The organism is Enterobacter sp. BIDMC109, from assembly GCF_001037885.1.
Lineage (GTDB): Bacteria > Pseudomonadota > Gammaproteobacteria > Enterobacterales > Enterobacteriaceae > Enterobacter > Enterobacter hormaechei_C.
Map to the genome: position 1 here is coordinate 97321 of NZ_KQ090002.1, position 114086 is coordinate 211406.

Sequence of the window (114086 nt, forward strand, 5' to 3'; positions counted from 1 at the left end):
ACGGTGCTGAAGGCAGGCATGGTGTGTCCCTGGTCTTCGAGCCAGCGCTTAATCTTGCGGGCTCCCCAGCGTTCATGACGGGCATGTGCCATGCGCAGCAGGGCAGTGATGTCGTCTGACGAGCGGTTCGGGGAATGGTGCGGTATGCGCGGGCGGTCCTGAAGGCCGGCGGCGCCTTCCTGAACCCAGCGCTGAAGCCACTTGTAGCCGGTGGCAGGGGAAATGCCGTAGTGACGGCAGAGGGAACGGATGTTCGCCCCGTCCTGCGAGGCGAACAAAACAAACTCGGTACGTAATGACATGGTATCTCTCGCATCCCAGGGCATAAGCGACTCCATAAACGGGTTCTTATGCCTTAGTTGTAAGTGTCTACCATGTCCCCGAACAAGTGTTCACTATGTCCCCGGACCGTACACCCTCAAGGGAGAGGGGGCCGTCTGTGCAGGCATTATTTTGTGGGGAGCCCTCAGCCCTGTGGGTGAGGGCTGAATCGTAGGCCGGGTAAGGCGTAGCCGCCACCCGGCATTCACTTACAGCGCCTGATGCTTCGTCTCGTGCGTCAGCAGCAGCGCAATCAGCGTCAGCGCTGCCATTGCCGCCAGATAGACACCCACATAGAATAGGCCATAGTTCGCCTGAAGCCATGTGGCGATATACGGAGCCACCGAGGCGCCCAGAATCGACGAAACGTTATAGGAGAACGACGCGCCGGTGTAACGCACTTCAGTCGGGAACAGCTCCGGCAGCAGCGCGCCCATTGGGCCAAAAGTCAGCCCCATCAGGCTCAGGCCAATCAGCAGATACGCCATCACCAGCGCAGGGCTACCTGAACCCAGCAGCGGCGGGAAGACAAACAGCGCGAACAGAATAATCAGCGAGGTGATGACGATCATGCTTGAACGACGGCCAAATTTATCCGCCAGCAGGCCCGCGATGGGCACCATCACACCAAATCCGATGACCGCCATCATCAGCATCCACAGCACTTCGTTACGCGGCAGGCCCAGGCCGACCGGCGCGGCAGCGGTACTGAAGGTCATGGAGTAAACGGTCATGATGTAGAACAGCGTGTAGGTTGCCAGCATGATGAACGTGCCCAGCACGGTCACGCGGAGGTGTTTGGTCAGCAGCGTCCCCAGCGGAACTTTAACCTGCTTTTTCGCCGCGGCGACTTTAGCGAAGACCGGCGTCTCGTGCAGCGACACGCGAACGTACAGGCCAATCAGCACCAGCACGGCGGAGAAGACGAATGGAATACGCCAGCCCCAGTTCATGAACTGTTCATCAGTCAGCAGCCAGGAGAGGAGCAGGAAGGTGCCGTTAGCAAAGAAGAACCCAATCGGTGCGCCCAGCTGCGGGAAAGAGCCATACAGGGCTCGTTTGCGCGCCGGGGCGTTTTCGGTCGCCAGCAGTGCCGCGCCGCCCCATTCCCCGCCCAGCCCCAGACCCTGCCCAAAGCGCGCCAGCGCCAGCAGCACAGGCGCCAGAATGCCGATAGTTTCATAGGTCGGCAGCAGGCCGATGGCGACGGTGGAGATCCCCATCGTCAGCAGCGAGGCAACCAGCGTCACTTTACGGCCGACGCGATCGCCAAAATGCCCAAAGACCGCTGAACCAATCGGACGCGCAACGAAGGCGATAGCAAAGGTGGCTAAAGACTGTAGCGTGGCTGCCGTCGGGTCGCCCTGAGGGAAGAAAATATGCGGAAAGACAATGACCGCAGCGGTGGCGTAAATATAAAAGTCGAAGAACTCAATGGCGGTGCCAATCAGCGATGCGACGACGACTTTATTGCGCGAGTTGACCGGAACGTGTTCCGCCCCTTCGTTAAGTGTGGTGGCTGTTGCTTGCATAATATTTTCTTATTTTTGGACGAACGAAGGGCCATATTAGGCATAGCAAAAGCGACATTTCAATCTGTAACAAAGGCGTGGTGTGGTCATAAAAGCAACAAAAAGCGGATAATTTTCAGACCAGCGAAAACACTTCTATGAAATGCTTCACACTTTTTAAATATCAGTCATTAAAACTGGTTTTGCGTTAAATAAAAGTTACGGCCTGGATTTATATGCTGAAATGGCGAATCGGGCTGAAATATCAGCCCGACATGATATCAGCGGTGGGTTTTACCCGGCATGCGCGGGTCATCTTTATACTCTGCCGTGGCGATCCACGCGGCGCAGAACAGCGTCAGGCGAGCGAAGAAATAGAAGAAAGCCATCAGCCCCAGCACCGAACCAAAGGCCGCGCCGGAGGGAGACTTCACCAGGGACGGCAGCGTATAGGTCATCACAATCTTGATCACCTCAAAACCAATGGCGGCAATCAATGTCCCGCGCATCAGCGCCTTCTTGCGCGGACGATGGCGGGGCAAACGCCAGAAGATCCAGAAGAACAGAAGGTAGTTAGCAAAGATGGAGATGGCCAGCCCAATGCCGCGCCAGGCCGGTTTCAGCCATTCAATGTAATCCAGGTACAGCGCGGAGATAATCATCTGCTGCGCGGAACCGGCGACCGAGGTGATGGAGAGCGTAATGACCAGCGCCACCAGCAGCCCAATCAGAGAAATAAAGTCGCGCAGATACTTCACCCATATCTTCTCCTGATCCTGCGGTCTACGCTCCCAGACGTCACGCGACTGGGCGCGAATAGCCTCACGCAGGTTGCCCATCCAGTTCACCCCGGAATAGAGCGCAATCAGCAACCCGACGATACCCACGGTGGTACGCTGCTGCACGGCGGTGTTGATGGTGCTTTTGAGCGTTGCGGCGAGCGTCTGGTCGCTGACGTTGGTCAGGATCTTATTGAAGATGTCCTGCAACAGCGTCGGGTGAGACGCCAGCACAAAACCGGCGGCGGCAAATGACACCATCAGGATGGGGATCATCGACAGGAACGAGAAATAGGTAATCGCCGCGCCAAACTGATTTCCCATGCGGTCGTTAAAGCGCTCAGCGGCGCGTATCAGGTGAGCAATCGCGGGTATCTGCTGAATTTTTTCGGCTATGCCGGTCACGGTGCCCAGCGCTTTGCTGGCCGTTCCAGGCTCTTTCGGCGCTTCAGGCTCGTTATCCATCTTTTTGATGGGTTCATAATCTAAATGTTGAGTCGGTCGTTGCGGGTTATTTTCCGGCGTCACGCGCATTTTCCTTTTCGTTGAGCTGGATGTTACTGAATTATAGCTTGTGACTAGTCGACGTAACCTTTTGTGAGTTCGGTAAGCCACTCCATAAACACATGCACCCGGCGGGAGAGGTTACGGCGGTGGGGATAAATGAGGGAGACGGGCATCGGTTCAGCCCGGTATTGCGGCAGGATCTCAACGAGTTTTTTCGTGCGCAGGGCATCACGCACCCCGACGCGCGGAACCTGAATAATGCCAAGCCCGGCGATACAGGCGGCCTGGTAGGTTTCCGTGCTGTTAACCGTCAATACGCCTCCCGTTTTTACCCACTGGGTCGCGCTGCCGTTGTAATACTCAAAACCCTGCGGACGCGTGCCCAGCGTGGCGGAGTAGTGGATGAGGGCATGCGAAGCCAAATCGTCCAGCGTCTCAGGGTAGCCGAATCGCGTCAGATAATCCGGGCTGGCGCAGTTAATCACCGAGAGTTTCCCAAGCGGGCGGGCGATAAGCCCGGAGTCCTTTAAGTTTCCCACGCGAACCACACAGTCAAATCCTTCGCGGATGACATCGACCAGACGATCGCTGCTACTCAGCTCCAGCTCAATGCCGGGAAACTGTTGTAAAAATGCAGGCAGTTTCGGAATGACTACATTTCGCGCAATGGCAACGGGCATATCCACACGTAGCCGACCGCTGATGGTTGAAGGGTCGTGCAGGAACATGCCGTCCAGTTCGTCCAGATTCATCAGCAGATCTTTAGCGCGCTCGTAATAAACCATGCCGTCCTGCGTCAGGCTGACGCGGCGGGTAGTGCGGTGCAGCAGCTGCGTGCCCAGTGCGTTTTCCAGTGCCTGGATCTGTCGCGATACGCTCCCCTTCGGCAGGCTTAACGTCTCCGCCGCGCGGGAAAAACTTTCCAGTTCCGCGACCCGAAGGAAAAGCTGCATTGCGTGTATTTTATCCATAGATGTTGGTCATTGTTGTTATGAATGAAACAGTGAAGCGCTGACGGCACTATTTATTGATTTTCTACCATCTAATAAGCTCTTTCTCAATCTTCATCACAGCCGAAACGAGGTGAATTATGAGTGAACGTATTGCTTTAGTGACGGGCGGTAGCCGCGGCCTGGGGAAAAATGCCGTTTTGAAGCTGGCCGCGGAAGGGACAGGGATCATCCTGACCTGGAACAACAGCCAGCAGGAGGCGCAGGAAGTTGTGCGCGAAATCGAGGGAACAGGTGGAAAAGCGGCAGCATTGCAGCTTAACGTCGGCGATACGGTAAGCTTTTCGCGCTTTGCTCAGCAGGTGAAGGATACCCTCAAACACGTCTGGCAACGTGACACCTTTGACTATTTAGTGAACAACGCAGGTACAGGGTTATACGCACCCTATACCGAGACGACCGAGGCGCAGTTTGATGATGCGCTGAACATTCACTTCAAAGGGCCGTTTTTCCTCACGCAACAGCTGCTGCCGCTCATAAAAGACGGAGGGCGGATCCTGAACGTCTCCAGCGGACTGGCCCGTTTTACTCAGCCCGGTTCAGGCACCTACGCGGCAATGAAAGGGGCGATGGAAGTGCTGACCCGCTATCAGGCAAAAGAGCTTGGTGCGCGCGGAATTTCCGTCAATATCATCGCGCCCGGCGCGATTGAAACCGACTTTGGGGGCGGACGCGTGCGGGATAATGCGGAGCTTAACCAGCTGCTGGCCTCGCAGACAGCGCTGGGACGCGTGGGCCTGCCCGATGATATTGGTGACGCCATTGCGGCGTTGCTCAGTGACAAACTGGGCTGGATGAATGCGCAACGTATTGAAGTTTCAGGCGGTATGTTCCTGTAATGTTCAGTCTTAAGGGGGAGGGAACCCTCTTAAGGAAATCCTTAAAACAAGTATGTCTAAATGCTGGAAGATATAAAGAGAGCTGGGTGATTTGTAACCTCTCCATTCATTGAGTTTTTTCTTAAAAAATGCCTCTGTAGAATCCCCCTTCGCTATTCTCAGAGGAGTAAAACGATGCGAGTAATCATGTTTGACAGGCAGTCATTATTTATTCATGGAGCGATGTACAGTTTGCAGAAGTTAATTCCGAAAATAGAGATGACAGGGGCTCGTCAGACTGATGAATTATGGGCGCAATTATCCGCGTCACCCTCCGCTATCGTCATGATAGATGGGTATTTAATTCGTGATAATGGTGTGGCTTTACTGGAAGAGATTATGGATCGTTTTCCAGCGTCGCGCGTGGTGTTGGTGTTAACGAAAAAAGAGCGACGTTGGGTTGAGCAAATGTTTCAGCGCAACGTGGTGGCGATAGTTCCCCGCAATGCGAATCCCGAACGCTTTTCCGCAGTGCTGGATTCCGTATCGCGTGGAATGGTCTGTTTTCCCGGCGAGTGGCTGAAGCAGCACTCCTCTCAGGATGAACTGGCAGTGTTAAGCGAGCGCCAGCGTGAGGTATTGAAGTTACTGGCGGCCGGAGAGTCCAATAAAGAGATTGGTCGTAATCTCAATATCAGTGCGGCAACGGTAAAAGCCCATCTTGAGACGCTTTTCCGGCGTCTTGATGTCAAAAACCGGACGCAGGCCGCGATGTACTACACCCGGGCGACGGCCTGAAGTATCTTCTCAGGCAGAGGGGACTCTTCCCCAAAACTGAAGAGGGTTAATATCAGGGCGTCATGCTGCTGTTGGGTTAATGGGCGTTTGTTCATTTCCCGCAGCAGCGCCTCACATAATTGAATATCATTAAAAAGCAAATTCTCCGCCTCAATCGGCGTGATGAGACTGTTAAATTTTTCCCACTGGCGAATCACGTGACCATAACCAATAACCCATATACCCTTTTCGTCACGGTATTTCTCCAGGGAAAGACCCTGTTGTTTTTTAATTAATGCGATTGCAGCAGAAGATATCTGCATTGCATAACCCGTCATAAGCGTTTCCTCTTAGTGGCACGACTATAGAGGAAACGCCGCCGGGGAAATATCCGCCAAATGGCTGTTAATCAGGTTAAACTGAACGGGAATTCCTTTTTCAGTAAACCGAATAGCCAGTCGTTATGCCATTGCCCTGAAAGGAAATAACTCTCACGCAACTCACCTTCCAGTTGAAAACCTGTTTTTTCCAGCAGTCGCCTTGAGGCGATATTTCCCGCCGTCACGGTGGCGGTGAGCCGACGGATATTACCCTGAGTCAGCGCGAAATCACACACAGCCCGCAGAGATTCAAAGCCGTAACCTTTCCCCTGCGCAGAGGGCGCAAAGAGAAAACCGACTTCAGCACAATCTGCTTCCCGGTGCACATAGCCGGTTACGCCCAGCGGCGTCTGGCTGGCCGTTTCACGCACCACAAGGCAGAGCCAGTGCGAGCTGCCCGGCGTCCACGGCAACAGACGAGACTCAAAGGCTTCCCGAATGTCCGCCTCGCTACGCGCAGGGGCGACAAAACGCATCACCTCAGGATTTTGCTGTAGCGACAGAAAAAAGGGCCAGTCTTGCTCTTGCAGCGGCGAGCAGGTGAGACGCGCGGTGGTTAAGGCGGGCATGACGATCCTCCGGAGGCATTGCAAATGATTATAAGGTTGTCACTTTATTTCAACAGAAAGTCAGGTATGTTTAACCTCATATAAATAAAAAGAAAAACGACTTTTAATGCCGCTTTAGCGGTACTCATTGTCTCTCAAGGAAAACAATGATGATTAGCTCATCGCATCATACCCGCGAACAGTTTGAACACTGTCTGGCAGCGATCCGTCAGGCGTCTGTTGAAATTTTACTTCTGTTGAATGTACATGTTTCTGAAGGAAAAGATCCACGCTGGTTTCTGGAGCAACTGGATAGCGCCCGCCTGGGGCTGGGCGGGTGGGGCGCCGTAGCCAGGAAGCTGAATCTGAATGATGCGGAAATGACGGCCTTTACGCTGCAATTACGCTTGCTTCAGCAGCGTGTTCCCCAGTATGAAAGCGGGCAGGATGTCAGCGAAAATCAGCTGATTGCGGCGATGCGCTTCGTCACCTCCCTTGAATATCTGCGTCTGCAACAGCCCCTCCTGACCTACGAAACCGGGAGGGTGCCAGAGAAGGAGAGCCAGCTTCAGGCGCAGAAACAGGTGCGTGCCATTGAGCTGATGATTAAAGGGCTGATACAGCAGGCGTGGCCCGATCCGGTGCGGCTGAATAATCATCTTAAGACCTTGTTTAACGCTGAACGCGTGCGTCGCTGGCTGAAAAACGGTGAGATTAATGATGTTCTGAGCGGCATGTTGTTCAGCGAACTGGCCCAGCTGCTGGTGGATAAAAAAGAATTTAGCCGCTACTACGCGCCGCTGTTTAACGCTCCGGACATGCTGACGCTGCTGGTAGAGCCCCGCAAAACCCTGCAAACCTTCCTCGAAGATATTCGACAAATCCGCAACAGCATCACCGTGCAGCAGCCGTTAAGCGGGGCGCAAATCCAGCTGCTCGACTGCTATTACACGCAGATCACCCGCTCCGTTCAGCGCGCGTTTGAGGAAGGGCGGACACGCGTTAACCCGGCGGCGCTGATGGCGGTGGACGAAAGCGAGCTGCACGCGTTCTGGGAAAAGGCGCAAAAAATGGACCGCACCACAGGCGGCGATCTTTTTGAAGTGCGCGACAGTATAGAAAAACCGACTCAGCGCGCCGCGCGTACGCCAGAGCAGCGCGAACAGCTGATTTCCGGCGTGCTGTGGGGAGCGGTTGGCGTGATGGTTATCGCGATTGTCGTGGGGGGATTCTGGCTGGTGACCAGCAGTAAACCGCAGCCGGCTGTGGCCAGTACGGCATCTCCCGCGCAGGTGCAGGAGATGCGCGAAACGCCTTCCTCACGCGAGACGTTAACCCGCATGGGTGTTACCTGGGATGAGAATAATTTCCGCTCGGCCATCAATCGCAATGACACCCGCGTGGCGCTCCTGTTTTTGCAGGGCGGGATGGACTGGAAAATGTCATGGACGGAGGAGGCGTTGTCGGCAGGCTACGACGATGTACTGGAAGTAATGTTGCGCTACCGCCTGCAAATGACAGAGCAAAAGCCCTGCCGACGCTTTATTAATACGCTTAGCCATGCGATGGCGAACGGCGAATCGCTGACGCCTATGCGTAAGCAGTACCTGGAAGCATTCTGTACCGTTCCCGCGGTGGTGAAACGCCAGCAGCACGACGCCGATATGGCAACGCGCCGCGCGAAGACGCAGCCCGATGCCAGCACAAAAAAATGGCAGTCCATCCAGACTGCCATTTATGAGGTGATCCGCTGATTATTTTTCCCCCTCACCCTGCCCCTCAGGGGAGAGGGGCAGGGTGAGGGGTGAGGCTCAGGGCTCCCCATACAGCCCAATCAACCGCCGCACCACGCCATTCGTCCAGCCGAAGCCATCCTGCAACGGATACTCACCCCCGCCACCTTCGCGTGGCGTGCTGCTGGCGATGTGGTACTTCTCAATCAGCTTATGATGGGTTTTGTAGTAATGGTTCACCGTGTGCAGCCAGCTCCAGGCGATCTCATCTCCCAGCGAGTCGTTGCCGTACTGCTTGAACCCCTGGATCGCCATCCACTGGAGCGGCGCCCAGCCGTTCGGCTTATCCCACTGCTCCCCGGTTTCATATTCGGTGGCGAGAATACCGCCCGGCGTGAGCAGACGGGCTTTAACGGCATCGGACAGCCGTTCAGCCTGCTCATGCGTCGCCATGCCCACATACAGCGGCACAATGCTGGCCGCAGAGAACAGCGCCAGGGCTTCACGCCGCCAGTCGTAATCACGATAACAGCCGTTCTCTTCGTCCCACAGATAGCGGTTCACCGCCGCGCGCCGGTCGCTGGCTTTCTGGCGGAACAGATCAGCCGTCTCTTTATCCCCTTTCGACGCGGAGATATTGGCGATAGCGCTCTCCAGTTTGAACAGGAATGCGTTCAAATCAATGGGGATAAATTGTGTCGTGCGGATGCTGGCCAGCCGCGCAGGATCGCGCAGCCAGCGGGATGAGTAATCCCATCCTGAGGCTGCCCCGGCGCGCAGGTCGCGATACACCTCGTTCGGCGGACGACCGGAATGACGGGCGGTTTCCACGTCCTCAATCCACGATTCATCTCGCGGCGTGTCGCGATCGTCCCAGTAGCGGTTGAGCAATGAGCCATCCGGCATGCGAACCGCACTGCGATAGGCCTGATTGAGCAGCAGCGATTCCGCCCCGTCCATCCAGAAGGCGTACTCCATCTTAAGATGCTCAAGATAGCGCTTCGCCCCTCGCACGCCGTCCTCTTCAAACAGCTCCACCATCAGGGCAAAAACGGGCGGCTGGGAGCGGCTGAGATAGTAGGTACGGTTGCCGTTCGGGATATGGCCGTAGCGCTCTATCAGCCAGGCGAAGTTATCGGCCATACATTTCAGCAGATCGTTACGACCGCTTTCAGCAAGCCCCAGCATGGAGAAGTAAGAGTCCCAGTAGTAGGTCTCACTGAATCGCCCGCCGGGCACAATATAGGCCTGCGGCAGCGCCAGCAGCGACGACCACGGGATGTGATCCTGCGGTTCGCGCGTCAGCACCGGCCACAGATTATCAATATGTTCTTTCAGGGACAGGCCGGGGTCAGAGACGTACTCTTTGCTGTAGTCCTCCGGCAGCCAGAAGTGATTCTCCACAAAGCGCGCCAGGTCAAAATCACGGTGACGACGCACCTTGCGATAGCGGATCAAAATATCCAGTGGATCCATCTTCGGCGCGCAGTCGGGAAAGGTTTTGCTGTCCGCAAACAGCCGCGACGACTGGACGTGTTCAAACAGTTCAAGGTAGCGGTCTGCGGGCGTAAGGGCATCGGACGCCGGCAGCCCTTCAATCATTTCCGGTTCCGGCTCTGCCTCGATCATCTCATCCAGTTTTAACTCACAGGGATCGGTTTCGTAGCGCAGCTCTTCTGCAATCTCGAACTCGATATCCTCGGCAGTCTGTAGTTTCTGGTTGAACATGGTGTTCAGGACCTCCGGTTTTTGTCGTAACCAATACGGGTTTTTCCCGGCTATCTTTAAAGCGTAGACATTCGCTTCGGTTAATGCGGTGCGAAGTGTGCGGTAGATCACGCTTTCAAAATGGATTTAAACACGCTGAAAATCAGATATCCCTTTGATTATGAAATTATTAAATCAGAATCTTTGGAAACAGAGCAGGAATAAAATTCAGAGCATTCGGTATTCTGCATATACGCACAGATTAATGTGCCTGACGCGCATCGCCCTGAAGGCTGTTGGCGGTTTGATTGGCTTTCTGGCTGGCGCCTTCGCTTTTATCCATCGCCTTGCTGGCCGCTTTTTCCGCATGGGCGGCGCTGTACGCAGCCAGATGGGAAATCACGATGGCGTAAATGCTCATTAACGACACCCACAGAATGCTGTTTTTCCACCACAGCAGGGTAGGAATCGTCAGTATCGCCCATACCAGCGCGAGAACAAGGTGCATTTTGGCCATCAGTTTTGCGGTGATCTTTACGTGCATTTTCATATCTCTAATCTTTTTCCGTAGTAACAGGCGAACGCGTAGCGCTTTCTAAGATTAGTTAATTCCACCGCGGGTACCGGGTTATTTTGTTACCGTTTGTACAGCCGTTGGGTTTACCTGCCCAGGGCATAAAAAAACCGGCCAGCTGGCCGGTTTTGTTGCGGATCAGACGGATCAGCGCATAGTCACAAACTCTTCCGCCGCAGTCGGGTGGATCGCCACGGTGTTATCGAAGTCTTTCTTCGTTGCGCCCATCTTCAGTGCCACCGCGAAGCCTTGCAGGATCTCGTCCATGCCGAAACCAATGCCGTGGATGCCGACGATCTTCTCCTCCGGGCCCACGCAGACCAGCTTCATGCGGCATGGCTGACGGTGCGAGGTGACCGCGGTATACATCGCGGTAAACGCCGATTTATACACTTTCACCTGGTCATCGCCGTACTGCTCACGCGCCTGCGGCTCGGTTAAGCCGACGGTACCGATTGGCGGGTGGCTGAAGACCACGGTCGGGATGTTGCTGTAGTCCAGATGTTCGTCCGGCTTGTTATTAAACAGACGCTCGGAAAGACGACGCCCCGCCGCCACGGCAACCGGCGTCAGCTCTACGGCGCCGGTGTTATCACCGACGGCATAAATGCCCGGTACGCTGGTGTTCTGGAATTTATCAACGACAATGTAGCCTTTTTCATTGGTTTTCACCCCGGTTGCGGCCAGATTGAAGTTGTCGGTGGCCGGTTCACGACCAATCGCCCAGATCAGGCAATCAACGGTCTGGCTGCGACCATCTTCCAGCTCCAGAGTCAGGCTACCGTCCGCATTTTTCACCACCGCTTTTGGCACGGCGTTGGTGTGCAGGGTTGGGCCTTCGGCGTTCATCACCTCGACCAGCGTGTCGACGATCAGCGGGTCAAAGCTGCGCAGCGGCGCGTGTTTACGCACGAACAGGTGCGCTTCCGCTCCCAGGCCGTTAATCACGCCGGCCAGCTCAACCGCGATGTAACCTGCGCCCACAATGGCAACGCGTTCTGGCAGAGCAGGCAGCTCGAAGAAACCGTCGGAGTCGATACCGTATTCCGCGCCCGGAATGTTCGGGTGGCTCGGACGGCCACCGGTGGCGATCAGGATGTGATCGGCGGTGATCGTCTCGCCGTTCACTTCGATCGTCTTCGCATCCACGAAACGGGCGAAGCCGCGGATCACGTCGACGTTATTCTTGCCCAGTACGTTATCGTACGAGGTGTGAATACGGTCGATGTAGGCGGTACGGCTGGCGATCAGTTTATCCCAGTCGAAGTGGTTGATGGTGGTGTCAAAGCCGTAGTCCGGGCCATACATATGGATAGCTTCACGGATTTGCGCGGCATGCCACATCACTTTCTTCGGTACACAACCCACGTTCACGCAGGTGCCGCCGAGTTCTTTGGCTTCAATCAGCGCACACTTCTGGCCGTACATGGCTGCACGGTTGATGGAGGCGATGCCGCCGCTGCCGCCGCCGATTGCGATGTAGTCATAATGCTTAGTCATAGCGTTGTCCTTAATCGTGAATTGCCGCGATTGTATACCTGAAATCAATAGTTTCCACCGATGGCTGCGATTACTCCGGCACGATCCAGCTCACGGTGGCGTGACCCGTACCGGCTGGCACCAGCGTTTTGTGCAGCCACGGCAGCACGTTGTTCATCTGTGCTTCGAGCTTCCACGGCGGGTTAATGACGATCATGCCGGACGCGGTCATGCCGCGCTGGTCGCTGTCAGGGCGCACCGCCAGCTCAATTTGCAGGATTTTACGAATGCCGGTCGCTTCGAGGTCTTTGATCATGCGTTTAATTTGCGCGCGCAGCACTACCGGATACCACAGGGCATAGGTGCCGGTCGCAAAGCGTTTGTAACCTTCGTTAATGCCGGTCACCACCGCCTGATAGTCGGTTTTGATTTCGTACGGCGGGTCGATCAGCACCAGGCCGCGACGGGAAACCGGCGGCAGTTTGGCTTTCAGCTGCTGGTAGCCATCGGCTTTGTCCACGCGGGCGCGGTTATCTTTCTGAAACTCAGAACGCAGCAGCGGGAAGTCGCTCGGGTGCAGCTCTGTCAGCTGAAGGCTGTCCTGCTCGCGCAGCAGCTGGCGGGCAATCAGTGGTGAACCCGGGTAGTAACGCAGCTGGCCGTTGCGGTTGAAGTGATTCACCACGCCAATGTACGGCTCCAGCTCGGCAGGCAGATCGTCCTGCTGCCAGATACGCGCAATCCCTTCCAGATATTCACCAGTACGCTCGGCATGCTCGCCGCTCAGCTGATAACGGCCCGCGCCCGCGTGGGTGTCCAGATAAAGGAACGGTTTATCCTTTTCTTTAAGCGATTCGATGATCAGGCTCTGAACGGTATGTTTGAGGACGTCGGCGTGGTTGCCTGCGTGGAAGCTGTGGCGATAACTGAGCATGGGTAATGATATTCCGCTGAATTGACGATTTGCCACAGTTTACAGCAGAACGGCACAGATTACCCGCAGGCCCGGTAAGCGCAGCGCCACCGGGCGTTTTTCGACAACCTTCGGCATTGAAATCCTCTACACTTAACCCCATTACTGAAAACAATATGCACAGCGCCGGATGCGCGCTTCATTCATCTATTTCAACAGGACAGCGTTTATGACCAATCCATTACTGACGCCTTTTTCGTTGCCACCGTTTTCTAAAATCCTCCCTGAGCATGTGGTTCCGGCCGTTACCCAGTCGTTGAACAACTGCCGTGCGGCGGTAGAAAACGTGGTCGCGCAGGGCGTGCCGTACACCTGGGAAAATCTGTGTCAGCCGCTGGCCGAAGTGGACGACGTGCTGGGGCGTATCTTCTCCCCGGTGAGTCACCTGAACTCGGTGAAAAACAGCCCGGAGCTGCGTGAGGCCTACGAACAGACCCTGCCGCTGCTCTCTGAGTACAGCACCTGGGTCGGTCAGCATGAGGGGCTCTACAAAGCCTACCGCGACCTGCGCGACGGCGACCACTATGCCGAACTGAACACGGCGCAGAAAAAATCGGTCGATAACGCCCTGCGTGATTTCGAACTGTCCGGGATTGGCCTGCCAAAAGAAAAACAGGTTCGCTACGGCGAAATCGCCGCGCGCCTGTCCGAGCTGGGCAACCAGTACAGCAACAACGTCCTCGACGCCACCATGGGCTGGACGAAGCTGATTACCGATGAATCTGAACTGGCGGGTATGCCGGAAAGCGCGCTGGCGGCGGCAAAAGCCCAGGCCGAAGCGAAAGAGCAGGAAGGCTTCCTGTTAACGCTGGATATCCCAAGCTATCTGCCGGTGATGACCTACTGCGACAACCAGGCCCTGCGCGAAGAGATGTACCGCGCCTACAGCACCCGCGCCTCCGATCAGGGGCCGAATGCCGGTAAGTGGGATAACAGCCCGGTGATGGCGGAGATCCTCGCCCTGCGCCACGAGCTGGCACAGCTGCTGGGCTTCGACAGCTATGCCGATAAATCCCTTGCCACCAAAATGGCCGAGAACCCACAGCAGGTGCTCGACTTCCTGACCGATCTGGCGAAACGCGCCCGTCCTCAGGGTGAAAAAGAACTGGCTCAGCTGCGCGCCTTTGCGAAAGCGGAGTTCGGCGTGGACGAGCTTCAGCCGTGGGATATCGCGTACTACAGCGAAAAACAGAAACAGCATCTCTACAGCATCAGCGACGAACAGCTGCGTCCGTACTTCCCGGAAAACAAAGCCGTTAACGGCCTGTTCGAGGTGGTGAAACGCATCTACGGCATTACCGCGAAAGAGCGTACCGACATCGACGTCTGGCATCCGGACGTGCGCTTCTTCGAGCTGTATGACGAGAAAAACGAGCTGCGCGGCAGCTTCTATCTGGATCTTTACGCGCGTGAAAACAAACGTGGCGGGGCGTGGATGGACGACTGCGTGGGCCAGATGCGTAAAGCGGATGGTTCCCTGCAAAAACCGGTCGCCTACCTGACCTGTAACTTCAACCGCCCGGTGAGCGGCAAACCTGCGCTGTTTACCCACGATGAAGTGATCACCCTGTTCCACGAGTTCGGTCACGGCCTGCACCACATGCTGACCCGCATCGAAACCGCTGGCGTCGCCGGTATCAGCGGTGTGCCATGGGATGCGGTCGAGCTGCCAAGCCAGTTTATGGAAAACTGGTGCTGGGAGCCGGACGCGCTGGCATTTATCTCCGGCCATTACGAAACGGGCGAACCGCTGCCGAAAGAACTGCTGGATAAAATGCTGGCGGCGAAAAACTACCAGGCGGCGATGTTCATCCTGCGTCAGCTGGAGTTCGGCCTGTTCGACTTCCGCCTGCACGCCGAGTTCAGCCCGGAGCAGGGGGCGAAAATCCTCGAAACCCTGGCTGAGATTAAAAAGCAGGTCGCGGTTATTCCAGGCCCGACCTGGGGACGCTTCCCGCACGCGTTCAGCCATATCTTCGCAGGCGGGTACGCCGCAGGCTACTACAGCTACCTGTGGGCCGACGTGCTGGCGGCAGATGCCTTCTCGCGCTTCGAAGAAGAGGGGATTTTCAACCGCGAAACCGGTCAGTCGTTCCTTGATAACATCCTGACGCGCGGCGGTTCAGAAGAGCCTATGGAGCTGTTCAAACGCTTCCGTGGCCGCGAGCCGCAGCTGGATGCGATGCTGGAGCATTACGGAATCAAAGGCTGATTGCTACGTGAAGATCTGCTTAGTAGATGAAACAGGCGCCGGGGACGGCGCCTTATCTGTTCTGGCGGCCCGCTGGGGGCTGGAACATGATGAAGACAACCTGATGGCGCTGGTGATGACGCCGGAACATCTGGAGCTGCGCAAGCTCGATGAGCCAAAGCTTGGCGGGATTTTTGTCGATTTTGTCGGCGGCGCGATGGCGCACCGGCGTAAGTTTGGCGGCGGTCGCGGTGAAGCGGTGGCCAAAGCGGTCGGCATTAAAGGCAGCTATCTGCCGGACGTGGTGGATGCCACGGCGGGGCTGGGGCGCGATGCCTTTGTGCTGGCGTCTGTCGGCTGTCGGGTGCGGATGCTGGAGCGTAATCCAGTTGTCGCCGCGCTGCTCGACGACGGGCTGACGCGGGGCTACGCGGACCCGGAAATCGGCCCGTGGTTACAGGAACGTTTGCAACTTATTCATGCCTCCAGCCTGACGGCGCTGACCGATATCACCCCGCGCCCGCAGGTGGTCTATCTCGACCCCATGTTCCCGCATAAGCAGAAAAGCGCGCTGGTGAAGAAAGAGATGCGGGTGTTTCAGTCTCTGGTGGGGCCAGATTTAGATGCCGATGGCCTGCTGGAGCCGGCTCGTCAGCTGGCGACGAAGCGGGTGGTGGTGAAGCGGCCGGACTATGCGCCGCCGCTGGCGGACGTTGCGACCACTAACGCGGTGACCACCAAAGGACACCGATTTGATATTTATTCGGGAACGCCAGAATAAAAAAGCCGGGTGGCGGCTTCGCCTTACCCGGCCTACATTCAGTGCCGCTTGTAGGCCCGGTAAGCGTTAGCGCCACCGGGCTTTTTTGCACTTACTCGTCTTCTTCGTCACGCAGTGGAACAATCAGCATATCCACGTGTACGGTGTTAATCAGCTGGCGCGCGGAAGACATCAGCTTGCTCCAGAAGTCCTGGTGATGACCGCATACCACCAGGTCCATATCGTATTTCTTAATCGCATCAACCAGCACCTGGCCCAGATCGCCGCTACCGCTTAAGGTTTCAGTGATTGGATAGCCCGCGTTGGTAGAAAGCTCGCTCAGCGCGTGGTGAGTCTCTTCGGAGATGCGTTTCTGCATATCGCCGAGATTCACGTCGATCAGACCGGTGTAGAGGTCGGAGTAATTCACATCAACGTGAATCAGCGAAACTTTCGCGTTGTAGGGACGTGCCATGGATACTGCTTTATCAACCAGCACTTTACTCTCCGGGGAGAGGTCTACCGCGATGAGAATGTGTTTGTAAGCCATAGTGTTACTCCTTCCTTAAGTTATCGATGACTAAATGGGAAAGCCGTCGTCTGATGCTTTCATTACGGCCCAGTTAAACATATTTTTCAAGCTTTGGTGTTGATAACGATTAACCTTGTGGCAAAAAAATTAACGGATCTCCTACACTATTTAATGAGCCGTTCGGATATTAAAACGCGAACCGGATCGACTTTTGGTCATTCTTTCACTGAACTGTCTGTCAGGGCATTGGGGTGCGGTAGCTCAGGAGCCTTGCTTCGTGGGCGGACGCCGGGGAGGATGTATGATTAGCACCGTCGCATTGTTTTGGGCGTTATGCGTGGTTTGCATAGTGAATATGGCGCGCTACTTCTCATCGTTACGTGCGCTGTTAGTGGTACTTCGTGGTTGCGATCCGTTGCTTTATCAGTATGTGGACGGTGGAGGGTTCTTCACCTCGCACGGACAGCCCAGCAAGCAGATGCGTCTGGTGGGGTATATCTACTACCAACGCTACCGCGATCACCACGATGAAGAGTTTATCCGTCGCTGCGAGCGCCTGCGTCGTCAGTTCATTTTGACCAGCGCCCTGTGTGGTCTGGTTGTGGTGAGTATGATTGCGCTCATGATTTGGCACTGAGCATAAAAAAAGCGGGCCAGTTTCCTGACCCGCTTTTTTGTCGCCTTCAGCCGATTAAATCAGCTTCAGCGAAATCCAGTACAGACCGCCAGACAGCAGGATGGACGCCGGGAGGGTGAACACCCAGGCCATCAGAATGTTGGTCACGGTTTTACGCTGCAAACCGCCGCCGTCAACAATCATGGTACCTGCCACGGACGAAGAGAGTACGTGGGTGGTGGAGACTGGCATACCGGTGTAGCTCGCCAGACCGATAGATACCGCTGCCGTCATCTGCGCGGACATACCCTGCGCATAGGTCATGCCTTTCTTACCGATCTTCTCACCGATGGTGGTCGCCACACGACGCCAGCCAATCATCGTACCGATACCCAGCGCCAGTGCGACCGCCATGATGATCCAGATTGGCGCGTACTCAATGGTGTTGAGCATATCGCCTTTCAGTTTCTTCAGCAGACGTTGGTCGTCAGCATTAACCTCTGGCAGCTTCGCGACTTTATCGGTCACGTCGGAGATACAGAGCATGATGCGACGCAGTTGACCACGCTGTTCAACAGCCAGTTTGTCATAGCTTTCGATATCGGCCAGCATGCCTTTCGCACGTTCCAGCGCGTTAATCGCGTTTGCCGGATGGCAATGGAACTCGCCCGGTGCCGTCGTTGCGCCTGACTCCGGAGAAGGAATCAGCTGGTCCACGCCGGTCGCTTTCTTCAGCAAATCAGGATGCTGCTGGAAGTAAGTCTCAACGTTGTTTACCGCATCACGGGTACGGGTGATTTCGTAACCGGAGGCGTTCATGTTAACCACGAAGCCCGCCGGTGCGACGCCAATCAGAACCAGCATCACCAGGCCGATACCTTTCTGACCATCGTTCGCGCCATGAGAGAAGGCGACGCCAATAGCGGAAATGATCAGCGCGATACGCGTCCAGAACGGCGGCTTTTTCTTGCCGTCTTTCTTCTCACGCTCTGCTGGCGTCAGATGGATACGCGCACGTTTTTTCGTGTTGCTCCAGTAGCGACGCAGGATGAAAATCAAGCCACCCGCCACCACCAGACCGACGATAGGGGAGATGATCAGAGAGCCGAAAATGCCGATAACTTTCGGGATGTTCAGCGCATCAACGACGGAGGTCCCGGTCATCAGGGCATTGGTTAACCCGATACCGATAATCGCGCCGATGAGGGTGTGAGAGCTGGATGCCGGCAGACCGAAATACCAGGTACCGAGGTTCCAGATAATCGCAGCAAGCAGCATTGAGAACACCATGGCCAGGCCATGACCGGAACTCACGTTAAGCAGCAGATCCGTTGGCAGCATATGCACAATGGCATACGCAACGCTCAGTCCGCCCAGGAGGACACCAAAAAAGTTAAATACCGCCGCCATCACGACCGCAAGCTGCGATCGCATTGCGCGAGTGTAGATAACCGTTGCTACTGCGTTTGCAGTGTCGTGGAAGCCGTTGATCGCTTCGTAAAACAGCACAAAAACCAGAGCAAGCAATAATAAAAGCCCGGTATGTAAATCCAGGCCGGCAAACAAATGTAGCATAGGACGTTACGCCATTTTGAGGACATGAACGCGGCGCATTATCCAGGACAAATGCGCAACGGGCAAAGTGAAATATAGACTTTTTTTGACATACCACCTGATTTGAGAAATGTGCCTGAAAGGATAATCTTTAAATATCAATGAAATGGCTTTGTAATATCTTTTTACGCTGGTGCGACCACTGAGGAAACTTTACAATCCGCGGCAGTTAACGAAGAGGATTTTGACGTGGAAAGGTTTGATGCCGTAGTAATTGGCGCCGGTGCGGCGGGTATGTTTTGTGCGGCGATGGCCGGACAAGCGGGTCGTCGCGTGCTGCTGCTGGATAACGGAAAAAAGCCTGGCCGCAAGATCCTGATGTCTGGCGGCGGGCGATGCAACTTTACTAATCTTTATGTCGAGCCTGCGGCCTATTTGAGCCAGAACCGTCATTTTTGCAAATCTGCGCTGGCGCGCTACACCCAGTGGGATTTTATCGAGCTGGTGGGTAAACACGGTATCGCGTGGCATGAGAAGACGCTGGGGCAGCTGTTCTGCGACGACTCCGCGCAGCAAATTGTCGATATGCTGGTGGCCGAGTGCGAGAAAGGCGGCGTAGTTATGCGCCTGCGCACCGAAGTGCTGGACGTCGCCCGTGACGAGCAGGGCTACACGCTGCAACTCAACGGTGAAACCGTCAGCGCCGATAACCTGGTGATCGCCAGCGGCGGCCTCTCGATGCCGGGGCTGGGCGCTTCACCGTTCGGCTATAAAATTGCCGAGCAGTTTGGCCTGAAGGTACTGCCCACCCGCGCCGGGCTGGTACCGTTCACGCTGCATAAGCCGCTGCTGGAACAGCTTCAGACGCTCTCCGGCGTGTCTGTGCCGTCAGTCATTACGGCCGAAGACGGCACGGTGTTCCGCGAAAATCTGCTCTTTACTCATCGCGGACTCTCGGGCCCGGCGGTATTGCAGATCTCCAGCTACTGGCAGCCGGGGGAGTTTGTCTCCGTAAACCTGGTGCCGGACTGCGATCTGGACGCCTTCCTCAACGAGCAACGCGCCGCGCACCCGAATCAAAGCCTGAAAAATACCCTGGCGATGCAGCTGCCGAAGCGTCTCGTGGAGTGCTTGCAGGTGTTAGGGCAAATTCCGGATGTCGCGCTCAAGCAGCTCAACAGCCGCGAGCAGGAAACGCTGGTGGAGACGCTGACGAACTGGCGCGTACAGCCAAACGGCACCGAAGGCTACCGCACGGCGGAAGTGACGCTGGGCGGCGTGGATACAAACGAACTCTCATCCCGCACGATGGAAGCCCGCAACGTGCCGGGTCTTTATTTCATTGGTGAAGTGATGGACGTGACCGGCTGGCTCGGCGGGTATAACTTCCAGTGGGCGTGGGCCAGTGCCTGGGCATGCGCGCAGGCACTCGCTGAAAAGAACGGTTAATATTTATTTTTTTAGCGTGCTGCGTCCTTATCGGGTCCACGCTTTTTATTGTGTGCATGGTGTTTTGTCTTCTTAAAAGGGTTGTCTATGTCTGCTGCTCATCTCGGTTTCCCGACGGAAACCGTTGTTGTCTTCGTGGTGATGGCCGTTGGGGCGATGTTTATCGACCTCTTCATGCACCGTCACGATAAACCGATCTCGCTGAAAAGCGCGGTCATGTGGTCCATCTTCTGGGTCATGATGGCGATGGCCTTCGCCGGATTCTTATACGTGCACCACGGCGCGGAGATGGCCAGTCTGTTCCTGACCGGCTATGCGCTGGAAGAGGTGCTCTCCGTCGACAACCTGTTTGTGATGATGGCGATCTTCGCCTGGTTTGGCGTGCCGGATAGATATCGTCACCGCGTGCTCTACTGGGGCGTACTCGGGGCGATTGTGTTCCGCGGTATTTTTGTTGCCATTGGCACCAGCCTGCTGAGCCTGGGACCGTATGTTGAGGTCATTTTTGCGCTGGTCGTCGGCTGGACGGCGGTGATGATGCTGAAACGCAATGAAGAGAGCGATGAAGTAGAAGATTACTCCAACCATCTGGCGTACCGCCTGGTGAAACGCTTCTACCCGGTGTGGCCAAAAATCAGCAGCCATGCGTTTATCCTGACCCAGAAAGAGGTGGATGCCGAACTGGAGAAACCTGAAAACAAGGATGTGATGGTAGGCCGCGTGAAGAAGGCGAAGCGCTACGCGACGCCGCTGCTGCTCTGCGTCGCGGTGGTGGAGCTGTCCGACGTGATGTTCGCCTTCGATTCCGTACCCGCAATCATCGCCGTCAGCCGTGAGCCGCTGATCATCTACAGCGCCATGATGTTCGCGATCCTCGGCCTGCGTACCCTCTACTTCGTGCTGGAAGCGCTGAAGCAGTATCTGGTGCATCTGGAGAAAGCGGTGGTGTTACTGCTGTTCTTCGTGGCGTTCAAGCTGGGGCTGAATGCGACCGACCACTTCTGGCATCACGGTTATAACATCGGCGCCACGGCAAGCCTGTTTGTGGTGCTGGGGGTACTGGCGCTGGGGATTATTGCGAGCGTGATGTTCCCGGGAAAACGTGAGGCCTGATGTACCACTTTTCTCCCTCTCCCTGTGGGTGTACAGTCCGGGGACATGGTAGACAGGTGTTCGGGGACATGGTGAACACTTTTTAACATCCTTTACCCATGATGATCGACTTTTTCTTCAGGTCGATCATCCCCACTTTCGTGCTGTACCACCATACTTCATAGCAGCCGTCCTCCTGTGTCTCCCTCAGCCCCACACGCTCTCCCCTGAAGGCCTTCCCTGCGTTCAGACTGATACCCTGTATGCTCAGCTTCCCGCTGATATCCACCTTCCTGACCACCACGCCTTCATCGTACTCCGGTGGGGGTGTGCCGGCGCGGTACTGCCGCGCAGACGGCTGGTATCTCGAGGCCGGTACTGCCATGTCCAGCGCTTCATGTGGCCGTTCAAGGTTGTACACCGTCCGCCAGTGGTCGAAAGCGCGCTGCAACTCACCGCTGTCCGCGAACCATCTCTCCTGTAGCACTTCCGCCTTCAGGCTGCGGTGAAAACGCTCCAGCTTGCCCTGCGTCTGCGGATGGTAAGGCCGGGAATGGCCCACCCGGATACCGTGGCGCATCAGCCACAGCTCCAGCGCCGTCCAGGTGCCGGTGGTGTCACCCCACGGCGAGCCGTTGTCCATCGTCATCCGGTCCGGCAGGCCGTAACGCTCAAACACGCTGACCAGTTGCTGCTGCACGGTCTCGCGCCGTTCATCGGTACAGTGCGCCAGGCACAGGGAAAAACGGGAGTGGTCATCCAGCAGGGTGAGCGGATGGCAGCGGCCACCGCCAAAGGGAAAGTGGCCCTTAAAATCCATCTGCCAGAGCCTGTTCGGCGCATCGTGTTCGAAGCGGCCCGTAGCCGGAATACCGGGCGCCGTTCCCGGCAGCAGGCCATGGCGGGCCATCAGGTTATGGACGGTGCTGAAGGCAGGCATGGTGTGTCCCTGGTCTTCGAGCCAGCGCTTAATCTTGCGGGCTCCCCAGCGTTCATGACGGGCATGTGCCATGCGCAGCAGGGCAGTGATGTCGTCTGACGAGCGGTTCGGGGAATGGTGCGGTATGCGCGGGCGGTCCTGAAGGCCGGCGGCGCCTTCCTGAACCCAGCGCTGAAGCCACTTGTAGCCGGTGGCAGGGGAAATGCCGTAGTGACGGCAGAGGGAACGGATGTTCGCCCCGTCCTGCGAGGCGAACAAAACAAACTCGGTACGTAATGACATGGTATCTCTCGCATCCCAGGGCATAAGCGACTCCATAAACGGGTTCTTATGCCTTAGTTGTAAGTGTCTACCATGTCCCCGAACAAGTGTTCACTATGTCCCCGGACCGTACAGTGGGAGAGGGCCGGGGTGAGGGCACCGGGCCGCACCTAACCCTTAATTGGTGAATTTCGGCGCTTGCTCGGATGATGAAAATGCCGCCAGTGCGGATCCTGCGCCGCCGCCAGCAACTCGTGGTCGCCACGCGTGTCGCCCCAGGCGCGCAGGTGATACGCGTTCAAATCCCCATACACCTTCTCCAGCCTCGCCACCTTCTGGGCACAACGGCAGTTGTGGCCGGTGATCCGCCCGGTCAGCTTGCCGTCTTTCACTTCCAGCTGCGTGCCAATCAGCTTAATGCCGAGCTTATCGGCCCACGGCTGCAATACCAGCGCCGGGGAAGCAGAGCAAATCGTCACTTCCGCACCGGAATTGACCTCGTTGGCGACGGCCAGCACACCTTCCGGGCGCATCAGCTTGTTCCAGTATTTTTCACAGAAGGCTTCCGCCTGCTGACGTAACCAGTGCTCATCCACCCCCGTCAGGAAGGTTTTAATCAACACCTCTTTCAGCTCATCTCGCGTCAGCTTGCGGCGCACACAGTGCAGCGTAGGCAGGGCCATGCGCACCAGTCGGCCAGCAAAGTAGCGCTTGCCAAAGGCAAAGCGCAGGAACGGGATAAAACTGTCGTGGTGCGTCAACGTACCATCAAAGTCAAAGACAGAGAGCACGCTGGACTTCGCCACGGCTTCGTCGGCAATCATATTGGTCATAAATACGTCTTAGCTGAAATACACATTCTGTTCACTAGTTTACCTGCTTTACCTTCACAGTCCTTATATCTGGTCGCATTTTTTCCTGAACCTGTGGCCTGACGGGTCAAACAATGTCATCCACCACGCCGCCGTCAACGCGCAGCGCCGCGCCGGAAGTCGCGGAGGCCTGCATGGAACAGACATATACCACCATATTTGCCACTTCTTCCACCGTGGCGGCGCGCTGGATCACCGAGCTGGGGCGATTCGCCATCACGAACTCTTTCGCCAGCTGTTCCAGCGATTTACCGGTTCTTTCGATCTCGTCTTTCATCATCGCGGCAAAACCGTCCGACATTGTCGGGCCCGGCAGCACGCTGTTCACCGTCACGCCACTGCCTGCCACGAACTTCGCCAGACCGCGCGCCAGCGAGAGCTGGGCGGTTTTTGTCACGCCATAGTGGATCATATCCGCAGGAATATTGCAGGCCGATTCTGACGAGATAAACACCACGCGACCCCAGCCCTTTTGTACCATGCCGGGCAACAGGGCACGAGAGAGGCGCACCCCGGACATCACGTTGGTCTGCCAGTAGCGTTCCCAGGTCTCGTCGTCGGTGGAATAAAAATCCTGCTGGCCATAGATCCCGGCGTTATTCACCAGAATATCGACGTGCGTGGCAACCCTGAGCAGTTCGTCAACGCCCTCCTGCGAGCTCAGATCGGCGATGGCGGCACGGACCTGTACGCCAGGCACCACCTGCTGTAGCGCCTGAATGCCTTTGTTCACCGAGTCGACGCTGCGCCCGTTCACGATCACTTCCGCACCGCTCTCCGCCAGCCCGCGGGCGATGGCAAACCCAATACCGCCGGTGGACGCGGTCACCAGCGCTACTTTCCCCGTTAAATCAATTTTCATCATTCGCTCCTTGTCATCTTATGGTTCAAAACTTAAAGCGTAGCACTTGACGATGACGGCTCCTGTTTAAAAAGGCGCAACAGCGTCTCAACCTGCTCGTCCAGCGGGCTGAGGGAGCGTTTGACGATGAGGTGCAGCGGCGTGGCGCGACGTACGCCGTGGCTGAGCGGCAGCGTTTTAAGGATGCCCTGCTGGAGCGGGGTCTGAATGCGTTCTTCCGGTAACCAGCCGTATCCAACCTGATACATCACCGCTTCGATCGCGGCATCGATGGTGGAGAAGGTCCACGACTCCCCGGTGGGGTGAGCGGTTGGCTGGCTGTCTGCGATCTGAATGCGCGGCCACGGTCGTAGCATCTCGTCGTTAAGCGGTGTATCCAGCGCAAACAGCGGGTGAGCGTGATGCGCGACGGCAACAAAATCGATATTCATCAGCCATTCGCCCAGGCCGGTAATGTCCTGGCGGCGGGTTAAGACCATCACGTCGGCTTCATCATTGAGCGCATCCGCGCGGCTGTTTTCCAGCACCTCGGTAAGCCGCACCTGCGTTTGCGGGTACAGCTGCTGAAACTGGCGCAAAATCGCGAACAGCCGGCTGCGCGGAAAAATACTGTCTACCATCAGGTCGATACGGGTTCGCATCCCGCTGCGCAGGGTCGCAGCGCGCGTTTCAACATAGGCGAAGGCTTTCAGCAGCGGTTTAACCTGATTCAGCAACAGCTCACCCGCCGGTGTCAGCACGGCACGCCGTCCCTCTGTCATCAGGAGCGCCACGCCCAGCCGCTCCTGCAACAGCGACAGGTTATAGCTGACCGAGGACTGGCTGCGGTGGGTCTCTTCCGCCGCCTTAGCGAAGCTGCCAGCCTCGATGACTCTCTCCAGCAAGGCCCACTGTTCGAGCGTCGTCTTGTGCATAATTAATCTAAATTTTGGATGAATTTGATTCAAACATAGCGTTATTCATTCGTTTTTTGAAGGAATAAGATCGTCTCATCAAAACAAAGGAGACATCGTATGAGCACCTTCGATAAACATGATTTAAGCGGCTTCGTCGGCAAACATCTGGTATATACCTACGATAATGGCTGGAACTACGAAATTTACGTTAAAAACGAAAACACCCTGGACTACCGTATTCACAGCGGTCTGGTGGGCAACCGTTGGGTGAAAGATCAGCAGGCCTACATTGTTCGTGTTGGGGAGAGCATCTATAAAATTTCCTGGACGGAGCCAACCGGTACCGACGTGAGCCTGATCGTGAACCTGGGAGACAGCCTGTTCCACGGCACCATCTTCTTCCCGCGCTGGGTCATGAATAATCCGGAAAAAACCGTCTGCTTCCAGAACGATCACATTCCACTGATGAATAGCTACCGTGATGCCGGGCCAGCGTATCCAACCGAAGTGATTGATGAATTTGCCACCATCACCTTCGTGCGCGACTGCGGTGCGAATGACGACAGCGTTATTGCGTGCGCGGCCAGCGAGTTGCCAAAAAACTTTCCTGATAATTTAAAATAAGCGCGACAATTAACTAAAAAGAAAAGTTCCCGACTCATTTCATATTTATTGGAAATGGTCGGGGATTTTTTTATTTGTTGATGTTTGGTTTAGATAATTGACTTTAATACGGTGAGCGGAATCACATAATAAATAATTCATAATTACTTAAACTATTGTTTAATAATGAATTTATATAAATTCACCCCTCCTTTTTATCACCATCTTAATTTTTCCCTAAGAAATGAACGTTACCTTGAGATGAGTTTATGGTTCGTTGAAATAAACGAATCGGCATTTGGTTAATATCAAAAAGTTGCCATGCATAACTCAAGGAAATTAATAATGCGTGATTTTTTGCCTTTTTCCCGGCCCTCAATGGGCGCGGAGGAAATCGCCGCGGTACAGGAGGTAGTAACCTCCGGCTGGATCACCACCGGGCCGAAAAATCAGATGCTTGAAGAGGCGTTCTGTACGCTGACGGGAAACCGTCATGCGATTGCCGTCTCCTCTGCCACGGCGGGGATGCACGTCACCCTGATGGCGATGGGGATTGGTCCCGGCGATGAGGTGATTACGCCCTCCCTGACCTGGGTATCGACGCTGAATATGATCGTGCTGCTGGGTGCCATACCGGTGATGATCGACGTCGACAGAGACACGCTGATGGTGACGCCTGAAGCGGTCGACGCCGCCGTTACGCCTCGCACCAAAGCCATTGTGCCGGTTCATTATGCGGGTGCGCCGTGCGATATTGACGCCATCCGCGCCGTCGGTGAACGTCACGGTATTCCTGTCATTGAAGACGCGGCCCATGCCGCCGGAACGTACTACCACAGCCGTCATGTGGGCTGGCGGGGCACCGCAATTTTCTCCTTCCATGCCATCAAAAACATGACCTGCGCCGAAGGTGGGCTGGTGGTGACGGATGACGAGCAGCTGGCGCAAAACATCCGTAGCCTGAAATTCCACGGTCTGGGCGTTGATGCCTATGACCGCCAAACCCATGGCCGCGCGCCGCAGGCCGAGGTCATCACCCCGGGTTTTAAATACAACCTCGCGGATATCAACGCCGCGCTGGCGCTGGTGCAGCTCGGCAAGCTGGGCGAAGCCAACAGGCGCCGTCGCGACATTGCCGACCGCTACCTGCTTGAACTCTCGGATACCCCTTTCCAGCCGCTGTGCATTCCGTCCTGGCCGCATCTGCACGCCTGGCACCTGTTTATCATTCGCGTGGATGAGGCCCGGTGCGGCCTCTCGCGTGATGCCCTGATGGCCGCGCTGAAGGAGCAGGGCATCGGTACGGGCCTGCATTTCCGTGCGGCACATACGCAAAAATACTACCGCGAGCGTTTCCCTGATGTGTCGCTTCCGAACTCTGAATGGAACAGCGCGCGTATTTGTTCTCTCCCTCTTTTCCCGGACATGACCCATGACGACACAACCCGCGTCATTACCGCGCTCCATCAGCTTGCAGGACATTGATATGTTCAGTGCGCCGCCTGTACAAAAAGTTTCCGTGGTGATCCCGGTCTATAACGAGCAGGAGAGCCTGCCGGAACTCATCCGCCGCACGACTGCCGCCTGCGAGACGCTCGGCAAAGCTTATGAAATTCTGCTGGTTGACGACGGCAGCAGCGACGACTCCGCGCGGATGCTGACCGACGCCGCGCAAGCGGAGGGCAGCCACATTGTTGCCGTACTGCTCAACCGTAACTACGGCCAGCACTCGGCAATTATGGCCGGGTTCAGCCACGTTACGGGCGATCTGGAGATTACCCTGGATGCTGATCTGCAAAACCCGCCGGAAGAGATCCCGCGTCTGGTCGCCAAAGCCGACGAAGGCTACGACGTGGTCGGCACCGTGCGGCAAAACCGCCAGGACAGCCTGTTCCGTAAGCTGGCGTCTCGCACCATCAACCGTCTGATCCAGCGCACCACCGGTAAAGCGATGGGCGACTACGGCTGCATGCTGCGCGCCTATCGCCGCCACATCGTCGACGCCATGTTGCACTGCCATGAGCGCAGCACCTTCATTCCGATTCTGGCGAACATCTTTGCCCGTAAAGCGACGGAGATCCCGGTGCTGCACGCCGAGCGCGAGCACGGGGAGTCAAAGTACAGCTTTATGCGTCTCATCAACCTGATGTACGACCTGATCACCTGCCTGACCACCACGCCGCTGCGCCTGCTGAGCGTGTTCGGCAGCGTTATCGCGCTGGCCGGGTTTGCGCTTTCCGTTCTGCTGGTCGTTCTGCGGCTGGTCTTTGGTCCCCAGTGGGCGGCGGAAGGGGTCTTTATGCTGTTTGCCGTGCTGTTCACGTTCATTGGCGCCCAGTTCATCGGTATGGGTCTGCTGGGTGAGTACATTGGCCGTATTTACAACGATGTTCGCGCGCGTCCGCGCTATTTTATTCAACGTGTTGTCCGTCAGGAGCACCTGGCATCTCAAGAGGAAAACCACCCATGAAAACCGTCGTCTTTGCCTATCACGATATGGGGTGCACGGGCACGCAAGCCTTGCTGGACGCAGGCTTCGACATTACCGCCATCTTCACCCATCCGGATGTTGCCGGGGAAAACCACTTCTTCGGCTCGGTGGCGCGTATTGCGGCTGAACACGGTATTCCGGTTTACGCCCCGGACGATGTGAACCATCCGCTGTGGGTGGATCGTATTCAGAAGCTTGCGCCGGACGTGATTTTCTCTTTCTACTACCGCAATCTGCTTTGCGACGACATCCTGAGCGTGGCGACAAAAGGCGCATTTAACCTGCACGGCTCGCTGCTGCCTGCCTACCGTGGCCGTGCGCCGCTGAACTGGGCGCTGGTTAACGGTGAAACGGAAACCGGCGTAACGCTGCACAAAATGGTACGCCGTGCCGATGCGGGCGGTATCGTGGCACAGCTGAAAGTGGGCATTGGCGCTGATGAAACGGCGCTGGAGCTGCACCACAAGCTCTGCATCGCCGCGCAAAGCCTGCTTCGCGACGCGCTGCCGACGATCCGTCAGGGGACTTTTACCGAAACCGCGCAGGACGAAAGCAAGGCAAGCAGTTTTGGTCGCCGCACGCCGGAGGACGGGCGTCTGGACTGGGCGAAACCGGCGCGTCAGCTGCATAACCTGGTGCGCGCCGTGACCGACCCGTGGCCGGGCGCGTACAGCTTCGCCGGGGTCAGTAAATTTATCGTCTGGAAATCCCGCGTGCGTGAGGACATTCCGGCGGCAAAACCGGGCACCGTCATCTCCGTCTCTCCGCTGATTGTGAGCTGCGGCGAGCAGGCGCTGGAGATCGTCACCGGACAAACGGACAACGGGCTGTACGTGCAGGGGGCACAGCTGGCGCAGTCTCTGGGGCTGGTGGCGGGGGCGCTGATCACCAGCGCGCCGGTGGTGGCGATCAAACGCCGCACGCGCGTCTTAATCCTCGGCGTAAACGGGTTTATCGGTAACCATCTGACCGAACGGCTGCTGGAAGACGACAATTACGAGATCTACGGTCTCGATATCGGATCCGATGCGATCGGTCGATTCCTCACTAATCCCCGTTTCCACTTCGTTGAAGGGGACATCAGCATCCATTCCGAATGGATCGAGTACCACATCAAAAAATGTGACGTGGTGCTGCCGCTGGTGGCGATTGCCACCCCGATTGAATACACCCGTAACCCGCTGCGCGTGTTCGAACTCGATTTCGAAGAGAACCTGAAGATTATCCGCGACTGCGTGAAATACGATAAGCGCATCATCTTCCCGTCGACGTCGGAAGTGTACGGCATGTGTACCGACAATAACTTCGATGAAGACACCTCTAGTCTGGTGGTCGGGCCGATTAACAAGCAGCGCTGGATCTACTCCGTCTCCAAGCAGCTGCTGGATCGCGTGATTTGGGCCTACGGCGAGAAAGAGGGGCTACGCTTTACCCTGTTCCGTCCGTTTAACTGGATGGGGCCGCGCCTGGACAACCTGAACGCCGCGCGTATCGGCAGTTCCCGCGCCATCACCCAGCTGATCCTCAACCTGGTGGAAGGTTCGCCCATTAAGCTGATTGAAGGTGGCAAACAGAAACGTTGCTTCACCGATATCAGCGACGGTATTGAAGCGCTGTTCCGCATCATCGAAAACAAAGACGGCCGCTGTAACGGAGAGATCATCAACATCGGTAACCCGGACAACGAAGCGAGCATCCGCGAGCTGGCGGAAATGCTGCTGGCAAGCTTTGAACGTCACCCGCTGCGCAGCCAGTTCCCGCCGTTTGCCGGTTTCCGCGAAGTGGAGAGCAGCAGCTACTACGGCAAGGGTTATCAGGACGTTGAGCACCGCAAGCCGAGCATCCGCAATGCGAAGCGCTGCCTGAACTGGACGCCGACGGTGAAGATGGAGCAGACCATTGATGAAACGCTCGACTTCTTCCTGCGCACCGTGGAGCTGTCGGAACAGGCATCATGAAAAAGGTCGGTTTACGCATTGACGTCGACACCTTTCGCGGCACGCGTGAGGGTGTGCCGCGGCTGCTGGAACTGCTGAGCAAGCACGACGTGCGTGCCAGCATTTTCTTCAGCGTCGGGCCAGACAACATGGGGCGTCATCTGTGGCGTCTGGTTAAACCGGCCTTTCTGTTCAAAATGCTGCGCTCGCGCGCGGCATCGCTCTACGGCTGGGATATCCTGCTGGCCGGAACCGCATGGCCCGGCAGGCGCATCGGCGCGGAAAATGAAGCGATCATCTGCAAGGCCGCGCAGCATCATGAAGTGGGGCTGCACGCCTGGGATCATCATGCCTGGCAGGCCTGGGCGGGCGTGTGGGATATCCCCCGCCTGGCGCGTGAGGTTGAGCGCGGCGTGCTGGAGCTGGAAGCCATTACCGGCCAGCCTGTGCGCTGTTCCGCCGTGGCGGGATGGCGGGCCGACCAGCGCGTGGTGAAGGCCAAAGAGCGCTTCGCCTTTCGCTACAACAGCGATTGCCGGGGCACCGGACCGTTTTTACCGCTGCTGGGGGAAAACCGAACCGGCACGGTGCAGATTCCGGTCACCCTTCCGACGTGGGATGAAGTGGTCGGGCGCGAGGTGAGTGCCGACAGGTTTAACCGTTACATTCTGGATGCGATGCACCGCGATGCCGGTACGCCGGTTTATACCATCCATGCCGAAGTGGAAGGCATTGCGTATCAGCAGGATTTTGACGCGTTGCTTGCGCTGGCGGCGCAGGAGGGCATTCAGTTCTGCCCGTTAAGCCAGCTGTTGCCGGAGGATCCTGGCACGCTGCCCCTGGGAAAAATCGTCCGTCGTGAAATGGCTGGCCGGGAAGGCTGGCTTGGCTATCAACAAACCGTGAGCCCGGCACTATGAAAACAACCCGCTATGGCCTGACGCTTATCGCCCTGTTTGTCGTTTACTACCTCCTTCCGGTCAACCTTCGCCTGTTATGGCAGCCTGATGAAACGCGCTATGCGGAAATCAGCCGCGAAATGCTGGCCTCAGGCGATTGGGTGGTCCCGCATTTCCTCGGGCTGCGTTACTTTGAAAAACCCATTGCCGGTTACTGGGTGAACAGCATCGGGCAATGGCTATTTGGACACACCAATTTTGCCGTTCGCGCGGGGGCGATATTCTGCACCGGGCTGACGGCGCTGCTGGTGATCTGGCTGGCCTGGCGTCTCTGGCAGGATAAGCGGGTGGCGATCTTCTCCGGCCTGATCTTCTTAACCCTGTTCCTGGTCTATGGCATCGGCACCTACGCCGTGCTGGATCCCATTATCACCCTCTGGCTGGTGGCGGCTATGTGCAGCTTCTGGCTGGCTTCGCAGGCGAAAACGATAGCCGGAAAAGCGGGGGGCTACATTCTGCTGGGGCTGGCCTGCGGCATGGGCGTCATGACCAAAGGCTTCCTGGCGCTGGCGGTACCGGTGATTGGCGTGCTGCCGTGGGTGATTGCGCAACGACGCTGGAAGGAGGTGCTGGTTTTCGGCTGGCTGGCGATCCTCAGCTGCGTACTTATCGTCCTGCCCTGGGGGCTGGCGATTGCTCAGCGTGAGCCGGATTTCTGGCGTTACTTCTTCTGGGTGGAGCATATCCAGCGCTTTGCCCGGAGCGATGCCCAGCATAAAGCGCCGTTCTGGTACTATCTGCCGTTCCTCATCGCGGGAAGTCTGCCGTGGCTGGCGATGCTGCCGGGCTCGCTGCGCCTGGGATGGCGAGACAGAGAAAACGAGAGGGCGGGGCTTTATCTGCTGGGCTGGATAGTGATGCCGCTGCTGTTCTTCAGCATCGCCAAAGGCAAGCTGCCGACCTATATCCTGCCGTGCTTTGCGCCGCTGGCGATCCTGATGGCGCGCTACGCCTGCACCGTCGCCGAAAAAGCGTTACGTATTAACGGTGGGATCAATATCGCGTTTGGCGTGCTTGGCATGCTGGCGGCGCTGGTGGTATCGCCATGGGGGCTTGCTAAACATCCAGTCTGGACACCGGTCGAATTGTACAAAGTCTTCTGTGCCGTGGTGGCGTTTCTGGTCTGGGCCTCGGTGGGCTGGTTTACCCTTAAAAATCCGCAGCGCTGGTGGCTGGCGGCGCTTTGCCCTGCCGGGCTGGCCCTGCTGGTGGGTTTTGCGATCCCGGACCGGGTAGTGGATTCCAAACAGCCGCAGTCGCTGGTGGATTCCGTTCGCGAGCCATTGCAGATGAGTAAATTCGTCCTGGCGAACAACGTTGGTATAGCCTCCGGGCTGGCGTGGGAGCTTCAGCGTAATGACATCATTTTGTATGGGCAGAGCGGTGAGCTGAAATATGGCCTGGATTATCCGGACGCTAAGGGGCGTTTTGTGAGCAAAGATGATATCGCGCACTGGCTTGAAGCGCATCGTCAGCAGGGACCGGTGTCGCTGGTGATCCTGCTGTCGAAAAACGACGACCTGGCCCGCGCCGGGCTGCCAAAACCGGACAACCTGACGATTCAGGGGCGTCTGGCTTACCTGCAATATCTGCCGCAGTGATGGCCTGGATCTGGCTGGTGCTGGCAAGCCTGTTGAGCTGCGCAGGTCAACTGTGCCAGAAACAGGCGACACGGGCAGGCGGCGGTCAGCAGGTCGCCCTGTGGCTTGGGCTGGCCCTGCTGATGCTGGGTGGCGGGATGGTTGCCTGGCTGGTGGTATTGCAGCATCTGCCCGTCGGGGTGGCGTACCCCATGCTGAGCCTTAACTTTGTCTGGGTAACGCTGGCGGCAAAAATCGTCTGGCATGAGCCTGTCCCGCTACGTCACTGGCTGGGCGTCGGGTTGATTATCGTCGGGGTTATTTTGCTGGGAGGAAGCCTGTGAACGGTGCGTGTTGGGCGTTATGCAGCGTAGTGTTAGTCAGCGTGGCGCAGCTGCTGCTGCGTCATGCGATGGTGACGCTGCCCCCGATGAGCGACGCTTTCTGGGCAGCCCTCTGGCATATAGCCCCCGGTACGGGCGCGCTGATGCTGGGGCTGACAGGCTATTGCGCCTCAATGGGCTGCTGGTATCTGGCATTGCATCGTATGGCGCTCAGCAAAGCGTATGCCTTGCTGAGCCTCAGTTACATCCTGGTGTGGAGTGCTGCAATTTTACTGCCCGGCTGGGGAGAATACTTTTCCTGGCGCGGGCTGGCGGGCGTCGGCTTGATTATACTCGGTGTGCTGGTCATTTTTATGCCGCAGAAATACCGGAGTAAGTAACCGCTTCCGCCGTTAAGGTGAAAGGCGTAGGGGTACAGACCGCCAGGCTCAGCGAGCCGAAGCGTAGCTGACTGACCGGGAGGGTCTGGGCGGTGCTGTCAATACTGACAATCTGCCACGCGCTGCCGCCACGCTGTTTGACGATTGCCTCTTTGCGCGTCCAGATGCGCCAGAATGCGGAAAGCTGCTCTTCCGGCGCTTCACGTTCCAGCTCGTCATGTTCGGTGAGGCTGAAAACGGCATTCGCCAGCGCCTGCCAGTTTTCCCGCGGGCGGATCACTTCGATATCGCAGCCCACTTCACCTTCATCGCTCATCAGCAGGGCAATGTCGTCCCCGCTGTGGCTCAGGTTAAACCACAGAGGATGGCCGTTAGCGAAGGCCGGTTTTCCCTGCTCGCCGTAAATTATCTCGGGAAGCGGTGACGGGGATAAGGTTCTGGCGAGCAGCGTCCGGCCTGCAAGCCAGGAAGCGTGTCGTGCACCCTGAGGTGCCATGTCTGCGAGCGTTGACGCCAGCGGGTCCGCGCTAAGGGTGGAGATCTTTCCCAGTACAAACTGGTACATAGTTACGCCCAGCGTTTAATGATTATCGAGGTATTGATGCCGCCAAAGGCAAAGTTATTGCTCTGAATAAATTCGCAATCAATCGGGCGGGTTTCCCCCATAATATAATCTAAAGCGCCGCATTGCTCATCCGGTTGTCTTAAATTGAGCGTTGGCGTGAACCAGCCCTCCCGCATCATGTGCAGACTCAGCAAGGCTTCCAGCGCGCCGCAGGCGCCCAGGGTATGGCCGAAATAACTCTTTAAGGATGAGATGGGCACGCTGTCGCCGAAAATGGCGGCGGTCGCCTGACTCTCGGCGATGTCCCCGCGATCGGTTGCCGTGCCGTGGGCAGAAATATAACCAATCTCCTGAGGGCCAAGGCCCGCCATCGCCAGCGACTGCGCCATACACACCTGCATGGTTTCACGCTGGGGCTGGGTGATGTGCGCCGCATCGCAGTTGGTGGCAAAGCCCACGATCTCGCCATAGATTGTCGCCCCGCGCGCTCTGGCGTGATCCAGCGCTTCCAGCACCAGCGTGCCCGCCCCTTCGCCAATCACCAGGCCATCGCGCTGAACGTCAAACGGCGACGGCGTGGTTTTTGGCGCGTCGTTACGCTGGCTGGTGGCAAACAGGGTATCGAAAACCGCCGCTTCCGACGGGCACAGCTCTTCCGCGCCGCCTGCCACCATCACCGTCTGGTAGCCGTGACGAATCGCTTCCCAGGCGTAGCCAATCGCCTGGCTGCCAGAGGTACAGGCGCTCGAGGTGGGGATCACCCGTCCGCGCAGGCCAAAGAACAGCCCGGTATTCACCGCCGTGGTGTGCGGCATCATCTGCACGTAGGTGGTGCCGGTGATGTTGTGGGTGTGCTTTTCGGTGAGCATAGAGGCAAACTCGCTGACCGGCCCGGTGCTGCCGGTCGACGAGCCGTAGGCGATGCCGGTCTGACCGTTGGTCAGCACCGCGTCGTCGATCAGTCCCGCCTGCTCCAGCGCCAGCTCGGTGGCGCGGGTAGAGAGCAGCGACACCCGGCCCATGGCGCGAATGCGCTTACGGGTATAGTGAGCGGGGAGAGTGAAGTTTTCAATCGGCGCGGCGAGCAGGGTTTGCAGGCCGTCATACGCCTGCCACTCCGTCATGGTACGCACCGCATTTTCATACTCGCGCAGACGGCGCGAGATGGTCGGCCAGTCCTCGCCGAACGCGGTGACGCCGCCCATGCCCGTAATCACTACCCGGCGGGTCATAGCATGCCTCCGTTAATCGAAATCACCTGACGCGTCACATAGCCTGCTTTATCCGACATCAGGTAACTCGCCAGCCCGGCGACCTCCTCGGCCTGGCCCATACGCTGCATCGGGATCATCGACATCGCCGCGTGCAGCGCAGCTTCGTCCATCTCGATCATGCCGGTATCGATCAGCCCCGGCGCGATGCAGTTGACGGTGATTTTGCGTTTTGCCAGCTCGGTGGCGAGCGCTTTGGTGGCGCCGATGATCCCGGCTTTCGCCGCGCTGTAGTTCACCTGCCCACGGTTGCCCATAATGCCTGACACCGACGACAGGGTGATGATCCGCCCGCCCTTGCGGGTGCCGATCATCGGCATAATGCAGGGATGAATGACGTTATAAAAACTGTCGAGATTGGTGTGGATCACGCTGTCCCAGTCATCGTCGCTGAGCGCCGGAAAAGCACCGTCGCGGGTAATACCGGCGTTACTGACCACGCCATACCACGCGCCGTGGTCAGCGATCTCCTGTTCCAGCACCGTGCGGCACTGCTCGCGGTTGCCCACGTCGAAGGTGAGTAAACGGCCCGCGCCGCCTGCCTGGACAATCGCTTCCAGCGTCTCCTGCGCGCCCGCTTCATCACGATGGTAATGCACGCCGACGGTGAAACCGTCCGCCGCAAGCTGAAGGGCGATAGCGCGGCCAATGCCTTTGCTGGCGCCGGTGACCAGTACGGATCTCATGATGGTGTTCCCTGGTTGAAAAGTGTGGTTAATTCGTCCTCGCTCGGCTGGAAGGTGTTCACGCGGCCCGTGGCGAGGGAGACACTATCCGCATGAATGGCGCACTCGAAGCTGCCAAAGCGTTCATCCTGCATCAGACGTTCGATGGTGATGATCAGCGTGCTGCCTGCGGCAAAATGCCCGGCGTCGCACACCAGCTCGCGCGCGCCCAGCACCATACCCAGCGCACAGTGCGGCAGCCCTTTTTGCATCCGGTGCCATTCAGACCAGACGCCCACGGTCTGGGCCATCAGCTCCAGCGCAAACCAGCCAGGCAGGTTGCCGTCCGCGTCCAGAAACGGAGCCAGAACGCCCCGATCGTTCACCGTCACGCTGCAAACGGCGCGGTCATCGGTAACGCTTTCCACGCTCTCAAGCAGCAGCATCGGCGTGTCGTGAGGAAGATAATCCCCGGGAGGTAAGTAGCGCATCATACCCTCCCCAGCAGAAGGCTGGCGTTGTTGCCGCCAAACGCGAAGGAGTTTGACAGGATCGCCGGTTTATTCAGCGGTGCGCTCTGATGCAGCAGGCCGAAGGCGGGCAGGGTGTCGTCCGGCGCGTAGCGGGAAAAATCCTGCGGCGGCAGCGGCAGGTCTCGGGTCAGGATCAGCCAGCTCAGGGCTGCCTCGGTGATCCCCGCGGCGCCCAGCGTGTGGCCGGTAAGATGTTTCGTGGAGCTGCACGGCACGCGGTCGCCAAAGAGATCGTGGATCACCTGCGCCTCAATGCGATCGTTCAGCGGCGTGGCGGTGCCGTGCAGGTTGATATAACCGACGTCCGCCGCCGTCATGCCCGCCTCGTTCAGCGCCTGGTTGATGGCGCGGATCGCCCCTTCCCCCTGCGGATGCGGGGCGGAAATATGGTACGCATCGCTGGATTCCCCCGCGCCCAGGAGCGCAACCTCGCCCGGCTCGCGGGTCAGCACCATCAGTGCCGCCGCTTCGCCAATGGTGATCCCCCGACGGTGGCGGCCAAACGGTTCGCACAGGGTCGGGGAGAAGGACTCCAGGCTGTTGAAGCCGTTGACCGGCATGCGGCTCAGGCTGTCGGCCCCGCCGACGATGGCGACGTCCACCAGCCCGGCGTCAATCAGGCGCCGACCGCTGATGATCGCCCGCGCGCTGGAGGAGCAGGCGGTTGAGATGGTATACGCCGGGCCGTCCAGCGCAAGCCAGCGGGCGAGAAAGCGCGACGGATCGCCCAGCTCCTGCTGCGGATATTGCCACTGCGGGCTGCGCTCGCCGTTCTGCGCGCGGCGCACGTACTCATCACCCTCGTCCAGCCCGGAGGTGCTGGTGCCCAGCACAACCGCCACGCGGTCGCGCCCCACGCGCGCAATGGCCGCATCGACGGCGGGCCGGATTTGCGCCAGCGCCGCCAGCAGCAGCTGGTTGTTGCGGCTGCGATGCGCAGAAAAAGACCCGGGGACAGGGGGAAGTTCACCCTCCACGCCCCCCAGCACGGCCTCGGGTAAGCCCTGTAGCCAGCCCGCACGCTGGCGCATCCCGGGGGCCACACCAGCGATCAGGTTCGCCGCTATTTCATCAGCCGAGTTGCCGAGCGCGTTGACCATGCCAACGGCAGAAAGGTAAATCATCTCAGTCACCCAGATATTGAATGGTGATGTGGTAGTGAAAAGCGTGCTGCACAATGCTAATCGGATCGCGCCTGCCGTTACGGTTCAGGTAGACAATTTCCGTGACCAGTTTGCCCTCGGGGTTGCGCAGTTCGCGTCTGGTGTCAGTATCGTTCAGCGTCCAGCCTTTCGGCAACTGCTGCTGCCAGGCGCTGAGCGGCCAGTGGCTCAGCATCACGTCGGCCAGCACCTGGCTGGCGGGCGGCAGCTGTGGCATCACAACCGACTGCTCGGTGTGGATCCCGGTGTCGTCGTAGGTGGCGAGGAACAGGCGGATCCCGACGGAGGAGAGGCCGGCAAGCGTCACTTTATTTTCATCGGCGTTCAGCATCACCAGCAGCGACGGGGTCTGGCCTTTAAAACTGCCGGTAAGCAACTGCTGCGCGCGGATGGCAGGCGTGATGCCCGGCGGGGGCAGCGTGACGCGGGTGCCGGGCTGGAGCCAGGCCTGAGGGCGCGCGTCATCGCGGTTCGTCGTATGGCTACACCCCGCCAGCAACAGGGCCATCATCACTGCCGCCAGGCGAATGAAACGGGTCATGGTAAGTTCTCTTTGTTAGACGGCATCGCCAGCGGGGCGAGCAGGAACGCGGTGAAGATACCGCTCACCAGCACAATGCCAAAGCTGCTGATGGCCTGAGTGGTGCTGAACACCAGCAGCCCCAGCGTCAGCAGGGTGGTCATCATGGCGAGGGTAATCGCCAGCATGGAGGTCAGCGGCGTACCGCGCGGGTTGCTGAAAAACAGCGTGTAGTTAATGCCAATGCCGAGGACCAGCACCAGCGCCAGCAGGGAAAACAGGTTCACCGGATGGCCCGTCACGGCCAGCGCCGCCAGCCCGCCGCCCAGCGACAGCACGGACGGCACCAGCGCCACCACCCCTTTTCGCCAGCCGAGGCGTAGCATCGCGCCGCAGGCAATCACCGCCAGCGCCACGCCCAGCAGCCCCGTCAGCAGCGAGCGGTAGAGCGCAAACAGGCTGTCGAAACTGGCCTTACGGTCAACCCAGACGACCCCGGGATGGCGGGCGGCCAGTTCGCCGAGCGCGGCGCTGTTTCTGACGCCATCGACCGGGACCAGCACACCGCTTTTGCCGTCCGGCAGCGTCAGCCACAGCAAACGCCAGCCCTCGCTGGCCGGGCTGGCGAGCCACGCTTCCACGCTGACAGGCATGGCGTTCAGGTTCGGTTCACTGGTCTTCAGCCCCGTGCTTTGCAGCATTTTCATCACCGTCGGCGCGGCGTTACGCAGAAGATGCAGATCGCTGTTCTGCCGCGCCAGCGAGTTCAGCGGCAGGGTGCGCCAGCGGGTTAATTCACCGGCTTTTTGCGCCTGCGCCAGCGCCGGGGTAAACGCCTCCAGCCGCTCCAGCGTTTCCTGAGCCGACGCGCCGTACACCACGAACCACTTCTGATCGACATTTTGCCCGGTCAGGGCGGTGATGGTTTTTTCCTGCGCCAGAATGTCCTGCGGCAGCGCCTGAAGCCGGGCGATATCGTCATCCACCCGCAGGCTGGCGATCCCGATGGCGGAGAGCAGCGCCAGCGCTACCGGCAGCCCGACAGAGAGGGGTTTACTGTCGCGCCAGGCGTTCAGCCAGCGCTGCATCATCCCTCTCAGGGGGACCGGGCGGACCGGCATGCCCCGACATAACCACGGATGCCAGAACATTACCGTCAGGCACGAGGCGCTCAACCCTGCGGCGGCGAACACCGCCATCTGACGAATGCCGGGGAAGGGGGCCAGCATCATGAAGAGATACGCCACGACGGTGGTCAGCAGCGCCAGCAGCAGCGCGTTACGTACTTTCGCCAGGCTTTGCCAGGGCGAGTGTTCCGCGCCGTGCACCATCCGCTCCGTGAGGTAGTAAATCGTATAGTCCGCCGAGATGCCGATGATGCTCATGCTCATCACCAGCGTCATCAGGTGCAGTTCACCGAACAGCAGCAGCGTCACGACCGTCCCCGCCAGCGCGCCGATGGCAATGGAGAGCAGGCTCAGCAGCAGCGGACGCACGGAGCGAAACACCGACACAATCAGCAGGATCACCCCGAGCACCGTGGCGACGCCAAGCGTGGAAATATCTTTTTTAGCCTGCTGGCTGGCGTAATCGCTGTAGAACACCGTCCCGCGCGAGAGCAGCTGCGCCTGTGGATACTGGCTTTTCAGCGTCTGCTGCAACGCGTTAAGGGTGGTCACCAGCTGGTGGGTTTGCTGCATATCAAACGACGAGCCCGCCAGCTCGCCGTGCAGCAGATACCAGTAGTTCCCGGCCGCGTCTTTTGTCACCAGCCAGCCGTCCATCAGCTGCATCTTCTGGCTGTTTTTCGCCAGCGCGAGCTGCGCGCCGCGCATCAGCATCAGCGGATCGTTTTGCAGCTCCTTGCCGCTCACGCCGGAAAAGGCGGAGTAGAGCTGGGACAGGATCCACTGGGCCTGTGCTTGACCGCCGTTTTGCAGGCGGGCGCGGGTGGCCGGATCGACCAGGCCATTGCGGTGTTGCCAGAAGAAATCTCCCCAGGCCTGTTGCCCGGCGGCATCCAGCGGACCTTTTACGACACTCAGCGCCTGGCTGCGTTGCAGCAGGCTTAACCACTGCTGCGCCACGCGCGGGTCCGGCTGTTTGCCGGGGCTGACCAGCCAGATGAGCTGGCGGTCGAGGCGCTGCATAAATCCGTCGTTGAGAGCGGGAGGGATCGCGCCGAGCGTCTGTTTCGGCAGCATGGCGAGCACGCTGCTGTTCAGCCGCGCGCCGGGCAGCAGCGACAGCAGCACGCCCAACAGGATCAGGCATACCGCGGCCCACAGCAGCGCCGGGCGCAGGGCGTTACGGTGCGGCAAAGCGCTGGCGTTCTGCATCGGTCAGGCGGGCGGGCGTCAGTTGGTGGCGGGAGAGGGCGATATCCGTCGTGTCGCCCTGCTTATCGTTCAGGCGAATGGATTCCAGATAGATCGCGCCCTTCAAATCAAGGGTGGAGAAAATCTTGTCCAGCGGCGTGGTGACGGGCGTCAGCACCAGCGACCAGCGGCCTTCGCCCAGGTCTTTGAAATCGACGCGGAAGTTCTCTTCCAGCACCTTGCGGTCGGCCTGGAACAGCGCCCGCAGCAGATGGTTGAACTGGAACATCTGCGGGTTAGTGTCGGCGGTAATGGTCTGCGGCGACTGACCGTTGACGATCTGCACCATCCGTTTGTCATCCAGCAGCAGCGTCATCGGGAACGGCGCTTTTTGATCCCACAGCAGGCCATTGTCACGGGCGATCAGCATCTCCCCCTGCGAGCGCAGGGGCTGAGGCATATCCTTGATCGTGCGGATCTGTTCGAAGTGTGCGCGCACTACCGGTTGCTCCGCAAACCGCTGTTGCAGTTCATCCAGCGTGACCGCGTTCACCAGCGGGCTTACCAGCAGCGCGAGTAGCGTTATCCATTTCATGGCGCGATCCCCATGCGTTCGAACAGAATGGCCGGGCTGACAAAGCACATCTCCCGGCTTGCTTCTTCCACCGCCACCTGAATGGTGTAGCCGGTGGTGGTGCGTTTCCCGGTTTGCGCGTCGAAGATTTGATAGGCGATGCGCAGACGGTTTTCAACCTCTTCAATGTGGGCGCGGACGCGAATGCGCTGCTCGAAGGTCACCGCGTCGCGGTATTTCACCCGGGTATCCACCACCGGCCAGACGTAGCCGGACGCTTTCATCTGGCGATAGCCGTAATCAAACTGGTTGAGCAGCGCTTCGCGGGCAATCTCAAAGTAGCGGAAGTAGTTGCCGTGCCACACCACGCCCATCATATCGACATCGTGGAACGGAACGGTGATTTCAACTTCAGCCGTAAAGCGGGGATCGGTCAGCACCCTTTACTCCTTCTCGTTGACCTCTGGCAGCTGCCAGAAATCGAAAAAATTAAACCAGTCGAGCGGCGACAAGAGCGCGTAATGCTCCAGCCGCTGCGCATAGCGGTCGACGGTCTGCTGTAGCGCCTGCTGGCGTTCGCCGCGTGGTAGCAGCAGCGGGTCGGCAAACGGCTCGCAGTGCAAGGTCAGCTTTCCCTGCTGGCAGAGGGCAAAAATCAGCACCACCGGGCAGCGCAAAATGGACGCCAGGATAAACGGCCCCTGCGGGAACGGCGCGGGCTGGCCCATAAATTCGCTCCATATCACCCGCCAGCTACCGCCGCGCTGCGGGGTGACGGCGATGCGATCGCCCACGATCGCCACCCATTCGCCGCGATCCAGCTTCTCTTTAATGAGGATCGCAGTCTCCGGGCCAATGTCGGTGACCGGCATCAGGTGAATGCCCGCCTGCGGTGCCATCTCCTCCATCACCTGCTTAAAGCGTCTGGCGTTGTCGCTAAAGACCAGCGCGTTGATGGTTTTCGCCCCTTCGCGCTGGGCCAGCGCCCGGCAGGCTTCCACATCGCCAAGATGCGACGCGAGCAGCAGTTTGCCCTGAGGATCGTCGAGCCCCAGCGCCTCCTGCGCGCCTGGCGCAAAGACCAGATCGCGATGGAGTTTCATTTCGCCGCGCCAGCTGGCCACTTTATTCAGCATGGCATGACCGAAGCGCAGGAAGTGGGAAAAACTGTTTAGCCGCGCGAGGGGCGGCATTTGCCGCTGTGCCATCACCGTTTTAACCCGCGCCAGCCACTGCTGCGACGCCTGGCGCGCAGAACGGGCGGTCAGCCAGTATACGGCGGTGACCGGCCACAGCAGGGCGGTAAACGCCTTACGCCCTAGCAGCTGCCAGACGCGCAGCATCAGGCGCATGCCCCATAATCCTTTTACCTCCTGCTGCTGCGCCCAGTGCTGTGAGCGGCGACGCATCAGCAGGGAAGGAATGCGCGGCAGCATGCCGAGAAACAGACGGGTATGCATCAACGAGATGCGCACGTTGTCTTTCAGGGCATCAAAATGGGATACCCCGTCCGGCGGATAGGTCACGCGGGTGGGCAGAAAATAGCTGGTGTTGCCCTGCCAGTAGAGGCGCACCATCACTTCGGTATCAAAATCCATTCGCCTGCCGAGCGGCGTGGTTGCTGCAAGGCGCAGAACCGGGGCTATCGGGTAAACGCGAAACCCGCACATGCTGTCTTTCAGTTGCAGGGAGAGGGTTTCAATCCAGACCCAGACGTGCGTTATCCAGCGCCCGTACAGGCGCGAACGGGGGATTGAGTCATCGTAAACGGGCTGCCCGGAAATGAGCGCATCGGGATGACGCCCGGCCAGCGCCAGCAGTTTGGGAATGTCCTCGATAGCGTGCTGGCCGTCAGCGTCCACCTGAACGGCGTGGGTGAAGCCGCGATCGGCGCAGGCTTTCAGCCCCTGCATCACCGCCGCGCCTTTGCCGCTGTTTTCGGCCAGCCGCAGCAGTGTCATCTGCGGACGATCCGCCGCCAGCGCTTCAAGCGTGCGGCGCGTGGTTTCATCGCTGCCGTCGTCCACCACCAGACAGGGCAGATCGAAAGGTGCCAGGCGCGCCAGCACCGAAGCCATCATCGCCCCGTGGTTGTAGCAGGGGATCAGCACGCAGGGACGGAAGGTTACTGACATAAGCGAATCTTCCCGCTGCTGGCGGTGTGGCGCTCGTTACCCGCATGGCGCTGGTAGCTAAAGGTCAGCAACTGGCGTTCAGGCTGCCAGGCAAGGAGCAGCGTGACCGTGTTCTCCGGCAACAGCGGGGCGGCGAACTTCACGTTCTGAATACTGTGAAAACGGTAGCCCGACGCCAGCGCGGCGGCGTAATGCATCACCCAGTCGAGCTGCGCCACGCCCGGCAGCAGCGGCTGTACGGCGAAATGTCCCTTAAACCAGAGCAGGTCAGGATCAAGATAAAAGGTTATCTCCAGATGCTGTGGATCGGGTTGGAGGCGCCCGATTTCAGGGATCTTCATGAAACAACTCCTGTAGCTGCGCAGTCACGCGCTTGTTCATGCTGTTGACCGGGATTTCATCAACGATCCGCCAGTAGCGCGGTACGGCAACCGGTTCAAGCCAGGGGCGAAGGGCGCGTCGCCAGGCGAGCTCCTGCGCTGTTTTGCTCTGTTCGTGTTGCTGACGCACCGCTTCATTCAGCACCAGCAATACGCCAATGCCCTGACGCCCGCCGCGCGTCACCGTCAGCGCGGCGGCCTCGCGGATGCCGTCCAACGCCAACAGGCGGCGCTCAATGTCATCGAGCGAAATGCGCTTATCTTCAATTTTGACCACCCGACCACGACGCCCGACGAGGCTGAACTGCCCGTCAGCCGTGAAGTGCAGGATATCATCCAGCACGATTCCCTCCGCCTCGGGGATCAGCGGCGATATCACGCGATCGCCGTGAAACGCCACGCCGGGAAAAGGCTGCCAGCGCGTGCTTTCCTCCTGACGGTAGCGCCAGGCCATTACGCCCGTTTCCGTGCTGCCGTATATTTCATCCGGCCAGACGTTGAGCCAGGCCTGAACCGCGGCGACCTCCTGCCAGGGCAGCGCGCCGCCGGCGGAGACGAGCAGGTTGACGGGGGGCGGCGTCAGCGACGCGTCCAGCCGCTTGAGAAACGCCGGACTGCTGATGAAAAGGTAGCGTTTATCGTCGGGAAGGGCAGAGAGCTGCTCGGCATAGTTGAGCAGGCTGGCATGCAGCGGCAGGCCGAGCGCCATGGGTAAGACAACACGAAACGTCAGGCCATACAGGTGGTGCAGCACCACGGAAGCCACGACGTGACAGCCCGCCAGACGCTCGCCAAAATGCGCCGCCAGCAGACGAGCCTCACGATCAAGGCTGACCACCGGCTTACTTACCCGCTGCGGCGTGCCGGTCGAGCCGGAGGTGTAAAGCTCGATCGTGCGCGTCTCACCGATGGCAGGCAGCGGTGAAAAGGGATGGCCTGCCCGCTGCGCGGAAGCCACCCGCAGCTGTCGCCCCTGAAAATCGAGCGTGGTGTCGCTCAGGACGCCGCTGAACAGCGCCCGCTGTTCGTTAAGCTGCGCCGCCCGGCTGTGCCCGGGGAGGACCGGCGTTTTACCCGCATGCAGCGTCGCCAGCAGCGCGACAATAAACAGATAACCGTTTTCGATGCACAACGCCCAGCGCTCGCCATCTTCACGACGCAGCGTGTCGACCAACTGAGTGACGTCGTGGCGCAGATCGCCAAGCGTCCAGAGATGGTCGTCCTGCCAGGCGACAGGGGTGTCGTCAGGGCGGGGCGCACTGAGCCACTGGCTAAGCGGAAGAGGGTTAAGCATCGTTTTTCATCGCCCGTTGTCGCACCACCCACTCGCCAGCCATCAGCGTGCCCATCAGGAGATAGGCAATCATCCCATTCCACAGCGTCCACAGACGGATATCGGCGTGTAATACGGTAAACAGCGCGATCGCCCCGTTGATAATAAAAAAGCCGCACCAGACCTGGGTAACCCGGCGCGTGTAACGTACCCCGACGGGGGAGAGATCCGGTTCACGCAGGCGCGCCAGCCGTTCAACAACAGGCATTGCCGTCCACAGCGAACCGCCAAACACCACCAGCATCACCAGATTCACCACCACCGGATATAACAGCACCCACTGGTGCGCGTGCAGGACGTAGCTCGCCGCGCAAAGTGCTATGCCGGCCAGCGCCACGCTCACGAACAGATAACGCAGGGGGCCGCCCTGCCGACGGGCCTGGCAGACGCGCAACAGCAGCACCAGCGCCATCACGGGCAGTATCCCGTGCAGGCTATTATTCGCCAGCCCGAAGCCGATCAAAAACGGCCATGCCAGCAGCATCAGCCCCGTCAGGGCGGGAAGAACTGGAATCGAACGCACGTTACGCGTCGCGCTGAAGCTGTTCCACAACGTCCACGACGTCCTGCACCGTGCGCACCGCTTTGAAGGTTTCGGGCTTGATTTTATGGCCCGTTTTCTTTTGCAGGTGCACCACCATATCGACGGCATCAATGCTGTCGAGATCCAGATCCTCGTAAAGACGTGCCTCAGGGGTAATATCCTCCGGGGCGATTTCAAACAGCGTAATAAGAAGCGCAGAGACTTCCTGATAAATCGTTTGTTGTTCTGTCATAGCGGTCATTCTCAGGCGCGTTGTTGATGGATAAAAGCCGCGAGCGTGGCAACGGAATAGAAGTGCTGACGCATCTCGTCACTTTCGGCAGAAAGCACTACGCCGTACTGATTTTTTACCGCCAGACCCAGCTCAAGGGCGTCGATTGAGTCCAGACCGAGACCGTCGCCAAAGAGCGCGGCGTCTGTATCAATATCCTCTGGGGTAAGTTCTTCCAGATTCAGCGTAGAGATAATGAGATTCTTAATTTCAAGATAGAGCGCTTGCATCTTTCGTTCCTGACAAAGATTGAAGACCGGTTGTTAACTGATGCTGCATATGCCGGTTTAACTGCCTTGCTGCCAGCGCGGGTTCGTGCTGACTCGCATCATAAAAATCATGAATGTTGATGCGTTCGCGAACATCCACGGTGAAAACAGGTTTGTTGGGGGGCACGTTATACCAGCTGCTCTGTTTATCCAGCATCCGTTCACTACAGTGGATCACCACCACGCGCACGGCGCTGTTGCAGCGAACGGCGATATTTGCCGCCCCACGTTGCAGGGTCATGGCTTCCCCCACCCGGGTGCGGGTGCCTTCAGGGAAGATAAGCAGGGTGTCGCCCTGGGCCAGACGCAGCTGGCTTGCGGCAAGCAGCGTGTCGGCTTCGCTGTTAATCAGATAGTCAGCCGCGCGGATCACGCCGCTGACGAACGGGTTACGCAGCAACGCGCTTTTCACCAGACAGTCGGTTTCGTTCATCACCGACGCCAGCAGAACGTAGTCCAGCAGCGAGGGATGATTCGCAATCACCAGACAGCCCCGCTCGGCGCGCAGAACGTCCAGGTTGTTGAAACGGTAATCCAGTACCCCTGCACCGCGTACCACCGCGAGGAACAGGCGAAAACTGGCAGAAATAGTGCGGCGTGCCAGGCGGCGACGTTGAGTGCGGTCGCGCTGGAAAATCAGCAGCAGGTTAAACCACACCAGCGACAGCGTCAGCCCGCCGAGGCCGAACAGGACGAAACACAATCCGGTCATCAGCATCCGCCATACCCGATCGAGGCGGGAACGTAACCCTCTCATTGGCGCGTCCATTGCCACAGCAGGCGCTCGCCCGGCAGGGTAAACTGGCGCTCGTCCCGCAGGTAATGGCGCAGGAACTGGAGGCTTTGCGGCAGCGCGGGCTCTTCAGGCGTGCGGTTGACGTGCGTTTCACAGCTGAGCGTATTTCCCGCCTCAATCACCAGCGCCAGCGCGTAGGGCCAGACGGGCATCTGCGGCGGCAGCCCGGCGTGATAAAAATCAGGCAGCAGACCGTCGAAATCCACCAGCAACACGCGGGAGTAGCCCGCATGCAGCAGGCTCAGCACGTCGCACAAGCTCTGCTGGAAGGTATCCATACCGGCGGAAACCGACGAAGAGACAACAGGCTGACGCGCGGCGATAGTGAGATTGCCGACCGCCGAGTTGTGTACCGACATGGCAAAATCGGTGGGGGAAACGGGCTGTTCTGCCGCCAGGGCCTGGAGAATACGGAAATTGCGCTCCAGCTCCCCATGACGGCTGCTGTAGACGACGGCATCGATGCGGTGTTTGCGCAGCATCATCAGGCCAAGATCGACGGCCAGCCTGCTGCCTGAATTCAGGCGGCGGGCGGTCATCATCGGCAGATCGGTCAGTTTCGCCAGCGGTGCAGCGGGATCGATGGCGTCAGACCGGCGTGACCATGCCTGCCATTCGTCGGCATCGCTGAGTCCTGGCGCTCTTGCCTGCCAGTCGATAAGGGTAAGTGTAAATTTCATCTACGCGCGTCCGCGATAAACCTGTTTCTGTGACTTTTTCTTCGCCAGCGCGATTTGCTGCGCACATCGTACAATGTTGTCGTCGCGCTGGCGAATAAACGTCACTTTTGACCCTTTCCACCCGGTTATCCCGGCAAACGGCTTTTTGGCCGACCCGGACCCAGAAGAATGGCGAGTTTACTGCCTCCTTTCGTGGTTTCCATCCAGATTTTACAGACGCTGGTGAGCGGCACGGAGAGCAGCATGCCCACCGGACCCAGCAGCCATCCCCAGATCAGTAACGATAAAAACACCACCATCGTCGACATGCCCAGACGATGGCCCATCATGCGCGGCTCGAGAATGTTACCCAGCACCATATGCACGACAAGGAACAGCGCCCCTACCAGCATGCACTCATAAAAACCGTTAAACAGGAACGCCTGGATCATCGGCGGAACGGCGGAAAGCACCGCGCCGATATTGGGTACGTAGTTTAGTAAAAAGGCCAGCACGCCCCACATCAGCGCGAACTGCACGTCCAGCAGTACCAGCCCCAGCCAGACGATCACGCCGGTCCACAGGCTTAACAGCGTTTTCAGCGCCAGATATTTGGATACGCCCTTCAGCGCGCGGTGCAAGCCGGCAATGTGGATCTGAGGATTGTTCAGGGCAAAACGCAGTTTATACGGCACGTGGCGCACTTCGAACAGCATAAACACCACCGTCATCACCAGCAGCAGAATGCTGGCCATTGCCCCGGAAAGCCCGGTCATCAACGTGGTGGCGTAGGTCATCACCTTCTCGGAATCCATCCGACGCAGCATCCGTTCCGGTGAGATATGCAGATTCACGAACGGCAACATGCGCTGAAGATCGACCAGCTTGCGCGTCAGCTCTTTATTGTACTGCGGCAGCATGGTGGAAAATTCGCTCAGCGAGGCGGCGAGCACGCCGAACAGCGCCGTCAGGACAACCAGCATCACCATCACCACAATGGTAATCGCGACCGGGCGGCTGATGCCCCGGCGTAAAAACCATGTCACCAGCGGGTTGAGCACAATGGCGAAAAACAGCGCCAGCAGAAGCTGAACAATGATATCCGCCGCCGCGTGGATACCCGCAAGGATAACCACCAAACAGGCAAGTTTTAATAAAATATGAAGTCCGGCTTTGTCGGGCGGGCTGGCAGTCATAAGAATTCCTTTTTCCGGGGGGCGTGTTAATTGTAGTGCGCCGGATGGGCTTCGTCTGGCGTGTTAGTCTGAAAGTCGTGGCAAAAAAATGGCCCCCGGCGCAAGCGACGGAGGCCACGGCATCCTGGTGAACGATTACTGGATCACGAGGGTGTTAATGATGTTTTCAGCGGCGGTCTGCGCTTTCTGCTGATTGTCTGCCGGCAGGGTGATCTGCATGGTCAGCAGTTTATTGTCCACCTTGCCGAGCACCACGGAGGAGTAGGCGGTCTGGCCTTTGGCAGAGATGATGCTGTCCAGCTGTTGCAGCGTGTGGCCTTTCAGTTCAACAGACTTGTTGGTGACCACCTGAAGCTGCGGGTCGCGGCTGCGCTGCTGATCTTCCAGGCGTTTGGCCAGCACGCCCAGATCTTCGCTGGTATCGTCACCGACGATCACAATCACCGCTTTTTGGCCGGTGGCATCGGAATAGACGTGCATGTTGTTCGCCTGGGTACCCAGCTTACCGCTCTGGTCGGTCATGTCCGCAGGCAGAGAGAAACTGAGTTTGCCATCCATCAGGCTCACCGGCTGACCGGTGGCGTTGCTTTCTGCTGACGCGCCCTGAGCAGGCGTTTTGGTGTCGCTGTTATCACAGGCTGCAAGGCCAACAACCAGCAGGCCAATCCCGACATATTTAACCAGATTGCGCATTGACTTCTTCCTTTCGATAAACGGCCATAACGGCTCATTCGTTCATCTTATCACAACTGATAAAGCGAACCCTTAACCTGCCTGCAATGCGGAGATTTCAGATTTATCTGCCAGCCTTTTCAGCAGCATATTCAACAGCACGCCGTACATCGGCAGGAAGAAAACCAGGCTGATAAGCACCTTAAAGGCGTAGTCCACCAGAGCGATTTCCATCCAGTGTTCTGCCATGAAGGCGTCCGGGCTGCGCCAGAAGGCGATGAAGAAGAAGGCCAGCGTATCGCTCACGTTACCGAACAGCGTGGAGGCCGTTGGTGCCATCCACCAGCGATGGTTTTGACGCAGGCGGTTAAACACGTGGACATCGAGGATCTGCCCCAGGGCATAAGCCATAAAGCTGGCGGTGGCAATACGCGCGACGAACAGGTTGAAGTGCGTCAGCGCTTCGAAGCCCTGCCAGCTGCCCATGTAAAACAGCGAGGAGATGGCGTAGGAGACAAACAGTGCCGGGATCATCACCGCAAAAATAATCCGCCGCGCCAGCGGTGCGCCAAAAATACGCACGGTTAAATCCGTCGCGAGGAAAATAAACGGGAAACTGAACGCGCCCCAGGTGGTATGGAAACCAAAAATGGAGATGGGGAGCTGTACCAGATAGTTACTGGAGATGATCACCAGCAGATGAAATAGCGAAAGCCAGAATAACGCCTTGACGCGCTGCGATTGTGTAAAGGAGTTCATATTGTACCTTTTTGATTAATATTTGGGGTGAGGGAACCCAATAAAGCCGCCGCATGATACTGCTTTGACGACACTTTGCAATGGCTAATTTTCACGCAATCGTTAACCTGGTTTGCATTGGCGATAGCGGGGCGTAAACTACAGCCGTTTTTACCTGAACGAGAAGAAAATGACCGACCTGTTTTCCAGCCCAGACCACACGCTTGATGCTCAGGGCCTCCGTTGCCCGGAGCCGGTAATGATGGTGCGCAAAACCGTGCGCAACATGCAGACCGGCGAAACGCTGCTGATCGTCGCTGACGACCCGGCTACCACCCGTGATATCCCCGGCTTTTGTACCTTTATGGAACATGAACTGGTGGCGCAGCAAACCGAGACCTTGCCGTACCGGTATTTGATTCGTAAGGGGTAAGTGCGGCCTGACGCCCGGCGGCGCTTCGCTTGCACGGGCCTACGGGTGTAGTAGGTCGGGTAAGGCGCAGCCGCCACCCGACAAGTACTCATCACAATTTCGAACCATCGTTTCAAAATTTCGCGCTTTTGTGAGGCGCTTCACCCTCCCTTTTCCAGCCGTAGTCTAATTTTTAAGCGTCAAAAACTAAAACACCGTTTTAACGCTTATCTCACTACCCTGGAGTTGACTCAATGAAAACGACCCTCAAGCCGTTACTGGCCGCGCTGTGCCTGTCTGCTTTTGCCTGCACCGTTTCTGCCCAGACCATCAAAGCCGCCGATGTGCATCCCGAAGGCTACCCGAACGTGGTGGCGGTTCAGCACATGGGTGAAAAACTCAAACAACAAACCGATGGCAAGCTGGAGATTAAGGTCTTCCCCGGCGGCGTGCTGGGGGATGAAAAGCAGATGATTGAGCAGGCGCAGATGGGGGCGATCGACATGATCCGCGTCTCTATGGCGCCGGTGGCTGCCATTCTGCCGGATATCGAAGTGTTTACGCTGCCCTACGTATTCCGCGATGAAGACCACATGCACAAGGTGATCGACGGGGATATCGGCAAGCAGATCGGCGACAAACTCACCGCCAACCCGAAATCGCGTCTGGTCTTCCTTGGCTGGATGGATTCCGGCACCCGTAACCTGATCACCAAAGAGCCGATCGTCAAACCGGACGATCTGAAAGGGAAGAAAATCCGCGTGCAGGGCAGCCCGGTGGCGCTGGCCACGCTGAAAGCGATGGGGGCGAACTCGGTGGCGATGGGCGTCAGCGAGGTTTACAGCGGCATGCAGACCGGGGTGATCGACGGCGCGGAGAACAACCCGCCAACCTTTATCGCCCACAACTATATGCCGGTCGCCAAAAACTACACGCTGAGCGGCCACTTCATCACCCCGGAAATGCTGCTCTATTCCAAAGTGAAATGGGACAAGCTCAGCGCTGACGAACAGCAAAAGATCCTGGTGCTGGCCCGCGAAGCGCAGTTCGAGCAGCGCAAGCTGTGGAATGCGTATAACGACCAGGCGCTGGCGAAAATGAAGGCCGGCGGGGTGCAGTTCCACGACATCGATAAAACGGTGTTTATCAAGGCGACAGAGCCGGTGCGCGCGCAGTATGGCGATAAGCATCAGGATCTGATGAAAGCCATCGCTGACGTCCAGTAAACCGGAGTACGTATGTCCGAACTCTACCTGAAGTGGATGGACCGTCTGTACCTGTTCGCCATGGCGGTGGCAGGTATTTCGCTGTTGGTGATGACGATTGTCATCCCCATCGGCATTTTTTCACGCTACGTGCTTAATCGCGGCGAATCCTGGCCGGAGCCGATCGCCATTATCTGCATGGTGACGTTTACCTTTATCGGCGCGGCGGTGAGCTACCGCGCCGGGTCGCATATTGCGGTCAACATGCTCACCGACCGCCTGCCCGCGTCGCTGCAAAGAGTGTGCGCGCGGATGGTGGATCTGCTGATGCTGCTGATTTCAGCCCTGATGTGCTGGTACAGCTACTGGCTGTGCGTCGAGCTGTGGGAGCAGCCGGTGGCGGAGTTTCCGCTTCTGACCTCCGGCGAAAGCTATCTGCCGCTACCTGTCGGGTCGGCCATTTTGATCCTGTTTGTGCTTGAACGCCTGCTGTTTGGCTCGCAGGAAAACCGTCCGGTCGTGCTGATCGGCAATCACAGTTAAGGGGTGAACAATGGATGCGTTTGTTTTGTTATTCACCCTCGCCATTTTGCTGGCGCTGGGGATGCCGGTGGCCTTCGCCGTCGGCTTAAGCGCCGTGGCGGGCGCGCTGTGGATTGACCTGCCGCTGGAGGCGCTGATGATCCAGATCACCAGCGGGGTGAATAAATTTACCCTGCTGGCGATCCCGTTCTTCATTCTTGCCGGGGCGATCATGGCGGAAGGGGGCATTGCCCGACGGCTGGTCAACTTCGCGTACGTTTTTGTCGGCTTTATTCGCGGCGGGCTGTCGCTGGTGAACATCGTGGCATCAACGTTCTTCGGCGCGATTTCCGGCTCGTCGGTGGCGGATACGGCGTCTATCGGCAGCGTGATGATCCCGGAGATGGAGAAGAAGGGCTATCCGCGCGAATACGCGGCGGCGGTGACGGCCAGCGGGTCGGTGCAGGCGATCCTGATCCCGCCCAGCCACAACTCGGTGATTTACTCCCTGGCGGCAGGGGGAACGGTCTCCATCGCCACGCTGTTTATCGCGGGCGTGCTGCCGGGCCTGCTGCTGGGCGTGAGCCTGATGGTGCTCTGCCTGTGCTTCGCCCGCAAGCGCGGCTATCCGAAAGGGGACAAAATCCCGTTCAGGCAGGCGCTGAAAATCATGCTCGATGCCCTGTGGGGGCTGATGACGGTGGTGATTATCCTCGGCGGGATCTTGTCCGGGATATTCACGGCGACCGAATCTGCCGCCGTGGCCTGCCTGTGGGCGTTCTTCGTCACCATGTTCATTTACCGCGATTACAAGTGGAATGAACTGCCGAAGCTGATGTGCCGCACGGTGAAAACCGTCACCATCGTGATGATTTTGATTGGCTTTGCCGCGGCGTTTGGCGCGGTAATGACCTACATGCAGCTGCCGATGCGCATCACCGAATTCTTCACGTCGCTGTCCGATAACAAATACGTGATCCTCATGTACCTCAACATCATGCTGCTGCTGATTGGCACGCTAATGGACATGGCGCCGATCATCCTGATCCTGACCCCGGTACTGCTGCCGGTGACCAACTCGCTGGGGATCGATCCGGTGCATTTCGGAATGATCATGATGGTGAACCTGGGGATTGGGCTGATCACGCCGCCGGTCGGGTCGGTGCTGTTCGTGGCGAGCGCGGTAAGTAAGCAGAAGATCGAGCACGTGGTGCGGGCGATGCTGCCGTTTTACGGTATGTTGCTGGTAGTGCTGGGGATGGTGACATACATCCCGGCGATATCATTGTGGTTGCCGGGGGTGCTAGGGATGCAGTGACGCCGTTTTATGCCGGGTGGCGGCTACGCCTTACCCGGCCTACGGTTACGGTTCGGAGATGTTGTAGGCCCGGTAAGGCGTAGCCGCCACCGGGCATTTTTACCGACGGCGCAACAGCCGCAACGCGTTCGCCGTCACCAGCACCGTCGCCCCCGTATCCGCCAGTACCGCCAGCCACAGTCCGGTCATACCGAGCAGCGTGGTGACCAGGAAAATCCCCTTCAGACCCAGCGCAATGCCGATGTTCTGCCGAATATTGGCCCGCGTCGCCCGCGCAAGATCTATCATCTGCGCCAGCCCGGTCAGGCGGTTGTGCGTCAGCGCCGCGTCGGCGGTCTCCAGCGCCACGTCGGTGCCGCTACCCATCGCAATGCCGATGGTGGAAGCCTTCATTGCCGGGGCATCGTTTATCCCGTCCCCGACCATCGCCAGCGGGGCATGACCGTTCAGCTCGGTTACCGCGCTGACTTTATCCGCAGGCAACAATCCGGCCTTAAACGCCAGCCCCAGCTCACCGGCAATCGCCGCCGCCGCGCGCGGGTTATCACCGGTCAGGATCACGCCCTGTATCCCCAGCCTGTGCAGCGCGTCGACGGCGTCTTTCGCATCGTCACGCAGGGTGTCGCGCAGCGCCAGCATGCCCATCGGCACACCGTCCTGCATCACGGCAACAACCGTCTGCCCGGCCTGCTCTAATGCCTCAACCTGTGGATTCGCGAACGCGCCTGCTGCGGCGATCAGCACTTTTTTGCCTTCGACCACAGCCTCAATCCCTGACCCGACCAGCGCTCGCTGAGCGGTTGCCGGAGGGATGTTCAACCCGCGCGACTGCGCTTCACGCACAATCGCCTGCGCCAGAGGGTGGGTGGAACCCTGCTCCACGGCAGCGGCCAGCGTCAGCAGGGCGTCTTCACTGATGTCCTGCGGATACACGCCGGTTACCTGCGGCTTGCCGACGGTCAGCGTGCCGGTTTTATCGAAGGCGATGTGCTGAATCTGGCTCAGCTGCTCCAGCGCCGCGCCGCCCTTAATCAGCGCCCCGCGACGTGCCGCCGCCGCCAGCCCTGAGGTAATCGCCGCCGGGGTGGAGATCACCAGCGCACACGGACAGCCGATCAGCAGCAGCGTCAGCCCTTTGTAAATCCAGCCCTCCCACGGCGCGCCGAAGAACAGCGGCGGGACGACGGTGACCAGCAGCGCCACCAGCATGATGGCGGGGGTGTAAATCCGGCTGAAGCGATCGATAAAGCGTTCTACCGGCGCGCGGCGCTCCTCGGCCTCTTCAATCAGCCTGAGGATGCGGTCGATGGCGCTGTCGCCCGGTTCGGAAAGGACCGTCAGCAGCACCAGCCGGTCGACGCTGGTGGCGCCCGCAGGCACCTTTTCGCCTGCCGCACGCTCCACCGGAATGGATTCCCCGGTTAGGGCGCTTTCGTCAAAGCTCGCGGTGGCGGTAACAAGGACCCCATCGGCTGGCAGACGTCCGCCTGCGGGCACTTCAATCACGTCGCCCGGGCGCAGGGTGTTGATGGCGACTGTTTCACGAGTACCGTTTATCACGCGCGTGGCGGTTTCCGGCTTTAGCGCCATCAGCGCGCTCACCCCTTTGCGCGCCCGGCTCGCCGCCCAGCCCTCAAGGCGTTCGCCGATCAGGAACAGCAGCAGCACCATCGCCGCTTCCGCCGTCGCGCCAATAAACAGCGCCCCGATAGCCGCCACGCTCATCAGCGTTTCAATGGCAAACCAGCTGCCGCTTCTCATCAGACGCAGCGCCTGACGCGCAATCGGGAACAGGCCAACCAGCGTGGTGGCGATAAACGCCAGGTTGCCGAACGGGTGGTTGAACTGCTCCAGCCCCCAGCTCAGGGCCATCATGATGATGAGGGTGATAAGGGGCAGATTTTCTTTTAGCGGGGACGTTTTTTCTGCGGGCGTCGTTTCGCTGCGCAGGGTATAACCCGCTTTGCTGACGGCGGCTTCAACCTGTCTGCTGACGTCGTTTTCGGCGCTGACCAGCAGCTTTTCGGTAGCGAACAGCACCTGAACGTGGTTCACACCCGGCACCTGCTTCACCGCATTTTCCACTTTGCGGGCGCAGGCCGCGCAGTCCATGCCGTTGACCACCCAGCTGTAGTGATTGCCGTTTTCAGGCAGCGCTTCGGTCCGGGTTTCGCACGCGCCCTCGCAGCAGCAGTCCTCTTTTGGCGGAACCGGGCTGAGCTTAAGTGCCGAGAATTGGGGAACTTTTTTAGGTATTTCTGGAGTCGACATGGCAGTCTCCGGTAATGATAATTTTCTCATTAACCGCAGCATACACTCTGGAGTCGACTCCAGAGTCAAGCGTTATTTAGATATACAGCGAACGCACAATCAGGAAGTGTCCGGCAAAGTAACAGGCGGCGGAAATCGCATTATCCGCACGGAAGCGGCGGCGATAGTGGCTGCCCAGCCAGACGATATTACCCAACAGCAACAGTGCGGCACCGAAGAACGCAGACATTGCCGGAGCGGTCGGACGGAAGAACCACAGCTCGCCCGCCAGCCACACCATCACCAGCGTCATGGCGATAAACGTACAGACCGGGAGACGCATCTCTTCCAGACGCGACCAGATCACCGCGATCAGCAGGGCGCCAATCACCAGCAGCACCAGCGGCAGCGGCCAGAAGAAGGAGAGCGTCATCTGGCTGGCAAAGTAGATGGTATAGAGCAGATGCGACAGGAAGAACGCCCCCACGGCGTACAGCAGGCGCTGGCGCGGCAGCAGGGTTAAGGCATCGCCAATCAGGGAAGCACACAGCCCCGCGAGGACAAGATAGCTAACGGCGTTAAACATCGGGGCCTGCCAGGCAAGCAACAGCAGGAGTAATAGCGTGACGGGTTTAAACAACCAGCGCTGCCAGGCTGGGCCACGGTAGGACGCATCGACGTAAAGCCATGCGGAAAAACAGACAGCGATAAATGACCAAAGCATATTAACTCCCTGTAACTGTTGAGGCTGAATGATCAGTTCCTGATCCAGTGTAGTGACGCGAGCGGGCGTTTGGCAATGCCGGGGCAGGCGAGGTATCCTGAATTCCGCATAATCTGATGGGACTTTTCAATGAGCAAGATGCCGCTGTTTTTCATTATCGTGGTGGCGATTATCGTCATTGCCGCCTCGTTTCGCTTCGTGCAGCAGCGCCGTGAGAAGGCCGACAATGACGCCGCGCCGCTGATGCAAAAGCGCGTGGTGGTGACGAACAAGCGTGAGAAGCCGCTTAACGACCGCCGCTCCCGCCAGCAGCAGGTGACGCCAGCGGGCACAACGATGCGCTATGAAGCGAGCTTTAAGCCGGAAACCGGCGGGCTGGAGATGACCTTCCGCCTGGAGGCGCAGCAGTACCACCAGCTGACGGTGGGGGAGAAAGGCACGCTGAGTTACAAAGGGTCGCGGTTTGAAGGATTTGAACCGGAGCTGTAATTTTCCCCTCACCCCGGCCCTCTCCCACTGTACAGTCCGGGGACATGGTAGACAGGTGTTCGGGGACATGGTGAACACTTTTTAACATCCTTTACCCATGATGATCGACTTTTTCTTCAGGTCGATCATCCCCACTTTCGTGCTGTACCACCATACTTCATAGCAGCCGTCCTCCTGTGTCTCCCTCAGCCCCACACGCTCTCCCCTGAAGGCCTTCCCTGCGTTCAGACTGATACCCTGTATGCTCAGCTTCCCGCTGATATCCACCTTCCTGACCACCACGCCTTCATCGTACTCCGGTGGGGGTGTGCCGGCGCGGTACTGCCGCGCAGACGGCTGGTATCTCGAGGCCGGTACTGCCATGTCCAGCGCTTCATGTGGCCGTTCAAGGTTGTACACCGTCCGCCAGTGGTCGAAAGCGCGCTGCAACTCACCGCTGTCCGCGAACCATCTCTCCTGTAGCACTTCCGCCTTCAGGCTGCGGTGAAAACGCTCCAGCTTGCCCTGCGTCTGCGGATGGTAAGGCCGGGAATGGCCCACCCGGATACCGTGGCGCATCAGCCACAGCTCCAGCGCCGTCCAGGTGCCGGTGGTGTCACCCCACGGCGAGCCGTTGTCCATCGTCATCCGGTCCGGCAGGCCGTAACGCTCAAACACGCTGACCAGTTGCTGCTGCACGGTCTCGCGCCGTTCATCGGTACAGTGCGCCAGGCACAGGGAAAAACGGGAGTGGTCATCCAGCAGGGTGAGCGGATGGCAGCGGCCACCGCCAAAGGGAAAGTGGCCCTTAAAATCCATCTGCCAGAGCCTGTTCGGCGCATCGTGTTCGAAGCGGCCCGTAGCCGGAATACCGGGCGCCGTTCCCGGCAGCAGGCCATGGCGGGCCATCAGGTTATGGACGGTGCTGAAGGCAGGCATGGTGTGTCCCTGGTCTTCGAGCCAGCGCTTAATCTTGCGGGCTCCCCAGCGTTCATGACGGGCATGTGCCATGCGCAGCAGGGCAGTGATGTCGTCTGACGAGCGGTTCGGGGAATGGTGCGGTATGCGCGGGCGGTCCTGAAGGCCGGCGGCGCCTTCCTGAACCCAGCGCTGAAGCCACTTGTAGCCGGTGGCAGGGGAAATGCCGTAGTGACGGCAGAGGGAACGGATGTTCGCCCCGTCCTGCGAGGCGAACAAAACAAACTCGGTACGTAATGACATGGTATCTCTCGCATCCCAGGGCATAAGCGACTCCATAAACGGGTTCTTATGCCTTAGTTGTAAGTGTCTACCATGTCCCCGAACAAGTGTTCACTATGTCCCCGGACCGTACAGGGAGAGGGTTAGGGTGAGGGGCCTACTTCTTCACCTGCGCCTTAAACTTCTTCATCCACACCAGCAGCTCAAACACGCCGAAAATAAACACCCGCAGCTGCTGCCAGCCGGTCATCGGTGGGCCATCTTTCGGCAGGCCGTTTTTCAGCATCACCATCTGCAAGGCATGCATGAACGCGGTAAAAATCAGCGCCACGTTAATAAAGATATTCAGCGGACGCGGGAACGGGTGCACCAGATTCAAAATCAAAAATGCCCAGACGCCCAGCATCAGCACGCGCCCTACGTTAATCAGTACTGGCATCGGATCCTCCTTGTGCCTGACGGTGATACAGACGATAAGCCACCTGGCCGGCGACCTTCTCGCGGTGCAGATCCCAGTGAACGGGAACGGGCGGCAGGCCATTTTCCACTTCGCTTTCAACGTAAATCAGCGCGTCGTCTGCCAGCCAGCCATTTTTTTCCAGCAACGATAATGTCTCTTCCAGCAGCCCTTTACGGAACGGCGGGTCAACAAACACCACGTTGAACGGCGTCCCCTGTTGGGCGAGGAAGCTCAGCGTGTTGGTATTCACCACTTTCGCGTTGGTTGCCTTTAGCGTAGCCAGATTTTGCTGCAACGTCTGCGCGACGCCGCGCTCCATCTCCAGCAGCGTGGCGCTGGCGGCATAACGCGACAGCGCTTCCAGCCCCAATGCACCGCTTCCGGCGAAGCAGTCCAGGCAGTTGGCGTCTACCATAGACGGGGCGAGCCAGTTAAACAGCGTCTCGCGAACGCGGTCCGTGGTGGGGCGTAAACCGGGGCTGTCCGGCACCGGTAATTTCCGGCCTCGCCACTGACCGCCGATAATGCGAATTTGACCGGCCGGGGCGCGGGTGGGTTTCTTCATCTCAGGAAAGCTCTGTTAACCATTGCCCTGCGATTGCGGGCGGTGATGTCAATTAAGTAAAGTGTTAGACTATTTCATCATTTTTTTAGCTTCCCTGTATATAGCGCCGCGAGGAGTGTAGTCGCAGATGGCAAAACAAAAAAAACGTGGCTTCTTTTCCTGGTTGGGTTTCGGTGAAAAAGAGCAAGAAACAGAACAGAAAACCGAAGAACAGCAGGTTGTAGAAGAGCCGTCACAGCCTGAAACGCCTGTCGAAACCGCTGCGGTTGTCGAAGCGGAAGAGCCAGCCCACAGCAAAGAAGAGATTGAATCCTTTGCCGAAGAGGTGGTTGAGGTTACTGAACAGGTTCAGGAGAGCGAAAAACCAGAGCCGGTTATCGTTGAAACCCTTAACGAAGCGCCGCAGGCCACTATCGAACACGAAGAGCTGCCGCTGCCGGAAGAGGTGAAAGCTGAAGAGGTTTCTGCCGAAGAGTGGCAGGCCGAAGCGGAAACCGTTGAAATTGTTGAGGCGGTGGAAGAAGAAGCGGCCCTTGAGCCAGAGCTGACCGACGAAGAGCTGGAAGCCCAGGCGCTGGCGGCGGAAGCGGCTGAAGAAGCGGTCATCGTCGTGCCGGTGGAAGCGCAGGCCGAAGAAGAGATCGTTCAGGAGCAGGAAAAACCGACCAAAGAAGGTTTCTTTGCGCGCCTGAAGCGCAGCCTGCTCAAAACCAAAGAAAACTTAGGTTCCGGATTTATCAGTCTGTTCCGCGGCAAAAAGATCGACGACGATCTGTTTGAGGAGCTGGAAGAGCAGCTGCTGATTGCGGACGTGGGCGTGGAAACCACCCGGAAGATCATCGCCAACCTGACCGAAGGGGCGAGCCGCAAACAGCTGCGTGACGCCGAGGCGCTGTACGGCCTGCTGAAAGACGAGATGGGTGAAATTCTCGCAAAAGTTGACGAACCGCTTAATATTGAAGGCAAAATGCCGTTTGTTATCCTGATGGTTGGCGTCAACGGCGTGGGCAAAACCACCACCATCGGCAAGCTGGCGCGCCAGTTTGAGCAGCAGGGCAAATCGGTGATGCTGGCGGCGGGCGATACCTTCCGTGCGGCAGCGGTGGAACAGCTTCAGGTGTGGGGCCAGCGCAACAATATTCCGGTTATTGCTCAGCACACCGGCGCGGATTCCGCGTCCGTGATTTTCGATGCCATCCAGGCGGCGAAGTCGCGTAACGTGGACGTGCTGATTGCGGATACCGCAGGGCGTTTGCAGAACAAATCGCACCTGATGGAAGAGCTGAAGAAAATCGTTCGCGTCATGAAGAAGCTGGACGAAGATGCACCGCATGAAATTATGCTGACTATCGACGCCAGCACCGGACAGAACGCCATCAGCCAGGCGAAGCTGTTCCATGAAGCGGTAGGACTGACCGGGATCGCGCTGACCAAGCTGGACGGCACCGCGAAAGGCGGGGTGATCTTCTCCGTGGCCGACCAGTTCGGAATTCCTATCCGTTACATCGGTATGGGCGAGCGTATTGAGGATTTACGTCCGTTTAAAGCGGACGACTTTATTGAGGCACTATTTGCCCGAGAGGACTAACAATGATTCGCTTTGAACACGTCAGCAAGGCCTATCTCGGCGGGAGACAAGCGCTACAGGGGGTGACATTCCACCTCCAGCCAGGCGAGATGGCATTCCTGACCGGCCATTCCGGCGCGGGGAAAAGTACCCTGCTCAAGCTGATCTGTGGGATCGAGCGGCCAAGCGCCGGGAAAATCTGGTTCAGCGGCCATGAAATTAGCCGTCTTAAGAACCGTGAAGTGCCGTTCCTGCGTCGTCAGATTGGCATGATTTTCCAGGATCACCACCTGCTGATGGATCGCACGGTTTTCGATAACGTCGCGATCCCGCTGATTATTGCTGGCGCCAGTTACGATGATATCCGCCGTCGCGTTTCGGCGGCGCTGGATAAGGTCGGGCTGCTGGACAAAGCGAAGAACTTCCCGATCCAGCTCTCCGGCGGTGAGCAGCAGCGCGTGGGTATCGCCCGCGCGGTAGTGAACAAGCCTGCCGTTTTGCTGGCGGATGAACCGACCGGTAACCTGGACGATGCCCTCTCTGAAGGGATCCTGCGTCTGTTTGAGGAATTTAACCGCGTGGGGGTCACGGTACTGATGGCGACGCACGACATGGGGCTGATCTCCCGCCGTTCGTACCGCATGCTGACCCTGAGCGACGGGCATTTGCACGGAGGCCACGGTGAATAAGCGTGATGCAATGAACCAGATTCGGCAGTTCAGCAACCGGTTTGACCGTTTCCGCAAGCCTCAGGGCGGCGGGGACGGCAATCGCAATGCGCCTAAGCGTGCCAAAGCGGCACCGAAACCGAACTCCCGCAAAACCAACGTCTTTAACGAGCAGGTGCGGTACGCCTTCCAGGGCGCGTTGCAGGATCTGAAAAGCAAACCGCTGGCGACGTTCCTGACGGTGATGGTGATTGCCATCTCCCTGACGCTGCCCAGCGTCTGCTACATGGTTTACAAAAACGTAAACCAGGCGGCGTCCCAGTACTATCCGTCGCCGCAGATCACCGTTTATCTGGATAAAGCCCTCGACGATAACGCGGCGGCTCAGGTGGTGGGGCAGATTCAGGCCGAGCAGGGCGTGGAGAAGGTGAACTATCTTTCCCGCGATGAAGCGCTGGGTGAGTTCCGCAACTGGTCCGGATTCGGCGGCGCGCTGGATATGCTTGAAGAGAACCCGCTGCCCGCGGTGGCGGTGGTGATCCCGAAACTCGATTTCCAGGGCACGGATTCGCTCAACACCCTCCGCGACCGCATTACCCGCATTAACGGGATTGATGAAGTGCGCATGGACGACAGCTGGTTTGCCCGTCTTGCCGCCCTGACCGGGCTGGTAGGACGCGTGTCGGCGATGATCGGCGTGCTGATGGTGGCGGCGGTGTTCCTCGTCATCGGTAATAGCGTGCGCCTGAGCATCTTCGCCCGTCGCGATACCATCAACGTGCAGAAACTGATTGGCGCAACGGATGGTTTCATCCTCCGCCCGTTCCTTTACGGCGGCGCGTTATTAGGTTTTTCTGGTGCATTTCTTTCATTGATATTGTCAGAAATTTTGGTGATGCGGCTGTCGTCTGCCGTGACTGAAGTGGCGCAGGTTTTCGGAACTAAGTTTGATATCAGTGGCTTAGGGTTCGATGAGTGCCTGCTGTTGCTGCTGGTGTGCTCCATGATCGGCTGGGTGGCGGCATGGCTGGCAACGGTTCAACATTTACGCCACTTTACTCCCGACTAATAAAAGCGTGATATAATCTTTCCCTGCACCGAGATGTTCGCTTGCAGGGAAAGCGTCCCTGTTGTCTCTTCCCCTGTAATCATCTTCATGTCACAATTTGTGCGTAATTTATTCACTGTTGCACCTGGAACTTGTGGATAAAATCACTGTCTGATAAAAGAGTGAATGCTAATCTCGTTGCTCAAACGCTTTGGCATGGTTGTTGCCTGACGGGGACAACCTGGACCAGAAGAAACATTGAGAGGAATGAATGACCAAAGAAATGCAAACTTTAGCTTTAGCCCCTGTTGGTAACCTGGAATCTTACATCCGGGCTGCGAACACCTGGCCGATGTTAACGGCTGAGGAAGAAAAGGAGCTTGCTGAAAAGCTGCATTACCAGGGCGATCTGGAAGCAGCTAAAACGCTGATCCTGTCTCACCTGCGCTTTGTTGTTCACGTTGCTCGTAATTATGCGGGCTACGGCCTGCCGCAGGCGGACCTGATTCAGGAAGGTAACATTGGCCTGATGAAGGCGGTACGTCGCTTTAACCCGGAAGTGGGTGTGCGACTCGTCTCCTTCGCCGTGCACTGGATCAAAGCGGAAATTCACGAATACGTCCTGCGTAACTGGCGTATTGTGAAAGTCGCCACGACGAAAGCGCAGCGCAAACTGTTCTTCAACCTGCGTAAAACCAAGCAGCGTCTGGGCTGGTTCAATCAGGATGAAGTGGAAATGGTGGCGCGCGAGCTGGGCGTTTCCAGCAAAGATGTCCGCGAGATGGAATCCCGTATGGCCGCACAGGACATGACGTTTGATATGTCTGCCGACGATGACGCGTCCGACAGCCAGCCGATGGCCCCGGTTCTGTATCTACAGGATAAAACCTCTAACTTTGCTGACGGCATTGAAGAGGATAACTGGGAAGACCAGGCGGCGAACAAGCTGACCTTCGCGATGGAAGGCCTCGACGAGCGTAGCCAGGATATTATTCGTGCCCGCTGGCTGGACGAAGATAACAAGTCCACGTTGCAGGAACTGGCCGACCGCTACGGCGTCTCCGCTGAACGTGTGCGTCAGCTTGAGAAAAACGCCATGAAAAAACTTCGCGCCGCTATCGAAGCGTAATTTCCGCGAAGTACACCGAGAACCCTCGAATGCAAATTCGAGGGTTTTGTTTTTTTAGCGCCCGCTCTGGCGAATTTCTTCCCCCTGGCAAACACTTACTGATGCGCTAAGCAGGCGACTTTCAGAGGGTGACAGGGTGAAAAATAACGAACTGAACGACCGGCGTTTACAGGCGACGCCGCGCGGTATCGGCGTCATGTGTAACTTCTATGCCGATAAAGCCGAAAACGCCACGGTGTGGGACGTGGAAGGTAACGAGTATATTGATTTTGCCGCCGGGATCGCCGTGCTGAATACCGGGCATCGCCATCCTAAAGTTATCGCCGCCATCGAAAAACAGCTTCACGCCTTTACCCATACCGCTTATCAAATCGTCCCCTATGAAGGTTATGTGGCGCTTGCCGAGCGCATCAATCAGCGCGTACCCATAGAGGGGCCAGCCAAAACCGCCTTCTTCTCAACGGGGGCGGAAGCGGTCGAAAACGCGGTGAAAATCGCCCGCGCGTACACCAGACGTCCCGGCCTTATCACCTTCGGCGGCGCGTTCCATGGCCGTACCTTTATGACCATGGCGATGACCGGCAAAGTGGCGCCCTATAAGCTCGGCTTCGGCCCGTTCCCCGGCTCGGTGTACCACGCGCAATTCCCCAACAGCCTGCACGGGGTTAGTACCGCCGAAGCGCTAAAAAGCCTGGAGCGCATCTTCAAAGCCGATATCGCGCCCGATCAGGTGGCGGCAATCATTATTGAACCGGTTCAGGGCGAGGGCGGGTTCAACGTCGCGCCCGCTGATTTTATGCAGGCGCTGCGTGCCCTGTGCGATACCCACGGGATTTTACTGATTGCCGACGAAGTGCAAACCGGCTTCGCCCGTACCGGCAAGCTGTTCTCCATGGAAAACCACTGCGTGAAGCCCGATCTGATCACCATGGCGAAAAGCCTGGCGGGCGGGATGCCGCTCTCTGCCGTCTCTGGCCGGGCGGAGGTGATGGATGCGCCCGCCCCGGGCGGGCTGGGCGGAACCTACGCGGGTAACCCGCTGGCGATTGCGGCGGCCCATGCGGTGCTGGATGTGATTGACGAGGACGATCTCTGCACCCGCGCGGCGCATCTCGGGCATCATCTGGTCGAGGTGCTGAATAAAGCGAAGGATGGCTGTCCGTATATCGCCGATATCCGTGGGCAGGGCTCGATGGTGGCGGTAGAATTTACCGATCCGCAAACCGGACAGCCGTCGCCCGAATTTACCCGTCAGGTTCAGGAGCGCGCGTTGAACGAAGGGCTGCTGCTTTTGAGCTGCGGCGTTTACGGCAACGTTATTCGCTTCCTCTACCCGCTCACCATCCCCGAAGTGCAGTTCCGTAAAGCGCTGGATATTATTTCCGCCTCGCTGACACGATAAAGCCAAAAGCCCGGCTGAAATGACAGTTGGGCTTATCATATTTTCATTTCAAATTAGCTATTCCAAAATCATAAAAATGGGGTATGTTTTAGCAGAGTATGCTGAAAAAGCGCGAACAGCACGCCTATAACTGAAATAAAGCGCTACACAACAACATCACAACAATCGTTATAACCATAATAATGGGGAATCTCAGGATGAACATGAAGGGTAAAGCGTTACTGGCAGGATGTATCGCGTTGGCATTCAGCACTATGGCCCAGGCCGATATTAAAGTGGCCGTGGTGGGCGCGATGTCCGGTCCGGTAGCACAGTACGGCGACCAGGAATTTACCGGCGCGGAACAGGCGGTTGCAGACATTAATGCTAAGGGCGGCATCAAGGGCGAAAAGCTGCAAATCGTAAAATATGACGATGCCTGTGACCCGAAACAGGCGGTCGCGGTGGCGAACAAAGTGGTAAACGACGGGATCAAATACGTTATCGGTCACCTGTGCTCCTCTTCCACCCAGCCCGCGTCTGACATCTACGAAGACGAAGGCATTCTGATGATCACGCCGGCCGCGACGGCGCCAGAGCTGACCGCGCGCGGCTATAAGCTGATCCTGCGTACCACCGGTCTGGACTCCGATCAGGGGCCAACCGCCGCGAAATACATCGTGGAAAAAGTGAAGCCGCAGCGCATCGCGATTGTTCATGACAAACAGCAGTACGGCGAAGGCCTGGCCCGTGCGGTGCAGGATAACCTGAAAAAAGCGAACGCCAACGTGGTGTTCTTTGACGGTATCACCGCCGGTGAGAAAGACTTCTCGACCCTGGTCGCGCGTCTGAAGAAAGAAAATATCGATTTCGTTTACTACGGCGGCTACCACCCGGAAATGGGGCAGATTCTGCGCCAGGCGCGTGCGGCGGGTCTGAAGACGCAGTTCATGGGGCCAGAAGGTGTCGCGAACGTTTCCCTGTCTAATATCGCGGGTGAATCCGCTGAAGGGCTGCTGGTGACCAAACCGAAGAACTACGACCAGGTGCCTGCGAACAAACCTGTTGTCGATGCCATCAAGGCGAAGAAACAGGATCCAAGTGGTGCGTTCGTCTGGACCACCTACGCAGCGTTGCAGTCTCTGCAAGCGGGCCTGAACCAGTCAGCCGATCCGGCGGAGATTGCCACCTGGCTGAAAGCGAACTCGGTGGAAACCGTGATGGGGCCGCTGTCCTGGGATGAGAAGGGCGATTTGAAGGGCTTCGAGTTCGGCGTGTTTGACTGGCATGCCAACGGCACGGCGACTGACGCAAAATAAACGTAAAAAGGCAACGCAAGTTGCCTTTTTTAATGTTTTCTCCCTCTCCCCGTGGGCTGAGGGATCCCCAGTAATTTGAAAGCAAAAGCGATAACGTTGCCTCAGAATAACTGAGGGCTTTCAGCGATGCCTCGGTCCGGCTGTAAATCGCTGAGGCGTTTCCTGTAGGCCGGGGCGAGGCGCAGGGATGCGCCGAGAGGGCGGGCTTTACAGGGATGTTACCTCCGCCCGTCCCCGATAAGCCGGAAGGAATATGCCGAAGGCACCGCGAAGCGGCGATTTACCGCCGGAAGCCCGGGTCGCCAGGGTGGTGGCGACTGAGCCACCCTGGCACGTTCACCGGTCATGTCGTGACAGAGTAGCAAGGAACATAAAGTGAACGGAATGACCACCAGAGCCGTATGTTCCCCCTCACCCCAGCCCTCTCCCTCAAGGGAGAGGGGGCCGTCTGTGCAGGTATTATTTTGTGGGGAACCCTCAGCCCCGTGGGTGTACGGTCCGGGGACATAGTGAACACTTGTTCGGGGACATGGTAGACACTTACAACTAAGGCATAAGAACCCGTTTATGGAGTCGCTTATGCCCTGGGATGCGAGAGATACCATGTCATTACGTACCGAGTTTGTTTTGTTCGCCTCGCAGGACGGGGCGAACATCCGTTCCCTCTGCCGTCACTACGGCATTTCCCCTGCCACCGGCTACAAGTGGCTTCAGCGCTGGGTTCAGGAAGGCGCCGCCGGCCTTCAGGACCGCCCGCGCATACCGCACCATTCCCCGAACCGCTCGTCAGACGACATCACTGCCCTGCTGCGCATGGCACATGCCCGTCATGAACGCTGGGGAGCCCGCAAGATTAAGCGCTGGCTCGAAGACCAGGGACACACCATGCCTGCCTTCAGCACCGTCCATAACCTGATGGCCCGCCATGGCCTGCTGCCGGGAACGGCGCCCGGTATTCCGGCTACGGGCCGCTTCGAACACGATGCGCCGAACAGGCTCTGGCAGATGGATTTTAAGGGCCACTTTCCCTTTGGCGGTGGCCGCTGCCATCCGCTCACCCTGCTGGATGACCACTCCCGTTTTTCCCTGTGCCTGGCGCACTGTACCGATGAACGGCGCGAGACCGTGCAGCAGCAACTGGTCAGCGTGTTTGAGCGTTACGGCCTGCCGGACCGGATGACGATGGACAACGGCTCGCCGTGGGGTGACACCACCGGCACCTGGACGGCGCTGGAGCTGTGGCTGATGCGCCACGGTATCCGGGTGGGCCATTCCCGGCCTTACCATCCGCAGACGCAGGGCAAGCTGGAGCGTTTTCACCGCAGCCTGAAGGCGGAAGTGCTACAGGAGAGATGGTTCGCGGACAGCGGTGAGTTGCAGCGCGCTTTCGACCACTGGCGGACGGTGTACAACCTTGAACGGCCACATGAAGCGCTGGACATGGCAGTACCGGCCTCGAGATACCAGCCGTCTGCGCGGCAGTACCGCGCCGGCACACCCCCACCGGAGTACGATGAAGGCGTGGTGGTCAGGAAGGTGGATATCAGCGGGAAGCTGAGCATACAGGGTATCAGTCTGAACGCAGGGAAGGCCTTCAGGGGAGAGCGTGTGGGGCTGAGGGAGACACAGGAGGACGGCTGCTATGAAGTATGGTGGTACAGCACGAAAGTGGGGATGATCGACCTGAAGAAAAAGTCGATCATCATGGGTAAAGGATGTTAAAAAGTGTTCACCATGTCCCCGAACACCTGTCTACCATGTCCCCGGACTGTACAGTGGGAGAGGGCCGGGGTGAGGGCATCAGCCCGCTCAGCCCTCTTTTGCCCGGTGGCGCTTCGCTTACCGGGCCTACTATGAGCACCTCGCAGCCGCCACCCGGCTTTCTTTTAGCGCTTCTCCCACCCGTTCGCCTGCGCCGTAAACCCTAACGCCTGCATAAACGCCGCCATCACGCCGCGATCCTCTACGCCCACGTCGGCCATCCACCAGGAGGTTACGCTCGGGTTTTCGCGGATCACCTCTTCAATCAAATACTGCCCGACCCCGCGACGACGGGTCACGTCGCGCACGCGCAGGGAGTCCAGCGCCCCTTCCGTGCCGCTCAGCGTTACGCGGACGGCGGCCAGCAGACGTTCATTAAAACGCGCGGCATAGATGCGGTGGTTTTCATCGACGGCCAGCGATGAAGGGGAATATTCCGGCCAGATCTTGCCCAGGTCGATACGATCCTGGTCGCTAAAGGTCACCAGACGCACGATAGTCAGTTTCATTAGCTGCTTGTCCAAATCAAAAAGAGTAGGGCCAGTGTACTCAATTTATTTGCTCAGGCGCTTTCTCTTTTTCTTCCCATTTACCAGGTGATTAGTTTTTTGGCAGCGCGATGGGCAGTTTGAAAACACATGGATCGAAAAATAAGCAGAATTTTAACCTGAAGGGCAGTGATTTATTCGGCGCTTTGTACCGTTATTTTATGCTGCAAACCGCGCTTTTATTTGTTTATCTCCGCCTGATTTCAGAATATTATCTTTGCTTAATCGCCTGAAAAATAGAGATTTTAGTCTGGTTTTTGACAAAAAACTGCGCTAAACCATTAAAGGCACTGGTAAAAATAGCGTTGTTCATAAAAAGTACAGAATGCTTTTTAACCATAATAAAACAAAATATAAACATGACATCACGAATGGGGATTCAGAGATGAAAAGGAACGCGAAGACGTTAATCGCGGGGATGGTCGCACTGTCGATCTCGCATGCCGCTATGGCAGACGACATTAAAGTTGCGGTAGTGGGGGCGATGTCCGGCCCTGTTGCCCAGTGGGGTGACATGGAGTTCAACGGCGCGCGTCAGGCCATCAAAGATATCAACGCCAAAGGCGGCATCAAAGGCGACAAGCTGGTAGGCGTGGAGTATGACGACGCCTGCGATCCTAAACAGGCCGTCGCGGTCGCCAACAAAATCGTTAACGACGGTATCCAGTACGTCATCGGGCACCTGTGTTCTTCCTCCACGCAGCCTGCGTCTGATATCTACGAAGACGAAGGCATTCTGATGATCACCCCGGGTGCCACCAACCCGGAACTGACCCAGCGCGGCTACCAGCACATCATGCGTACCGCCGGTCTGGACTCCTCTCAGGGGCCAACCGCCGCCAAATACATCCTCGAAACCGTTAAGCCGCAGCGTATCGCCATCATTCATGATAAACAGCAGTACGGCGAAGGCCTGGCGCGTTCCGTACAGGACGGCCTGAAAAAAGGCGGCGCAAACATCGTCTTCTTCGACGGCATTACCGCTGGTGAGAAAGACTTCTCCGCGCTGATCGCCCGCCTGCAAAAAGAGAATATCGACTTCGTTTACTACGGCGGCTACTACCCGGAAATGGGGCAGATGCTGCGCCAGGCGCGCGCCACCGGCCTGAAAACCCAGTTTATGGGGCCAGAGGGCGTCGGTAATGCCTCCCTGTCCAACATCGCGGGCGATTCTGCCGAAGGCATGCTGGTGACGATGCCAAAACGCTATGACCAGGATCCGGCGAATAAGGCTATCGTGGATGCGCTCAAGGCGCAGAAGAAAGATCCGAGCGGTCCGTACGTCTGGATCACCTACGCGGCCGTGCAGTCTCTGGCCACCGCGCTGGACCGTACCGGCAGTAAAGAGCCGCTGGATCTGGTGAAAGATTTAAAAGCACACGGGGCGAACACCGTGATTGGGCCGCTGAACTGGGATGAGAAAGGCGATCTGAAGGGATTTGAGTTTGGTGTCTTTAAGTGGCACGCCGACGGGTCTTCCTCGGTCGCCAAATAATCATCCCACCGCCCGGCTCACCGGGCGGGTATAAAAAGGTTTTCTTATGTCCGAGCAGTTTCTCTACTTCTTGCAGCAGATGTTTAACGGCGTCACGCTGGGAAGCACCTACGCGCTGATCGCCATCGGCTACACGATGGTTTACGGCATTATCGGCATGATCAACTTCGCCCACGGCGAGGTGTACATGATCGGTAGCTACGTCTCCTTTATGATTATCGCCGCGCTGATGATGATGGGCATCGACAGCAGCTGGCTGCTGGTGGCCGCCGGGTTTGTCGGCGCGATTGTGATCGCCAGCGCCTACGGCTGGAGTATTGAACGGGTGGCCTACCGGCCGGTGCGCAGCTCCAAACGCCTGATCGCGCTAATCTCCGCCATCGGTATGTCCATTTTCCTGCAAAACTACGTCAGCCTGACCGAAGGTTCACGCGACGTGGCGCTGCCAAGCCTGTTTAACGGCCAGTGGATTGTAGGGGCCAGCGAAAACTTCTCTGCCACCATCACCACCATGCAGCTGGTTATCTGGGTTGTGACCTTTATTGCCATGCTGGCCCTGACCCTGTTCATCCGCTACTCCCGCATGGGACGCGCCTGCCGCGCCTGCGCGGAAGATCTGAAGATGGCGAGCCTGCTCGGGATTAACACCGACCGCGTGATTGCCCTGACCTTCGTGATCGGCGCAGCGATGGCGGCGGTGGCTGGCGTGTTGCTCGGCCAGTTCTACGGCGTAATCAACCCGTACATCGGCTTTATGGCCGGGATGAAAGCCTTCACCGCGGCGGTACTGGGCGGCATCGGCAGCATTCCGGGCGCGATGATCGGCGGCCTGATCCTGGGCGTGGCCGAAGCGCTCTCCTCGGCGTACCTGAGCACCGAATATAAAGATGTGGTGTCGTTTGCCCTGCTGATTCTGGTGCTGCTGGTCATGCCTACCGGTATTCTGGGCCGTCCGGAGGTAGAGAAAGTATGAAACCGATGCATTTTGCGATGGCGCTGCTCTCTGCCGCCATGTTCTTCGTCCTGGCGGGCGTCTTTATGGGCGTCCAGTTAGGACTGGATGGCACGAAGCTGGTGGTGGATACCGCTCCCGACATCCGCTGGCAGTGGGTGTTTATCGGCACCGCTGTGGTGTTCCTGTTCCAGCTGTTGCGTCCGCTGTTCCAGAAGACGCTGAAAAACGTCTCCGGGCCGAAATTCGTCCTGCCGGCGATCGACGGTACAACGGTGAAACAGAAGCTGTTCCTTGTGGCGCTGCTGGTGGCTGCCGTGGCGTGGCCGTTTATGGTCTCGCGCGGGACGGTGGATATTGCCACCCTGACCATGATCTACGTGATTCTGGGGCTCGGTCTGAACGTGGTGGTGGGGCTGTCTGGCCTGCTGGTGCTGGGCTACGGCGGGTTCTACGCCATCGGCGCGTACACCTTCGCGCTGCTGAACCACTATTACGGCCTCGGCTTCTGGACCTGTCTGCCGCTGGCGGGGCTGGTCTCTGCCGCGGCGGGCTTCCTGCTCGGCTTCCCGGTGCTGCGCCTGCGCGGTGACTATCTGGCGATTGTGACCTTAGGCTTCGGCGAAATCGTCCGTATTCTGCTGCTCAACAATACCGAAGTGACCGGCGGTCCGAACGGCATCAGCCAGATCCCGAAACCGACCTTCTTCGGCCTGGAGTTCAGCCGTACCGCCCGCGAAGGCGGCTGGGATACCTTCAGCAACTTCTTTGGCATCAAATACGATCCGTCCGACCGCGTGATCTGGCTCTATCTGGTGGCGCTGCTGCTGGTGGTGATTACCCTGTTCGTGATCAACCGTCTGCTGCGCATGCCGCTGGGCCGCGCCTGGGAAGCGCTGCGCGAAGATGAAATCGCCTGCCGCTCCCTGGGCCTGAACCCGACCCGCATCAAGCTGACCGCATTTACCATCAGCGCCGCGTTTGCCGGTTTCGCCGGGACGCTGTTTGCCGCACGTCAGGGCTTCGTCAGCCCGGAATCGTTCACCTTTGCCGAATCCGCCTTTGTGCTGGCGATTGTGGTGCTCGGTGGAATGGGCTCGCAGTTCGCCGTGATCCTCGCGGCTATCCTGCTGGTGGTCTCCCGCGAGCTGATGCGCGACTTTAACGAATACAGCATGTTAATGCTGGGTGGTTTGATGGTGCTGATGATGATCTGGCGTCCGCAGGGTCTGCTGCCGATGACCCGTCCACAGCTGAAGCTGAAACGCACACAGGCGAAAGGAGAGCAGGCATGAAGCCTTTATTATCCGTTAACGGCCTGATGATGCGTTTTGGCGGCCTGCTGGCGGTCAACAATGTGAATCTGGATCTGCACAAGAAAGAGATCGTCTCCCTGATTGGCCCGAACGGCGCGGGAAAAACCACGGTCTTTAACTGTTTGACCGGCTTCTACAAGCCGACGGGCGGCACCATCATGCTGCGCGACCAGCACCTTGAAGGGCTGCCGGGCCAGCAGATTGCCCGCATGGGCGTGGTGCGTACCTTCCAGCACGTGCGTCTGTTCCGCGAGATGACGGTGATTGAGAACCTGCTGGTGGCACAGCATCAGCAGCTGAAAACCGGCCTCTTCTCCGGCCTGCTGAAAACCCCGGCCTTTCGCCGCACGCAGGAGGAGGCGCTCGACCGCGCCGCGACCTGGCTCGACCGTATCGGCCTGCTCCAGCACGCCAACCGTCAGGCGAGCAACCTCGCTTACGGGGATCAGCGTCGCCTTGAGATCGTGCGCTGCATGGTGACCCAGCCGGAGATCCTGATGCTCGACGAACCAGCGGCAGGTCTCAATCCGAAAGAGACCAAAGAGCTGGACGAGCTGATTGCCGAGCTGCGCGACCATCACGACACCACCATCCTGCTGATTGAGCATGACATGAAGCTGGTGATGGGCATTTCGGACCGTATCTACGTGGTAAACCAGGGCACGCCGCTGGCGAACGGCACGCCGGAAGAGATCCGCAACAACCCGGACGTGATCCGCGCATACCTTGGTGAGGCATAAGATGGAAAAAGCGATGTTAACGTTCGACAAGGTCAACGCGCACTACGGCAAGATCCAGGCGCTGCACGACGTCAGCCTGCACATCAATCAGGGCGAAATCGTCACCCTGATTGGCGCCAACGGCGCGGGTAAAACCACGCTGCTCGGCACCCTGTGCGGCGACCCGCGCGCCACCAGCGGGCGGATTGTGTTTGACGGCAAAGATATTACCGACTGGCAGACGGCTAAGATCATGCGTGAAGCGGTGGCGATTGTCCCGGAAGGGCGCCGCGTATTCTCCCGCATGACGGTGGAAGAGAACCTGGCGATGGGCGGTTTCTTCGCCCATCGGGATGAATTCCAGACCCGCATCAAGTGGGTGTACGAACTCTTCCCGCGCCTGTGGGAGCGTCGTATTCAGCGAGCGGGCACCATGTCCGGCGGCGAGCAGCAGATGCTGGCGATTGGCCGCGCGCTGATGAGCCAGCCGCGCCTGCTGCTGCTGGACGAGCCGTCGCTTGGTCTTGCGCCGATCATTATCCAGCAGATCTTCGACACCATCGAGCAGTTGCGTAAAGAGGGGATGACCATCTTCCTCGTCGAGCAGAACGCCAACCAGGCGCTGAAGCTCGCCGACCGTGGCTACGTGCTGGAGAACGGGCGCGTGGTGCTCTCCGATACCGGTGACGCGCTGCTGGCGAACGAGGCGGTGCGGAGCGCGTACCTCGGAGGCTAAGCCGTCTGTGTTGCCCGGTGGCGCTTACGCTTACCGGGCCTACGGATACCATGTAGGCCGGGTAAGGCGCAGCCGCCACCCGGCTTTTTTCATATTAACCCCCTTCACACAACCATCATCCCCCTGACGCCTGGCTGTCACTTATCTGTAAACAAACAGTTATTTTTCTGTCATTCGAGCATGTCATGTTACCTCGCGAGCATAAAACGCGTGATATCGCGCATCCGGCACAATAAGAGAGATGACAATGACATCGTTACGACACACAGCTTTGGGTCTGGCACTGGGTCTGGCTTTTGCGACAAACGCAATGGCTGTGACCACCATTCCGTTCTGGCATTCCATGGAAGGGGAGTTGGGTAAAGAGGTTGACTCCCTGGCGCAGCGTTTCAACGACACCCACCCGGATTACAAAATTGTGCCGGTGTACAAAGGCAACTACGAGCAGAGCCTGAGCGCGGGCATCGCCGCCTTCCGTACCGGTAACGCGCCTGCGCTGTTACAGGTTTATGAAGTGGGCACCGCCACCATGATGGCCTCCAAAGCCATCAAACCGGTCTATGAAGTGTTCAAAGAAGCAGGTATTAACTTCGATGAATCCCAGTTCGTACCGACCGTAGCGGGTTACTACACCGATTCCAGAACCGGCCATCTGCTTTCTCAGCCGTTTAACAGCTCCACGCCGGTGCTGTATTACAACAAAGACGCCTTCAAAAAAGCCGGTTTAGATCCGGAGCAGCCGCCAAAAACCTGGCAGGATCTGGCGGAGTACACCGCGAAGCTGAAAGCGGCGGGGATGAAGTGCGGCTACGCCAGCGGCTGGCAGGGCTGGATCCAGATTGAAAACTTCAGCGCCTGGCACGGCCTGCCGGTTGCCACCCAAAATAACGGCTTCGACGGTACCGACGCGGTGCTGGAGTTCAACAAGCCGGAGCAGGTGAAGCACATCGCGCTGCTGGAAGCACTCAACAAGAAGGGCGACTTCAGCTACTTCGGGCGTAAAGACGAATCCACCGAGAAGTTCTACAACGGCGACTGTGCCATTACCACCGCCTCGTCCGGCTCGCTGGCGGATATACGTCACTATGCCAAATTCAACTACGGCGTGGGCATGATGCCGTACGACGCCGACGTGAAGGGCGCGCCGCAAAACGCCATCATCGGCGGGGCGAGCCTGTGGGTGATGCAGGGTAAAGACAACGGCACCTACAAAGGCGTGGCCGAGTTCCTCGACTTCCTGGCGAAGCCGGAAAACGCCGCCGAGTGGCACCAGAAGACCGGCTATCTGCCGATCACCAAAGCCGCGTACGACCTGACCCGCGAGCAGGGCTTCTACAGCAAGAACCCGGGCGCAGACATCGCGACGCGCCAGATGCTGAACAAGCCGCCGTTGCCGTTCACCAAGGGCCTGCGTCTGGGCAACATGCCGCAGATCCGCACCATCGTGGATGAAGAGCTGGAAAGCGTGTGGACCGGTAAGAAAACGCCACAGCAGGCGCTGGACGCTGCGGTAGAGCGCGGGAATCAGCTGCTGCGCCGCTTTGAGCAGTCGACCAAATCGTAATCCGTGATTCGCCCGGTGACGCGTAGCGATCCGGGCCTACGGGGATCGTGCGGGCTGATGCCCTCACCCCAACCCTCTCCCACGGGGAGAGGGAGAAATATTTGTAGGCCGGGTAAGGCGTAGCCGCCACCCGGCATTGTTCAGGAACCAAATCTCAATGTCATCATCCCGTCCGGTGTTCCGTTCCCGCTGGCTGCCGTACTTGTTGGTCGCGCCGCAGCTGGTCATCACCGTTATCTTCTTTATCTGGCCTGCGGGCGAAGCGCTGTGGTACTCGGTACAAAGCGTCGATCCGTTCGGGCTTTCCAGCCAGTTTGTCGGGCTGGACAACTTTACCGCGCTGTTCCACGACAGCTACTACCTGGACTCCTTCTGGACGACGATCAAATTCAGCACCCTGGTGACCGTCAGCGGCCTTTTAGCCTCGCTGTTTTTCGCTGCGCTGGTGGACTACGTGGTGCGCGGCAGTCGTCTGTACCAGACCCTGATGCTGCTGCCCTACGCCGTGGCTCCCGCCGTGGCCGCCGTGCTGTGGATCTTCCTGTTTAACCCAGGGCGCGGGCTGATTACCCACTTCCTGGGCGAGTTTGGCTACGACTGGAACCACGCCCAGAACAGCGGTCAGGCGATGTTCCTGGTGGTGTTCGCCTCGGTGTGGAAGCAGATCAGCTATAACTTCCTGTTTTTCTTTGCCGCGCTACAGTCTATCCCGCGTTCGCTGGTGGAGGCCGCCGCCATCGACGGCGCAGGGCCGGTGCGCCGCTTCTTCCGGCTGTCGCTGCCGCTGATCGCCCCGGTGAGTTTTTTCCTGCTGGTGGTGAACCTGGTGTACGCCTTCTTCGACACCTTCCCGGTGATCGACGCCGCCACCGCGGGCGGTCCGGTGCAGGCTACCACCACGCTGATTTACAAGATCTACCGCGAAGGCTTTGCCGGGCTTGATCTCTCCGCCTCTGCCGCGCAGTCCGTGGTGCTGATGTTCCTCGTCATCATCCTCACGGTGGTGCAGTTCCGCTATGTCGAAAGTAAGGTGCGCTACCAATGATTGAGAACCGTCGCGGGCTGACGATTTTCAGCCATACCATGCTGATTTTAGGGATTATCGTCATCCTGTTCCCACTGTACGTGGCCTTCGTCGCCGCCACGCTGGACACCAAAGCGGTGTTCGACACCCCGATGACGCTGATCCCGGGCGGACACCTTTTCGAAAACATGAAAACTATCTGGACCCAGGGCGTGGGCGCTAACAGCGCGCCGTTCTGGCTGATGATGCTCAACAGCTTCATCATGGCGTTTGGCATCACCGTCGGCAAAATTACGGTGTCGATGCTCTCAGCGTTTGCCATCGTCTGGTTCCGCTTTCCGCTGCGTAACCTGTTTTTCTGGATGATTTTCATCACCCTGATGCTGCCGGTAGAGGTGCGTATCTTCCCGACGGTGGAAGTGATCGCCAACCTGAAGATGCTCGACAGCTACGCGGGCTTAACCCTGCCGCTGATGGCCTCGGCGACCGCCACCTTTCTGTTCCGCCAGTTCTTTATGACCCTGCCGGATGAGCTGATTGAAGCCGCGCGCATCGACGGGGCCTCGCCGATGCGCTTCTTCCGCGACATAGTGCTGCCGCTGTCGAAAACCAACCTCGCGGCGCTGTTTGTGATCACCTTTATCTACGGCTGGAACCAGTACCTGTGGCCGCTGCTGATCGTTCAGGACGTCAACCTCGGCACCGCCGTGGCAGGCATCAAAGGCATGATCGCCACCGGCGAAGGCACCACCCTCTGGAACCAGGTGATGGCGGCGATGCTGCTCACCCTTATCCCACCCGTAGTCATTGTTTTAGCCATGCAGCGCGCGTTTGTCCGCGGCCTGGTCGATAGCGAGAAATAAGATGGCAGGTTTAAAATTACAGGCAGTAACCAAAAGCTGGGACGGCAAAACCCAGGTCATTCAGCCGCTGACGCTCGACGTGGCGGACGGGGAATTTATCGTGATGGTCGGCCCGTCCGGCTGCGGAAAATCCACCCTGCTGCGTATGGTGGCGGGGCTGGAGCGCGTAACGTCCGGGGATATCTGGATTGACCGCCAGCGCGTCACCGAGATGGAACCCAAAGATCGCGGTATCGCGATGGTGTTCCAGAACTACGCCCTCTATCCGCACATGAGCGTGGAAGAGAACATGGCCTGGGGGCTGAAAATCCGCGGCATGGGCAAAGGCCATATCGCGGAGCGTGTGAAAGAGGCCGCGCGCATTCTGGAGCTGGACGGCCTGCTTAAGCGCCGCCCGCGCGAGCTTTCCGGTGGCCAGCGTCAGCGCGTGGCGATGGGGCGCGCCATCGTGCGCGACCCGGCGGTATTCCTGTTCGACGAACCGCTGTCAAACCTCGACGCCAAACTGCGCGTGCAGATGCGCCTTGAGCTCCAGCAGCTGCATCGGCGGCTGAAAACCACGTCCCTGTACGTCACTCACGATCAGGTTGAAGCCATGACCCTCGCCCAGCGCGTGATGGTGATGAACAAAGGCATCGCCGAGCAGATTGGCACCCCGGTGGAAGTCTACGAAAAGCCGGCCAGCCGTTTTGTGGCGAGCTTTATCGGCAGCCCGGCGATGAACCTGCTGGATGGGCGGATCAATGCGGCGGGAACCCACTTCGAGCTGGAAAGCGGGATGGCGTTGCCGATCAACTGGTACTATCGTGGCTACGCCGGGCGTAAGATGACGCTCGGTATCCGCCCGGAGCATATTGGTTTGACGTCTCAGGCGGACGGCGGCGTGCCGCTGGTGATGGACACGCTGGAGATGCTGGGCGCAGACAACCTGGCGCACGGGCGCTGGGGCGAGCAAAAGCTGGTGGTGCGTCTGCCGCACCAGGAGCGCCCGAAGGCAGGCAGCACGCTGTGGCTGCATATGCCGGAAAATCACCTGCACTTATTTGACGGTGAAACAGGACAACGAGTATGAGCAACTGGCCTTACCCCCACATCGTCGCCCACCGTGGCGGCGGTAAACTGGCGCCGGAAAACACCCTGGCGGCAATTGACGTTGGCGCGCGCTACGGCCATACGATGATCGAGTTCGACGCGAAGCTGTCGAAGGACGGCGAAATTTTCCTGCTGCACGACGACAATCTCGAACGCACCAGCAACGGCTGGGGCGTGGCGGGCGAACTGCCGTGGCGCGATCTGCTGAAGGTGGACGCCGGAAGCTGGTACAGCGGCGAATTTAAAGGCGAACCGCTGCCGCTGCTGGCGGAAGTGGCGGACCGCTGTCGTCAACACGGCATGATGGCCAACATCGAAATCAAACCGACCACTGGCACCGGGCCGCTGACGGGTAAAGTGATTGCCCTTGCCGCGCGCGAGCTGTGGGAAGGTATGACCGCGCCGCTGTTATCGTCGTTTGACATCGACGCGCTGGAAGCCGCACAGGCTGCCGTTCCGGAGTTGCCGCGCGGGCTGCTGCTGGATGCGTGGCGAGAAGACTGGCGCGCGCTGACGACCCGCTTAGGCTGCGTGTCGATCCACCTCAACCATAAGCTGCTGGATGAAGCGCGCGTGACGCTGTTGAAGGAGGCCGGTCTGCATATCCTGGTGTATACCGTCAACAAACCCCAGCGTGCAGCCGAGCTGCTGCGCTGGGGCGTGGACAGCATCTGTACCGATGCGATTGACCAGATCGGGCCGAACTTTATTTATTAAGCATACTGCCGTTCTGCTGGGTCGGCAGCATGTGCTGCTGACCGCTGCTTTGCGATACCCCGCCTCCTAACATCCCACCGTTTGAATTTGGCAGCGGCTGTTCAAGCATCTGGCCCTGCTGCACGCGCTGGGTGTTGGTATTCATCTGGTTTTGCAGGTGCTGCTGCTGCACCTGGGTCTGCGTCTTTAACTGCTGATTGAGCATCCCTTTCTGCTGCTGTTGCTGGCTCATCATCTCCGTCTGCATACGCTGCTGGCTCGGGATGACGTAGCCCGGCTGGTTCGGGTTGTTCAGGGTGTTGATTGGCTGTGCGAGCGCGGCGAACGGAAGCAGCGCGGTCAGGATCAGTAATCGTTTCATGGTTATCTCCTCCTTTGAGGCTTCTCTTAAGTTTAGCCTGATTCCGGCATAACGATGATTTTTTAAGAGTTGTGAACCAGGCTTAAGCGGGGAATATGGACCCCTTCACCTGGAGAACAATAATGATGAAACCAACCTTTTTGCGCTGGGTTGCCATCGCTGCGCTGATGGCAGGCGGCACATTTACCGTGGCGGCCAACCCGCCCGCCGCTCCTCCGGTCTCTTACGGCGTGGAGGAGGATGTTTTTCACCCCGTGCGGGCGACGCACGGCATGGTGGCCTCGGTTGACGCGCTGGCAACGCAGGTGGGCGTCGATATTCTTAAGCAGGGCGGTAACGCGGTGGATGCGGCGGTCGCGGTGGGATATGCGCTGGCGGTGACGCATCCACAGGCGGGGAACCTGGGCGGCGGCGGGTTTATGATGCTGCGCACCAAAGACGGTAAAACCACGGCCATCGACTTCCGTGAGATGGCGCCGAATCAGGCCTCCCGCGATATGTTCCTCGACGATCAGGGCAATCCGGACAGTAAAAAATCCCTGACCTCGCACCTTGCCTCCGGCACGCCGGGCACCGTTGCGGGCTTCTCGCTGGCGCTGGAAAAATACGGCACGCTGCCGCTGAATAAAGTGGTGCAGCCTGCCATCAAGCTGGCGCGCGACGGCTTCGTCGTCAACGACGCGCTGGCGGACGACCTCAAAACCTACGGCAGCGAAGTTATTCCCAATCATGAGAACAGCAAGGCTATCTTCTGGAAAGACGGCGAGCCGCTGAAGAAGGGCGATAAGCTGGTGCAGAAGAATCTCGCAAAAAGTCTCGAACTGATTGCTGAAAACGGTCCGGACGCCTTCTATAAGGGGCCGATTGCCGATCAGATTGCCGATGAGATGCAGAAGAACGGCGGGCTGATCACCAAAGCGGATCTGGCGGAATATAAGGCGGTGGAGCGCGAGCCGATCAGCGGCACCTATCGCGGCTACGAGGTCTTCTCCATGCCGCCGCCGTCCTCCGGGGGGATTCACATCGTGCAGATCCTCAATATTCTGGAAAACTTCGATATGCACAAGTTCGGCTTCGGTAGCGCCGATGCCATGCAGGTGATGGCGGAGGCGGAGAAGCGCGCCTACGCTGACCGCTCGGAATACCTTGGCGATCCGGACTTCGTTAAGGTGCCGTGGCAGGCGCTGACCAACAAAGCTTATGCCAAATCGATTGCCGACGAGATCGACATCAACAAGGCTAAGCCGTCGAGCGAGATCCGCCCGGGCAAGCTGGCGCCGTATGAAAGTAACCAGACCACCCATTTCTCGGTGGTGGATAAAGACGGTAACGCGGTGGCGGTGACCTACACGCTTAACACCACTTTCGGCACCGGGATTGTGGCGGGCAACAGCGGTATTTTGCTGAACAACGAGATGGATGACTTCTCCGCCAAACCGGGCGTGCCGAACGTCTACGGGCTGGTCGGCGGCGATGCGAATGCGGTCGGGCCGAAGAAGCGCCCGCTCTCATCCATGTCCCCTACCATCGTGGTGAAAGACGGCAAAACCTGGCTGGTGACCGGCAGCCCTGGCGGGAGCCGGATTATCACAACCGTGCTGCAAATGGTGGTGAACAGCATCGACTTTGGGATGAACGTCGCCGAAGCGACTAATGCGCCGCGTTTCCACCACCAGTGGCTGCCGGACGAGCTGCGCGTCGAGAAGGGCTTTAGCCCGGACACCATTAAGCTGCTTGAGCAGCGCGGGCAGAAGGTGGCGGTGAAGGAGGCGATGGGCAGCACCCAGAGCATTATGGTCGGGCCGGACGGGGCGCTGTTTGGCGCATCGGACCCGCGTTCGGTGGATGATTTAACGGCGGGGTATTGATTTTTTTGCCCGGTGGCGCTGCGCTTACCGGGCCTACAACGGCACGAACGTAGGCCGGGTAAGGCGAAGCCGCCACCCGGCAACAAACTACTTCATACGCGCCATATAATACGCGTCCACATATTCTCCGTTGCGCAGGGCGTAGCGCCTGCCGGTGCCTTCAATCTCAAACCCGTGCTTTTTGTACACCGCGATTGCCGGTTCGTTATCCACAAACACCGTTAACTCGATGCGGTCGACGCGCAGCCAGTTGTCACACATATCGATCATGGTGCGAATCAGCGCGCTGGCCACGCCGCGGTTATGCCACTGCGCGCCAACGCAGATACCGAAATCGGCAACGTGGCTGCGGCGTGGTCGCTGGGCGACATCAATGGTGAGGTGGCCGACCACGATATCATCAATGCAGGCAACCAGCTGTTTAATGCCCGGCTGCTCGCCTAGCCGCATTTGCCACATTTCCATTGAAGGATGAGGAACCTGTAGCGTGTTGTGGTACACCTCCGGCTGGGCGTGGATCTGACGAATGGCGTCGTAATCTTTCGGTTCAGCGTGGCGTATCACTATCTCACTCATTCCTTGTTCCTCAGTCAGTTAAAAGTCCCTTCCAACATCAGTGACTTTAAAAGTTGAGTCAATCGCTATTTTTTGCAAAAAGTGTTGGACAAGTGCGAATGAGAATGATTATTATTGCTCTGCATTCAGGAAGACCTCCTACGGGAACCTGAAAGCACGACATTGCTCACATTGCTTCCAGTATTACTTTAGCCAGCTTCTCGCTGGCTTTTTTTTGCCCTTTTTCTCCCTCTCCCCGTGGGAGAGGGCTGGGGTGAGGGCAAAACATGCGCTATGGTAAAACCCAGTAACCTTCCAAAAGGACTGAGCCATGACACTACATTGTGCATTTATTGGATTTGGCAAAAGCACCACGCGTTACCACCTTCCGTATGTTCTTAACCGAAAAGAGACCTGGCACGTGGCCCATATCTATCGCCGCCGCGCGAAGCCAGAAGAACAGTCTCCGCAGTATTCTCACATTCATTTCACCAGCGATCTTGATGAAGTGCTTAATGACCCGCAGGTGAAGCTGGTGGTGGTCTGTACCCACGCTGATAGCCACTTTGACTACGCGAAACGCGCGCTGGAAGCGGGTAAAAACGTGCTGGTGGAAAAACCGTTCACCCCGACCCTCGCCGAAGCGAAGGAGCTGTTCGCGCTGGCGAAAAGCAAAGGGCTGACCGTCACGCCGTACCAGAACCGTCGCTTTGACAGCTGCTTCCTGACGGCGAAAAAGGCAATTGAGAGCGGCAAACTCGGCGAGATCGTGGAAATCGAAAGCCACTTCGATTACTACCGCCCGGTGGCGGAAACCCAGCCCGGACTGCCGCAGGACGGATCGTTCTATGGTCTGGGCGTGCACACCATGGACCAGATCATCTCCCTGTTTGGCCGCCCGGACCACGTGGCGTATGACATCCGCAGCCTGCGCAATAAGGCCAACCCGGACGATACCTTTGAAGCGCAGCTGTTCTACGGCGATCTCAAAGCCATCGTGAAAACCAGCCATCTGGTGAAAATCGACTACCCGAAATTTATCGTTCACGGCAAGAAAGGCTCCTTTATCAAGTATGGTATTGACCAGCAGGAGACCAGCCTGAAGGCCAATATCATGCCGGGTGAACCGGGCTTTGCGGCAGATGATTCCGTGGGCGTGCTGGAGTACGTGAACGACGAGGGCCTGACGGTCAGGGAAGAGCTGAAGCCGGAAACGGGCGACTATGGACGCGTCTACGATGCGCTGTATGACACCCTCGCCACCGGCGCGCCGAATTATGTCAAGGAATCTGACGTTCTGACCAACCTGGAAATCCTTGAACGGGCCTTCGAACAGGCTTCTCCTGCCACGGTAACCCTCGCCAGATAAGCAAAAATGGCTCCTCTGCGCTTGTTCTAAATTTTTGAACAGAGGAGTCAATTTTCACCCTCTATGATCCCAGGGCGTTTGCGTCCACACTTACTCCATCGAAACGAACTGAGGGTGAAAACAATGATCTACTTACGCAAAGCAAACGAACGTGGTCACGCGAATCATGGCTGGCTGGACTCATGGCATTCATTCTCGTTTGCCGACTACTACGACCCGAACTTTATGGGCTTCTCCGCACTGCGCGTGATTAACGACGACGTGATTGATGCAGGCCAGGGCTTCGGTACCCACCCGCACAAAGACATGGAAATCTTGACCTATGTGCTGGAAGGGGCGGTTGAGCACCAGGACAGCATGGGCAACAAAGAGCAGGTTCCGGCGGGCGAGTTCCAGATTATGAGCGCGGGTACCGGGGTGCGTCACTCTGAGTACAACCCGAGCAAAACGGAAAAACTGCACCTGTATCAAATCTGGATCATTCCAGAAGAGACCGGCATCACGCCACGCTACGAGCAGCGCCGCTTCGACGCGAAACAGGGCAAACAGCTGGTGCTGTCCCCGGATGCGCGTGAAGGTTCCCTGAAAGTGCATCAGGATATGGAGCTGTACCGCTGGGCGCTGGCGAAAGATGAACAGTCTGTACACCAGATTGCCGCTAACCGCCGCGTGTGGATCCAGGTGGTGAAAGGTGAAGTGTCCATCAACGGCACCAAAGCGACAACCGCCGATGGCCTGGCAGTCTGGGATGAGCAGGCGCTCTCCGTGCATGCCGACAGCGAAAGTGAAATTCTGCTGTTTGACCTGCCGCCGGTCTAAATAATTTCTCAACCTTCCCTTTAAACGGGGAAGGTTGAGCTTTGTCCGTGATAAACTGAGCAAATCTCTCACTTCAAGATTTCTCAGGACGATGAAAAAGAAACGCCCCGTACTTCAGGATGTCGCCGATCGCGTCGGTGTGACCAAAATGACGGTCAGCCGTTTTTTACGTAACCCGGAACAGGTTTCCGTGGCGTTGCGTGGCAAGATTGCCGCCGCCCTTGATGAACTGGGTTATATCCCCAACCGCGCGCCCGATATTCTCTCCAATGCGACCAGCCGTGCAGTGGGCGTCCTGCTTCCTTCCTTAACCAACCAGGTATTCGCCGAAGTGCTGCGTGGCATTGAAAGCGTCACCGATGCGTTTGGCTATCAGACCATGCTCGCCCACTACGGGTACAAGCCGGAACTGGAAGAGGAACGTCTTGAATCGATGCTTTCCTGGAACATTGACGGCCTGATTTTAACGGAACGTACTCACACCCCGCGCACGCTGAAAATGATTGAAGTGGCAGGCATTCCGGTGGTGGAACTGATGGACAGCCAGTCGCCGTGCCTCGACATCGCCGTGGGGTTCGATAACTTTGAAGCGGCGCGTCAGATGACGGCGGCGATCATCGCCCGCGGTCATCGCCATGTGGCCTATCTGGGTGCGCGTCTGGATGAACGTACTATCATCAAACAGAAGGGATACGAGCAGGCGATGCTCGACGCCGGTTTGACCCCGTACAGCGTGATGGTGGAGCAATCTTCTTCTTACACGTCGGGTATTGAGCTGATGCGTCAGGCGCGACGCGAGTATCCGCAACTGGACGGTATTTTCTGCACCAACGATGACCTCGCGGTCGGCGCCGCGTTTGAGTGCCAGCGTCTGGGTTTAAAAATCCCGGATGATATGGCGATTGCCGGCTTCCACGGCCACGACATTGGCCAGGTGATGGAGCCGCGTCTGGCGAGCGTCCTGACCCCGCGTGAACGCATGGGCCGCATTGGCGCAGAGCGCCTGCTGGCGCGCATTCGTGGTGAGGCAGTTACCCCGAAAATGTTAGATTTAGGTTTCACCTTGTCACCGGGTGGATCTATTTAATCCGACAAATTTGAAGTAGCTCACACTTATTCACTTCGCGCACGTTTGGATATTGCTTCTCATATGCCCCGGCAGGACAATGTTACCGATAACTGTTACCCGTAACAATTGACTGAGGGACACCCTTTGAGCACGACTAATCACGATCACCACGTTTACGTCCTGATGGGCGTGTCCGGTAGCGGTAAATCTGCCGTGGCGAGCGAAGTGGCGCATCAACTCCAGGCTGCGTTTCTTGATGGTGACTTCCTCCATCCGCGCAGCAACATCATGAAAATGGCTTCCGGCGAGCCGCTGAACGACGACGACCGCAAACCATGGTTGCAGGCGCTGAATGACGCCGCGTTCGCGATGCAGCGCACCAATAAAGTCTCTCTGATCGTCTGTTCCGCACTGAAAAAAACCTATCGCGACCTGCTGCGCGACGGCAACCCGAACCTCTCTTTCATCTACCTGAAAGGTGATTTCGGGGTGATTGAAAGCCGCCTGAAGGCGCGTAAAGGCCACTTCTTCAAAACCCAGATGCTGGTAACGCAGTTCGAAGCGTTGCAGGAGCCGGGAGTTGACGAACAGGATGTCTTAGTGGTTGATATCGATCAGCCGCTGGAAGGTGTTGTTGCCAGCACCATCGAGGTTATTAATAAAAGGCAGTAAGTTTTGAGTACATTAACGCTAGTTTTGACAGCAGTGGGTTCCGTATTGCTGCTGCTGTTTTTAGTGATGAAGGCGCGTATGCACGCCTTTGTGGCTTTGATGGTGGTTTCTATTGGTGCCGGTCTCTTTTCCGGCATGCCGCTCGACAAAATCGCGGCGACGATGGAAAAAGGGATGGGCGGCACGCTCGGCTTCCTGGCCATTGTGGTGGCGCTGGGCGCGATGTTTGGCAAGATTTTGCACGAGACGGGCGCGGTCGATCAGATTGCGGTCAAGATGCTGAAATCCTTCGGGCACAGCCGTGCGCACTACGCGATTGGTCTGGCCGGTCTGATTTGCGCGCTGCCGCTGTTCTTTGAAGTGGCCGTTGTGCTGCTGATTAGCGTGGCGTTCTCCATGGCGCGGCATACTGGTACCAACCTCGTGAAGCTGGTCATTCCGCTGTTTGCGGGCGTGGCGGCGGCGGCGGCGTTCCTGCTGCCGGGGCCTGCGCCGATGCTGCTGGCCTCCCAGATGCATGCTGACTTTGGCTGGATGATCCTGATTGGCCTGTGCGCGGCAATTCCGGGGATGATTATCGCCGGTCCGCTGTGGGGCAACTTCATCAGCCGTTACGTTGAGCTGCACATTCCGGATGACATCTCCGAGCCGCACCTGGGTGAGGGCAAAATGCCGTCCTTCGGCTTCAGTCTGTCGCTGATCCTGCTGCCGCTGGTGCTGGTGGGCCTGAAAACCATCGCTGCGCGCTTTGTGCCGGTGGGGTCAACCGCTTACGAATGGTTCGAATTTATTGGTCATCCGTTCACCGCGATCCTGGTGGCGTGTCTGGTAGCAATTTACGGCCTGGCGATGCGTCAGGGCATGCCGAAAGACCGCGTGATGGAGATCTGTGGTGCCGCGCTGCAACCGGCGGGGATTATCCTGCTGGTGATCGGGGCGGGCGGCGTGTTCAAGCAGGTGCTGGTGGATTCCGGCGTTGGTCCGGCGCTGGGCGAAGCGCTGACCGGGATGGGGCTGCCGATTGCAGTCACCTGTTTCGTGCTGGCTGCGGCGGTGCGTATCATTCAGGGCTCCGCGACCGTAGCGTGCTTAACCGCCGTGGGTCTGGTAATGCCGGTGATTGAACAGCTGAACTACTCCGGTGCGCAGATGGCGGCGCTCTCTATCTGTATCGCGGGTGGCTCGATTGTGGTTTCTCACGTGAACGACGCGGGCTTCTGGCTGTTCGGTAAATTTACCGGCGCAACCGAAGCGCAAACCCTGAAAACCTGGACGCTGATGGAAACCATCCTCGGCACGACGGGTGCGATTGTCGGGATGATTGCGTTTACGCTGCTGAGCTAATCCCGGTTTTCTCCCTCTCCCCGTGGGAGAGGGCTGGGGTGAGGGCATCAGGCCGCAGAGGGCGTATTTTGTCGGGTGGCGGCTTCGCCTTACCCGACCTACAAAAACCTCAGGTCCCGTAGGCCGGGTAAGCGTAAGCGCCACCCGGCTTTTTTACAGCGGCACGATGCCTTCCTTTGTGCGCAACCAGCGCGGCGCTTTCAGCGTATCACTGTAAAACCCCACTAAATCCTGCAACAAATCTCCTGCGACTCTTTCATCGCTCGCCGAGAGCGTTCGAGCCAACAGCATTTGCGTTAGCAACTGGCAATACCGTCCTAACTGATCCACTTCCGGCTCGAAGACCGGCACGTCCAGCGGCAGGTCATCCACCGTCAGGCTGGCTTTTAGATATTCCGGAACAGGTTCAAGCAGCGTGGGCTGGAGCAGGGCGAGGCAGGCGGAAAGCCGTCCGCATAGCGCCATCTTTTGTGCTGAATCGTCACATTCAACCAGCACGTCTACGAATCGCTCGCAGTTGTCTGCCAGTTCGGTGAAATCGGTAGTGTGATCGAACGGGGTAGTAAATAAAGTGTGAGAAAAGTTAGGGGGAGTAGTCATAAGACAGCCTCTAATGAGTTGAGTTGACCATCTTTGGAGGGACCAACCTCACTGGTGATGGACTGAACGGAGTTGGTCCTACCGGCCTCATCAGCTACCGGCGCGCCTTGCGGCGCCACCGTCCAGCCCACCATTGAAGTGTAACTGACTGCGCGATAAAAAGAGATTCATCGCGGATGAGGATAACAGGGGACCAACCCTGACGCCTGATTTTGCAGGCGCGGCAAGAAGATACTGCGTTGGGGGCGGAGTGGCAAGAGAGGCTCTGGAAGGCGGCTCGCAAAACGAAATATTATTTTAGGGTGCGGCCTGATGCCCTCACCCCGGCCCTCTCCCACGGGGAGAGGGGGCAAACACTAAAAACGGCAATCTAAGATTACCGTTTTGCTTTTACCTACCCTTTCATCCACGCCCGGATCCCGTCCAGGAACATCTGCGTCGCCATCATCACCAGAATCAGCCCCATCAGGCGCTCCAGGGCGTTTACCCCTTTCTCACCCAGCAGGCGCAGGAACAGCGACGACTGCAACAGGATAATAAACGTCCCGCCCCAGGCGATCAGCAGGGCAATCACCAGATGGCTCATCTGATTCGGATACTGATGCGACAGCAGCATCAGCGTCGCCAGAATCGTTGGCCCGGCGACCAGCGGAATTGCCAGCGGCACGATAAACGGCTCTTCACCCGCAGGCAGGCCGCTGCTGCTGCCCTCCGCGCTCGGGAAAATCATCTTAATAGCAATCAGGAACAAAATGATCCCGCCGGAAATGGAGACCGTTTCGGCGCGTAAGTTCAGGAAAGCGAGGATTTTTTCACCGGCGAACAGGAAGATAAACATCACCAGCAGGGCGATGAGCAGCTCGCGGATCATGATCGCCCGGCGGCGCTTCGGCTCGGTATGCTTCAGCACCGACATGAAGATCGGCAGATTACCGAGCGGATCCATAATCAGGATCAATAAAACCGCTGCGGAAATGATTTCACTCATCTTAAATTATCCCTGATACTTATTGTGGTCATTGCGATGATTAGCACTTTTTCTGATTGCCGGGCAATCATCGATTAATTTCGCTTGCGACTTTGGCAGCATTTTGTAATGTGAAGCATATCCCAGTTCAATACTGGCTTGCACAATCAGCACACACCCCTTGCAGGAAAAAAATGCTATGAAAAACGTTGGTTTTATCGGCTGGCGCGGTATGGTCGGCTCTGTACTCATGCAACGCATGGTTGAAGAGCGCGATTTCGACGCCATCCGCCCGGTCTTCTTCTCCACTTCCCAGCTCGGCCAGGCTGCACCGTCCTTTGGGGGTACCACAGGCACGTTGCAGGATGCTTACGATCTGGAAGCGCTGAAGGCACTCGACATTATTGTGACCTGCCAGGGCGGCGATTATACCAACGAAATCTATCCGAAGCTGCGTGAAAGCGGCTGGCAGGGCTACTGGATTGATGCGGCCTCTTCGCTTCGCATGAAAGACGATGCCATCATTATTCTTGACCCGGTTAACCAGGGCGTCATCACTGACGGCCTGAACAACGGCGTGAAAACCTTTGTTGGAGGTAACTGCACCGTCAGCCTGATGCTGATGTCCCTCGGCGGCCTGTTCGCACAGGATCTGGTGGAGTGGGTCTCCGTGGCGACCTACCAGGCGGCCTCCGGCGGCGGCGCGCGTCATATGCGCGAGCTGCTGACCCAGATGGGCCAGCTGCACCAGAGCGTCGCTGCCGAGCTGGCAGACCCGGCGTCCGCCATCCTCGACATCGAGCGTAAAGTCACTCAGCTCACCCGCAGCGGCGAGCTGCCGGTAGATAACTTTGGCGTACCGCTGGCCGGTGGCCTGATCCCGTGGATCGACAAACAGCTGGATAACGGCCAGACCCGCGAAGAGTGGAAGGGCCAGGCTGAGACCAACAAAATCCTCGGCACCGCGAACACCATTCCGGTTGACGGTCTGTGCGTGCGTATCGGCGCGCTGCGCTGCCACAGCCAGGCCTTCACCATTAAACTGAAAAAAGATGTGTCTATTCCGACCGTGGAAGAGCTGCTGGCCGCGCACAACCCGTGGGCGAAAGTGGTGCCAAACGATCGCGATATCACCATGCGCGAACTGACCCCGGCAGCCGTGACCGGCACGCTGACCACCCCGGTTGGTCGTCTGCGCAAGCTGAACATGGGGCCGGAGTACCTCTCCGCGTTCACCGTTGGCGATCAGCTGCTGTGGGGTGCCGCCGAGCCGCTGCGCCGCATGCTGCGCCAGCTGGCGTAATAATTTGTTAAACACGGGGGGTGATTGTCACCCCCTTTTTTTGCGTACTACATGGAGTAAAACGCAGATGTCTTATTTTTTATCAGGAGGACCCACGACGTTGGCTATGCTTTAAGGAAGATTTATTTCTCACCTGAGGGTAGGGCGGAGCAGAGAGGATTAACTGCACCGTTTAGGTCACATTAAAAGTCGTCCCGGAGCGCGTAAAAAGGGCGACATAAAAAAACAGGATGAATACCATGTCCGATCGTATTTCGAGAGACGTGATTAATGCGCTTATTGCGGGTCACTTTGCCGACCCCTTTTCTGTGCTAGGGATGCACCGTACAGAGGCCGGACTGGAAGTTCGGGCGCTGTTACCGGATGCAACAGAAGTGTGGGTTATCGAACCCAAAACCGGCCGCAAGGTGGGTAATCTGGAATGCCTCGACTCGCGTGGCTTCTTCTCGGGCGTCATGCCCCGCCGTAAAAATCCTTTTCGTTATCAGCTTGCCGTTATCTGGCACGGTCAGCAAAACCTGATTGACGATCCCTATAGCTTCGGCCCGCTCTTAAAAGAGATGGACGCCTGGCTGCTGTCCGAAGGGACCCATTTACGCCCCTACGAAACGCTGGGTGCCCATGCGGATACCATGGACGGTATCACCGGCACGCGTTTTGCCGTATGGGCGCCAAACGCCCAGCGCGTCTCCGTCGTCGGGCAGTTCAACTACTGGGACGGTCGTCGTCACCCCATGCGCCTGCGCCGGGAAACCGGCATCTGGGAGCTGTTTATCCCCGGCGCGCACAACGGTCAGCTCTACAAATTCGAGATGATCGATGCCAACGGCAAGCTGCGCATTAAATCCGACCCTTACGCCTATGAGGCAGAGCTACGCCCGAATACCGCCTCGCTGATTTGCGGCCTGCCGGAGAAGGTTGTCCAGACGGAAGAGCGCAAGCGGGCTAACCGCTTCGATGCGCCGATCTCCGTTTATGAAGTGCATCTCGGCTCGTGGCGTCGCCACACCGATAACAACTTCTGGCTGAGCTATCGCGAGCTGGCGGACCAGCTGGTGCCGTACGCCAAATGGATGGGCTTTACCCATCTGGAGCTGCTGCCGATCAACGAACACCCATTTGACGGCAGCTGGGGCTATCAGCCAACCGGGCTGTATGCGCCCACGCGCCGCTTCGGCACGCGCGATGACTTCCGCTATTTCATCGATGCCGCGCACGCCGCCGGGCTGAACGTGATCCTCGACTGGGTGCCGGGCCACTTTCCGTCGGACGATTTTGCGCTGGCAGAGTTCGACGGCACAAAGCTGTACGAGCACAGCGACCCGCGCGAAGGCTATCACCAGGACTGGAACACGCTGATCTACAACTACGGTCGCCGTGAAGTGTCGAACTACCTGGTCGGGAACGCGCTGTACTGGATCGAGCGTTTCGGCATTGATGCCCTGCGCGTGGATGCGGTGGCGTCGATGATCTACCGCGACTACAGCCGCAAAGAGGGGGAGTGGATCCCGAACGAGTATGGTGGGCGTGAAAACCTCGAAGCGATTGAGTTTCTGCGCAACACCAACCGCATTATCGGCGAGCAGGTGGAAGGCGCCGTGACCATGGCGGAAGAGTCCACCGACTTCCCGGGCGTTTCCCGTCCACCGTCAATGGGCGGCCTGGGCTTCTGGTACAAGTGGAACCTCGGCTGGATGCACGACACACTCGACTACATGAAGCTCGACCCGGTTTATCGTCAGTATCACCACGATAAGCTCACCTTCGGGCTGCTCTACAACTACACCGAAAACTTCATGCTGCCGCTGTCGCACGATGAAGTGGTGCACGGCAAAAAATCCATTCTCGACCGCATGCCGGGGGACGCGTGGCAGAAGTTTGCCAACCTGCGCGCCTACTACGGCTGGATGTTCGCCTTCCCGGGCAAAAAGCTGCTGTTTATGGGCAACGAATTTGCCCAGGGGCGCGAATGGAACCACGATACCAGCCTTGACTGGCATCTGCTGGAAGGTGCGGACAACTGGCACCATGGCGTACAGCGTCTGGTCCGCGACCTGAACCTGACCTATCGCCACCATAAAGCGCTGCACGAGCTGGACTTCGATCCGTACGGCTTTGAGTGGCTGGTGGTGGACGACCACGAGCGCTCGGTGTTTGTCTTTGTGCGCCGCGACAAGGCGGGTAACGAGATCATCGTCGCCAGCAACTTCACCCCGGTGCCGCGCGAACACTACCGCTTCGGCATTAACCAGCCGGGCAAATGGCGCGAAATTCTCAATACCGACTCTATGCACTACCACGGCAGCAACGCCGGTAACGGCGGGCTGGTGCAGAGCGATGCCATTGAAAGCCACGGCCGTCCGAACTCCCTGAGCCTGACGCTGCCGCCGCTTGGCACAATCTGGCTGGTGCGGGAGGGAGAATGACGCAGCTCACGGCAGGTAAACCCGAACCGCTCGGGGCGAGTTTTGACGGAAAGGGGGTGAACTTCACGCTCTTTTCCGCTCACGCGGAGCGGGCGGAACTCTGTGTCTTTGACGGGGAAGGTAACGAGCACCGTTACGATTTACCGGCGCGCACGGGGGATACCTGGCATGGCTACCTGGCCGGAGGACGACCGGGGATGCACTACGGTTTTCGCGTACACGGCCCCTGGGAGCCCTCTCAGGGGCACTGGTTTAACCCGGCGAAGCTGCTGATTGACCCGTGCGCGCACCGCGTGGACGGTGAGTTTAAAGATGACCCGCTGTTCCACGTTGGCTACGGCGAACCTGACCACCGCGACAGCGCGCCCGTCGCGCCCAAAAGCGTGGTGGTGCACGATCTCTACGACTGGGAAGACGATGCCCCGCCGCGCACGCCGTGGGGTAACACCGTTATTTATGAAGCCCACGTCAAAGGGCTGACGTATCTGCACCCGTCAATTCCCAAAGAGATGCGCGGCACCTACAAAGCGCTTGGGCATCCGACGATGGTCGCGTACCTGAAACACTTAGGGATCACCGCGCTGGAGCTGTTGCCCGTGGCGCATTTCGCCAGCGAGCCGCGGCTACAGCGTCTTGGGTTAAGCAACTACTGGGGCTACAACCCGCTGGCGATGTTCGCCCTCGACCCGCGCTACGCAGTGCAGCCGGAGAAGGCACGGGATGAGTTTCGCGATGCGGTGAAGGCGCTTCACGCGGCGGGTATCGAGGTCATTCTGGACGTGGTGCTGAACCACAGTGCGGAAAGCGATCTTGACGGCCCGACGCTCTCACAGCGCGGAATCGATAACCGTAGCTATTATTGGATCAGGGACGACGGCGATTACGAGAACTGGACCGGGTGCGGTAACACCCTCAACCTCAGTCATCCGGCCGTTACGCATTACGCGTACGAGTGCCTGAAATACTGGGTTGAGACGTTCCATGTAGACGGTTTTCGCTTCGACCTGGCGCCGGTGATGGGGCGCACCCCGGCGTTCAGCCAGCAGGCGCCGCTGTTTGAGGCCATCAAAAACTGCCCGGTGCTCTCAAAGGTGAAGCTGATTGCGGAACCCTGGGACATCGGCGAGGGCGGTTATCAGGTGGGGAATTTCCCGCCGCTGTTTGCCGAGTGGAACGACCACTTCCGCGATGCCATCCGCCGCTTCTGGCTGACGCGCGATCTGTCGCTGGGGGAGTTTGCCGGTCGCTTTGCCGGCTCCAGCGATCTCTTCAAGCGTGACGGCAAACGTCCGTCGGCCACCATTAACCTGGTGACGGCGCACGACGGTTTTACGCTGCGCGACTGCGTTTGTTTCAATCAGAAACACAATGAGGCAAACGGCGAAGAGAATCGCGATGGGACTAACAATAACCATAGCTTTAACCATGGTATAGAAGGGTTAGGCGGAAGTCTGGATGTGATCGAGCGGCGACGCGCCAGCGTTCATGCGCTGCTGACGACGCTTTTGTTGTCGCAGGGCACGCCGATGCTGCTGGCGGGCGATGAGCACGGCCACAGCCAGCACGGTAACAACAACGCCTATTGCCAGGACAACACCCTGACCTGGCTCGACTGGGGAGAAGCGAACAGCGGGCTGACCCATTTCACCGCGGCGCTGATCCATCTTCGCCAGCGCATCCCCGCGCTCACCGCCGACCGCTGGTGGGAAGAGGGCGACGGCAACGTTCGCTGGCTGAATAAAGACGCGCAACCGTTAAGCGCGCAAGAGTGGCAACACGGCATACCCTGTCTGCAAATCCTGCTTTCGGATGCGTGGCTGGTGACGCTGAACGCGACGGATGACGTCGCAGAGATTGTTTTACCTGACGGGGAGTGGCGAGCCATTCCTCCCTTTGCCGGAGCGGATAATCCGGTTGTTATGGCTGTCTGGCACGGGCCTGCGCACGGAGTGTGCGTATTCCAAAGATGATAAAAAAGGAGTTAGTCATGGTTAGATTAGAGAAGAACGATCCGTTAATGTTGGCGCGCCAGCTACCATTAAAAACAGTTGCCCTGATACTCGCGGGCGGGCGTGGTACCCGTCTGAAAGATTTGACCATCAAGCGCGCCAAACCGGCCGTTCACTTTGGTGGTAAGTTCCGTATTATCGATTTTGCACTGTCCAACTGCCTGAACTCAGGCATTCGCCGTATTGGCGTCATTACCCAGTATCAGTCGCACACGCTGGTGCAGCACATTCAGCGCGGCTGGTCATTCTTCAGCGAAGAGATGAACGAGTTTGTCGATCTGCTCCCGGCGCAGCAGCGCGTTCACGGGGAGAACTGGTACCGCGGCACGGCGGATGCCGTGACCCAGAACCTCGACATCATTCGCCGCTATAACGCGGAATACATCGTTATCCTCGCCGGGGACCACATCTACAAGCAAGATTACTCCCACATGCTGATCGACCACGTCGAAAAAGGGGCGCGCTGCACCGTGGCGTGTCTGCCGGTGCCTGTTGCGGAGGCAACCGCGTTTGGCGTGATGCATGTAGATGGCGACGACAAGATTATCGACTTTGTCGAAAAACCGGCGAACCCGCCAACCATGCCGGGCGACGACACTAAATCGCTCGCCAGCATGGGGATCTATGTCTTTGATGCCGATTATCTTTATGAACTGCTGGAAGAGGACGACAAAGACGAGAACTCCAGCCACGACTTCGGTAAAGACATCATCCCGAAAATCACCAAAGCTGGCATGGCGTATGCACATCCCTTCCCGCTGTCCTGCGTGCAGTCTGACCCGAATGCGGAACCTTACTGGCGCGATGTGGGAACGCTGGAAGCGTACTGGAAAGCCAACCTCGATCTGGCGTCCGTCACGCCTGAGCTGGATATGTACGACCAGAACTGGCCGATTCGCACCCATATGGAATCGCTGCCGCCAGCGAAGTTCGTCCAGGACCGCTCCGGCAGCCACGGCATGACGCTCAACTCGCTGGTCTCTGGCGGGTGCATTATCTCCGGTTCGGTGGTGGTGCAGTCCGTGCTGTTCCCGCGCGTGCGTATAAACTCATTCTGTAATATCGATTCGGCAGTCCTGCTGCCGGATGTCTGGGTAGGGCGCTCATGTCGTCTGCGTCGCTGCGTTATCGATCGTGCCTGCGTCATTCCCGAAGGGATGGTGATTGGGGAAAACGCGGAAGAAGATGCGCGTCGTTTCTACCGTTCGGAAGAGGGGATCGTGTTAGTAACACGGGAAATGTTGCGGAAGCTGCAAATCAAACAGGAGCGATGATGCAGGTTTTACACGTATGTTCTGAGATGTTCCCGTTGTTAAAAACGGGCGGCCTGGCGGATGTTCTTGGTGCATTACCAGCGGCGCAAATCGCCGGAGGGGTGGATACCCGCGTGTTGTTGCCCGCTTTTCCGGATATCCGGCGCGGTATTCCCGATGCAAAGGTTGTTACCCGTCGCGAGACCTTCGCGGGACGTATCACCCTGCTGTTTGGACATTACAATGGCGTAGGGATTTACCTGATTGATGCCCCGCATTTATACGATCGACCCGGCAGCCCGTATCATGATACCAACCTGTATGCCTATACCGATAACGTGATGCGCTTTGCCCTGCTCGGCTGGGTGGGGGCGGAAATGGCCGTCGGACTGGATCCGTTCTGGCGTCCGAACGTGGTGCACGCGCACGACTGGCATGCGGGGCTGGCTCCTGCGTATCTGGCGGCGAAGGGGCACCCGGCCAAATCGGTGTTTACGGTGCACAACCTGGCGTATCAGGGCATGTATTACGCGCATCATATGAATGACATCGATCTGCCATGGTCGTTCTTTAACATGCACGGACTGGAGTTTAACGGACAGATTTCGTTCCTGAAGGCGGGTCTGTACTACGCCGACCACATCACGGCGGTCAGCCCAACCTACGCGCGGGAAATTACCCAGCCGGAGTTCGGTTACGGTATGGAAGGGCTGCTGCAACAGCGCCACCGTGAAGGTCGCCTGTCGGGCATTCTGAACGGCGTGGATGAACAGATCTGGAATCCGGAAACGGACCTCCTGCTGGCGGCGCGCTATGGTCGCGACTCCGTGGAGGACAAAGCGGAGAACAAGCGTCAGCTACAGATTGCGATGGGGCTGAAGGTCAACGACAAGGTGCCGCTGTTTGCGGTGGTCAGCCGCCTGACCAGCCAGAAAGGGCTGGATCTGGTGCTGGAAGCGCTGCCGGGATTACTGGAGCAGGGCGGCCAGCTGGCGCTGCTCGGCGCGGGCGACCCGGTATTGCAGGAAGGTTTCCTTGCGGCCGCGGCGGAACATCCGGGGCAGGTGGGCGTGCAGATTGGCTATCACGAAGCGTTCTCGCACCGCATCATGGGCGGCGCGGACGTGATTCTGGTGCCGAGCCGCTTCGAGCCCTGCGGCCTGACGCAGCTCTATGGTCTGAAATACGGCACGTTGCCGCTGGTACGCCGCACGGGCGGGCTGGCGGATACGGTGTCTGACAGCTCCCTGGAAAACCTGGCGGACGGTATCGCCAGCGGGTTTGTTTTCGAGGACAGTAATGCCTGGTCGCTGCTTCGGGCGATCCGGCGTGCTTTCGTCTTGTGGTCCCGTCCATCCCTGTGGCGTTACGTACAACGTCAGGCGATGTCCATGGACTTTGGCTGGCACGTTGCGGCGCAGTCCTACCGCGACCTTTATCAACGCTTGATGTAACGAGGCGAAGTTACTGATATGAATGCTCCATTTAGCTACTCTTCCCCCACGCTCAGCGTTGAGGCGTTGAAACACTCCATCGCCTATAAGCTGATGTTTACCATTGGGAAAGATCCCGTTATTGCCAACAAACATGAGTGGCTGAACGCCACGCTGTTTGCGGTGCGTGACCGTATGGTCGAACGCTGGCTGCGCTCCAACCGCGCCCAGCTTTCGCAGGAGACACGACAGGTGTATTACCTGTCGATGGAGTTTCTGATTGGTCGCACCCTCTCCAATGCGCTGTTATCGCTCGGGATTTATGACGACGTCAAAAACGCACTGGAAGAGATGGGGCTGGATTTAGAAGAGCTGATTGACGAAGAGAACGACCCGGGGCTGGGTAACGGTGGTCTCGGGCGTCTTGCCGCCTGTTTCCTCGATTCACTGGCGACGCTGGCGCTGCCGGGGCGCGGCTACGGTATTCGCTACGACTACGGTATGTTCAAGCAGAACATCGTGGATGGTCGTCAGAAAGAGTCTCCAGACTACTGGCTGGAGTACGGTAACCCGTGGGAGTTCAAGCGCCACAACACGCGCTACAAGGTGCGTTTTGGCGGGCGTATTCAGCAGGAAGGGAAAAAATCCCGCTGGGTGGAAACCGAGGAGATCCTCGCCGTGGCCTATGACCAGATCATCCCCGGCTACGACACCGATGCGACCAATACGCTGCGCCTGTGGAACGCGCAGGCCAGTAGCGAGATCAACCTGGGTAAATTCAACCAGGGTGACTACTTCGCGGCGGTGGAAGATAAAAACCACTCCGAGAATGTGTCACGCGTCCTGTATCCGGATGACTCGACCTACTCAGGCCGCGAGCTGCGCCTGCGTCAGGAGTATTTCCTCGTCTCGGCAACGATTCAGGATATCCTTAGCCGTCACTATCAGCTGCACAAAACCTATGCGAATCTGGCGGAAAAAACCGCCATTCACCTCAACGATACCCATCCGGTGCTGTCGATCCCTGAGCTGATGCGCCTGCTGATTGACGAGCATAAGTTCAGCTGGGATGACGCGTTTGAAGTAACCTGCCAGGTGTTCTCGTACACCAACCATACGCTGATGAGCGAAGCGCTGGAGACGTGGCCGGTGGATATGCTCGGCAAAATTCTGCCGCGCCATCTGCAAATCATCTTCGAGATCAACGACTACTTCCTCAAGACCTTGCAGGAGCAGTACCCGAACGATACCGGTCTGCTGAGCCGCGCCTCGATCATTGATGAATCCAACGGGCGTCGCGTACGCATGGCCTGGCTGGCGGTGGTGATCAGCCACAAGGTGAACGGCGTGTCAGAGCTGCACTCGAACCTGATGGTGCAGTCCCTGTTTGCGGACTTTGCGAAGATCTTCCCGACGCGTTTCTGCAACGTGACCAACGGCGTCACCCCGCGCCGCTGGCTGGCGCTGGCGAACCAGCCGCTCTCCGATGTTCTGGATGAGAACATTGGCCGCACCTGGCGCACCGATTTGAGCCAGCTGAGCGAGCTGGAGCAGCACATTGATTTCCCGACGGTGAATAAAGCGGTACGGGAAGCCAAGCTGCTGAACAAGAAGCGTCTGGCGGTCTGGCTGGCGATGCATCTGAACGTGGTGGCGAACCCGAAAGCGCTGTTCGACGTGCAAATCAAACGTATCCACGAGTACAAGCGTCAGCTGATGAATGTCCTGCACGTTATTACCCACTACAACCGCATTAAGGCTGACCCGACGGCGGAGTGGGTGCCGCGCGTGAAAATCTTTGCCGGTAAGGCGGCGTCCGCGTACTACATGGCGAAGCACATCATTCATCTCATCAACGATGTGGCGAAGGTGGTGAATCACGATCCGGACATTGGCGATAAGCTGAAGGTCGTGTTTATCCCGAACTACAGCGTAAGCCTGGCGCAGCTGATTATTCCGGCGGCGGATCTCTCTGAGCAGATTTCCACGGCGGGGACGGAAGCATCCGGCACCAGTAACATGAAGTTTGCCCTGAACGGTGCGCTGACTATCGGCACGCTGGACGGCGCAAATGTCGAAATGCTGGAGCATGTGGGCGCGGAGAATATCTTTATCTTCGGGAATACGGCGGAAGAGGTGGAGGCGCTGCGCAAGCAGGGCTACTCGCCGCGTGAGTATTATGAAGAGGATGAAGAGTTACGCCAGGTGCTGACGCAAATCGCCACCGGCGTGTTTAACCCTGAGGAGCCTGGACGCTATCGCGATCTGGTGGACTCGCTGATTAACTTTGGCGATCACTATCAGGTGCTGGCGGATTACCGCAGCTATGTGGATTGTCAGGATAAGGTGGACGAACTGTACCGTCAGCAGGAGAAGTGGACCAGCGCCGCGATGCATAACATCGCCAACATGGGATACTTCTCGTCGGACAGGACCATCAAAGAGTATGCCGAGAATATCTGGCATATTGATCCGGTGCGGTTGTAAAAACAAAGCCCGGTGGCGCTGCGCTTACCGGGCCTACGGGATCGAGTAGGCCGGGTAAGGCGGAGCCGCCACCCGGCTTTTTTTTAATTACGACGCCAACGACAATTCACGCTTTCCCGCATGTTGTTGCAACCATTGCGCCACGCGAGACTGCTGCTCGGCATTCAGCCACATCCCTTCTTTAGTACGACGCCAGATAGCATCGTCCAGACGGCGCACCCATTCGTGTTCCACCAGATAGCGCAGTTCCGCTTCGTACAGCTCATGGCCAAAATGCTCGCCCAGATCGGCAATCTCTTTCGCCTCGCCGAGGAACAGTTCGGTGTTGCTGCCGTAGGTACGGGCATAGTGGCGCGCCATTCCTTCGGTAATGAACGGGAAGCGGCGACGCAGCTTCGCGGCGTAATCGTCGCGGTTATCGCCGATATCGCCGCCAGGCAGCACGGCGCCTTTCGTCCACGCCGGGCCGATGCCTTTGTAATACGGCGCCAGTTTCTCCAGCGCGTGCTCCGCCAGTTTACGGTAGGTGGTGAGCTTACCGCCAAATACCGACAGCAGGGGCGCCTGACCGTCCACGTCATGAATATCAAGCGTATAGTCACGGGTGATGGCCTGCGGTGAGTCAGACTCGTCATCACACAGCGGACGCACGCCGGAGTAGGTCCAGACCACGTCATCGCGCGCCAGCTGTTTCTTAAAGTGCGCGTTGTACACTTTCAACAGGTAGCTGACTTCACTCTCGTCGATCTCAACGTTTTTCGGATCGCCTTTGTACTCCACGTCGGTGGTGCCGATGATGGAGAACTCGTCCATCCACGGGATCACAAACACAATGCGCTTGTCTTCATTTTGCAGGATATAAGCCTGTTTCTGGGTATGCACGCGCGGCACCACAATGTGGCTGCCCTTGATCAGGCGGATGCCGTACGGAGAAGGCAGGTGCATACCGTCATCGAAGAACTGTTTTACCCACGGGCCGGTGGCGTTCACCAGGCCGCGCGCTTTCCAGCTAAACTTCTCACCGGTATCCACGTCTTCCGCTTCCACAATCCACAGGCCGTTTTCGCGGCGTGCGGCGGTCGCGCGGGTACGGGTTTTCACCTCGCCGCCTTTCTTCTCGACCATCTGCGCGTTAGCCAGCACCAGACGCGCATCGTCCACCCAGCAGTCGGAATATTCGAAACCGCGCACGATTTCAGGTTTAAGAACCGACTCTGAGCCAAAACGCAAACCTGTCGAACCCGGCAGGCTGGTGCGTTTACCCAGATGATCGTACATAAAAAGACCAATGCGGATCATCCACGCCGGACGCAGATGCGGGCGATGAGGCAGACGGAAACGCATCGGGATCGCCAGATGTGGAGCCATTTTCAGCAGTACTTCGCGTTCAGCCAGCGCTTCGCTGACCAGGCGGAATTCGTAGTGTTCCAGGTAGCGCAGGCCACCGTGGATCAGCTTGGAGCTGGCGGACGACGTCGCGCAGGCGAGATCGTTAGCTTCCAGCATCAGCACGGATAAACCGCGTCCTGCGGCATCAACCGCAATACCGGCACCGTTGATGCCACCGCCTATCACAATCAGATCTTTGGTTTCCATAACACCCTCATGCACTTTCGTTAAAGCTCAAAAATGTTCGATATCGCTCATAATAGCAAAGGAACGCGCTTTTGGTAACATCAAAAAAACAATTTAGAGTGATATGGATAACATAATGGCGTTTACCCGCCGCCAGGACGTACACTACGGGGTAAAATGGTGCGGTCTGATGCCCTCACCCCAGCCCTCTCCCACGGGGAGAGGGTGATCCGTTTCCCTCTCCCTCCGGGAGAGGGTAGGGTGAGGGGAAAACCGCACCACACCTGAATATAAGATGAGAACACCATGGATCAGTTTGAATGTATTAACGTAGAAGAAGCCCATCAGAAGATGCACCAGGGACAAGCGGTGCTGGTGGATATCCGCGATCCGCAGAGCTTTGCGATGGGCCACACGCCGGGCGCGTTCCATCTCACCAACGACACACTGGGCGCGTTTATGCGCGATAACGACTTCGATACCCCGGTGATGGTGATGTGCTATCACGGCAACAGCAGTAAAGGCGCGGCGCAGTATCTGCTCCAGCAGGGTTACGACGCGGTATACAGCGTCGATGGCGGCTTCGATGCCTGGCATCGTCATTTCCCGGCAGAAGTTGAATACGCGTTTGAGCGCTGATCCCGCTATACTGTCCCCTTTTGTGTGGAAATAAGCGACCGCTGCCCATGTTGATGATCACCTCTTTTAGCAACCCGCGCGTCGCCCAGGCGTTTGTCGACTATATGGCGACGCAGGGCATTATCCTGACTATTCAGCAGCATACACAGACGGATGTCTGGCTGGCAGACGAAAGCCAGGCCGGCCGCGTGAACGACGAGCTTGCGCGTTTTCTGGAAAACCCGGGCGACCCGCGTTATCTGGCGGCAAGCTGGCAATCCGGCCAGACCGGCAGTGGCCTGCACTATCAACGTTTTCCGTTTCTCGCCACCCTCCGCGAGCGCGCAGGGCCGTTTACGCTGCTTTTGATGGCAGCCTGCATCATCGTCTTCATTATTATGAGCGTGGTGGGCGACCAGAGCGTGATGATTGCCCTCGCATGGCCGTACGATCCCTCCCTGCAATTTGACGTCTGGCGCTACTTCACCCATGCGCTGATGCACTTCTCGGTGATGCATATCCTCTTTAACCTGCTGTGGTGGTGGTATCTCGGCGGGGCGGTGGAGAAGCGGCTCGGCAGCGGCAAGCTGATTGTGATCACCCTTATCAGCGCCCTGTTAAGCGGCTACGTGCAGCACAAATTCAGCGGTCCATGGTTTGGCGGGTTATCCGGCGTGGTGTACGCCCTGATGGGTTACGCCTGGCTCAGAGGCGAGCGCGACCCGGATAGCGGCATCTATTTACAACGTGGATTAATAACCTTTGCGTTAATATGGCTTATTGCCGGATGGTTTGATCTGTTTGGTATGTCTATCGCCAATGGTGCGCACGTTACCGGCCTGGCGGTTGGGCTGGCGATGGCGCTGGCCGATACGCTCCATGCGCGAAAACGAACATAATTCCCAGGGATATTTCATGAAACAAACACAACGTCATGACGCCATTATCGAACTGGTAAAAAAACAGGGATACGTCAGTACTGAAGAGCTGGTGGAGCAGTTTGCCGTCAGCCCGCAAACCATCCGTCGTGACCTCAACGACCTGGCCGATCAGAACCGTATTCTGCGTCACCACGGCGGCGCCGCGCTGCCGTCCAGCTCGGTGAACACCTCATGGCATGACCGTAAGGCGACGCAAACGGCAGAGAAAGAGCGTATCGCCCGTAAAGTGGCGAGCCAGATCCCGAACGGCGCGACGCTGTTTATTGATATCGGCACCACGCCGGAAGCGGTCGCCCATGCGCTGCTGAACCACGAGAACCTGCGCGTGGTGACCAACAACCTGAACGTGGCCAACACGTTGATGCAGAAAGACGATTTCCGCATCATCCTCGCGGGCGGCGAACTGCGCAGCCGCGACGGGGGCATTATCGGCGAAGCGACGCTCGATTTTATCTCTCAGTTCCGCCTCGACTTCGGCATTCTGGGGATCAGCGGCATCGACATCGACGGCTCGCTGCTGGAGTTTGATTACCACGAGGTGCGCACCAAGCGCGCGATCATTGAAAACTCACGTCACGTGATGCTGGTGGTGGACCACTCCAAATTTGGCCGTAACGCGATGGTCAACATGGGCAGCATCAGCATGGTGGATGCGGTTTACACCGACGTAATGCCGCCGGCGGGCGTGATGCAGGTAATTAAGGATAACAATTTGCAGCTGGAATTGTGCTAGCGGTTGTGTCGGATGGCGCTGCGCTTACCCGACCTACAAAATTTTCTCCCTCTCCCTGTGGGAGAGGGCCGGGGTGAGGGCATCAGACCGCAGAGGAATTACACTCCATATCCCATCATCTTCAACAGCTGCTGCGCATGCTGCACCGCATCCTGTCGATGCGCTACGCCCAGCTTCTGATACAGATTGCGAATGTGCGTTTTGATGGTGGTCGCCGCCACCGCCAGCTCACCGGCAATCTGCTCGTTGCTGTAGCCGGAATAGATCAGCCCCAGCACCTGCCATTCACGCTGGGTGAGCGGGCTGGTGCGGATAAGCTCCGGCACTTCCGGATGGTTCAGTAGACGTTCAACAAAGTTCTCATCGAAGTGCGCAAACTTGTGGCGATGGTGCTGGTTAATCTCGCGCAGAATGCGCTGGGCGCGATGCTGATCGAGTTCTGGCAGTGTGTTGAGCTGAATCAGCTGGCGCAGCTGCTGGGCCATCACTTCACCCTCAATCACAAAGTGGCTGATAAACCCGGTGCGGTTCGCCAGCTGCAACGCTTCCAGCAGTACGCGCTGGGCATCGTTTTTACGTCCCGCCTGCCAGTAAAGCTGGTTTAACAGCAGCAGGTTGCGGTTTAAATCGCTCATCAGGCGCAGGCTGCGGGCGTTTTCGTTTAACTCTTCCAGCACAATCTCGGCAGGCTCAAAGTCACCCAGCAGGATCTGCACGCGAGCGATGTTGCGCCACTGGCTTTGCAGGAAGTGGTTATTGGCAAATTCCGGTTTAGGCGTATGACGCAGCCAGTTGGCGGCGGACTTTTTATCGCCGGTCATCTGCCAGTAAATCACCCGGACCTTATCGGCGTTGGATACCCAGTCGCTATGGTACTGCCCGTTGCCGAGCAGGTTTTCCAGGCGGTTAAGATGGTTGCGGGCATTATCCAGGTCGCCGCGCGCCAGCGAGCACTGCACCAGCAGAGCCAGACACTGGAGCTGCTGCTGCGGCTGGAAGCTCGAAAGGACATTCAGACCCTGGCGGGCGCAGCTTTCTGCTTCATCCAGACGCGACCATGCCCACAGCAGTTGAGCGCGAATACGCAACAGGAACTCGTGCATCGGCAGCTGTTCCAGATGCTGTTCACGGATCAGCTGGAACGCTTTCTCCTGGTTTTCCCAGGCGGCTTGCAGGAACCCCTGAGCAAATAAAATCTCGCTTTGCTGGATCAGGCTCCACAGGGCGTAATGCCAGACATCGTGGCGGCGCGCCATCTGTTCGGTTTGCTGCATGAGTGAAAGCGAACGCGTGAGATCGCCCTTACAGTGCAGCACTTCGCCGTGTACCGAGGTGGCCACAATACGGCTGTAAAAATTCGCCAGCGGCAGCTCATCCAGCGCGACCATCGCCAGCCGTTCGGCTTCCTCAGGGTCACCGTCGTTAATCGCCACCTGCGCACGCAGGGCGTTAAATTCGCCATGCAGGGTGGTATCCATCTCGCTTTCCATCTCCTGCTCGGCGCGCGCCAGCAGGGTGTTCACTTCGCTGTAGCGATGCTGGCTCTGCATCAGCCAGGCCTGGAGCAGCACCAGGCGCGGATTCTCCAGCAGGCTTTCCCACGGCAGCGCTTTTAACGACTCTTCCAGCAGCGTCAGTTCACTGTGGTTGAACAGTCCCCACGCGTGGTTGAGCAGAATATCGCGCAGCATACCGGCATCCCCGGCGGCCAGCGCATGGTGGATAGCCTCGCTCGGGAAACCTTGCGCCATCCAGCTTTCGGCGGCGGCGCGGTGAATGTCAGGCAGCTCTGCGGCCAGTTCCCACTGGCAACGCTGGCGCAGGAAGCTGCCAAACAGCGGATGGTAGCTAAACCATTCGCCGGGATCGTCCATGCGCGTCAGGAACAGACCCTGACGTTCAATCTCTTCGAGCTGAAGCTGCCCGTTTTCAATGCCGGTGACGCGTACAATCAGCGCATCGTTCATGGAACGCAGCAGGGAGCTTTTCAGCAGGAAATGGCGGGTGGAGAGGTCAACGCTGTCGAGTACCTCATCCACCAGATAATCCGACAGGTGGCTGGCGTTGATGCCCGCCAGGCGGCGCGCGGACTGATGCGTCGGGCTGTTGTTTTGCCGCGCGGAGAGGGCAATCAGCTGAAGCGCCGTGGCCCAGCCGGCAACGTCATCGCACAGGCGGCTGCTTTCCGACGCCTCAATCGGAGACGTCAGGCGGCAGTCAAAGAACTGCTTCGCTTCCTGATGGGTAAAGGCCAGCTGCTGACTGCCGATTTCCAGCAACTGATCGCGCACGCGCAGGTTGGCAATGCCCAACTGCGGAAGGTTACGCGACAGGACAACCAGCGTCAGGTTTTCCGGCTGATGGCGCAGGAAGAAACGCATGGATTCGTGAATAACCGGGTTGGTGATCAGATGATAATCATCAATCACCACATACAGCGGGCGATGCCATTCGGCCAGCTCAATAAATAGCTGGGAGAAAAGAGAGGACAGGCTGGCGTACTGGCGCTTTTGCACCATCACCTCGCTGGTGACGCAGTGTCCGTTGGTTGCCTGCTGAATCGCGGCAATTAAATAGCTGGCAAAGCGCTCCTGCTGGTTATCACCTTCATCCAGGGAGTACCAGCCAAGATCGCTTTTACCTGCCGCCCATTGCGAAATGAGCGTTGTTTTTCCATAACCCGCAGGACTCGTAACCAGCGCCAGTCGGAAATTATGCGCACCGGAAAGTTTAGCCAGCAGGCGCTCGCGGACCACAGTATGGTCAAGACGAACCGGGCGACTTAATTTGGACGGAATCAACATAGTTTTCACTTCACTGTGGGGAACGAGAGAATTTATTTTTTTTGCGCTTCGTAATTAATATCTATAAGTTCGGCCAATAGAGGAACTATTGCAAGTTATGTCTGGGTTTGGAGGCTCTGAATTTGCACTCTGTCACAAAACATTCTCATCACTGATGGAACTTTCCGTAATTGGCTGGATGCCGCGCTGCTTCTGGCTTGTCTGCATAAGTCGCAGTTGCGCTGAAACTGGTTTCAGAAAGAGATAATGACGCTGAAGTTAATTAACTTCAGGGAAAGTTGCATGGGCTTAATAGTGGTGCTGAATAATCCCGACACGTGGAAATATTATTCTACGTAAGTAATCATTTCAGCGATGATAACTTTCCTCCGAAACTGCATTTCATTTCTTTGACGCTCTTCCGGGATCGCTTTTTCCGCGAAGCGCACACTTACACAGTGGCCTCGATCACACTTTTATGCTCATCCCCGCTACTCCTCCCTGCCTAATCCCCGACAGGAGGAGGAAGAGGCGCAATGAGCCAGGCACACTAGCGCCAAATGTGTTTTCTCTCTACAGGATGCCGATTCCCTATGTCACAGCCTACTTTCAACAAAGCTCAATTTCAGGCTGCCCTGACGCGTCAGTGGCAGCGTTTTGGCCTTCATGCTGCAAACGAGATGACGCCTCACCAGTGGTGGCAGGCGGTGAGCGGGGCGCTCGCAGAGCAGCTGGACGCTCAGCCTGTGGCGAAGCCTGTGAAAGGCCAGCGTCACGTCAACTACATTTCGATGGAGTTCCTGATTGGTCGTCTGACGGGCAACAATCTGCTGAACCTTGGCTGGTATCAGGAGGTCGGTGACGTGCTGAAAGAACACGACATCAACCTGACCGATCTGCTGGAAGAAGAGATTGACCCGGCGCTGGGCAACGGCGGCTTGGGACGTCTGGCAGCCTGCTTCCTGGATTCCATGGCAACCGTGGGTCAGTCGGCGATTGGCTATGGCCTGAACTATCAGTACGGCCTGTTCCGTCAGTCATTTGCCGACGGCCATCAGATGGAAGCGCCGGACGACTGGCACCGCAATACCTATCCGTGGTTCCGCCACAACGCGCAGCTGGATGTGCAGGTCGGGATTGGCGGGAAAGTCACAAAGCAGGGGCTCTGGGAACCGGCGTTCACCATTACCGGTGAAGCCTGGGACCTGCCGGTACTCGGCTACCGTAACGGCGTGGCGCAGCCGCTGCGCCTGTGGCAGGCGAAACACGCGCATCCGTTTAACCTGACCAAATTCAACGACGGTGATTTCCTGCGCGCCGAGCAGCAGGGGATCGACGCCGAGAAGCTGACCAAAGTCCTCTACCCGAACGATAATCATCTGGCGGGTAAAAAGCTGCGTCTGATGCAGCAGTACTTCCAGTGCGCCTGCTCCGTGGCGGATATTCTGCGTCGCCACCACTTGGCGGGCCGCAAGCTGGCTCAGCTGCCGGACTTCGAAGTTATTCAGCTTAACGACACGCATCCGACCATTGCGATCCCGGAGCTGCTGCGCGTGCTGATCGACGAGCATCAGCTGAGCTGGGACGACGCCTGGGCCATTACCAGCCGCACCTTCGCCTACACCAACCACACCCTGATGCCGGAAGCGCTCGAGTGCTGGGATGAGAAGCTGGTGAAAACGCTGCTGCCGCGCCATATGCAGATCATCAACAAGATTAACGACCAGTTCAAAACGCTGGTGGAGAAAACCTGGCCGGGCGATAAGGCCGTCTGGGCGAAGCTGGCCGTTGTGCACGACAAGCAGGTGCGCATGGCGAACATGTGCGTGGTCAGCGGCTTTGCGGTGAACGGCGTGGCCGCGCTGCACTCGGATCTGGTGGTGAAAGATCTCTTCCCGGAATACCACCAGCTGTGGCCGACCAAATTCCATAACGTGACCAACGGCATCACGCCGCGTCGCTGGATTAAGCAGTGCAACCCGCTGCTGGCCGGCCTGCTGGACAAGACCCTGAAGAAAGAGTGGGCCAACGACCTGGACCAGCTCATCAACCTGGAAAAACAGGCCGACAACGCGAAGTTCCGCGAGCAGTACCGCGCCATTAAGCTGGAGAACAAGGTTCGTCTGGCCGAGTTTGTGAAAATGCGCACCGGAATTGAGATCAACCCGAATGCGATTTTCGATATCCAGATCAAACGACTGCACGAGTACAAACGTCAGCACCTGAACCTGCTGCACATTCTGGCGCTGTACAAAGAGATCCGCGAGAACCCGCAGGCCGACCGCGTCCCGCGCGTGTTCCTGTTCGGTGCGAAAGCGGCGCCGGGCTACTACCTGGCGAAAAACATTATCCTTGCCATTAATAAAGTGGCGGCGGCGATCAACAGCGATCCGAAAGTGGGCGACAAGCTGAAGGTGGTGTTCCTGCCGGACTACTGCGTTTCTGCGGCTGAAATGCTGATCCCGGCGGCGGATATTTCCGAGCAGATCTCTACCGCCGGTAAAGAAGCGTCCGGTACCGGCAACATGAAGCTGGCCCTGAACGGCGCGCTGACCGTCGGCACGCTGGACGGTGCGAACGTCGAAATCGCCGAGAAGGTCGGCGAAGAGAACATCTTTATCTTCGGCCATACTGTTGAAGAAGTGAAAGCCATCAAAGCCAAAGGGTACGACCCGGTGAAATGGCGTAAAAAAGATAAAGTGCTGGATGCGGTGCTCAAAGAGCTGGAAAGCGGGAAGTACAGCGACGGCGACAAGCACGCGTTTGACCAGATGCTGCACAGCATGGACAAACAGGGCGGCGACCCGTACCTGGTGATGGCTGACTTCTCGGCTTACGTTGAAGCGCAGAAGCAGGTCGACGTGCTGTATCGCGACCAGGATGCCTGGACCCGCGCGTGTATCCTGAACACCGCGCGCTGCGGTATGTTCAGCTCTGACCGCTCAATCCGTGATTATCAGGCTCGTATCTGGCAGGCAAAACGCTAAGGAAGCGCGATGGAGAGTAAACGTCTGGACAGTGCCGCGCAGGCGGCGGGAATTAGCCTCAGTTACATCAATGCGCACGGCAAACCGCAGTCTATTGGTGCGGACACCAAAAGACGTTTGCTGGATGCCATGCACAAAACCGACGCGAAAGCGTCGGGTGCGCCGGTGCCGAACGTCAAGGTCTTTACCGCGGGCAAAAAGATGCCGCTGGCGGTGGAAGGGCGCGGCGAGTTCAGCTGGCTGCTCACCACCGAAGAGGGGCATCAGCACAAAGGCCATGCCACCGGCGGCAAAACCCTTAACCTTCCGGCGAAGCTGCCGGAGGGCTACCACACGCTTACGCTGACCCGGGACGACCAGCGTTTTCACTGTCGGGTGATTGTGGCGCCAAAGCGCTGCTATGAGCCGCAGGCGCTGCGTGAAGGCAAAAAGCTGTGGGGCGCCTGCGTGCAGCTCTATACCCTGCGTTCGGACAGCAACTGGGGCATTGGCGATTTCGGCGACCTGAAAAAGATGCTGGCATCTGTTGGTGAGCGCGGCGGCGCGTTCATCGGCCTCAACCCGATCCACGCCCTCTATCCGGCGAATCCGGAAAGCGCCAGCCCGTACAGCCCGTCTTCCCGCCGCTGGCTGAACGTGATTTACATCGACGTTAACGCGTTAGACGATTTCAAAAACAGCAAAGAGGCGCAGGCGTGGTGGAAGCTTGAGACCACGCAACAGCTGCTGAAACAGGCCCGCGATGCGGACTGGGTTGATTACGCCTCCGTTACCGCGCTGAAAATGGCGGCTCTGCGTCTGGCCTGGAAGGGCTTTGCGAAGCGTGACGACGAGCAGATGGCAGCCTTCCGCCAGTTTGTGATGCAGGAAGGCGAGAGCCTTTACTGGCAGGCAGCGTTTGATGCGCTGCATGCGTATCAGGTTCAGGAGGACGAGATGCGCTGGGGCTGGCCGGTGTGGCCGGAAGCCTATCAGTCCGTTGATACCCCGGAAGTGAAGGCATTCTGTGAGACGCATGCCGACGAGGTGGATTTCTATCTCTGGTTGCAGTGGCTGGCGTACAGCCAGTTTGCCGCCTGCTGGCAGGTGAGCCAGGGCTATAACATGCCGATCGGGTTGTATCGCGATCTGGCTGTCGGCGTGGCGGAAGGCGGGGCGGAAACCTGGTGTGACCGTGAACTTTACTGCCTGAAAGCTTCTGTGGGGGCGCCGCCGGATATTCTGGGCCCGCTTGGTCAGAACTGGGGCTTACCGCCGATGGATCCGCACGTGATGGCGGCGCGTGCCTACGAGCCGTTTATCGACCTGCTGCGCGCTAACATGAAGAACTGCGGTGCGTTGCGTATCGACCACGTGATGTCCGTGCTGCGCCTGTGGTGGATCCCGTACGGTGAAACGGCTGACCACGGGGCGTACGTGCAGTATCCGGTGGACGATCTGCTCTCAATCCTCGCGCTGGAGAGTAAACGTCATCAGTGCATGGTGATTGGCGAAGATCTCGGTACCGTGCCGGTGGAAATTGTCAGCAAGCTCCGCGACAGCGGGGTTTACTCCTACAAAGTGCTCTATTTTGAAAACGACCATGAGAAAACCTTCCGCGCGCCGAAAGCGTACCCTGAACAGTCAATGGCAGTCGCGACGACGCATGATCTTCCTACGCTCAGAGGCTACTGGGAAAGCGGCGACCTGACGCTCGGCAAAACGCTGGGTCTCTACCCGGATGAAGAGGTTCTGCGTGGGCTGTATCAGGATCGCGAGCTGGCGAAGCAGGGGCTGCTGGATGCGCTGCATAAGCATGGCTGTCTGCCGAAGCGCGCCGGGCATAAGGCGTCGCTGATGTCGATGACGCCAACGCTTAACCGTGGCTTACAGCGCTATATTGCCGACAGCAACAGCGCGTTGCTCGGTCTGCAACCGGAAGACTGGATTGATATGGCGGAGCCGGTAAACATCCCCGGCACCAGCTATCAGTACAAAAACTGGCGTCGCAAGCTGTCCACAACGCTTGAAGCGATGTTTGCCGATGACGGGGTGAACAGGTTGATTAAGGATTTGGATAAACGGCGAAAAGCAGCCGCGAAGAAGTGATAAAAAACCCGCCTCTGGCGGGTTTTTTATTGCCCGGTGGCGCTAACGCTTACCGGGCCTACGTGCATTCAGTAGGTCGGGTAAGGCATAGCCGCCACCCGACTTAATACATCAAACCACCATATTCAACAGCAGCACCCCGACCAGACCGCACACCGAAATAATGGTTTCCAGCGCGGACCAGGACTTGATGGTTTCACCGATGGTCAGGTTGAAGTACTCCTTGAACAGCCAGAAGCCCGGATCGTTCACGTGGGAGAAAATCACGCTCCCGGAACCAACCGCGATAACCATCAGCTCAGGGCTTACGCCCGTGGTCGCAATCAGCGGCGCAACGATACCGCCCGCGGTAATCGCCGCAACGGTCGCAGAGCCCAGCGCGATACGCAACACCGCGGCGATAGACCATGCCATCAGCAGCGGGGAGACGTTGGTTTCATGCATCATGGCAGCGATGTATTTATCCACGCCGCTGTCGACCAGCACCTGCTTGAACGCGCCGCCACCGCCGATGATCAGCAGCATCATGGCAATGATTTTGATGGAAGAAGTCAGCGTGTCGTTGATCTGATCCATGGAACGGCCACGGTTAAGACCGAAGGTGAACATGGCGATCAGGACCGCAATCAGCGTCGCCATCACCGGGTCGCCCAGGAACTCCGCAACGGACAGGAACGCGTGACCTTTCGGCAGAACCATCTCTGCTATGGCACGCATCGCCATCAGGATCACCGGTACCAGTGAGGTCCAGACGCTGACGCCAAAGCCTGGCATCTCTTCTTCAGTAAAGGTTTTGGCGCTGTACAGCCCTTCCGGGATAGGCTTATCAATGCCTTTCAGGAAGCGCGCATACACCGGGCCTGCCAGAATCACCGTCGGGATCGCCAGAATCGTACCAAACAGCAGGGTTTTACCCATATCGGCATGGAAGATGGTGGCGATAGCCGTTGGGCCCGGGTGCGGCGGCAGGAAACCGTGGGTGACGGACAGCGCCGCAGCCATCGGCACACCCACGAACAGCAGCGGGATGTTGGCGGCAGCGGCGATGGTGAACACCAGCGGCAGCATCAGCACGAAGCCCACTTCATAGAACAGCGCGAAACCGACGGTAAAACCGGTTAACACCACCGCCCATTGAATGTTCTTCTTACCAAATTTGTCGATCAGCGTGGTGGCAATACGCTGTGCGCCACCGCAGTCCGCGAGCATTTTACCGAGCATGGCGCCGAAGCCCATGATCAGCGCCAGGCTGCCGAGCGTACCGCCGACACCGGCTTTAATGGAGCTGATAACTTTAACCAGCGGCATTCCCTGCATCAGACCGACTGCAAGTGCCACCAGAACCAGAGCGATAAATCCGTTCATTTTGAAGCGGATCATCAAGAGCAGTAATAACACAACACCGATAGCGACGATGACTAATGGCATGATTGACCTGGCCTTTGAATTGTTATGGGTAACGTCATTGTTTCAACGACAAATTCCGGTTGTCCCAACTGGGAACAGAGTGTTAACGGCACTCATACTGATGCCTGCGAAAACGTTAAGTTTAGTCGGCTGTTATAAGGGTGTTGAGTGCCCACGAGAATGATACGGGTAACATGCGGTGATTGAGAATCACCCAGGGAGGCAAAATTTGAATTATGAGACGCAGGTCAACATACAGAGGGGGAGGCAAGAAAAAGTAGGCCCGGTAAGCGCAGCGCCACCGGGCAATACAGACGGGGACTGAATCAGTAGTAAGAGTGCTCGCCGCGCTGGTGCTCGGTCAGATCGCGCACGCCTTTCAGTTCCGGAAATTCGTTCAGCAGCTGCTTCTCGATCCCTTCTTTCAGGGTTACATCAACCATGGAGCAGCCGTTACAGCCGCCGCCGAATTGCAGGATCGCCAGACCATCTTCGGTGATTTCCATCAGGGAAACACGTCCCCCGTGGCCGGCCAGCTGCGGGTTGATCTGCGATTGCAGCAGATATTCCACACGCTCCATCAGCGGGGCATCGTCAGAAACTTTACGCATCTTCGCGTTTGGCGCCTTCAGCGTCAGCTGAGAACCCAGCTGGTCAGTGACGAAATCAATCTCCGCATCTTCAAGATACGGCGCGCTCAGCTCATCAACGTACGCGGTGAGCTGTTCAAATTTAAGGGCAGTGTCAGTTGCTTCCACAGCATCCGGAGGACAATAAGAGACACCACATTCTGCATTCGGAGTGCCTGGATTGATCACAAACACGCGGATCTGCGTCCCTTCTTCCTGATTTGCCAGCAGTTTGGCAAAGTGCGCTTGTGCAGAATCGGAAATACGGATCATAGCTTTGGCCTAATAGTTGACTAAATTACCTGGGTATAATCATACGCCCATTGAAGAAGGGCTACAAGGTACGGCACAGACACCATACCTGAACTGACGCGGCGCCGCTTTGCAAAAGCAGTCGGGAAAGTTCAGCCACGGTACTGCCCGTGGTGACGACATCATCCACAATCGCGATATGGAGGCCGTTGACCGGCAATTCAAGGCGAAAGGCGTTTTTCAGGTTCCTTTTGCGCGACCGGGCGTTGAGCCGGTGCTGAACGGCAGTGGCATGAGTACGTTTCAGCGCAGAGGCGGGGCACCGGCAACCCAGCCAGCGGGCAAGCGGACGACACAGCAGGTCGCTCTGATTGTATCCCCGCCGCCAGTGCCGACGCTGAAACAGTGGCACGTTCACAAGCGTGTCGACCGGCGGCAGCCCGCGCGTTCTTCGCGCCTGTAATACCGCCAGTAACA

Annotated in this window: 106 protein-coding genes (1 of these 106 running past the window's edge); 55 read left to right on the plus strand and 51 right to left on the minus strand. The window is 58.0% G+C overall.

From position 1 onward, the window contains the following. The 4 genes from SK62_RS00385 to SK62_RS00400 form a co-directional block, all read right to left on the minus strand. The coding region (locus tag SK62_RS00385) for a helix-turn-helix domain-containing protein (protein ID WP_156173206.1) at nucleotides 1-338 on the minus strand (338 nt) is incomplete at its 3' end. Nucleotides 339-530: 192 nt separating this feature from the next. After that, the gene (locus SK62_RS00390) at nucleotides 531-1853 is read right to left on the minus strand and encodes an MFS transporter (protein ID WP_015571519.1); all 1323 of its coding nucleotides are present in this window, start codon (nucleotides 1851-1853) and stop codon (nucleotides 531-533) included. 260 nt (nucleotides 1854-2113) lie between these two features. Next, the gene (gene yhjD / locus SK62_RS00395; RefSeq protein WP_023295574.1) at nucleotides 2114-3139 is read right to left on the minus strand and encodes an inner membrane protein YhjD; all 1026 of its coding nucleotides are present in this window, start codon (nucleotides 3137-3139) and stop codon (nucleotides 2114-2116) included. 50 nt (nucleotides 3140-3189) lie between these two features. Beyond that, nucleotides 3190-4089, minus strand: coding sequence for a LysR family transcriptional regulator (locus SK62_RS00400; RefSeq protein WP_017384184.1), 900 nt, complete (start codon nucleotides 4087-4089; stop codon nucleotides 3190-3192). Between the two features lie 119 nt (nucleotides 4090-4208). Between SK62_RS00400 and SK62_RS00405 the strand changes: the two genes are divergently transcribed. Next, entirely contained in the window at nucleotides 4209-4967 is a 759-nt protein-coding gene (locus tag SK62_RS00405) for an SDR family NAD(P)-dependent oxidoreductase (RefSeq protein WP_032104619.1), read from the plus strand. Nucleotides 4968-5141: 174 nt separating this feature from the next. Then, the gene (locus SK62_RS00410) at nucleotides 5142-5744 is read left to right on the plus strand and encodes a response regulator transcription factor (RefSeq protein ID WP_032104620.1); all 603 of its coding nucleotides are present in this window, start codon (nucleotides 5142-5144) and stop codon (nucleotides 5742-5744) included. On the opposite strand, the gene SK62_RS00415 is transcribed toward SK62_RS00410, so the two are convergent. Beyond that, nucleotides 5723-6061 carry a lysozyme gene (locus SK62_RS00415; protein WP_015571514.1) on the minus strand — a complete coding sequence of 113 codons (339 nt, stop codon included), beginning with the start codon at nucleotides 6059-6061 and terminating at the stop codon, nucleotides 5723-5725. The genes SK62_RS00410 and SK62_RS00415 overlap by 22 nt on opposite strands. 71 nt (nucleotides 6062-6132) lie before the next feature. Beyond that, the gene (locus tag SK62_RS00420; protein WP_017384181.1) at nucleotides 6133-6672 is read right to left on the minus strand and encodes a GNAT family N-acetyltransferase; all 540 of its coding nucleotides are present in this window, start codon (nucleotides 6670-6672) and stop codon (nucleotides 6133-6135) included. Between the two features lie 146 nt (nucleotides 6673-6818). On the opposite strand from SK62_RS00420, the gene SK62_RS00425 reads away from it, so the two are divergent. Then, on the plus strand, nucleotides 6819-8405 hold the full coding sequence (locus SK62_RS00425) for an STY4199 family HEPN domain-containing protein (RefSeq protein WP_023304591.1): 1587 nt from the start codon (nucleotides 6819-6821) through the stop codon (nucleotides 8403-8405). Between the two features lie 57 nt (nucleotides 8406-8462). Here the strand turns inward: SK62_RS00425 and SK62_RS00430 are convergent, their stop codons facing one another. The 4 genes from SK62_RS00430 to SK62_RS00445 form a co-directional block, all read right to left on the minus strand. Then, nucleotides 8463-10112, minus strand: coding sequence for an alpha,alpha-trehalase (locus SK62_RS00430; protein WP_015571511.1), 1650 nt, complete (start codon nucleotides 10110-10112; stop codon nucleotides 8463-8465). Between the two features lie 241 nt (nucleotides 10113-10353). Next, nucleotides 10354-10641, minus strand: a complete 288-nt coding sequence (locus SK62_RS00435; protein ID WP_015571509.1) for a hypothetical protein — start codon at nucleotides 10639-10641, stop codon at nucleotides 10354-10356. Nucleotides 10642-10812: 171 nt separating this feature from the next. Further along, nucleotides 10813-12165: a glutathione-disulfide reductase gene (gorA, locus tag SK62_RS00440; RefSeq protein ID WP_017384179.1), complete on the minus strand. Its 1353-nt coding sequence runs from the start codon at nucleotides 12163-12165 to the stop codon at nucleotides 10813-10815. A gap of 70 nt (nucleotides 12166-12235) precedes the next feature. Continuing rightward, entirely contained in the window at nucleotides 12236-13078 is an 843-nt protein-coding gene (locus SK62_RS00445) for a 23S rRNA (adenine(2030)-N(6))-methyltransferase RlmJ (protein ID WP_006808562.1), read from the minus strand. 208 nt (nucleotides 13079-13286) lie between these two features. Between SK62_RS00445 and prlC the strand changes: the two genes are divergently transcribed. Further along, nucleotides 13287-15329 (plus strand): oligopeptidase A, encoded by a 2043-nt coding sequence (gene prlC, locus SK62_RS00450; RefSeq protein ID WP_017693817.1) that lies wholly within the window; start codon nucleotides 13287-13289, stop codon nucleotides 15327-15329. Between the two features lie 7 nt (nucleotides 15330-15336). Then, nucleotides 15337-16089 carry a 16S rRNA (guanine(1516)-N(2))-methyltransferase RsmJ gene (rsmJ, locus tag SK62_RS00455; protein WP_017693818.1) on the plus strand — a complete coding sequence of 251 codons (753 nt, stop codon included), beginning with the start codon at nucleotides 15337-15339 and terminating at the stop codon, nucleotides 16087-16089. Nucleotides 16090-16180: 91 nt separating this feature from the next. Here the strand turns inward: rsmJ and uspA are convergent, their stop codons facing one another. Beyond that, on the minus strand, nucleotides 16181-16618 hold the full coding sequence (gene uspA / locus SK62_RS00460; RefSeq protein ID WP_003861223.1) for a universal stress protein UspA: 438 nt from the start codon (nucleotides 16616-16618) through the stop codon (nucleotides 16181-16183). Nucleotides 16619-16901: 283 nt separating this feature from the next. On the opposite strand from uspA, the gene uspB reads away from it, so the two are divergent. Then, a complete protein-coding gene (uspB, locus tag SK62_RS00465) occupies nucleotides 16902-17237 on the plus strand; it encodes a universal stress protein UspB (protein WP_003861224.1) in 336 nt (111 codons plus the stop codon). Nucleotides 17238-17291: 54 nt separating this feature from the next. Here uspB and pitA read toward each other — a convergent pair whose 3' ends face one another. Beyond that, nucleotides 17292-18791, minus strand: a complete 1500-nt coding sequence (gene pitA, locus SK62_RS00470) for an inorganic phosphate transporter PitA (RefSeq protein ID WP_017384176.1) — start codon at nucleotides 18789-18791, stop codon at nucleotides 17292-17294. Nucleotides 18792-19019: 228 nt separating this feature from the next. Here pitA and SK62_RS00475 point away from each other — a divergent pair, with 228 nt between their 5' ends. Both SK62_RS00475 and SK62_RS00480 read left to right on the plus strand, forming a co-directional pair. Further along, entirely contained in the window at nucleotides 19020-20219 is a 1200-nt protein-coding gene (locus SK62_RS00475) for a BaiN/RdsA family NAD(P)/FAD-dependent oxidoreductase (protein WP_003861226.1), read from the plus strand. A gap of 87 nt (nucleotides 20220-20306) precedes the next feature. Further along, entirely contained in the window at nucleotides 20307-21332 is a 1026-nt protein-coding gene (locus SK62_RS00480; protein ID WP_015571505.1) for a TerC/Alx family metal homeostasis membrane protein, read from the plus strand. A gap of 82 nt (nucleotides 21333-21414) precedes the next feature. On the opposite strand, the gene SK62_RS00485 is transcribed toward SK62_RS00480, so the two are convergent. The 4 genes from SK62_RS00485 to SK62_RS00500 all read right to left on the minus strand — a co-directional run bounded on the left by SK62_RS00485 (nucleotide 21415) and on the right by SK62_RS00500 (nucleotide 25160). Next, the gene (locus tag SK62_RS00485) at nucleotides 21415-22569 is read right to left on the minus strand and encodes an IS481 family transposase (protein WP_080346137.1); all 1155 of its coding nucleotides are present in this window, start codon (nucleotides 22567-22569) and stop codon (nucleotides 21415-21417) included. A 113-nt stretch (nucleotides 22570-22682) separates the two neighbouring features. Beyond that, nucleotides 22683-23345: an HAD family hydrolase gene (locus SK62_RS00490; protein WP_003861228.1), complete on the minus strand. Its 663-nt coding sequence runs from the start codon at nucleotides 23343-23345 to the stop codon at nucleotides 22683-22685. 106 nt (nucleotides 23346-23451) lie between these two features. Continuing rightward, nucleotides 23452-24246 (minus strand): SDR family NAD(P)-dependent oxidoreductase, encoded by a 795-nt coding sequence (locus tag SK62_RS00495; RefSeq protein WP_032649780.1) that lies wholly within the window; start codon nucleotides 24244-24246, stop codon nucleotides 23452-23454. A 32-nt stretch (nucleotides 24247-24278) separates the two neighbouring features. Continuing rightward, a complete protein-coding gene (locus SK62_RS00500) occupies nucleotides 24279-25160 on the minus strand; it encodes a LysR family transcriptional regulator (protein ID WP_017693822.1) in 882 nt (293 codons plus the stop codon). Between the two features lie 99 nt (nucleotides 25161-25259). Here SK62_RS00500 and SK62_RS00505 point away from each other — a divergent pair, with 99 nt between their 5' ends. The 8 genes from SK62_RS00505 to arnF all read left to right on the plus strand — a co-directional run bounded on the left by SK62_RS00505 (nucleotide 25260) and on the right by arnF (nucleotide 33436). Beyond that, nucleotides 25260-25766, plus strand: coding sequence for a phenolic acid decarboxylase (locus tag SK62_RS00505; protein ID WP_017384099.1), 507 nt, complete (start codon nucleotides 25260-25262; stop codon nucleotides 25764-25766). 324 nt (nucleotides 25767-26090) lie between these two features. Then, entirely contained in the window at nucleotides 26091-27230 is a 1140-nt protein-coding gene (gene arnB, locus SK62_RS00510; protein WP_045328544.1) for a UDP-4-amino-4-deoxy-L-arabinose aminotransferase, read from the plus strand. A gap of 1 nt (nucleotide 27231) precedes the next feature. After that, the gene (gene arnC, locus SK62_RS00515; protein WP_047718885.1) at nucleotides 27232-28215 is read left to right on the plus strand and encodes an undecaprenyl-phosphate 4-deoxy-4-formamido-L-arabinose transferase; all 984 of its coding nucleotides are present in this window, start codon (nucleotides 27232-27234) and stop codon (nucleotides 28213-28215) included. Next, nucleotides 28212-30194, plus strand: coding sequence for a bifunctional UDP-4-amino-4-deoxy-L-arabinose formyltransferase/UDP-glucuronic acid oxidase ArnA (arnA, locus tag SK62_RS00520; protein WP_015571500.1), 1983 nt, complete (start codon nucleotides 28212-28214; stop codon nucleotides 30192-30194). Before arnC ends, arnA begins: the two co-directional genes overlap by 4 nt. Further along, a complete protein-coding gene (gene arnD / locus SK62_RS00525; protein ID WP_023295563.1) occupies nucleotides 30191-31093 on the plus strand; it encodes a 4-deoxy-4-formamido-L-arabinose-phosphoundecaprenol deformylase in 903 nt (300 codons plus the stop codon). The genes arnA and arnD overlap by 4 nt, the downstream gene beginning before the upstream one ends. Next, nucleotides 31090-32733 carry a lipid IV(A) 4-amino-4-deoxy-L-arabinosyltransferase gene (arnT, locus tag SK62_RS00530; RefSeq protein ID WP_023295562.1) on the plus strand — a complete coding sequence of 548 codons (1644 nt, stop codon included), beginning with the start codon at nucleotides 31090-31092 and terminating at the stop codon, nucleotides 32731-32733. The genes arnD and arnT overlap by 4 nt, the downstream gene beginning before the upstream one ends. Continuing rightward, the gene (gene arnE / locus SK62_RS00535; RefSeq protein ID WP_015571497.1) at nucleotides 32733-33056 is read left to right on the plus strand and encodes a 4-amino-4-deoxy-L-arabinose-phosphoundecaprenol flippase subunit ArnE; all 324 of its coding nucleotides are present in this window, start codon (nucleotides 32733-32735) and stop codon (nucleotides 33054-33056) included. The genes arnT and arnE overlap by 1 nt, the downstream gene beginning before the upstream one ends. Further along, nucleotides 33053-33436: a 4-amino-4-deoxy-L-arabinose-phosphoundecaprenol flippase subunit ArnF gene (gene arnF / locus SK62_RS00540; RefSeq protein WP_017693827.1), complete on the plus strand. Its 384-nt coding sequence runs from the start codon at nucleotides 33053-33055 to the stop codon at nucleotides 33434-33436. Before arnE ends, arnF begins: the two co-directional genes overlap by 4 nt. On the opposite strand, the gene acpT is transcribed toward arnF, so the two are convergent. From acpT to SK62_RS00640, 20 genes are all read right to left on the minus strand, one after another. Beyond that, nucleotides 33408-34001, minus strand: a complete 594-nt coding sequence (gene acpT, locus SK62_RS00545; protein ID WP_015571496.1) for a 4'-phosphopantetheinyl transferase AcpT — start codon at nucleotides 33999-34001, stop codon at nucleotides 33408-33410. The genes arnF and acpT overlap by 29 nt on opposite strands. A 2-nt stretch (nucleotides 34002-34003) precedes the next feature. Then, nucleotides 34004-35233, minus strand: a complete 1230-nt coding sequence (locus SK62_RS00550) for a beta-ketoacyl-ACP synthase (protein ID WP_017693828.1) — start codon at nucleotides 35231-35233, stop codon at nucleotides 34004-34006. After that, a complete protein-coding gene (locus tag SK62_RS00555) occupies nucleotides 35230-35961 on the minus strand; it encodes a 3-ketoacyl-ACP reductase FabG2 (protein WP_026094333.1) in 732 nt (243 codons plus the stop codon). The genes SK62_RS00550 and SK62_RS00555 overlap by 4 nt, the downstream gene beginning before the upstream one ends. Continuing rightward, complete coding sequence (locus tag SK62_RS00560; RefSeq protein WP_072250104.1) at nucleotides 35955-36428, minus strand: hotdog family protein; 474 nt, start codon at nucleotides 36426-36428, stop codon at nucleotides 35955-35957. Before SK62_RS00560 ends, SK62_RS00555 begins: the two co-directional genes overlap by 7 nt. Next, on the minus strand, nucleotides 36428-37594 hold the full coding sequence (locus tag SK62_RS00565; protein WP_047718888.1) for a beta-ketoacyl-[acyl-carrier-protein] synthase family protein: 1167 nt from the start codon (nucleotides 37592-37594) through the stop codon (nucleotides 36428-36430). The genes SK62_RS00560 and SK62_RS00565 overlap by 1 nt, the downstream gene beginning before the upstream one ends. 1 nt (nucleotide 37595) lies before the next feature. Continuing rightward, on the minus strand, nucleotides 37596-38174 hold the full coding sequence (locus SK62_RS00570) for a DUF3261 domain-containing protein (protein ID WP_047718890.1): 579 nt from the start codon (nucleotides 38172-38174) through the stop codon (nucleotides 37596-37598). Then, nucleotides 38171-40492 (minus strand): MMPL family transporter, encoded by a 2322-nt coding sequence (locus SK62_RS00575; RefSeq protein WP_047718892.1) that lies wholly within the window; start codon nucleotides 40490-40492, stop codon nucleotides 38171-38173. The genes SK62_RS00570 and SK62_RS00575 overlap by 4 nt, the downstream gene beginning before the upstream one ends. Beyond that, the gene (locus SK62_RS00580) at nucleotides 40461-41066 is read right to left on the minus strand and encodes an outer membrane lipoprotein carrier protein LolA (protein ID WP_023323845.1); all 606 of its coding nucleotides are present in this window, start codon (nucleotides 41064-41066) and stop codon (nucleotides 40461-40463) included. The genes SK62_RS00575 and SK62_RS00580 overlap by 32 nt, the downstream gene beginning before the upstream one ends. Beyond that, nucleotides 41063-41485: an acyl-CoA thioesterase gene (locus SK62_RS00585; protein WP_006812302.1), complete on the minus strand. Its 423-nt coding sequence runs from the start codon at nucleotides 41483-41485 to the stop codon at nucleotides 41063-41065. Before SK62_RS00585 ends, SK62_RS00580 begins: the two co-directional genes overlap by 4 nt. Before the next feature lie 3 nt (nucleotides 41486-41488). After that, a complete protein-coding gene (locus tag SK62_RS00590) occupies nucleotides 41489-43180 on the minus strand; it encodes a glycosyltransferase family 2 protein (RefSeq protein WP_047718895.1) in 1692 nt (563 codons plus the stop codon). Further along, entirely contained in the window at nucleotides 43171-43521 is a 351-nt protein-coding gene (locus SK62_RS00595; RefSeq protein WP_017693835.1) for an ApeI family dehydratase, read from the minus strand. Before SK62_RS00595 ends, SK62_RS00590 begins: the two co-directional genes overlap by 10 nt. After that, nucleotides 43508-44854 (minus strand): class I adenylate-forming enzyme family protein, encoded by a 1347-nt coding sequence (locus SK62_RS00600; protein ID WP_047718897.1) that lies wholly within the window; start codon nucleotides 44852-44854, stop codon nucleotides 43508-43510. The genes SK62_RS00595 and SK62_RS00600 overlap by 14 nt, the downstream gene beginning before the upstream one ends. Further along, on the minus strand, nucleotides 44847-45446 hold the full coding sequence (locus tag SK62_RS00605) for a COG4648 family protein (protein ID WP_023304569.1): 600 nt from the start codon (nucleotides 45444-45446) through the stop codon (nucleotides 44847-44849). Before SK62_RS00605 ends, SK62_RS00600 begins: the two co-directional genes overlap by 8 nt. Further along, the gene (locus tag SK62_RS00610) at nucleotides 45418-45669 is read right to left on the minus strand and encodes an acyl carrier protein (protein ID WP_003861262.1); all 252 of its coding nucleotides are present in this window, start codon (nucleotides 45667-45669) and stop codon (nucleotides 45418-45420) included. Before SK62_RS00610 ends, SK62_RS00605 begins: the two co-directional genes overlap by 29 nt. Before the next feature lie 11 nt (nucleotides 45670-45680). Further along, nucleotides 45681-45938, minus strand: coding sequence for a phosphopantetheine-binding protein (locus tag SK62_RS00615; protein WP_003861263.1), 258 nt, complete (start codon nucleotides 45936-45938; stop codon nucleotides 45681-45683). Further along, nucleotides 45919-46734, minus strand: a complete 816-nt coding sequence (locus SK62_RS00620) for a lysophospholipid acyltransferase family protein (protein WP_017384118.1) — start codon at nucleotides 46732-46734, stop codon at nucleotides 45919-45921. The genes SK62_RS00615 and SK62_RS00620 overlap by 20 nt, the downstream gene beginning before the upstream one ends. Then, on the minus strand, nucleotides 46731-47453 hold the full coding sequence (locus SK62_RS00625; RefSeq protein ID WP_017384119.1) for a beta-ketoacyl synthase chain length factor: 723 nt from the start codon (nucleotides 47451-47453) through the stop codon (nucleotides 46731-46733). The genes SK62_RS00620 and SK62_RS00625 overlap by 4 nt, the downstream gene beginning before the upstream one ends. Before the next feature lie 125 nt (nucleotides 47454-47578). After that, nucleotides 47579-48628: an AI-2E family transporter gene (locus SK62_RS00630; RefSeq protein WP_003861270.1), complete on the minus strand. Its 1050-nt coding sequence runs from the start codon at nucleotides 48626-48628 to the stop codon at nucleotides 47579-47581. Nucleotides 48629-48763: 135 nt separating this feature from the next. Continuing rightward, nucleotides 48764-49321: a DcrB family lipoprotein gene (locus SK62_RS00635; protein WP_003861272.1), complete on the minus strand. Its 558-nt coding sequence runs from the start codon at nucleotides 49319-49321 to the stop codon at nucleotides 48764-48766. Between the two features lie 72 nt (nucleotides 49322-49393). Further along, entirely contained in the window at nucleotides 49394-50059 is a 666-nt protein-coding gene (locus tag SK62_RS00640; RefSeq protein ID WP_003861274.1) for a 7-cyano-7-deazaguanine/7-aminomethyl-7-deazaguanine transporter, read from the minus strand. Nucleotides 50060-50228: 169 nt separating this feature from the next. On the opposite strand from SK62_RS00640, the gene tusA reads away from it, so the two are divergent. The 4 genes from tusA (at nucleotide 50229) to SK62_RS00660 (ending at nucleotide 53495) form a co-directional block, all read left to right on the plus strand. Next, nucleotides 50229-50471: a sulfurtransferase TusA gene (gene tusA, locus SK62_RS00645; RefSeq protein WP_017693840.1), complete on the plus strand. Its 243-nt coding sequence runs from the start codon at nucleotides 50229-50231 to the stop codon at nucleotides 50469-50471. A 233-nt stretch (nucleotides 50472-50704) separates the two neighbouring features. Continuing rightward, nucleotides 50705-51676, plus strand: coding sequence for a TRAP transporter substrate-binding protein (locus SK62_RS00650; RefSeq protein WP_015571483.1), 972 nt, complete (start codon nucleotides 50705-50707; stop codon nucleotides 51674-51676). 12 nt (nucleotides 51677-51688) lie between these two features. Next, entirely contained in the window at nucleotides 51689-52198 is a 510-nt protein-coding gene (locus tag SK62_RS00655; protein WP_047718899.1) for a TRAP transporter small permease, read from the plus strand. A gap of 10 nt (nucleotides 52199-52208) precedes the next feature. Further along, complete coding sequence (locus SK62_RS00660; protein WP_015571481.1) at nucleotides 52209-53495, plus strand: TRAP transporter large permease; 1287 nt, start codon at nucleotides 52209-52211, stop codon at nucleotides 53493-53495. A 99-nt stretch (nucleotides 53496-53594) separates the two neighbouring features. Here SK62_RS00660 and zntA read toward each other — a convergent pair whose 3' ends face one another. After that, entirely contained in the window at nucleotides 53595-55766 is a 2172-nt protein-coding gene (zntA, locus tag SK62_RS00665) for a Zn(II)/Cd(II)/Pb(II) translocating P-type ATPase ZntA (RefSeq protein WP_045614170.1), read from the minus strand. 76 nt (nucleotides 55767-55842) lie between these two features. After that, nucleotides 55843-56469, minus strand: a complete 627-nt coding sequence (locus SK62_RS00670) for a lysoplasmalogenase (protein WP_003861515.1) — start codon at nucleotides 56467-56469, stop codon at nucleotides 55843-55845. Between the two features lie 129 nt (nucleotides 56470-56598). Here SK62_RS00670 and SK62_RS00675 point away from each other — a divergent pair, with 129 nt between their 5' ends. After that, nucleotides 56599-56958, plus strand: a complete 360-nt coding sequence (locus SK62_RS00675; RefSeq protein WP_017384123.1) for a DUF2500 domain-containing protein — start codon at nucleotides 56599-56601, stop codon at nucleotides 56956-56958. An 81-nt stretch (nucleotides 56959-57039) separates the two neighbouring features. On the opposite strand, the gene SK62_RS00680 is transcribed toward SK62_RS00675, so the two are convergent. The 3 genes from SK62_RS00680 to rsmD all read right to left on the minus strand — a co-directional run bounded on the left by SK62_RS00680 (nucleotide 57040) and on the right by rsmD (nucleotide 59162). Further along, nucleotides 57040-58194 carry an IS481 family transposase gene (locus SK62_RS00680; protein WP_080346137.1) on the minus strand — a complete coding sequence of 385 codons (1155 nt, stop codon included), beginning with the start codon at nucleotides 58192-58194 and terminating at the stop codon, nucleotides 57040-57042. A 100-nt stretch (nucleotides 58195-58294) separates the two neighbouring features. After that, nucleotides 58295-58576, minus strand: a complete 282-nt coding sequence (locus tag SK62_RS00685) for a DUF1145 family protein (RefSeq protein WP_015571478.1) — start codon at nucleotides 58574-58576, stop codon at nucleotides 58295-58297. Further along, nucleotides 58560-59162, minus strand: coding sequence for a 16S rRNA (guanine(966)-N(2))-methyltransferase (rsmD, locus tag SK62_RS00690; RefSeq protein ID WP_015571477.1), 603 nt, complete (start codon nucleotides 59160-59162; stop codon nucleotides 58560-58562). The genes SK62_RS00685 and rsmD overlap by 17 nt, the downstream gene beginning before the upstream one ends. A 127-nt stretch (nucleotides 59163-59289) precedes the next feature. Here rsmD and ftsY point away from each other — a divergent pair, with 127 nt between their 5' ends. The 7 genes from ftsY (at nucleotide 59290) to SK62_RS00725 (ending at nucleotide 67996) form a co-directional block, all read left to right on the plus strand. Beyond that, a complete protein-coding gene (gene ftsY / locus SK62_RS00695; RefSeq protein WP_045347708.1) occupies nucleotides 59290-60750 on the plus strand; it encodes a signal recognition particle-docking protein FtsY in 1461 nt (486 codons plus the stop codon). A gap of 2 nt (nucleotides 60751-60752) precedes the next feature. Beyond that, entirely contained in the window at nucleotides 60753-61418 is a 666-nt protein-coding gene (gene ftsE / locus SK62_RS00700; RefSeq protein WP_006812284.1) for a cell division ATP-binding protein FtsE, read from the plus strand. After that, nucleotides 61411-62466: a permease-like cell division protein FtsX gene (gene ftsX / locus SK62_RS00705; protein WP_017384126.1), complete on the plus strand. Its 1056-nt coding sequence runs from the start codon at nucleotides 61411-61413 to the stop codon at nucleotides 62464-62466. Before ftsE ends, ftsX begins: the two co-directional genes overlap by 8 nt. 250 nt (nucleotides 62467-62716) lie before the next feature. Continuing rightward, a complete protein-coding gene (gene rpoH, locus SK62_RS00710; protein ID WP_000159624.1) occupies nucleotides 62717-63574 on the plus strand; it encodes an RNA polymerase sigma factor RpoH in 858 nt (285 codons plus the stop codon). Nucleotides 63575-63710: 136 nt separating this feature from the next. Beyond that, nucleotides 63711-64976 carry a 4-aminobutyrate--2-oxoglutarate transaminase gene (locus SK62_RS00715; protein WP_032655388.1) on the plus strand — a complete coding sequence of 422 codons (1266 nt, stop codon included), beginning with the start codon at nucleotides 63711-63713 and terminating at the stop codon, nucleotides 64974-64976. 197 nt (nucleotides 64977-65173) lie between these two features. Next, nucleotides 65174-66274, plus strand: coding sequence for a branched chain amino acid ABC transporter substrate-binding protein LivJ (gene livJ, locus SK62_RS00720; protein WP_015571474.1), 1101 nt, complete (start codon nucleotides 65174-65176; stop codon nucleotides 66272-66274). Nucleotides 66275-66841: 567 nt separating this feature from the next. Then, complete coding sequence (locus tag SK62_RS00725; protein ID WP_080346137.1) at nucleotides 66842-67996, plus strand: IS481 family transposase; 1155 nt, start codon at nucleotides 66842-66844, stop codon at nucleotides 67994-67996. A 164-nt stretch (nucleotides 67997-68160) separates the two neighbouring features. On the opposite strand, the gene panM is transcribed toward SK62_RS00725, so the two are convergent. Continuing rightward, on the minus strand, nucleotides 68161-68544 hold the full coding sequence (gene panM, locus SK62_RS00730; RefSeq protein ID WP_015571473.1) for an aspartate 1-decarboxylase autocleavage activator PanM: 384 nt from the start codon (nucleotides 68542-68544) through the stop codon (nucleotides 68161-68163). 424 nt (nucleotides 68545-68968) lie between these two features. Here panM and livK point away from each other — a divergent pair, with 424 nt between their 5' ends. The 10 genes from livK (at nucleotide 68969) to ugpQ (ending at nucleotide 79061) form a co-directional block, all read left to right on the plus strand. Next, the gene (livK, locus tag SK62_RS00745) at nucleotides 68969-70078 is read left to right on the plus strand and encodes a high-affinity branched-chain amino acid ABC transporter substrate-binding protein LivK (RefSeq protein ID WP_023295547.1); all 1110 of its coding nucleotides are present in this window, start codon (nucleotides 68969-68971) and stop codon (nucleotides 70076-70078) included. A gap of 46 nt (nucleotides 70079-70124) precedes the next feature. Continuing rightward, nucleotides 70125-71051 (plus strand): high-affinity branched-chain amino acid ABC transporter permease LivH, encoded by a 927-nt coding sequence (gene livH, locus SK62_RS00750; protein WP_015571470.1) that lies wholly within the window; start codon nucleotides 70125-70127, stop codon nucleotides 71049-71051. Further along, nucleotides 71048-72325: a high-affinity branched-chain amino acid ABC transporter permease LivM gene (locus SK62_RS00755; RefSeq protein WP_003861542.1), complete on the plus strand. Its 1278-nt coding sequence runs from the start codon at nucleotides 71048-71050 to the stop codon at nucleotides 72323-72325. Before livH ends, SK62_RS00755 begins: the two co-directional genes overlap by 4 nt. Beyond that, the gene (gene livG, locus SK62_RS00760) at nucleotides 72322-73086 is read left to right on the plus strand and encodes a high-affinity branched-chain amino acid ABC transporter ATP-binding protein LivG (protein ID WP_003861544.1); all 765 of its coding nucleotides are present in this window, start codon (nucleotides 72322-72324) and stop codon (nucleotides 73084-73086) included. The genes SK62_RS00755 and livG overlap by 4 nt, the downstream gene beginning before the upstream one ends. Before the next feature lies 1 nt (nucleotide 73087). Then, the gene (gene livF, locus SK62_RS00765; RefSeq protein WP_015571469.1) at nucleotides 73088-73801 is read left to right on the plus strand and encodes a high-affinity branched-chain amino acid ABC transporter ATP-binding protein LivF; all 714 of its coding nucleotides are present in this window, start codon (nucleotides 73088-73090) and stop codon (nucleotides 73799-73801) included. 247 nt (nucleotides 73802-74048) lie between these two features. Continuing rightward, complete coding sequence (gene ugpB / locus SK62_RS00770) at nucleotides 74049-75365, plus strand: sn-glycerol-3-phosphate ABC transporter substrate-binding protein UgpB (RefSeq protein ID WP_017693845.1); 1317 nt, start codon at nucleotides 74049-74051, stop codon at nucleotides 75363-75365. A gap of 157 nt (nucleotides 75366-75522) precedes the next feature. Next, on the plus strand, nucleotides 75523-76410 hold the full coding sequence (gene ugpA, locus SK62_RS00775) for a sn-glycerol-3-phosphate ABC transporter permease UgpA (protein ID WP_047718140.1): 888 nt from the start codon (nucleotides 75523-75525) through the stop codon (nucleotides 76408-76410). After that, nucleotides 76407-77252, plus strand: coding sequence for a sn-glycerol-3-phosphate ABC transporter permease UgpE (gene ugpE, locus SK62_RS00780; protein WP_015571468.1), 846 nt, complete (start codon nucleotides 76407-76409; stop codon nucleotides 77250-77252). The genes ugpA and ugpE overlap by 4 nt, the downstream gene beginning before the upstream one ends. 1 nt (nucleotide 77253) lies before the next feature. Next, nucleotides 77254-78324 carry a sn-glycerol-3-phosphate import ATP-binding protein UgpC gene (locus SK62_RS00785; protein ID WP_047718141.1) on the plus strand — a complete coding sequence of 357 codons (1071 nt, stop codon included), beginning with the start codon at nucleotides 77254-77256 and terminating at the stop codon, nucleotides 78322-78324. After that, the gene (gene ugpQ / locus SK62_RS00790) at nucleotides 78321-79061 is read left to right on the plus strand and encodes a glycerophosphodiester phosphodiesterase (protein ID WP_047718143.1); all 741 of its coding nucleotides are present in this window, start codon (nucleotides 78321-78323) and stop codon (nucleotides 79059-79061) included. Before SK62_RS00785 ends, ugpQ begins: the two co-directional genes overlap by 4 nt. Here the strand turns inward: ugpQ and SK62_RS00795 are convergent. After that, nucleotides 79051-79422, minus strand: a complete 372-nt coding sequence (locus SK62_RS00795) for a DUF2756 family protein (protein ID WP_015571465.1) — start codon at nucleotides 79420-79422, stop codon at nucleotides 79051-79053. The two genes, ugpQ and SK62_RS00795, sit on opposite strands and share 11 nt — an antisense overlap. A 122-nt stretch (nucleotides 79423-79544) precedes the next feature. Here SK62_RS00795 and ggt point away from each other — a divergent pair, with 122 nt between their 5' ends. Beyond that, nucleotides 79545-81290 (plus strand): gamma-glutamyltransferase, encoded by a 1746-nt coding sequence (gene ggt, locus SK62_RS00800; protein ID WP_072203352.1) that lies wholly within the window; start codon nucleotides 79545-79547, stop codon nucleotides 81288-81290. A gap of 87 nt (nucleotides 81291-81377) precedes the next feature. On the opposite strand, the gene yhhY is transcribed toward ggt, so the two are convergent. Further along, nucleotides 81378-81866, minus strand: coding sequence for an N-acetyltransferase (gene yhhY / locus SK62_RS00805; RefSeq protein WP_015571463.1), 489 nt, complete (start codon nucleotides 81864-81866; stop codon nucleotides 81378-81380). Nucleotides 81867-82176: 310 nt separating this feature from the next. Between yhhY and SK62_RS00810 the strand changes: the two genes are divergently transcribed. From SK62_RS00810 to gntU, 5 genes are all read left to right on the plus strand, one after another. Continuing rightward, nucleotides 82177-83214, plus strand: coding sequence for an oxidoreductase (locus SK62_RS00810; protein WP_047718145.1), 1038 nt, complete (start codon nucleotides 82177-82179; stop codon nucleotides 83212-83214). Between the two features lie 123 nt (nucleotides 83215-83337). After that, nucleotides 83338-84033, plus strand: a complete 696-nt coding sequence (locus SK62_RS00815; protein ID WP_003861565.1) for a pirin family protein — start codon at nucleotides 83338-83340, stop codon at nucleotides 84031-84033. A 91-nt stretch (nucleotides 84034-84124) separates the two neighbouring features. Next, nucleotides 84125-85120, plus strand: a complete 996-nt coding sequence (gene gntR, locus SK62_RS00820) for a gluconate operon transcriptional repressor GntR (protein WP_003861567.1) — start codon at nucleotides 84125-84127, stop codon at nucleotides 85118-85120. 126 nt (nucleotides 85121-85246) lie between these two features. Next, a complete protein-coding gene (gene gntK, locus SK62_RS00825) occupies nucleotides 85247-85774 on the plus strand; it encodes a gluconokinase (RefSeq protein ID WP_045333872.1) in 528 nt (175 codons plus the stop codon). Between the two features lie 3 nt (nucleotides 85775-85777). After that, nucleotides 85778-87118, plus strand: coding sequence for a gluconate transporter (gene gntU, locus SK62_RS00830; protein ID WP_023295539.1), 1341 nt, complete (start codon nucleotides 85778-85780; stop codon nucleotides 87116-87118). A gap of 153 nt (nucleotides 87119-87271) precedes the next feature. Here gntU and SK62_RS00835 read toward each other — a convergent pair whose 3' ends face one another. Both SK62_RS00835 and yhgN read right to left on the minus strand, forming a co-directional pair. After that, nucleotides 87272-87718 (minus strand): hypothetical protein, encoded by a 447-nt coding sequence (locus tag SK62_RS00835; protein ID WP_032655370.1) that lies wholly within the window; start codon nucleotides 87716-87718, stop codon nucleotides 87272-87274. 394 nt (nucleotides 87719-88112) lie between these two features. After that, nucleotides 88113-88706 carry an NAAT family transporter YhgN gene (gene yhgN / locus SK62_RS00840; protein WP_003861574.1) on the minus strand — a complete coding sequence of 198 codons (594 nt, stop codon included), beginning with the start codon at nucleotides 88704-88706 and terminating at the stop codon, nucleotides 88113-88115. A gap of 178 nt (nucleotides 88707-88884) precedes the next feature. On the opposite strand from yhgN, the gene asd reads away from it, so the two are divergent. The 6 genes from asd to glgP all read left to right on the plus strand — a co-directional run bounded on the left by asd (nucleotide 88885) and on the right by glgP (nucleotide 99596). Continuing rightward, a complete protein-coding gene (asd, locus tag SK62_RS00850) occupies nucleotides 88885-89988 on the plus strand; it encodes an aspartate-semialdehyde dehydrogenase (RefSeq protein ID WP_003861575.1) in 1104 nt (367 codons plus the stop codon). Nucleotides 89989-90227: 239 nt separating this feature from the next. Further along, the gene (gene glgB / locus SK62_RS00855; protein ID WP_047718147.1) at nucleotides 90228-92414 is read left to right on the plus strand and encodes a 1,4-alpha-glucan branching enzyme; all 2187 of its coding nucleotides are present in this window, start codon (nucleotides 90228-90230) and stop codon (nucleotides 92412-92414) included. Further along, nucleotides 92411-94384 carry a glycogen debranching protein GlgX gene (glgX, locus tag SK62_RS00860; RefSeq protein WP_047718149.1) on the plus strand — a complete coding sequence of 658 codons (1974 nt, stop codon included), beginning with the start codon at nucleotides 92411-92413 and terminating at the stop codon, nucleotides 94382-94384. Before glgB ends, glgX begins: the two co-directional genes overlap by 4 nt. Before the next feature lie 17 nt (nucleotides 94385-94401). After that, on the plus strand, nucleotides 94402-95697 hold the full coding sequence (glgC, locus tag SK62_RS00865) for a glucose-1-phosphate adenylyltransferase (RefSeq protein WP_003861582.1): 1296 nt from the start codon (nucleotides 94402-94404) through the stop codon (nucleotides 95695-95697). Further along, a complete protein-coding gene (glgA, locus tag SK62_RS00870; RefSeq protein ID WP_017384140.1) occupies nucleotides 95697-97130 on the plus strand; it encodes a glycogen synthase GlgA in 1434 nt (477 codons plus the stop codon). The genes glgC and glgA overlap by 1 nt, the downstream gene beginning before the upstream one ends. Before the next feature lie 18 nt (nucleotides 97131-97148). Then, entirely contained in the window at nucleotides 97149-99596 is a 2448-nt protein-coding gene (gene glgP / locus SK62_RS00875; RefSeq protein ID WP_032103634.1) for a glycogen phosphorylase, read from the plus strand. A gap of 87 nt (nucleotides 99597-99683) precedes the next feature. Here the strand turns inward: glgP and glpD are convergent, their stop codons facing one another. After that, nucleotides 99684-101192 (minus strand): glycerol-3-phosphate dehydrogenase, encoded by a 1509-nt coding sequence (gene glpD / locus SK62_RS00880; RefSeq protein WP_015571453.1) that lies wholly within the window; start codon nucleotides 101190-101192, stop codon nucleotides 99684-99686. A gap of 285 nt (nucleotides 101193-101477) precedes the next feature. On the opposite strand from glpD, the gene glpE reads away from it, so the two are divergent. The 3 genes from glpE to SK62_RS00900 are packed head-to-tail and all read left to right on the plus strand — an operon-like array spanning nucleotide 101478 to nucleotide 103463. After that, nucleotides 101478-101810, plus strand: a complete 333-nt coding sequence (gene glpE, locus SK62_RS00890; protein ID WP_015571452.1) for a thiosulfate sulfurtransferase GlpE — start codon at nucleotides 101478-101480, stop codon at nucleotides 101808-101810. A gap of 47 nt (nucleotides 101811-101857) precedes the next feature. Continuing rightward, nucleotides 101858-102688, plus strand: a complete 831-nt coding sequence (gene glpG / locus SK62_RS00895; RefSeq protein WP_015571451.1) for a rhomboid family intramembrane serine protease GlpG — start codon at nucleotides 101858-101860, stop codon at nucleotides 102686-102688. Nucleotides 102689-102704: 16 nt separating this feature from the next. Beyond that, nucleotides 102705-103463, plus strand: a complete 759-nt coding sequence (locus tag SK62_RS00900; protein WP_047716461.1) for a DeoR/GlpR family transcriptional regulator — start codon at nucleotides 102705-102707, stop codon at nucleotides 103461-103463. Nucleotides 103464-103561: 98 nt separating this feature from the next. On the opposite strand, the gene malT is transcribed toward SK62_RS00900, so the two are convergent. Further along, nucleotides 103562-106267 carry an HTH-type transcriptional regulator MalT gene (gene malT / locus SK62_RS00905; RefSeq protein ID WP_015571449.1) on the minus strand — a complete coding sequence of 902 codons (2706 nt, stop codon included), beginning with the start codon at nucleotides 106265-106267 and terminating at the stop codon, nucleotides 103562-103564. Between the two features lie 572 nt (nucleotides 106268-106839). On the opposite strand from malT, the gene malP reads away from it, so the two are divergent. Beyond that, nucleotides 106840-109233, plus strand: a complete 2394-nt coding sequence (malP, locus tag SK62_RS00910) for a maltodextrin phosphorylase (protein ID WP_045348707.1) — start codon at nucleotides 106840-106842, stop codon at nucleotides 109231-109233. A 9-nt stretch (nucleotides 109234-109242) separates the two neighbouring features. Further along, nucleotides 109243-111321 carry a 4-alpha-glucanotransferase gene (malQ, locus tag SK62_RS00915; protein WP_017384144.1) on the plus strand — a complete coding sequence of 693 codons (2079 nt, stop codon included), beginning with the start codon at nucleotides 109243-109245 and terminating at the stop codon, nucleotides 111319-111321. A gap of 111 nt (nucleotides 111322-111432) precedes the next feature. Here malQ and gntT read toward each other — a convergent pair whose 3' ends face one another. From gntT to gntX, 3 genes are all read right to left on the minus strand, one after another. After that, nucleotides 111433-112749 carry a gluconate transporter gene (gntT, locus tag SK62_RS00920; RefSeq protein ID WP_017384145.1) on the minus strand — a complete coding sequence of 439 codons (1317 nt, stop codon included), beginning with the start codon at nucleotides 112747-112749 and terminating at the stop codon, nucleotides 111433-111435. 305 nt (nucleotides 112750-113054) lie between these two features. Next, nucleotides 113055-113630, minus strand: coding sequence for a Fe-S biogenesis protein NfuA (gene nfuA / locus SK62_RS00925; protein ID WP_003861601.1), 576 nt, complete (start codon nucleotides 113628-113630; stop codon nucleotides 113055-113057). Nucleotides 113631-113691: 61 nt separating this feature from the next. Next, on the minus strand, nucleotides 113692-114086 hold the 3' portion of the coding sequence (gene gntX, locus SK62_RS00930) for a DNA utilization protein GntX (RefSeq protein WP_047718151.1). It continues 286 nt past the right edge of the window; the window shows 395 of its 681 coding nt (coding positions 287-681); its start codon lies off the right edge, out of view; its stop codon occupies nucleotides 113692-113694.

Excerpts from the sequence above, each read along its gene's own strand:
- arnD (WP_023295563.1), top strand. The coding sequence starts at position 30,191 with ATGAAAAAGGTCGGTTTACGCATTGACGTCGACACCTTTCGCGGCACG.
- SK62_RS00650 (WP_015571483.1), top strand. The coding sequence starts at position 50,705 with ATGAAAACGACCCTCAAGCCGTTACTGGCCGCGCTGTGCCTGTCTGCT.
- SK62_RS00670 (WP_003861515.1), bottom strand. The coding sequence starts at position 56,469 with ATGCTTTGGTCATTTATCGCTGTCTGTTTTTCCGCATGGCTTTACGTC.
- malQ (WP_017384144.1), top strand. The coding sequence starts at position 109,243 with ATGGAGAGTAAACGTCTGGACAGTGCCGCGCAGGCGGCGGGAATTAGC.
- livJ (WP_015571474.1), top strand. The coding sequence starts at position 65,174 with ATGAACATGAAGGGTAAAGCGTTACTGGCAGGATGTATCGCGTTGGCA.
- ftsY (WP_045347708.1), top strand. The coding sequence starts at position 59,290 with ATGGCAAAACAAAAAAAACGTGGCTTCTTTTCCTGGTTGGGTTTCGGT.
- SK62_RS00435 (WP_015571509.1), bottom strand. The coding sequence starts at position 10,641 with ATGAAAATGCACGTAAAGATCACCGCAAAACTGATGGCCAAAATGCAC.
- gntT (WP_017384145.1), bottom strand. The coding sequence starts at position 112,749 with ATGCCATTAGTCATCGTCGCTATCGGTGTTGTGTTATTACTGCTCTTG.
- arnC (WP_047718885.1), top strand. The coding sequence starts at position 27,232 with ATGTTCAGTGCGCCGCCTGTACAAAAAGTTTCCGTGGTGATCCCGGTC.
- SK62_RS00725 (WP_080346137.1), top strand. The coding sequence starts at position 66,842 with ATGGAGTCGCTTATGCCCTGGGATGCGAGAGATACCATGTCATTACGT.
- SK62_RS00595 (WP_017693835.1), bottom strand. The coding sequence starts at position 43,521 with ATGAAGATCCCTGAAATCGGGCGCCTCCAACCCGATCCACAGCATCTG.
- SK62_RS00425 (WP_023304591.1), top strand. The coding sequence starts at position 6,819 with ATGATGATTAGCTCATCGCATCATACCCGCGAACAGTTTGAACACTGT.
- SK62_RS00810 (WP_047718145.1), top strand. The coding sequence starts at position 82,177 with ATGACACTACATTGTGCATTTATTGGATTTGGCAAAAGCACCACGCGT.
- ugpB (WP_017693845.1), top strand. The coding sequence starts at position 74,049 with ATGACATCGTTACGACACACAGCTTTGGGTCTGGCACTGGGTCTGGCT.
- SK62_RS00400 (WP_017384184.1), bottom strand. The coding sequence starts at position 4,089 with ATGGATAAAATACACGCAATGCAGCTTTTCCTTCGGGTCGCGGAACTG.
- SK62_RS00615 (WP_003861263.1), bottom strand. The coding sequence starts at position 45,938 with ATGCAAGCGCTCTATCTTGAAATTAAGAATCTCATTATCTCTACGCTG.
- SK62_RS00405 (WP_032104619.1), top strand. The coding sequence starts at position 4,209 with ATGAGTGAACGTATTGCTTTAGTGACGGGCGGTAGCCGCGGCCTGGGG.
- SK62_RS00620 (WP_017384118.1), bottom strand. The coding sequence starts at position 46,734 with ATGAGAGGGTTACGTTCCCGCCTCGATCGGGTATGGCGGATGCTGATG.
- ftsE (WP_006812284.1), top strand. The coding sequence starts at position 60,753 with ATGATTCGCTTTGAACACGTCAGCAAGGCCTATCTCGGCGGGAGACAA.
- SK62_RS00600 (WP_047718897.1), bottom strand. The coding sequence starts at position 44,854 with ATGCTTAACCCTCTTCCGCTTAGCCAGTGGCTCAGTGCGCCCCGCCCT.
- glpG (WP_015571451.1), top strand. The coding sequence starts at position 101,858 with ATGTTGATGATCACCTCTTTTAGCAACCCGCGCGTCGCCCAGGCGTTT.
- SK62_RS00610 (WP_003861262.1), bottom strand. The coding sequence starts at position 45,669 with ATGACAGAACAACAAACGATTTATCAGGAAGTCTCTGCGCTTCTTATT.
- SK62_RS00685 (WP_015571478.1), bottom strand. The coding sequence starts at position 58,576 with ATGCCAGTACTGATTAACGTAGGGCGCGTGCTGATGCTGGGCGTCTGG.
- nfuA (WP_003861601.1), bottom strand. The coding sequence starts at position 113,630 with ATGATCCGTATTTCCGATTCTGCACAAGCGCACTTTGCCAAACTGCTG.
- arnE (WP_015571497.1), top strand. The coding sequence starts at position 32,733 with ATGGCCTGGATCTGGCTGGTGCTGGCAAGCCTGTTGAGCTGCGCAGGT.
- SK62_RS00420 (WP_017384181.1), bottom strand. The coding sequence starts at position 6,672 with ATGCCCGCCTTAACCACCGCGCGTCTCACCTGCTCGCCGCTGCAAGAG.
- acpT (WP_015571496.1), bottom strand. The coding sequence starts at position 34,001 with ATGTACCAGTTTGTACTGGGAAAGATCTCCACCCTTAGCGCGGACCCG.
- SK62_RS00575 (WP_047718892.1), bottom strand. The coding sequence starts at position 40,492 with ATGCAGAACGCCAGCGCTTTGCCGCACCGTAACGCCCTGCGCCCGGCG.
- SK62_RS00410 (WP_032104620.1), top strand. The coding sequence starts at position 5,142 with ATGCGAGTAATCATGTTTGACAGGCAGTCATTATTTATTCATGGAGCG.
- glgC (WP_003861582.1), top strand. The coding sequence starts at position 94,402 with ATGGTTAGATTAGAGAAGAACGATCCGTTAATGTTGGCGCGCCAGCTA.
- tusA (WP_017693840.1), top strand. The coding sequence starts at position 50,229 with ATGACCGACCTGTTTTCCAGCCCAGACCACACGCTTGATGCTCAGGGC.
- SK62_RS00495 (WP_032649780.1), bottom strand. The coding sequence starts at position 24,246 with ATGAAAATTGATTTAACGGGGAAAGTAGCGCTGGTGACCGCGTCCACC.
- livK (WP_023295547.1), top strand. The coding sequence starts at position 68,969 with ATGAAAAGGAACGCGAAGACGTTAATCGCGGGGATGGTCGCACTGTCG.
- SK62_RS00795 (WP_015571465.1), bottom strand. The coding sequence starts at position 79,422 with ATGAAACGATTACTGATCCTGACCGCGCTGCTTCCGTTCGCCGCGCTC.
- SK62_RS00480 (WP_015571505.1), top strand. The coding sequence starts at position 20,307 with ATGTCTGCTGCTCATCTCGGTTTCCCGACGGAAACCGTTGTTGTCTTC.
- yhhY (WP_015571463.1), bottom strand. The coding sequence starts at position 81,866 with ATGAGTGAGATAGTGATACGCCACGCTGAACCGAAAGATTACGACGCC.
- SK62_RS00815 (WP_003861565.1), top strand. The coding sequence starts at position 83,338 with ATGATCTACTTACGCAAAGCAAACGAACGTGGTCACGCGAATCATGGC.
- uspB (WP_003861224.1), top strand. The coding sequence starts at position 16,902 with ATGATTAGCACCGTCGCATTGTTTTGGGCGTTATGCGTGGTTTGCATA.
- prlC (WP_017693817.1), top strand. The coding sequence starts at position 13,287 with ATGACCAATCCATTACTGACGCCTTTTTCGTTGCCACCGTTTTCTAAA.
- yhgN (WP_003861574.1), bottom strand. The coding sequence starts at position 88,706 with ATGAGTGAAATCATTTCCGCAGCGGTTTTATTGATCCTGATTATGGAT.
- uspA (WP_003861223.1), bottom strand. The coding sequence starts at position 16,618 with ATGGCTTACAAACACATTCTCATCGCGGTAGACCTCTCCCCGGAGAGT.
- ugpA (WP_047718140.1), top strand. The coding sequence starts at position 75,523 with ATGTCATCATCCCGTCCGGTGTTCCGTTCCCGCTGGCTGCCGTACTTG.
- SK62_RS00785 (WP_047718141.1), top strand. The coding sequence starts at position 77,254 with ATGGCAGGTTTAAAATTACAGGCAGTAACCAAAAGCTGGGACGGCAAA.
- SK62_RS00900 (WP_047716461.1), top strand. The coding sequence starts at position 102,705 with ATGAAACAAACACAACGTCATGACGCCATTATCGAACTGGTAAAAAAA.
- livG (WP_003861544.1), top strand. The coding sequence starts at position 72,322 with ATGAAGCCTTTATTATCCGTTAACGGCCTGATGATGCGTTTTGGCGGC.
- asd (WP_003861575.1), top strand. The coding sequence starts at position 88,885 with ATGAAAAACGTTGGTTTTATCGGCTGGCGCGGTATGGTCGGCTCTGTA.
- SK62_RS00505 (WP_017384099.1), top strand. The coding sequence starts at position 25,260 with ATGAGCACCTTCGATAAACATGATTTAAGCGGCTTCGTCGGCAAACAT.
- glgX (WP_047718149.1), top strand. The coding sequence starts at position 92,411 with ATGACGCAGCTCACGGCAGGTAAACCCGAACCGCTCGGGGCGAGTTTT.
- ugpE (WP_015571468.1), top strand. The coding sequence starts at position 76,407 with ATGATTGAGAACCGTCGCGGGCTGACGATTTTCAGCCATACCATGCTG.
- glgA (WP_017384140.1), top strand. The coding sequence starts at position 95,697 with ATGCAGGTTTTACACGTATGTTCTGAGATGTTCCCGTTGTTAAAAACG.
- livH (WP_015571470.1), top strand. The coding sequence starts at position 70,125 with ATGTCCGAGCAGTTTCTCTACTTCTTGCAGCAGATGTTTAACGGCGTC.
- SK62_RS00590 (WP_047718895.1), bottom strand. The coding sequence starts at position 43,180 with ATGTCAGTAACCTTCCGTCCCTGCGTGCTGATCCCCTGCTACAACCAC.
- SK62_RS00500 (WP_017693822.1), bottom strand. The coding sequence starts at position 25,160 with ATGCACAAGACGACGCTCGAACAGTGGGCCTTGCTGGAGAGAGTCATC.
- SK62_RS00490 (WP_003861228.1), bottom strand. The coding sequence starts at position 23,345 with ATGACCAATATGATTGCCGACGAAGCCGTGGCGAAGTCCAGCGTGCTC.
- SK62_RS00655 (WP_047718899.1), top strand. The coding sequence starts at position 51,689 with ATGTCCGAACTCTACCTGAAGTGGATGGACCGTCTGTACCTGTTCGCC.
- SK62_RS00835 (WP_032655370.1), bottom strand. The coding sequence starts at position 87,718 with ATGACTACTCCCCCTAACTTTTCTCACACTTTATTTACTACCCCGTTC.
- rpoH (WP_000159624.1), top strand. The coding sequence starts at position 62,717 with ATGACCAAAGAAATGCAAACTTTAGCTTTAGCCCCTGTTGGTAACCTG.
- arnT (WP_023295562.1), top strand. The coding sequence starts at position 31,090 with ATGAAAACAACCCGCTATGGCCTGACGCTTATCGCCCTGTTTGTCGTT.
- malT (WP_015571449.1), bottom strand. The coding sequence starts at position 106,267 with ATGTTGATTCCGTCCAAATTAAGTCGCCCGGTTCGTCTTGACCATACT.
- glpE (WP_015571452.1), top strand. The coding sequence starts at position 101,478 with ATGGATCAGTTTGAATGTATTAACGTAGAAGAAGCCCATCAGAAGATG.
- gntR (WP_003861567.1), top strand. The coding sequence starts at position 84,125 with ATGAAAAAGAAACGCCCCGTACTTCAGGATGTCGCCGATCGCGTCGGT.
- SK62_RS00675 (WP_017384123.1), top strand. The coding sequence starts at position 56,599 with ATGAGCAAGATGCCGCTGTTTTTCATTATCGTGGTGGCGATTATCGTC.
- arnA (WP_015571500.1), top strand. The coding sequence starts at position 28,212 with ATGAAAACCGTCGTCTTTGCCTATCACGATATGGGGTGCACGGGCACG.
- gorA (WP_017384179.1), bottom strand. The coding sequence starts at position 12,165 with ATGACTAAGCATTATGACTACATCGCAATCGGCGGCGGCAGCGGCGGC.
- SK62_RS00625 (WP_017384119.1), bottom strand. The coding sequence starts at position 47,453 with ATGAAATTTACACTTACCCTTATCGACTGGCAGGCAAGAGCGCCAGGA.
- pitA (WP_017384176.1), bottom strand. The coding sequence starts at position 18,791 with ATGCTACATTTGTTTGCCGGCCTGGATTTACATACCGGGCTTTTATTA.
- SK62_RS00640 (WP_003861274.1), bottom strand. The coding sequence starts at position 50,059 with ATGAACTCCTTTACACAATCGCAGCGCGTCAAGGCGTTATTCTGGCTT.
- arnB (WP_045328544.1), top strand. The coding sequence starts at position 26,091 with ATGCGTGATTTTTTGCCTTTTTCCCGGCCCTCAATGGGCGCGGAGGAA.
- glgP (WP_032103634.1), top strand. The coding sequence starts at position 97,149 with ATGAATGCTCCATTTAGCTACTCTTCCCCCACGCTCAGCGTTGAGGCG.
- glpD (WP_015571453.1), bottom strand. The coding sequence starts at position 101,192 with ATGGAAACCAAAGATCTGATTGTGATAGGCGGTGGCATCAACGGTGCC.
- SK62_RS00630 (WP_003861270.1), bottom strand. The coding sequence starts at position 48,628 with ATGACTGCCAGCCCGCCCGACAAAGCCGGACTTCATATTTTATTAAAA.
- SK62_RS00565 (WP_047718888.1), bottom strand. The coding sequence starts at position 37,594 with ATGATTTACCTTTCTGCCGTTGGCATGGTCAACGCGCTCGGCAACTCG.
- SK62_RS00680 (WP_080346137.1), bottom strand. The coding sequence starts at position 58,194 with ATGGAGTCGCTTATGCCCTGGGATGCGAGAGATACCATGTCATTACGT.
- malP (WP_045348707.1), top strand. The coding sequence starts at position 106,840 with ATGTCACAGCCTACTTTCAACAAAGCTCAATTTCAGGCTGCCCTGACG.
- glgB (WP_047718147.1), top strand. The coding sequence starts at position 90,228 with ATGTCCGATCGTATTTCGAGAGACGTGATTAATGCGCTTATTGCGGGT.
- livF (WP_015571469.1), top strand. The coding sequence starts at position 73,088 with ATGGAAAAAGCGATGTTAACGTTCGACAAGGTCAACGCGCACTACGGC.
- zntA (WP_045614170.1), bottom strand. The coding sequence starts at position 55,766 with ATGTCGACTCCAGAAATACCTAAAAAAGTTCCCCAATTCTCGGCACTT.
- SK62_RS00390 (WP_015571519.1), bottom strand. The coding sequence starts at position 1,853 with ATGCAAGCAACAGCCACCACACTTAACGAAGGGGCGGAACACGTTCCG.
- ugpQ (WP_047718143.1), top strand. The coding sequence starts at position 78,321 with ATGAGCAACTGGCCTTACCCCCACATCGTCGCCCACCGTGGCGGCGGT.
- rsmD (WP_015571477.1), bottom strand. The coding sequence starts at position 59,162 with ATGAAGAAACCCACCCGCGCCCCGGCCGGTCAAATTCGCATTATCGGC.
- SK62_RS00560 (WP_072250104.1), bottom strand. The coding sequence starts at position 36,428 with ATGCGCTACTTACCTCCCGGGGATTATCTTCCTCACGACACGCCGATG.
- panM (WP_015571473.1), bottom strand. The coding sequence starts at position 68,544 with ATGAAACTGACTATCGTGCGTCTGGTGACCTTTAGCGACCAGGATCGT.
- SK62_RS00580 (WP_023323845.1), bottom strand. The coding sequence starts at position 41,066 with ATGAAATGGATAACGCTACTCGCGCTGCTGGTAAGCCCGCTGGTGAAC.
- SK62_RS00635 (WP_003861272.1), bottom strand. The coding sequence starts at position 49,321 with ATGCGCAATCTGGTTAAATATGTCGGGATTGGCCTGCTGGTTGTTGGC.
- SK62_RS00550 (WP_017693828.1), bottom strand. The coding sequence starts at position 35,233 with ATGACCCGCCGGGTAGTGATTACGGGCATGGGCGGCGTCACCGCGTTC.
- SK62_RS00445 (WP_006808562.1), bottom strand. The coding sequence starts at position 13,078 with ATGCTCAGTTATCGCCACAGCTTCCACGCAGGCAACCACGCCGACGTC.
- SK62_RS00415 (WP_015571514.1), bottom strand. The coding sequence starts at position 6,061 with ATGACGGGTTATGCAATGCAGATATCTTCTGCTGCAATCGCATTAATT.
- SK62_RS00660 (WP_015571481.1), top strand. The coding sequence starts at position 52,209 with ATGGATGCGTTTGTTTTGTTATTCACCCTCGCCATTTTGCTGGCGCTG.
- SK62_RS00485 (WP_080346137.1), bottom strand. The coding sequence starts at position 22,569 with ATGGAGTCGCTTATGCCCTGGGATGCGAGAGATACCATGTCATTACGT.
- SK62_RS00755 (WP_003861542.1), top strand. The coding sequence starts at position 71,048 with ATGAAACCGATGCATTTTGCGATGGCGCTGCTCTCTGCCGCCATGTTC.
- SK62_RS00430 (WP_015571511.1), bottom strand. The coding sequence starts at position 10,112 with ATGTTCAACCAGAAACTACAGACTGCCGAGGATATCGAGTTCGAGATT.
- SK62_RS00570 (WP_047718890.1), bottom strand. The coding sequence starts at position 38,174 with ATGACCCGTTTCATTCGCCTGGCGGCAGTGATGATGGCCCTGTTGCTG.
- ggt (WP_072203352.1), top strand. The coding sequence starts at position 79,545 with ATGATGAAACCAACCTTTTTGCGCTGGGTTGCCATCGCTGCGCTGATG.